This window comes from Pseudomonas sp. Hp2, from assembly GCF_006386585.1.
Classification (GTDB): Bacteria; Pseudomonadota; Gammaproteobacteria; order Xanthomonadales; family Xanthomonadaceae; genus Pseudomonas_S; species Pseudomonas_S boreopolis.
The window spans coordinates 1-114,298 of sequence record NZ_VAHJ01000009.1 but is presented as its reverse complement, the minus strand read 5'-3'; the positions used below and the strand labels follow the sequence as shown (position 1 = coordinate 114,298).

The window sequence follows — 114,298 nt, the reverse complement described above, 5'->3', positions numbered from 1 at the left end:
CATCCTGTTCATCGACGAAGCCCACACCATGATCGGCGCGGGCGGCACCGCCGGCCAGAACGACGCCGCCAACCTGCTCAAGCCGGCGCTGGCGCGCGGCGAGCTGCGGACCGTCGCGGCGACCACGTGGGGCGAGTACAAGAAGTATTTCGAGAAGGACGCCGCGCTGGCGCGGCGCTTCCAGGTCGTGAAGGTCGAGGAGCCGAGCGAGGCGCTGGCCGCGGCGATGCTGCGCGGCATGGTGCCGCTGATGGAGAAGCATTTCGGGATCCGCGTGCTGGACGAGGCGGTGACCGAGGCGGTGCGGCTCTCGCATCGCTACATCAGCGGTCGCCAACTGCCGGACAAGGCGGTGAGCGTGCTCGACACCGCTTGCGCCAAGGTCGCGCTGGGCCAGAGCGCCACGCCGGCGGCGATCGAGGAAGGGCGCAAGCACCTGGAACGCATCGCCGCGGAACTGTCGGCGCTGGATCGCGAAGTGGCGGCGGGGGCGCGCCACCACGCCGAGCGCATCGGTGAGCTGCGCGCGCAGCGCGAGGCGCTGGAGCAGGCCGTGGCCGCCGACGAGGCGCGGCTGGCGCGCGAGCGCGAGCTCGCGTCGCGCATCGCGCAGTTGCGCGAGACGATGGAAAACGCGCCTGCCCCCGTCCACGCTGCGGGCGAGGCCGAGGCCAAGCCGGCCAAGGGGCGCAAGTCCCGCACTGAGGCCGTCGCCTCGCCCGAGCAGCAGGAACTGGACGGCCTGCTGGCGGAACTGCACGAGCTGCAGGGCGAGACCCCGATGGTGCCGCTGCAGGTCGACGGCACCGTGGTCGCCGAGATCGTCTCGGCCTGGACCGGCGTGCCGCTGGGCCGCATGGTCAAGGACGAGATCCGTACCGTGCGCAACCTGCGCGCGCTGCTGATGGAGCGGGTGATCGGCCAGGATCATGCGCTGGAGGCCGTGGCCCAACGCGTGCGCACCGCGGCTGCGAAGCTAGAGGACCCGAACAAGCCGCGCGGCGTGTTCATGTTCGTGGGCCCCTCCGGCGTGGGCAAGACCGAGACTGCGCTGGCGCTGGCCGATATCCTCTACGGCGGCGAGCGCAAGCTGGTCACCATCAACATGAGCGAGTACCAGGAAGCGCACAGCGTCTCCGGCCTGAAGGGATCGCCGCCGGGCTACGTCGGTTACGGCGAGGGTGGCGTGCTGACCGAGGCGGTGCGCCGCAACCCCTACAGCGTGGTGTTGCTGGACGAGGTCGAGAAGGCGCACCCGGACGTGCTGGAAATGTTCTTCCAGGTGTTCGACAAGGGCGTGATGGACGACGCGGAAGGGCGCGAGATCGATTTCCGCAATACCCTCATCATCCTCACCTCCAACGTGGGATCCTCGCAGATCATGCAGGCCTGCCTGAACAAGCCGGCCGAGGAGCTGCCCAAGGCCGACGAACTGGCCGAGGCGCTGCGCCCGGTGCTGATGCGCACCTTCAAGCCCGCCTTCCTCGGGCGCATGAAGGTGGTTCCGTACTACCCGATCAGCGACGACGTGCTCGCGCGCATCATCGAGCTCAAGCTCGGCCGTATCCGCGACCGCGTGCGCGCCAACCACAAGGCCTCGTTCGAATGGAACGACAGTCTGGTCGAGAGCGTGCTGCAACGCTGCACCGAGGTCGATTCGGGCGCGCGCAACGTCGACCACATCCTCAACGGTACCTTGTTGCCGGAGATCGCCGAGAGCGTGCTCGCGACGATGGCCGATGGCGGCCGGATCGACGCCATCAAGGTGAGCGCCGGCAAGAACGGCGCCTTCAAGTACAAGCTGAACTGACCACGAAGCAAGGAGAAGACATCATGGATTTCTACGGACTCGACCGCAGCAAGGCCCTGGCCCATTGCGACAGCCTCGCCCTGGGCCGCGCCAGCCGCGACACCGACAGCGTGCGCACATGGAACCGCCTGCGCCCGGAACACATCATCGACCTGCTGGCCACGGCTTCGCCGGAGGCGCGCCAGGAGGCCCGCACCATCGCCGGCCTGATGACGCGCGCGGCCTGGCGCATCCACATGCAGGCATCGACCCAGGGCAAGGCCAACCAGCTCGCCAGCAACGTGCGCGAAGTCGGCCTGTCGGTGGGCGGCCGCGACTACCGTCTGCAGCTGACCGAAGGCCGCACGTTGCAGCTCGAGCGCATCACCGCCGCCTGATCCGCGGCGCGGCACGACGCAGACCCCCGCGAGGAACCGATATGGATATGGTGGCCACCGTTCTCGCTTCCCTGGCGGCGCCCGGGCAGCACGATCGCCTGTTGCGCCTGCACACGCCGCTCGGTGGCGAGCGGCTGGTCGCCGAGCGCTTCGGCGGCATCGAACGGATCGACGAGGTCGGCTTCCGGTTCGAGGTGACCGCGCTGTCCACAGACGCGGCGTTGCCGCTGGACGCGTTGCTCGGCAAGCCGGTACTGCTCGAACTGCTTGCCGCCGGTCCATCGCAGCGGCGTCCGTTCCATGGCCATGTCACCACGGCCGAACGCATCGGCAGCAACGGCGGGCTGGCCCGCTACCGGTTGGTGGTCGAGCCGTGGTTCGCGCTGCTCGGCAAGCGCGTGGACAGCTACGTTTTCCACGACATGAGCTTGGTGGAGATCGTGGAAAGCGTGTTCTCCGACTACGCCGGCCAGGGCGCGCTCGCGCCGGCGTGGCGCTGGAACCTCGCCGACCCGTCGGTGTACGCCCGTCGCAGCCTCACCACGCAGTACGAAGAGAGCGACCTTGCGTTCGTGCAGCGCCTGCTGGCCGAAGAGGGCATCTACTATTGGTTCGAGCACGAGGGCGATGCCGGGGCGGACACGCTGGGTCGCCACGTGCTGGTCCTGACGGACCACGCAGGAGCCAGCCCGGACCTGGGCAGCGTGCGCTACCACCGCGCCGACGTGACCGAGCGCGACGACAGCGTGCAGCGCTGGTCGCCCGCGCGGCGCTCGCGGGTCGCCAGGATATCGCGCGGCAGTTGGGACTACCGCAGCCTCGACCTGCGTCCGGCCAGCGCCGAGGCGCAAGCCGGCGATGGCCCGCAGGCGGAGGACCAGGACACCTGCGGGCCCTATGCCTGGCCCGACCGCGAACGCGGTCAGCGCCACGCGCAGCAGCACCTGGATGCCCGGCGCGTGCGCACCCGCAGCTTCGACGGCGCCGGCCGCTGGCGCCGCCTGGCGCCCGGCGGAATGTTCGGCGTGCAGGCGCATCCGACCACCGATGCCGGCGCGCGCTTCCTGTGCCTGTCGGTGGAGCATCGGGCCCGCAACAATCTCGGCACGGAAGTGTTCGACGCCCTGGAGCAACTGCTGGGGCCCGTCGCGTCGCCGGGTGCGGCATTGCCCGATGCGATCAGCGGACTGGGCCCGGTGGACGCCTGGGCGCTGCCGGAGACGGATTTCTACGACAACCGCTTCGTCGTGCTGCCGGCCGAGGCCACTTACCGGCCGCAGCTGGAAGACGGCGACGGCGCGCAAATGCACCCCAAGCCGCGCGTGCACGGCACGCAGAGCGCGATCGTGGTCAGCGACGGCGAGCCGCTGCTGTCCGATCGCGACCATCGCATCAAGGTGCAGTTCCCCTGGCAACGCGGCTCGGACGCGAGCGGCGGCCTGTCGCATCCGGCGGGCGAGGACAACGCGCCCGCCAGCGGCGGCGCCTGGACCTGGGTGCGGGTGATGACTCCGTGGGCCGGCGACAACTGGGGTGGCGTGGTACTGCCGCGCAAGGGCCAGGAAGTGCTGGTCGGGTTCATGGAAGGCGACATCGACCGGCCGGTCGTGGTGGGCGCGCTATACAACGGCCGCGGCCAGGTGGACGCGGCCCACAACCAGGTCGCCGGCGGCGGCGCGGGCGCGACCGGCAATGCGCCCGCCTGGTTCGACGGCAACACCCACGCGGCGGTCTACACCGGCTTCAAGAGCCAGGCGCTCGGCGCCAGCCAAGACGGCACCGGCGGCTACCAGCAACTGCGCCTGGACGACACGCCGGGCCAGGGCCGCGCGCAGGTCTCGACCACCCAGCATGACAGTACCTTGACGCTGGGCCACCTGAAGGGCGGCGAGGACAACCAGCGCGAGGGCGAACGCGGCTTCGGCGCGGAACTGTCCACCCAGGCCTACGGCGCGGTGCGTGCGGGTCAGGGCCTGCTGCTGGCGACCGAGCCCGGCAACGCGCAATTGGCCGCACCGCAGGCGCTCTCGCAATTGCAGCAAGGCGAGGAACTGCTCAAGTCCCTGGCCGACAGCGCCCGCACCCAACAGGCCGGCCTGCCCAACGACAAGGACGAACTCCCCGTCCAGCAAACCCTCGCGCAACTCCAGGAACAGCTCAAGGCGACCTTGACCGGCAGCGCCCAGGCCGAGTTCGGCGGCGGCGAGGGCGAAGTCCCCGGCTGGAACGCCCCGAACCTGCTGGCCAGCGGCCAGGCCGGCGTGCTGAGCCTGACGCCGGCCGACCAGGCCTGGGTCTCGGGTACCCAGACGGCGCTCGTCGCGGGCCATGCGCTGAACTGGTTGAGCCAGGGACACCTGGTCATGGCCGTGGCCGGCGGCCTGACCCTCTACACGGTCGGCAGCGAAGCCCCCGCCCAGTCGCCCGTGCGCGAACGTGGAATCGCCCTGCATGCCGCGCAGGGCGCAGTGAGCGCACGAGCGCACAGGAACCAGGCCAAGGCGACGGCGAAGACGCGCGTGCAGATCGCCAGCACCCAGGCGGACATCCAGGTAGCGGCCCCGAACGCGCACCTGCTGGCCACCGCAGCGGGCGCTTACCTCAAGCTGGAAGGCGGTGACATCGAACTGGGCGCGCCGGGGACCGTAGAGTTCAAGGGGAGCCAGCGGGAGTTGACGGGGCCGCAGAGTGCAAGTGCCGAGGCACAGATTCTGCAGGGACAACTCAAGGCGTGTTCCCAACAACTGGGTTCGCAGGTAGCGGCTGGAGCCGCTCTCATCTAGCCGGGCCTCTCATGATCGACATCATCATCAAAGAGCTTGGGCAGCACCTGCAACAGGATCCGGGTACACAGGCATTCTTGCTGATCGATCCGTTGCTACGGGAGCCCTTCCCAATTGACTGGGAACCCGTCGCCTCGGCTCCCAGCTGGCGGCTTCCGGTCAGGCACCCTGGCATCGGCGACGAACAGCAGCCGCGCTTGATCCAGTTGGAGGCTCGCAACGTAGCCCTTCTGGAGGCCAGCGTGATTGCGGCCTGCAAGGAGCAACAATCGGGTCAGGAGGAGGCGCAAGAAGGTTTTTGTATTGGTGGATGGCTTTTGGCGGGCAACGCAGTAGAAGGTGCGTCACTTGCAAGCCATCTGGCGTCGTGCATGCGCACCTCGGTTGCAAAGACAAGGGAGGCCAAGTTGTTCCGTTGGCCGGACAGGCGCGTGCTGGAATGGATGTGGCCAATCCTTGGCGAGGAGCAGCGCATCAGCCTGCTTGGCCCGCTCATGGACTGGATAAACATCGATCGGCGCTCACGTCTGCAAAATTTTCGAGTGCCAAACTCTCTTGCCGATGTGCAGGAAATACGTCTTGACCCGGCACAGCTGCAACATGCGGAACGTGGGGTGATCGCTCAGGATCTTCTACGAGGTTGGGGGACGTTTGTTGACCAGTTGCCGTCCGATTATCTGCATCAGGTGACGGGGGCGGTGGCCTCGGTTTGTCAAACGGGGTTGCAGAATCGCCAGGACCTTACGCTCCTGGGTGCCTATGTGCTTCAAGTACATCCACGTTTGACATCACATCCCAAAGTGCGAGCGGCCGTCGCGCAAGTTCGTCAAGGGTTTGAGACGCTTTCCGAAGCGTTGGAACGGATCCCGGATCCGGAGGGGTGGGATGCTATACGCGAAGATCTGCTCCAAGAGCGCCATCTGACTTATATCGAGCAAGGCAAGGACGTCCAATATGGCTGACGGGCAAAAAAAATCTTACTCATCCAATGCCAACAACGCCGCTGCCGCTACGCCAGCGGTCGAGTCTGGTGGTTGTCCTGCCTGTGCCAAGGCCGGTCTGCCGATCTTGCTGGTCAGGCCCGGATTGGCGGATGCAGGCTATGCAGCGGCTCGACAAGCACCATGTCAGCCATTGCTGGATAAGCACGTTGCTGGACCAAAGTTGAGTTTTGGTGGTTACGTACTGAGGACGTTACGCGCCGGCTACGTCATGGTTTTCTACGAAAACCCGCACACCGCCGAGCTCAAGGCAACCAAAGGGTGGCAAGCTTATCAAGTGTCCGATGGCGGTTACTTGTCGCCTTATCCGTTGCAAGTAATTGAACAGGCAGGCCAGAAAACGGGTGACGCCTTCACATGTCAGCGCACCGCTGCTTATGCGACAGCAATGCTGATGGTGATTCCTGACCCCAAGAACGCGGGCAAGGTCTGGATGGCGTATAGCGATCACCCCTGGTCCGAGCCTGTCCGCGAGTTCTATGTGGCAAACGTGGCAAAACGTGATGCACGGATGACCATGATCGACGCCGCCAGCAGCACCTGCGTACGTTCGATCGCAATGAGTGAGCGCAATATACTTACCTTGGTCGCAGACTATGATCAGTCCCCGCCAGCGAATCACCTGCTGGATACGCCATATGCGCCGCTGGCGATAGGGCGCGACATGGTCGGCACGAGCGGTGTGCGTCCGGAATCTGCTGCCGATCTGATGACACAGGCTCAAGCGCTCATCAAATCCTGCAAAGGGCAGTACACGATCGAGCAATTGAAGATTGTGAGTGTCCCAGATGCCGTCGGCATGACGGCGGAGACCGCCAGCGCGCGTATGACGCAGTGCAGTAGCGCGAAGAATTGGCTCTTCGAGAACGGGAAGGAGAGCGAGCAGCGTCCCTGGCGTCTGCAGACGGCCATGAGCATTGAGGGGTTGTTGAAGGAGATCGACCATCGCAACGAAGCACACAAGCAAGCGCTGGCGAACCTCCGGCAGAGTGGGTTGGCCGGCAAAAAGGTAAGCAGGCAGGAATTCGATCGCATGATGAAAGCGGGGGAGCTTCCACCTGGGACATTCTTTCAGATTTCTGGCTCCATCGACGCGCGCGGTGAATGGATGCCCGACGGAAACGCAAACAGCCAAACCGGAACGATCGTGCTGCAGAGTGATCGTGGACTGGATCAGAGCACCGCGAGAATGAAGGAAAAGGTGCTCGCCAAGCTCGGAAAGGATGGAAAGTACCCATTCCGGGATTTCATCAAGAAATACCGGGATATGGTGGACGCGGATCAAAAAAAACTGGCGAAGGTCGAACTGGACCACAAGGCCTGGATTCAATCGGATGCACGCAAGCTGGTGACCATGCACGACTGTGCAAGGACGATTCCGATGGATGGATTGCACTTTGCCTCCATCGTTCGTGACGTGACCAATGGCGGCACAATGACGGAGAACGGTCTGGAGTGGTATGCCGGTTTTGTCCATGAAGATCCAGCACAAGCCGATGCGATCCTGACGCAGGCCATGCTGGGAAACCAGGATGCCTTCTTCAAGACGTTCACCGCCAAGTCGACCACCAAGCAGGTCAAGAACTTGCTGAAGGTGTTTGAGGAGGCGGCGAAGGTGGCAGACCCGGCTCAACTCCAGCGGGACCAACGTCTGGTCAAGTCCTTTCCCTTTTTCGACAAGACCGTCGCCGCTGCGCCTGTATTGAAGAGGGTGTTGGACGGCATTGCCAACCCGCTGGCCACGGTCTCTGGCGGAGTCTTGCTTGGTTTGATGAAACGCAAACAGATTTCTCAGGGGGCAGTGGAGAAGTTCGAACGGTTGTTGGCCAGCATTGCGGACACCGTCAAACCGGACAAGGTCTTTACTGCACAGATCCGCTTCGATCTAGCGTTGGCTTACTGGCGTACCGCTGACAGGCGCGTGCGTATGTCAGCCAGCGAGCAGGCTGCTGAAAGTACGCGGCAGGCAACCGCCAATGTACAGCGTGTCGTGGAAAATCAGACGGGCAAGGTGAAGAGCCTGGTACTGGCAGGCTCGCTTTCCATGGCGCTGCAAATGCCTGAATCTCTGGGCAGGCAAATGGTGACGGTCTGGCGTGTGGGCGGCCAGGTTGCCGACGATGTCAAGCTCTGGGGCAAGGCCACTGCCGACGCCTTGCGTAGCGGCTCTCCCGCGTTCAATGCGGCAGCGGCAGTGCTGCAAGCAATCTCATTGGCGAAGCTGCCGGAGCAGCTGACTTATGGTACCGAGCAGGAGCGGCAAGTCGCTTATGCGGGACTAGTCGGCTCCGGCATGGGTTTGGTAGCAGCGACGCTGGAAATTGGTGAGTCCATTTACAAGGAAGTCGAGAAGACTCGTGGCCTTGCTGCAGAAGTTGGTCGAGCACGTTATCTGAAGCTTGCGGCGGGTAGGATTTCAGCTGCAGCTGTGGTGGTGGAGGCGGGGACAGCTGCGCTTGCTGTTCTTTCGAGATATGAAGTGCGCGATTATGATGCATCTGCCCTTTACGCTGTTCAGACGATAATTCTTCTAGGGGCTTCTTATGCAGCTTGGATGGGAGCTAGTGCGACTTTTGCGGGAGGGACATCGGCAGCCTCGGCAGGGGCGTTAGGTCTCTCATGGACAGGTTGGGGTCTGATTCTGGTGGGGGCTGGCCTATTAGTGGGCTATGTCGCTTTGTTGTTACAGGACACACCGGCAGAGGAATGGGCAGCCAAATGCATTTGGGGCGCAGTCGATCCTAGCAAGCAGTGGGGAAGTCCGCAGCGCGAGCAGGAAGAGCTGAACAAACTACTGTTGGGCATCAGGGTTGAATTGGGTTATTCAACCCAATGGATCAAGACACTTGGGGCCTCGGGAGCCGCAGCCGAAGGTTGGTCGCCCTTCGGAGAGGAACAGCGAATTCTGTGGAAGGTCGCAGAAGTTCGATTGTGGATTCCGAAAGCATTTCGTACGAGGCTGCACTATGGCTTGACGCTGACGTTGGCTGGCACCGACGGGGTGTCCACTATTGTGTACAGCTACCTCAACGGCGTGGGCCAGCAACTGGTCCGACTGCCCGGACTAGATGAAGTGAAGTTGGAGGAGAACGACAAGGATGCGGTACTGATCTCGGTTGAAGTGGATGGTACGCGATTCCGGAGTGCCCAGGCAGAGATGGTGCTTGCCGATCTGAATGAGTCGGTGGAGGCGCGCAATGTATTGGTGCAGCAAATTTTAAATGATTGAGGAATGATGAGCGAGATCAAGAACCCTGCATATCGCGTCTTGTTGCCAGAATGGGAAGGTGACGAACCATGGTTTGAACTGACTCCGCAGCAACGTAAGACTATTCTTGGCGGCTCGCCACATCGCGTTGCACCAATGGACAAGACTCAGCCTGTACATGAGAGGGCGAGTACCTGCGAATCGTTACTGACGGTGTACCCAGACGCGATCAGCATTGGCGGAGTTATGGGCGCGAGCGTGGAGCGGGGAGATGTTGGCTTTGGTGGATTGTTGCTGGCGGCATTTTCCTTATTTCTCTTGGGCGCCGGAATTTTTAAAACAGGAGTTGACGAGCTGTTTACTTGGACGGTTATATTTCCAATGGGTTTCATTGTTTTTATGATGTCATTTAATCTAATTAAATTGGCATATTTACTTCCAAAAGATCAACCTATTTTAATTGATAGAAAATCTCGTAAGGTAGTTTTTTCGCAAGTGCGGTTTCATTCTTTTTGGAAGTTCTGGGTGATGCCTGGATTCAGTTCACCGGTTACAGTGCCTTGGGATTCAATACAAGTACGCAGCTACAAATTCGTACAGTACATGGGTTCGACTCTGCGTGATTCATATCGGCTGGAACTTTGGGCGCCAACTCCAGATAATCCGAGGAACTTGCTGGTCAAGGAGCCGATTGGCTACTTGGGGTGGTACGAAGACGAAAAGCTCTGGCAGCTATATGAGCATATCCGCCGTTACATGGAGGAAGGCGGCCCCGCGATCCAGCATGGAGAGAAGCTGCGTAAGCCACGTAAAGGGCGCGATCTGCCTGCCTTCCCCGAGGCGGTGCTGACTACCTTGGGTGGCCCGGCGTTGAGCGACGAGGAGGTGGAGCGACTGGCCGAAATCACACCGCCTCAGGCAATAATTTGACAGGGCAGGATAGGGGGCATGAGCGAAGTCGGAAATTCCGGCTATCAATCTTGCTGGCGGAGTAGAGGGACGGTGGGCCTTGGTTCGAGCTGACTCCACAGCAGCACAGGACCATTCTGGGAGGGGGCTGTACCGCAGCCTCAGTGGATGAGCGCGAATGACGAAGTGATCGGAACGACTGGCTCCATGCCGTCTCGTTACTTTGTCAGCACCATGTAGAAGCCGCTGAACATGAAGGCGAAAGCAAGAATGATAGGGCTTATGGCCAGTAGCCGTTTCGATGGGGATTCCCAGCCCCGACACCGAGCGAGATAGTGATAGACCCATCTGGTGAAGAATATAATTACGATCGTTGTGATGATGATTCGGATGAGCTTGGTCGGTGTATATGGCATATTCTTGGGGGGCCATTCCAGGGTTTATTGGCTCATCGATTTTAATTCAATTTTTGCGATTTTGAATTGTTCAATCGCTCGCTCCACTGTACTACGCACGACTTGTGGAGTCCCGAGTTGGCGCTATCGGCTGAAGGATCTTGCGATCAAAGATTGACGCTTGATCAACCTGGGAGAGACCACCGGAGCGCGTTTGAGTCGCTGATTGAGTTCGCTGGATTAGAGCGTGTTATGAACTTTGATCCGGCTCGGCTATCGTAAGCGCTGTATAGCAGCGGAAATCGTTGTGGTCATAGGATTAGACTTCCCCTTGCCCTGATCATGAACATTGACCTGCCACTCATCGTCTGGTTGCAAGCAGCACAGTGGCATAGACACAACCTACCAAGAAGGCGATGTGAGCATGTCAACACCTTTGATCCCACAGGAGATTTATCTACTCGAACGCTACAGCTCACTGGAATACTTTGGGTTGATGCGGGATGCATGGGAAACAATGGTCAAACATTGTGATGAATGTTTGGGCAGGTTCATGCGAAATTTGCCAGCCGACTATCGCAACCGCCCGCAGCCGTTGCAACCAGATATCGTTTGGGGAGAGCTGGTCATCAGGAACTTCCGGGATACGATGCTGGGTCTGTTCGATGCCTACATCAGACTTTCCCATGGTGATGCCAGCGCGCTTAATGCGGCACATCGGGTGGTCAACGACGTGCGGGGGCAACGAGAGTTCTCGACGGCATGGTTCGACGAAGTCGAGGTGAGGGGGGGAGATAAATATTACGAGTTGCTGTACTACGCAGATCGGCTTGCCGATCCCATCTGGAGGACGGCTGGCGCGTACTGGAATAAGGGCGCCTTGACGGTCCGATACAATGCCGACTCTCGTGGCCCGTTACCCGATCTCAAGCAGTGGCCGAAGTACCGCCTGAACACGGAGATCACGGTCATGACCGATGACCCGGTCCCACATACGGGGATCTATCTGCCCTTAATCGAGGATAGTTGCGCGCAATTCCTTATCGTGGGCGAGCCCGCGGACAAGGCCAACGTCGGCTACGATCCTGGGACCATGCAGAGAGAGTGAGCCGCGAACCCACGCAATGGGTTCTGGTAGAGCGCGTGCCCGGCGAGTTTGTGGATGATCCACTGGCTGACCTGCTTCAGGACGCGGCTGCCTCGTCGCGAGTCGGGCGCGTGCCTGCCGGCAATCCGTGCCCGCAAAGCGGTTGGTGGTACACGCCCGCCAAGCTCGGCTCCTGCCGTTACTTCAGGCAGGGCGAGGTGTTTCCGAGGATCGAAGATAGTGACTACGGCGATACGTTCTGGCTGTGGTCACAGGATCAGACCTCACCTTCGCCGTGATCCAAGACCGTTGATTGGCCGATGGCCGCGACTGATGACGAAAATTGGTAAGCCAGATACTCTGCTACTCAGCGGCACGATCCGTAACCTGAAGGTGGAGAACATCACGGCCGAAGTGTTTTTTCGTGCGGGTGATCGCGAGGGCATGGCGGCTACCGGCACGCTGGCCGCCGCGATGGGGCTCAGTGGCATGGCTGCAGGCATGACGGCAATGTCCGTGGAGGAAATGAGTGAGCCAGTAACCAAGGCAAGCTTTGACCTAGACGGCAAGCATGTGGACGCGTTGCTGTGGAATTGGCCGTTCAAGGAGGGAGATGAAATACAGGTCGTGGCCGAGCCAACAAATGATGGCCGCTATACTGGATTTGCAGTATTGGATCCGAAGGAGCGAATCATTGTGCTTTATCCGCATGTCTCGACAGGAAGCAAGGCCCATTGGAAGAGCGTGTTGAAAATTTCGCTGTTGTCGGGAGGGATAGGGGTATTTATCGCCCTTATTATCCTCGCCGCACTCGAGACCTTAATGGGCGGTAACGCATTTGATAATCCATTTTCTACTTGTCAAATTATTTTCTTTGGTTGGCATTATTCTGTTCATCGGCTATAGGATTGGCCGTCGTTTTAAGCCCTTCACGATAATAGCTAATTCCATTTTTTTATCTTGGGTTAGCAAGATGTGCTCGTCTGAAGTTGGATTATTGGCTGGATTATGCTGATGAAAGTGCGTTGGTCAGCTTTGAACTGACAGATGAAGATTGATGATGACAAAAAATAGTTCGAAATGGATACCAGGGCATCCGCATTGGTATGAGGATCTTCCGAAAGGTGGAGCGTCTGCTGGTGTGCCTAAACTGGTACATGATGACGTTAATGCAATGAATGACGTTTATTTGGAGCTATCTAGAACATCCACATTAATGCGTGGACTTGGATTATTGTTTTCGGCACTTGGTTTTTCTTTTCTCGTGTTTGCTCTTTACATGTACAGTGGGTTTTTTCCATTGGAGTCGGATGTAATTATCCCATTCATCCTGTGCTCCTTAATGATGGTCGGATTTTCTTGGGTAATTATATATCTTGCGAGAGTGGATTTGAATATTTCTCAAGATCGCCCAGTTCGTTTTAATCGGATTAGCCGGAAGGTTTACGTATACGAGCATAATTCACATTGGAATATTTTCTCTAGGTACCCAGTTTCTATCAAGGTCTTCGATTGGGACACATTGCATGCGGAAATACACCGGCAGGCCGGATACAGTGGTAAGGCATACATACAGCGATTCTCGTTATGGTTGGTGAGTTGCAAACAGGGTACGAATGAAGTCGTGGATCGTTTTGAACTTAAAGGAAATATGCCAACAACAGCGGAGCTATATAATACGTGGGCGTATTGCCAGGCCTATATGAAATGCGGAATTAACGAGGTTCCACAGTATGCGCCACGCCCACAGGGAATTTCGTTCCGGCGTAGCCTATTCGAGCACATCCGATTTCTCGACCCGACGGAGGAAGGGCGCAAAGTACGTTCGCGTATGAGTATATGGGACTGGCTGGTAAATATTCCGATCTTTGTGGCAGGATTCTGGTTGTTTATTCCTTCTGGAATCGGTCACTATATCGCGATGCGTGTTGCGCCCGAGGTCAGATGGCCGATGGAGATTGACGCTGAGTCGCGTGGCAACCGGAAGGTTGGGATGGTTGCGGACTCTTAGCAAGAATCTTGTCCTGCCTAGGCGGGGCTGGCCATTGGTGGGATGAGAGATGTCATGGGGCGAGATGTATGCATTAGCAACCGACAGGAACAAGCGATGTTCACGGGGTGGCTTGAGCCGTTCGATACCCAGCGTCCATTGACGCAGCAGGAGCGGAAGGCCGCGTTGACCAGTGCCGATGTGCGGTGTGCAGGGCTGGATGAGCAGTTAAGCCTGGTCAAGCTCAACGGCACGTTCGCAGAGTTCATTGATCGCGCTTTTCGCATGCGTGGAAGCGTGGTGACCCTTTTTGCGCTGGCCTGTTCGTCAATAATCGTTGGCGCTTTTATGTATGTCGTCAGCGTGGTGTGGGGGCTCAACAGGCAGGGGCTGCATAGTGCCGGCACGTTGCTTACGATGGTTTCAATAATGACAGCGGTGTTTGCCCTCATCCTGACCAGTTTGTGGCGCCGTGGTCTGGGGCGTGAGCTGTTTGCGTACGTCTATTATCCGGTGCGGTTCGACCGTGTCCGGAAGCAGGTGCATGTGTTTCGCCATAATGGCAAGGGTGGGGTGCTTTCTGTGCCGTTCGACGAGGTGTACTGGTTCATCGGCCGTGGCGAGCGCATGGACTTTCTGTACGACTTGCGGGGTGCGGTGCTAGAAGGAGACCGCATCGTGCATATGTTCGCGGTGGGTCAGTATTTCGAAGCTAATGGCGAGGAGCGGGTGCGCTCGCTGTGGTCGTTCATCTGCACCTACATGCAGGGGGGGGCGGACGCGCTGGCCGCGTGTGGTGTGGCCCCCAGAATCGATCTGTCGGTCCGGCCCAGCTGGCGGAATTGCTGGCGCTGGAAGATGCTGATGCTGGGCGAGGGAGCAGCGCGATTGCGCTACGTTCTGGCTCCCTTTTATTACACAGTGCTGACGATCATGACGGCTTGGCGCTGGCTGATTTTCAAGACCTGTCGAATGCCGCATTGGCCCGCGGAATTGTTCGATGCAACCAATGAGACGGGCGAAAGATCGCGCTGGCCCGAGCCGATGCTGATCGGTGGCGACGAACCAGCGCCGAATGGACATTTGTGAGGTCGATCCACGTCAGTCGTGGCGATGTGCAGCTCCATCGTGGCATCACGATGATGCGCTGTCCGGCGTGATCATGGGCACATGGAGCGTCGGAATCCATGCGATTCCACGAACCAAGGCGCCGGCTAAGCTGCCTTTCCGCACTCCGTCGGACAGGTAATATCCGCATGCACGGTGCCGGGATGATCGTGGTGATCCGCGTCGACGGTCACCTGCATGGGGCGCAGGCCCAGGCGCTGGAACAGGGCCATGTCGCGTTCGGTGTCGGGGTTGCCGGTGGTCAGCAGCTTTTCCCCGTAGAAGATCGAGTTGGCGCCGGCCAGGAAGCACAAGGCTTGCAGTTCGTCGCTCATCGTTTCGCGGCCGGCCGAGAGGCGGACCATCGACTTGGGCATCGCGATGCGGGCGACGGCGATCATGCGCACGAACTCGAACGGATCCAGTTCGGCGGTGCCGTGCAGTGGGGTGCCGGCGACCTGTACGAGGCGGTTGATCGGCACCGAATCGGGATGTGCGGGGAGGTTGGCCAGCGCCAGCAGCAGGCCGACGCGGTGTTCGCGCGTCTCGCCCATGCCGACGATGCCGCCGCAGCAGGTCTTCAGGCCGGCCTCGCGCACGTGTCCGAGCGTGTCCAGGCGGTCCTGGTACTGGCGGGTGTGGATGATCGAGTCGTAGAAGTCCGGCGAGGTGTCGAGGTTGTGGTTGTAGTAGTCCAGGCCGGCATCCTTGAGCGCCTGGGCCTGCCCGGCCGTGAGCATGCCCAGGGTGGCGCAGGTCTCCAGGCCTAGCGACTTCACTTCGGCGATCATCGCCGCCACCTTGGGGATGTCGCGATCCTTGGGCGAGCGCCAGGCGGCGCCCATGCAGAAGCGCGAGGCGCCGGCGGCCTTGGCCTGGCGGGCCTTGGCGACCACGGCTTCGGTGTCCATCAGTTTCTGCGCGTCGACGCCGGTGGCGTAACGCTGGGCCTGCGGGCAGTAGGCGCAATCCTCGGGACAGCCGCCGGTCTTCACCGACAGGAGCGTGGAAACCTGCACTTCGGCCGGGTCGAAGTGTTCGCGATGCACCGCCGCGGCGCGGAACAGCAGTTCGGTCAGGGGCAGGTCGAACAGCGCATGCAGTTCCTGGGCTTGCCAGTCGTGGCGGATGACAGCGGACATCGGGGTTTCCTGACAGAAAGCGGCTCGGAAGCGCGGCAGTCTGGTGGGCACGGGAATGTCTGTCAACCTGGCGGAGGTGTGGTTGGTTTACGGTTGGCTCGCTCGCCGGATCGCGGCCTGGATGCCGACGCATTGCCTGGTCTGCGGCGAGGCCGGCATGGCAGGGCAGGACGCCTGTGCGGCCTGCCTGGCCGCGATGCCTTGGCTGCAGGCCGCCTGCCCGCGCTGTGCGTTGCCGCTGGGACCGGCGGAGCAGGGGACGACCGCGTGCGGCGGCTGCCAACGCGCGCCGCCGCCGTTGGAGGCCACGACGGCGGCGTTCCTTTATGGCTGGCCGGTCGATGGCCTGCTGCGGCGCTTCAAGTTCCACCAGGATCTCGCGGCCGGGCGATTGCTGGCGCAGTTGCTGGCCGAGCGCTGCCGGCAGGCGCCGCGGCCGCAAGCCCTGGTGCCGTTGAGCCTGCATGTGGCCCGGTTGCGCCAGCGCGGTTACGACCAGGCGCTGGAACTGGCGCGGCCATTGGGGCGTGCGCTCGACCTGCCCTGCGTGCCGGCGCTGGTGCGGATCCGCGCGACGCGGCCGCAATCGGAACTGGGTTCCGGCGCACGCGCGCGCAACGTGCGCGGCGCGTTCGGGGTGCAGGCGGCGCTGCCGGACCACGTGGCGCTGGTGGACGATGTGATGACGACCGGCGCCACCTTGCATGCGGCTGCGCGCGCGCTGCGCAAGGCGGGTGTGCAGCGCGTGGATGCCTGGGTCTGTGCGCGGGTGCCGTGATCGGATCGGGGCGGTTTCATCCGCGTTCGATGCCTTGCCGGTGCGGCCTGGTCGGGACCGATGTCCTTCCTGCAAGAGCGCGGCTCCTGCGGCCGGGGCCGTTGCGGCTTCGGTCGAACGGGGGCGGCGTCAGGCCGTCGCGAGTGCCACGGCGATACCGGCAAACAGCGCGGCACCGACCCAGTTGTTGTGCAGGAAGGCGCGGAAGCAGGGGCCGCGTTCGCGCCGGCGGGCAATGACGAACTCGTAGGCCACCAGGGCGATCGCGACCAGCAGGCCGATCCAGAAGTACAGGTTGAGCTGCATGCGCTGGCCGACCAGCGCCACGGCCGCGAACGTCAACGCGTAGAGCACGCCCTGCGCGACCAGGTCCAGGTCGCCGAACAGGATGGCCGTGGACTTGGAGCCCATCTTGATGTCGTCGTCGCGGTCGACCATCGCGTACCAGGTGTCGTAAGCGGTGGACCACAGGATGTTGGCCAGGTACAACAGCCAGCCGACCACCGGCACCTCGCCCTGTACCGCGGCGAACGCCATCGGGATGCCCCAGCCGAACGCCATGCCTAGGTAGACCTGGGGCAGGTACGTGTAGCGCTTGAGATACGGATAGGTGGCGGCGAGGAACAGGCCGACCACGCTCAACAGCACGGTGAGCCGGTTCAGCGTGAGCACCAGCCCGAACGCGACCAGCATCAATACCGCGAACACCACCAGCGCCTCGCGCCCGGACACCGCGCCGGTCGCCAGGGGGCGCTGCCGGGTGCGCTCGACGTGCGGATCGAGCCAGCGGTCGGCGTAGTCGTTGATCACGCAGCCGGCCGAACGGGTGAGCCAGACGCCGGCGGTGAACACGAACAGCGTCCAGAGCGATGGCACGCCGCCGGAGGCCAGCCAAAGCGCCCACCAGGTGGGCCACAGCAACAGCAGGCTGCCGATGGGGCGGTCGCCGCGGACCAGCTTCCAGTAGAGCCCGAGCCGGTCCCGCCAGTACGGTTGCGGCGGCGGAGCGGTTTCGAAACGTTCGTAAGCCATCGCGAAAGCGTAGCAGCCCATGCCCGAAGCGGCCACGGCGCGGCGGTCGAGGGCTCCATCGGGCACGGCGGGGTGCGCCGGGCGGCGGTTCGCTGGATGCATGGCCCGCGCGGGCCAGGTTCTGGCATAATGGCCGGCCACGCGCCCGTAGCTCAGCCGGATAGAGTAGTGGCTTCCGAAGCCATTGGTCGGGGGTTCGAATCCCTCCGGGCGCGCCATCGAAGTCCCTGCGGCACGAAAGAGGCCGGACGACCCGCGATACCCGGGAGTCCGGCTTTTTTGTTGGCTCGCGCCGGCCTCCATCGCGATGCGATGTTCCGCGGAGGCGGCCCGGGCGCGACGGGCCATCCCGAGATCCTGCGGGGGAGCCGCGCGGTTTCGGTCGCGGACATCGAGCGCGCGATCGCGCACCTGCACGCAGCGGTGACGCGCTGCGACATGGAGGCGCTGGCCAACTGTTTCCACGCGCAGCAGAAGTACCGCGCAGGCGCGGTGCTGCCGGCATCTTGGCCTCTCATGATCGGGATGCCGCACGGCTGCAGCCGTGCGCGTGCGAGTTCCTTTCCCGGGAGAAGCCTTCCTCCTGCGGAAGGAACTGCGGTCCCGGAGCGGATGCCCGTGGTGCCGCCGTCTCCCACAAAGCTCGGGCACCGCGTTAACCTGCATGCATCTTTCAGGTCGGAGGTATGGGCATGATCCAGCTGATCCTGTTGCATGGCGGCACGCGTTTCAGCCGCGAGCGACGCGAGGATGCGCCGGAACTGATCGATCACGAGGGCGTGAGCTATTCGTTGCGCGCGGGGCCGCGCACGCCGTTGCCGACCGACCGCGAATGGGAGCCGGTCGCGGTCTATGCGCCGGACGAGCTGAACGAGGAGGAGTTCCAGGCGCTGTACGCCGCGGTGCGCCCGCAGGTGCCGGAGTTCAACCTGCACTACTGAGCCGGGCGCGTCGTCGCGCCGTTCCGGCGGGCTGGCATATAGTGCGCGCCACGCGCGGTGGTCCGCGCTTCCCGACGTCCCGCCCGTGCCCCGCATCCGGTTCCGTTCTCTGTTGACCCGCCTTTTGTTGGGCTTGCTGCTGGGCCTGTGGCTGGCCGCCGCGCAGGCCCAGCCGGAGCCGTCGCAGGACGACCCGCAGGCGCTGCTCGATGGCGCGGGAAAGGCGCTCGACGACGTTCGCGCCAAGCTGGAGAACGGTGCCAAGGAGGACGACTTCGGCGAGCTCTCCGCGCGCACGCTGGCGGCGCAGCGCGATGCGCAGGCCGCTGCCCAGGCGATCGCGCCGCAGCTCGACCAGATCAAGGCGCGGCTGACCCAGCTCGGCCCGGTACCGGAAGGCGTCAAGGAAGCCCCCGATATCGCGCGGGAGCGCAAGGACCTGGCCAGCCAGCAGAGCGCGCTGGATTCGGCCCTGAAGCGCGCCAACCTGGTGGCCACCGAGGCGCAGCAGGCTCTCGACGACATCGAGCGCGCGCATGCGCAGCAGTTCGGCGAGCGCCTGTCCACGCGCGTGGCCTCGCCGTTGTCGCCGGCGTTGTGGAGCCAGCTGGCGCGGAACTTCCCGGACGACTGGGGCAAGCTGCTGCGGTTGTACGCGCAGGCGGTCCGCACCGGGCAGGACGCGGTGGCCGCGCGCGGCTACGGGCTGTTGATCACCGGCCTGGCGATCGCGCTGGTGCTGGTGTTGCCGCTGCGGCTGTTCCTGCGCCACCTGGGCCGTCGCTATGCGGCCTCGCGCGCGCCCGGCGGGCGACTGCGCCGGTCCGGCCTGGCGCTGTGGTTCCTGACCGTCGGCACGATGACGCTGGGCCTGGCCGCACTGGTGCTGGTGCAATGCCTGCATGCGATCGACGCGGTGCCGGAATCGCTGTCGGACATGGCCGACGCCTTCGTGGTGGCGAGCTTCATCGCCGCGTTCATCAGCTCGCTCAGCACCAGCCTGCTGATGCCGGAAACCCCGTCGTGGCGGCTGTTCCCGCTCGACGACGACATCGCGCGGCGGTTGCGCTGGTATTGCCATGCCACCGCGCTGCTGGCATGGGCCAGCACGCTGGCGCTGGAACTCAATCGCTCGGCCCGTACCGGCACCGCACTGACGGTGGCGATCGAAGGCGTGGCCGCGCTGCTGTACGTCGGCTTGATCCTGTCGGCGCTGTCGAGCCTGGCGCGTTCGTCGGCGGCGACGCAGGCCGGGACGGAAGGGAAGGAAGGGCCTGTGCCGGTCACCAGCCGCCGCAGCGGCGTGATCGTGCTGGTGCGCCTGCTCGGCCACCTGGTGGTGATCGCCGCGCTGGCCGCCGCTTTGTTCGGCTATCTCAATCTGGCGCTGCTGCTGGTCAGCCAGGTGATCTGGGTGGCGGTGGTGGTGGGTTTCGCCGGCCTGCTGATGGCCTTCGTGGACGACCTGGCGACATGGCTGTTCAAGCCGGACGGTCGTTTCAGCCGCGCGCTGTCGCATGCGCTGGGCGTGGGCAGCGGACGGCTGGAGCAGGCCGGCGTGCTGCTGTCGGCGGTGCTGCGAGTGGTGCTGGTGCTGGCCAGCCTGATGGCGCTGGTGGCGCCGTACGGGACCAACCTGGCGGTGTTCACCGGTTGGCTGGACGTGCTGGCGCACGGGCTGACGATCGGCGAGTTCACCTTGACCCCGGTCAAGCTCGGCCGGGCCGCGCTGGTGCTGGCGGTGGGCCTGTGGATCGTGCACATGGTGCAGCACTGGCTGGTGCACACCTACCTGCCGAAGACCGAGCTGGAAGCGGGCTCGCGCAATTCGGTGAGCACCGTGGCGCGCTACGTGGGGTGGGTGGCGGTGGGCCTGTGGACGCTCACGGCGCTGGGCGTGGGCGTGGGCCAGCTGGCCCTGGTGGTGAGCGCGCTGTCGGTGGGCATCGGCTTCGGCCTGCAGGCGATCACCCAGAACTTCATCTCGGGTTTGATCCTGCTGGCGGAACGGCCGGTGAAGATCGGCGACTGGGTGCGCATCGGCGACCAGGAGGGCGACGTGCGCAAGATCAACGTGCGCGCCACGGAGATCCAGGTCGGCGATCGCTCGACGCTGATCGTGCCGAACTCGGAGCTGATCACCAAGAGCGTGCGCAACATGACGCTGTCCAATCCGCTCGGGCGGGTGCAGCTGCAGTTCTCGGTGCCGCTGGGCGAGGACATGGAACGGGTGCGCTCGCTGCTGCTGGAGATCTATGCGGCGCACGAGCGGACATTGAGCGAGCCGGCACCGTCGGTGTTCATCGATTCGCTGGCCAACGGGATGGCGAACTTCAACAGTTTCGTCTACGTGGGCAGTCCGCGCGAGGCGTACGGGGTGCGCAGCCAGCTGTTCTTCGCGTTGTTGCGGCGGATGGCCGAGGAGGGGATCGCGTTGCAGTCGCCGCAGGACGTGCGGATCCATCGGGTTGACGATGGGGTGGTTGGGGAGAAGTGAGCTGGGTGGTGTGAGCGGTGCGAAGGGCTGCTGCTTGCGGGCCAGTCGTCCGCGCGGCGCTGGGCGCCATCGGGCCATGCCTGATGGCCGGGAGTCGGAGATCCAGCGTCTTTGACGTTATCTGTCCAGCCCACGCAATCTCACTGTTTTGCGGAATCTCTCTACCATCATCCCCCCGAAGGCGGGAGGCGCTTTTCGGCAGCTGAACGACTGATCATCCAGTAACTTCTTCGCCATCCATCCGATTTACGCCATCTCTCTATCGTCATCCCCGCGAAGGCGGGGATCCAGGGACGTTGCTTTTGCTTTGCTTTTTTTCAGGAAGCAATGGATTTCGCCTTGCGGCGAGTCACTTTTCTTTGCTTGTGCACGCGCGCTGCAGGAACAGCGCCGCACGGCGAAGCCGCCCGAAGGGCGCGGCACAGGGATGTGCCGCGTAAAGAAACGTAACCAAAAGAAGCGCTTCACAGCAGCCGAAGCGCTTCGCAACAGCCGAATGGCTGGTCATGGCTGATCAAGCACACCCCGCCTGCGCGCCCGCAGCTTTGCTGCGGGTCCGCGAAGCCAATGGGATTTTCGGACGCGGCATCCTGCCGCGGCCGAAAACGGCGCACTCGTCCGCTACGCGGACGAGCCCGGGGCATTCGCCGCGCGGCGAATGCCCGCCCGCCGGGGCGAAGCAGTGCTTCGCCTTTTCCGGCGAGCCCCTGTGCGCCGCCCTTCGGGTTTTCCCATTGTCTCCGCCGCTTCGGAGGGGCCGCGCCGCAGTGACATTCGTAGGCCATGGAGGTTGGCGCGCCGCCGCGCGAGGAGATGTTGCCCATCTCGTGCAACAGCAACAGAGCGCCGCTACTGTCCGCTTCCGGCCGTCACGACCGCTTGCCGCCCCGCGCGGTGCGTACCAGCGCCAGGGCCACGTCGTCGGGGGTCACGGCTTCGGTGTAGTCCAGCCAGGCGCGGATTTCCAGGTCGTCGACTTCGTGGTCCACGCCCAGCGGGATGCGGATGCGGCCGTCGGCGTCGGGCTGTACCCATTGCTGGGCGAGCACCACGTTGCGTCCCGAGGCGACCGCCTCGACCCAGAACGGCCGCGAAGGCAGGCGCTTGGCGTACATGTCGAGGACGTACTGGCCTGGCAGCGTCTTGCGGCTCTCGCGGGTGAGCATGATCGGCTGGCGCACGCGCGGGGGCGGGCCTTGCAGCTTGCCGTCCAGCGGCGCGTCCACCGCGATGCCCTGGCGGAGATCGGGGTCGCGGTAGAGCCTGATGCCGCCTTCGCGGTTGACCAGCAGCGCGCACCAGTCGCCGTCGGCCGAGCCGTCCTCGAAGGCGGTGCAGCGGTCCACGTAGGCGAAGGTGTTCTTGGGGCGCGCATTGTCGAACTTGCGCGAGGTGTTCTCCAGGTACACCGACTTCAGGTTCCACTTGCGGTCGTACTCCAGCAGCACCGGGGGCCTGACCTGCTGCACGCCGACCAGCACCTGGCCGCTGTCGTCGATGCGCAGCCTGTGGGTGTCGCCGCCGGTCCACAGCGTGCGCGCGAAGGCCAGGTAGCGCGGGTAATCCTTGCCGTGTTCGCGCATCGCGGCGGCGCTGGCGCTGGGCGCGGCGTGGTCCGCCAGCAGCGAGCGTCCGAAGCCGAGCGCCTGGAAACCCGGGTCCAGCAGCTGCAGCAGGGTCGCGCCGGAATCGAGCGTGCTGCCGGCCTTGGCGGCGATCTGCCGCGGCTCGATCCCCTCGCCCAGGAACAGCAGCAGGTTCTCGCGCTTCTCGCGGGCCAGCACGTCGCTGAGATCGTTCGGCATCGCCAGGTGGTCGGAGGCGATCACGATCAGCGTGTCCTTGCCGTAGGGACTGGAGCGCACGCGCTCGACGAACTCGCCGATCAGGCGATCGCTGCACTTGAGCGCGTCCAGCATGCCGATGCGGCCGAGGTCGCTGTCGTAGTGCTGGCCCTTGCACGCCAGCGGCAGGTGCCCGGCCGGATGGTGCGTGTCCATCGTCAGTGCGGTCAGCATGAACGGCTGGCCGGCGCGCGACAGGCGCTGGAAGCTGTCCCAGGCTTCCTCGAGCATCACGTCGTCGTGCGCGCCCCAGGCCGAGAAATGCTTTCGGGCGATGCCCTTCTGCTGGAAGTAGGCCACGTCGCGCACCACGTCGAAGCCGTGGCTGGCGAGGAACTGGCCCTTGCCGGCGAAGGCGGCGTTGGCGCCGCCGACGAACTCGTTGCGATAGCCCTGCGTGCGCAGGTAGTCGCCCAGGCACCGGGCCTCCGGGAGGAAGCGGCCCATGCGGTCCATGCTGTTCTCGTCGCCCGGCGCGGTGGTCAGGGGCACGCCGCACATCGAGGCGACCAGGCCGGCGATGGTCCAGCCGCTGCCGTCCGGGGAGGCGATGTCGCGGAAATCCAGGCCCTCGCCGGCCAGGCGCCGCAGGTTGGGCATCAGGCCCGGAAAGGTCTTCTCGTCGAAGTAGGTGCGCTCCAGGCTCTCGCCATAGATCCAGACGATGTTCCTGCGCTGCTGCAGCGGCCGCTGCGGCACTTCGTACTCCGGCGCGATGCGGGCGTAGTCGACCGGGCGCAGTTGGTACCACAGGCGCTTGCCGTCGGCGTAGAGCGGGCTGGCGACCAGGGCCGCCACGAACGCCATGGCGAATCCCGCCGAAGCGGCCGCGCCGAAGCGTCGCCAGCGCCACCGCTTCACCTTCACCAGCGCCAACGGCAGCAGCGAGAGCAGCGCCATCGCCAGGAACACCGCGATGTAGCCGCGGAAATCGCCGACGCCCGCGCCCTCCATGTCCGAGCGCAGGTGGTAGAGCGTGGCGGCGTTGATGCCGTCGCCGCTGAGCCGGTCGATCAGGCTCCACGCGCTCAACGCCAACAGCAGCAACGACAACAGGCCCGCCTTGATCCAGGCCGGCCGCGGCGAGGCGAGCAGCAACCAGAACAGCAACAGCAGCGACAGCGCGAGAATCCACGACATGGGGCCTGCTCCCGGTGAAAAGGGTGGCAAGCCCGCAATCCCGCAACACTCGCCAGGTCCATCGGCGCCAAGCACGATTGCATGACCGCCGTATGACGGAATATGCCGCGGCGAACCTGACTGAAATGTTTGTTGGCGCGTTGACACGGACGCAACAAATCGGCTTGCCCGTGCGGGCAAGCCGGACGGACCGGCCTCAGCGGTGGCCGCGCTCCTCGCGCGCCCGCGCGCGCCGGTCGAACAGCAGCGCGCTCCCCACCAGCCCGAGCCCCAGCGCCACCGCGAGCACGAACAGCACCAGCGCGAAGGCCGGATAGCCCCACAGCCTGAATCCGGTCTCGATCCGCATCATCTGGACGGACGCCAGGATCAGCGCGGCGGTGACCACGCCGGCGGCGATCCGGTTGGCGATCTTCTGCAGGTTCTCCATCAGGCGCGATTCCTCCAGCCCGGTCACCCGCATCTGCAGGCGGTTCTCGGCGAGCAGCGAGAGGATGTCGGTCACGCGGCGCGGGCCCTCGCGCAGCAACGCTTGCACCTCCATCGCCTCGCTGGCGAGGTTGGCGGCGGACAGGGACTTCTTCAGGCGCGCGCGCATGACGTGCTGCAGGTGCTTCTCGACGACCGAGCGGATGTCCAGCTCCGGCGAGAGCGCGCGGCAGACCGCTTCCAGGTTGAGCAGCGTCTTGCCGAGCAGGCTCAGCTCGGGCGGCGTGCGCAGCCCGGTCGCGGTGGCGATGCGCACCAGCTCGAGCACCACCTGGCCTTCGGTCGTGGCCGCGTGCGCGGCGTAGCGCGCGATCATCTGGCCGACCTCGCGCAGGTAGCGCTCTTCGTCGTAGTCCTCCAGCCGCGTGCTCAGCGCGATGGTCTCGTCGGCCACTTCCTCGCCGCGTCCGTCCACCGCGGCGAACAGCAGCTTGAGCAGGCGCTCGCGCAGGCGCGGCGGCACGTGCGCGACCATGCCCAGGTCGAAGATCGCCAGGCGCCCGTCGGGGGTGACGCGCAGGTTGCCCGGATGCGGATCGGCATGGATCTCGCCGTGCACGAACATCTGGTCGAGATAGCCGCGGATCAGCGCGCTGGCGAGCGGCGCCATCGGCTGCTCGGTGCGGCGCAAGCCGGAGATCGCGTCCACGCGCACGCCCTGCACGAACGCCAGCGTCAGCACGCGGCGGCTGGTGAAGTCCCAGACCGGCTGCGGGATCCACAGCTCCGGGAAGGGCAGCAGGTGCTGTCCGAAGCGCACCAGGTTCTCCGCCTCGATCTGGTAGTTGAGTTCGGCCAGCAGGGTCTTGGCGAACTCGCCCAGCCAGTCGCCGAAGTGCACGCGCCGGCCGATGCCGGTGAACCGGTCGGCGGCGCTGGCGAAGCTGCGCAGCACCTCCAGGTCCGAACGCACCTGCGCGGCGACCTCGGGTTTTTGCACCTTCACCGCGACCTCGATGCCGCTGCGCAGCACCGCGCGATGCACCTGCGCCAGCGAAGCGCTGCCGACCGGGCGTTCGTCGAACTCGACGAAGGCGCGGCTGACCGAGACGCCGAGTTCCTCCTCGAACGTGGCGCGGATGCGCTCGACCGGCACCGGCGCGAGCTGTTCCTGCATGCGCTCCAGCGCGGTGGCGAACTCCGGCGGCACGATGTCCGGGCGCGTGGACAGCATCTGCCCGAGCTTGACGAAGGTCGGCCCCAGCGCTTCCAGGTCGCGCACGAACTGCTCCGGCGTGCCGTCGGCCGGCACTTCGTGCTCGATCCCGGGTTCGAGCTTCATGCCGGAGAACACGCCGGAGTTCCGGTAGCGCAGCAGCAGGCGCAGGATCTGCGTGCGACGGCTCATCCCGCCGACGACGGCGCCGTGCTCGGCCCCGTTGCGGGGAAGGTCGGATGGTGCGGTCAAGATCGCCTCCACGGGGTGGAAGAGACAGGAGTGTGGCCGGGCGCCGGTGGTGGCGCGGTGAACTGGCGCGGCGGGGATGCCACGGGCGCGCGCGATCGGCGAGAATCCGGGCTGGATCCCCTCGAACGGAAGCCGCGCATGGCCGGTGCCAGCCTGTTGACCCTGCTTGACGATATCGCCACGTTGCTCGACGACGTCTCGGTGATGACCAAGGTCGCCGCGAAGAAGACCGCGGGCGTGCTCGGCGACGACCTGGCGCTGAACGCGCAGCAGGTCACCGGCGTGCGGGCCGACCGCGAACTGCCGGTGGTATGGGCGGTGGCCAAGGGTTCGCTGGTCAACAAGGCGATCCTGGTGCCGGCCGCGCTGGCGATCAGCGCCTGGCTGCCGGCGGCGATCCCGTGGCTGATGATGATCGGCGGCGCCTTCCTCTGTTACGAGGGCGTGGAGAAGCTGGCGCACAAGCTGCTGCACTCCAAGGAGGAGGACGAGCGGGCGCATGCCCGCCAGCGCCAGGCGCTGGCCGACGAGAGCGTGGACCTGGTCGCGCTGGAGAAGGACAAGATCAAGGGGGCGGTGCGCACCGACTTCATCCTGTCGGCGGAGATCATCGTGCTGTCGCTGGGGGTGATGACCGCGGGCACGCCGCAGCCGTTCCTGAACCAGGTGCTGGTGCTGGTGCTGATCGCGCTGGCGATGACCGTCGGCGTCTATGGATTGGTCGGCGGGATCGTGAAGCTGGACGACCTGGGCCTGTGGCTGTCGCGCAAGGGCGGGGCAGCGGCGGCGCTGGGGCGCGGCATCCTGGCGGCGGCGCCGTGGTTGATGAAGACGTTGTCGGTGGTGGGGACGCTGGCGATGTTCCTGGTCGGCGGCGGCATCCTGGTGCACAACATTCCGGTGGTGCACCACCTGGTGGAGGCCATCGCGCCGCCGGGGGCGGTCGGGGTGCTGGTCTCGAACCTGGGCAATCTGGTGGCGGGGCTGGTCGCGGGGACGATCGTGCTGGGGGGGGTGATGCTGGTGCAGAAGGTCCGGGGGCGTTCTGGGGAGCATTGAATCCGTGTTGTCGTCGTCCCCGCGAAGGCGGGGACGAAGGGCCGCTGCTTGCGAACCACTGGCTCGCGCGGCACGGAGCGCCATCGGGCTATGCCCGATGGCCGGGATCGAAGATCCGGCGTCTTTGTCTTTCACGCTATCAGTCCGTTCTCTGCCATCTATCTACCGTCATTCCCGCGAAGGCGGGAAGCGCTGTTCAGCAGCCGAACGGCTGATCATCCAGGGACTTTGCTTTTGGGGCCTTTGGCAATAAAGGCCAAAGCTTTCGCCTTACGGCGAGTCACTTTTCTTTGCTTGTGCACGCGCGCCGCAGGAGCCGCGCCGCACGGCGAAGCCGGCCCGAAGGGCGCGGCACAAGGATGTGCCGCGTAAAGAAAAGTAACCCAAAGAAGCGCTTCACAGCAGCCGAAGCGCTTTACAACAGCCGAATGGCTGGTCATGGCTGATCAAGCACACCCCGCCTGCGCGCCCGCAGCTTTGCTGCGGGTCCGCGGAGCCAATGGGATTTTCGGACGCGGCATCCTGCCGTGGCCGAAAACGGCGCACTCGTCCGCTACGCGGACGAGTCCGGGGCATTCGCCGCGCGGCGAATGCCCGCCCGCCGGGCGAAGCAGTGCTTCGCCTTTTCCGGCGAGCCCATGTGCGCCGCCCTTCGGGTTTTTCCCATTGTCTCCGCCGCTTCGGAGGGGCCGCGCCGCAGTGATATTCGTAGGCCGTGGAGGTTGGCGCGCCGCCGCGCGAGGAAGCGTTGCCCAGCCCAACGCAGAATCGACAGCAACAGCAACGATTGCAGTCGTTGGCTCAGCCGTTCTTGATCCGGCTGGCGCGCACACCATTAGGCCCAGGCTGCGCAAACATCGCGTTCAGCGCGACTCAAACGCCCAATCTCCCTAATCCGCACTCACGACCCGATTCTTGCCAGCCCGCTTGGCCTCGTACATCGCGTGGTCCGCGCGCTTCAGGAGTTCGTCCTGGGTTTCGTGGGGGCGGCTCATGGCCACGCCGGCGCTGAAGGTGAGCATCACGAGCACGTCGTCGTGCACCAGCGAGCGCTGCAACAGGGCGCGCTGCAGCCGGCCCACCGCGGCGGCGGCCTCGAAGATGGTGGCGTCCGGCAGCAGCAGTACGAATTCCTCGCCGCCCAGGCGGGCGATCGCGTCGGTGGCGCGCAGTACGGTGCGGGCCACCTCCACCAGGTGTTTCAATGCGGCATCGCCGCCGGCGTGGCCGTGGGTCCGGTTGACGTGGCGGAAGTCGTCCACGTCCAGCAGGGCTACGCACAGCGGCTGGCCGCCTTGCCGGATGCGCGCCGCTTCGCGCCGGAACAGGTCGTCGAAACCGCGCCGGTTGAGCGCGCCGGTCAACGGGTCCTCGCGCACCAGGACCGCGACGTCCTTCAGTTCGCGCTCCAGCGTGGCGATGCGCTGCTCGGCTTCCTCGACGCGGCGTTGCGCCAGGCGCAGGTCGTCGCGCGCGCCCAGCGCCTGCGCCTGCATCGTCGCGGTGTCCTGCAGCACTTCCTGCAGCAGGCGGTTGAGGTCGGCGATGCTGCGCGCCTGGCCGATCGCCTGCGAGTAGCCGGCGACGCGCTCGTGGTACTGCCCGGTGCTGGCCGCCATGCCGTCCAGGCGCTCGACGAAGGACACCATCATCTCGCGCATCGCCTGCTTGGAGTCGGCGATGCCCTGCTTGAGCAGCCCCTGCTTGTAGATCACCTCGCGCAGGCGGCCGCGCGCCTGTTCGATGGCGCCGTTGTCGAGCGGCCCGGCGATCAGTTCGCGCACCGCGCCGATCTGGCCCTGCAGCCAGCTGCGGTCGTCGAGCAGTTCGCCGACGTTCTCCAGCAGCAGGTCGAACAGGCCAAGCAGCATGTTCTGCTGCTCGGCGGCGTCGTCCACGCGCAGGCCGATCTGGTGGGTCAGCTCGCGCAGGCGGTGCTCCAGCGTCACCAGCTCGTGCCCGGGACGCCAGTGGCGCAGCGCCGCGGCGAGGGTGTCGGCCTCGCGCGCGAGCTGCGGCGTGCGTTGCAGCAGGATCACCATCGCGTTGCCGAGCGCATGGCGCAGCAGGTCGCGCAGCTGCTCGGCCTCGGTGCGGCCATCGGCCAGCGAGTCGGCGATGTCGATGGTGCGGATGTACTTGTCGATCAGCTGGCGCATGGCGCGGCCATAGCCGGGCCAGTCGGCGGCCGCGTAGGCGGCGAGCAGGCGCTTGCCGAGGTCGCGCAGTTCGCCGTGCAGGCTGGCCAGGCCCTCGGCGAAGGCGAGCAACAGCGCCTCCGGGCTGTGCACGTGGCCGAACAGCCGGATCAGGTGCGCGGTGGCGGCCGCCGGGTCGGCGGGCAGGGAAGTCTTGGGCGCCAGCAGCGGCCGGTAGTCCGCCTCCGGCGGTGCATCGGCCTCGCCGTGGCGCGGATGCACCGATGGCCCGCCCGTGCTGCCCCAGGGCAACAGCCGGCGCAGGCCGCGCCGTGTGCCGGGGGGAGATTCGCGTCGGTCGGACATGGCAGGCGGGGTCTGGCGGGGAAAGAACCGGGCCATGCGCCCGATATCGGGTGATCGGCCATGCGCGCGCGGACTTGAGCCCCCGCGCGGCGGGATGCTTGCAGCTGCAACGGGTGCCGCGGGCGGACCGGGGTGGTATAACGCCGGCCCCCGACGTCGGACGTCCCCCGCTGTGACGCTGTTCCCTTCCCGTGCGCTGCTTGGCGCCGTGCCGTGCTTTTGCCTGTTCGCGAGCCTGCCGCTGCAGGCGGCCGAATTCGACTTCGCCGATGGCGAAGGCAAGCTGACCTGGACCGCCCGCGCCGTGGCCGGTGCCGGCATCCGCACCACCGGCGCCTCGCGCCACCTGGTCGGCAAGGGTTTCCGTTCCGATGGCGTGCCCAAGGGTGGCGACGGCAGCGACACCTCCGACGACGGCAACCTCAACTACGGTGCCGGCGACGCCTACTCGGGCCTGTTCAAGCTGAGCAGCCGCATCGAGGCGCGCTGGCGCGATCTCGGCCTGGCGGTGAGCGGCCGCGCCTGGTACGACGCGGTGCAGAAGGACGGCGACGTGCCGCAGGGCAACGTCGCCAACGGGTTCAGGCCGGACGCGCCGCTCGGCGACGGCGGCTTCTCCACGTCCAACCGGTTCTCCGGAGTCATGCTGCTTGACGCCTATGTCCATGGCGGCCGCCCGCTCGGCGCGTCGGTGCGTTGGGACGCCCGCATCGGCCGGCAGCGCATCAAGTGGGGCGAGGGGCTGTTCTTCGCCGGCATCAACCAGGCCAACCCGTTCGACTACACGACCCTGCGCCGGCCGGGCACGGATGCCGCCAGCGAGGCGCAGTTGCCGGTGGAAATGGTCTGGAATCGCTTCGTCTTCGACAACGGGTTGAGCGTGGAGGGGTTCTGGCAGTGGAAGTGGCGTGCCGCCGAACTCGACCCGTGCGGCACGTTCTGGTCGGGCACCGACATCGGCATCGACGCCGGCTGCGCCGGCCTGCAATCGAATGCCTACTACCCGATCAACGCCGGCCATGCCGAGGCCGGGCGGTGGCTCAGCGACGGTTTCATGAACGCGGCGGGCGCCTACCTGCCGCGCGGCACCGACATCCCCGGCAAGGACGGCGGCCAGTTCGGGCTGGCGCTGCGTTACGACGCGGCCGCGCTCGGCACCGAGTTCGGCGCCTACTTCATGCGCTACAACGCGCGCACGCCGATCCTCGACGCGACCACGCCCGACGCCGCGCTGGTCCAGCCCGGCCTGGCCGCGCGCCTGGTCGCCGCCGGCGTGCCGCCGGTCTATGCGCAGCTGTCCACGCGCCTGTCCACGATCACCGAATCGTGGCAATACCCGGGCGGCATCCGCCTGTTCGGGCTGTCCGCGTCCACGCGTTGGCGGCAATGGAAGTTCGGTGCCGAGGCCAGCCTCGCCGACGACCTGCCGGTGCAGCTGAACACCGCCGACATGTTCCGCGCGCTGACCGCCAGCGGCGGCCCGATCGGCGCGCGCACGCTTGGCCAGCCCGGCGGCTTCCTGCTCGAGGGCTACGACCGGTTCCGCAAGGTGCAGCTGCAGTTCAACGCCACCCGCACGCTCGGCCCGCTGTGGGGGGCACGGGGCGGCATGCTGGCCGGCGAGGTCGCCTGGCAGCACGTGGACCTTCCGTCGCTGGGCGTGGCGCGCTACGGGCGCGGCTTCGCCTGGGGGTACTCGCCGCAGGGTTTCGACGGCAGCTGCGCGGCGGTGCAGAACCCGGACGGGTGCGTGAACGAGGGCTACTTCACCCGGGTGGCGTGGGGCTACCGGCTGAAGGGGCAGCTCGACTACGCGGTCGGCGGCGCCACCGTCTCGCCCAGCCTGGCCTGGGGCCACGACGTGCGAGGTTACTCGGTGGACAGTGCGCTGGTCGCGCATCGCCGCGTCGTCACGGTGGGCGTGGCGGGCAAGTCCGGGCGCTATTTCGCCAGCCTCGGTTACACCCGCTATCTCGGCGACAACGAATACGACGTGCTGGCCGACCACGACAACCTGGTCGCGGCGATGGGGGCGACGTTCTGACACAAGGCGGGTGGAGCGGGCGTCGCATTCATCGCGCCGCGCTTCACGCATTCTTTCGCGTTCTCCGGTAGATTCGCCGACAGAGGGCACGCGGTGTCCACCGGCCGGCCCTCCACCCGTTACTCGATCCAGATCGCCCGCCCGCAAGGCCGGCGATGGCGGTTGCTCCACCGTTGCACCGGCTGTTTCCGTCTTTCCCCCCACACTGACGGATGTAGTGATGGTCGCCCTGTTTACGCTCGACAGTTCCGTCGCGCTGCTGCGCGACGCTCCCCCGTCGCCTCCGCCGACGGCGCGCACGCGCGATGCGCGCGGACGTTTCGTCCGCCACCACGAGGCCCTGCCGCCCCCGCAGCCCGATACCCGCAACGCCTTGTTCGTGGTGTCGGAGATGGCCGACTTCGTCAAGGCCGGCGGGCTCGGCGACGTCGCCGCCGCGCTGCCGCGCGAACTCCGGCGGCGCTACGACGTGCGCGTGCTGATCCCCGGCTACCGCGCGGTACTGGCGCGCGCCGGGCGGGTGGAGGTGGTCGGCCGGGTGGTGGCGCATGCCGGGTTGCCGGCCTGCGACATCGGGCGCATCGAGCAGGCCGACGGCCTGCCGGTCTACATCCTGCTGTGCCCGGCGCTGTTCGAGCGCGAGGGTTCGCCCTACGTCGCCAGCGACGGCCAGGAATGGGACGACAACGCGGTGCGCTTCGCCACGCTGTCGCACGCCGCCGCGCAGATCGCCGCCGGCCATGCCGGGCTCGACTGGCAACCGCACCTGCTGCACCTCAACGACTGGCCGTGCGCGCTGGCCGCGGCCTACGTGCGCTGGGCCGGCGGCACCACGCCGTGCCTGCTGACCATCCACAACCTGGCCTACCAGGGCCTGTTCCCGTACTCGCTGGCGCCGGTGCTCGGCATCCCGCCCGAGCACGTGCACGAACTCGCGTTCTACGGGCAGCTCTCGTTCCTGCGCGGCGGCATCGTGCATGCCGACCACGTCAACACGGTCAGCGTCAGCTATGCCACGCAGATCACCGGCGCGGCGCAGGGCTGCGGGCTGGACGACCTGCTCGCCGGGCGCGCCGCCAGCGGCGCGCTGTCCGGCATCGTCAACGGCATCGACGACAGCTGGGACCCGCGCACCGACGGCCACCTGCACAGCCATTTCAGCGTCAACCAGTGGCAGGGCCGCAACGAGAACGCGCGCCAGGTGCGCCAGGCGTTCGGCCTTCCGCAGGGCGACGGCCCGTTGTTCGCGGTGGTGTCGCGGCTGGTGCACCAGAAGGGGCTGGACCTGATCTGCGAGGTCGCCCCGCAGATCGTCGCGGCCGGCGGCCAGATCGTGGTCATCGGCGGGGGCGAACCGCAGATCGAGCAGCAGGTGGCGGCGCTGGCGCGCCGTTATCCGGGTCACGTCGGCGCCTACATCGGCTTCGACGAGGCGCTGGCGCGGCGGATGTTCGCCGGGGCCGACTTCCTGCTGATGCCGTCGCGCTTCGAGCCGTGCGGGCTGAGCCAGATGTACGCGCAACGCTTCGGTTGCCTGCCGATCGCGCATGCCACCGGCGGCCTGATCGACACCGTCGACGACGGCGTCACCGGCTTCCTGTTCCACGGCGCCAGCGCCGACGCGCTGCGGCGCTGCCTGCAGCGCGCGTTCCGCACCTTCCGCCTGCCCAGCCTGCTGGGCGCCATGCGGCGCGCGGCGATGTTGCGTCCCAGCGGCTGGGACGTGGCCGCGAGCAAGTACATCGCCCTGTACGAACGCACGACCGCGGTGGACGCATGAGCGAGCGCGAGCAGGGGACGGTGGGCGGCGAGGGCGAGGCGGGCATGGTGGCGATCGGGCAGGACGGCGCGGCGGCCCCGCCTGCGGCGTTGCGGGCCCTGGCGTGCGGCGAGCCCGCCGACGCGTTCGCGTTCCTGGGGCCGCACGGGCAGGAGGACGGCACGCTCAAGGTGCGCGTGCTGCTGCCGGAAGCCGAGGCGGTCGGCCTGGTCGATGCGCAGGGCCGCCTGTTGGCGCGGCTGCACCCGGGCGAGTTCCCGGGCCTGTTCGAGGGCGTGCTGCGGGAGCCGGCCGGCTACCGCCTGCGGATCGTCTGGCCGGACGCCGTGGAGGAAATCGAGGACGTCTACGCCTACGGCCCGGTGATCGCCGAAGAAGACCTGCAGCGGATCGTGCAGGGCGACGGCGAAGCGCTGCGCCGCGCGCTCGGCGCCCACCACGAACGGCGCGACGGCGTGCCCGGCGTGCGCTTCGCGGTGTGGGCCCCGAATGCGCGCCGGGTCGCGCTGGTCGGCGACTTCAACGGCTGGGACGGGCGCCGCCACCCGATGCGCCTGCGCCACACCGCCGGGGTGTGGGAGCTGTTCGTGCCGGGCGTGGCCGCCGGCGCGCGCTACAAGTACGAGATCACCGCGGCCGACGGCAGCCGCCTGCCGCACAAGGCCGATCCGCTCGCGCGGCAGGCCGAGGCGCCGCCCGCGACCGCCTCGGTGGTGCCGGCCGGCGAGGCGTTCGCCTGGCGCGACGGCGACTGGCTGGACGCGCGCGCGCAGGGCTTCGACCGGCGGCCGCTATCGGTGTACGAGCTGCATGCAGGCTCATGGCGCCGCGCCGCCGATGGCGGCCTGCCGGACTGGGATGCGCTGGCCGCGGAACTGGTGCCGTACGTGCGCGAGCTGGGCTTCACCCACATCGAGCTGCTGCCGGTCACCGAGCATCCGTTCGGCGGTTCGTGGGGCTACCAGCCGCTGGGCATGTACGCGCCGACCGCGCGGCACGGTTCGCCGGAGGCGTTCGCGCGGTTCGTCGACGCCTGCCACCAGGCCGGCATCGGCGTGATCCTGGATTGGGTGAGCGCGCACTTCCCCGGCGACGAGCACGGCCTGCAGCGCTTCGACGGCACCGCGCTGTACGAACATGCCGATCCGCGCGAGGGCTTCCACCGCGACTGGCACACGCTGATCTACAACTACGGCCGGCACGAAGTGGCCGCCTACCTGATCGGCAGCGCGCTGGAGTGGATCGAGCGCTACCACGTCGACGGCCTGCGCGTGGATGCGGTCGCCTCGATGCTCTACCGCGACTACAGCCGCGAGGACGGGCAATGGATCCCCAACGAGCATGGCGGCCGCGAGAACCTGCAGGCGGTGGCCTTCCTGCGCAGGCTCAACGACGAGATCGCGCGGCGCTTCCCGGGGGTGATGATGATCGCCGAGGAGTCCACCGCCTGGCCGGGCGTCACCGCGCCGACCGCGCGCGGCGGGCTGGGATTCACCCACAAGTGGAACATGGGCTGGATGCACGACACGTTGCAGTACCTGCAGCGCGACCCGGTGCACCGCTCGCACCACCACAGCGAGATGACGTTCGGCCTGGTGTACGCGTTCTCCGAACGCTTCGTATTGCCGCTCTCGCACGACGAGGTGGTGCACGGCAAGCGCGCGCTGCTGGCCAAGATGCCGGGCGACGACTGGCAGCGCTTCGCCAACCTGCGCGCCTACCTCGGCTTCATGTGGGCGCACCCGGGCAGCAAGCTGCTCTTCATGGGCGGCGAGTTCGGCCAGTGGCGCGAGTGGGACCACGACGGCACGCTCGACTGGGGCGCGCTGGCGCACCCGGCGCATGCCGGGCTGCGCCGGCTGGTGGCCGACCTCAACCGCGTCTATCGCGGGCATCCCGCGCTGCACCGCGGCGACCACCTGCCGGAGGGCTTCGACTGGAGCGTCGGCGACGACCATTCCAACAGCGCCTTCGCCTTCGTCCGGCACGATCCGGACGGCGCCGCGCCGCCGCTGCTGGCGGTGAGCAACTTCACGCCGGTGCCGCGCCACGGCTACCGGGTCGGCGTGCCGCGCGCCGGGCTCTGGCGCGAGATCCTCAACACCGACAGCGGCCATTACGGAGGCAGCAACGCCGGCAACGGCGGCGGCCTGCGCACCGAGCCCGTGCCGATGCACGGCCATGCGCAATCGCTGCAACTGCAGCTGCCTCCGCTGGCGACGCTGTACCTGCAGGCGGAGGGATAGTGCCGTGCCGCGCGGAACGTCGGCATCCATCCTTCCCGCCCGGCGGGAATGACGGATCGGGGCACGGGCAAAGAATCCGCCAGGAAGCCACGCGATGAGCGAAACCGACGACCTGCACGCCCTGGCACGCGCGGCCGGCCTGCGGGTCGATTGGACCGACGTGGACGGCCGCCCGCGCCGGGTCACGCCGCCGACGTTGCGGGCCGTGCTCGAAGCGCTCGGCCGGCCCGCACGCGATGCACGGCAATGCCGCGACAGCCTGCGCAGGCTCGGCGGCGCCGCCACGCCGCCGCCCTTGCCGACCGTGCAGGCCGGGGCCGCGCTGGAGCTCGCCTGCGGCACCCCGGCGCAATGGGTGGACGAGGACGGCAACGCCTGCGATGCGGTGCGCGATGCCGGCGGTGCCTTGCACGCGCCCGCACGCCCCGGCTACTGGACCTTGCTGCACGGCACGCAGGCGCAGGCCGTGGCGGTGGCGCCGGCGCGCTGCTTCTCGGTGGCCGATGCCTGCGGCGGCACGCCGGCGCGCGCCTGGGGGTTGGCTTTGCAGGTCTATTCGGCGCGCAGCGAGGGCGATGGCGGGATCGGCGACGCCGGCGGGGCCGACGACTGGGTGCGCCGCGCCGCGCTCGCACGCGCGGATGCGCTGGCCTTGAGCCCGGTCCATGCGGCCCGGCCGATACGCACCGCCTACAGCCCGTATTCGCCGAGCGACCGGCGCTTCCTCGATCCGCTGCATGCCGCGCCGCGCCGCGTGCTCGGCAGGCTCGCGCAGGACGTCCTGGCGCGCGATCCCGGCCTGTCCTCGGCGCTGCGGCAGCTGCAGGACGCGGAGCTGATCGACTGGCCGCGCGCGGCGCATGCGAAGGGGCGATGGCTGCGCGCGCTGCATGCCGCCTTCGGCGAAGCCGCGCCGGTCCTGCGCGACGACCTGGCCGCGTTCCGGCGCGAAGCCGGACCGGCGCTGGCCGATTACGCCGGTTTCGCCGCCGCCGACTTCGGCGATGGCGATCCCGGGCTGCATGCGTTCGGACAATGGCTGGCCGCGCGCAGCTGGCAGGGCGTGCAGCGCGACGCGCGCGAGCGCGGCATGGCGATCGGGCTGATCGCCGACCTGGCGGTGGGCTTCGATCCGCATGGCGCCGAAGCCGCGGCCTGGCCGCGGGAGGTGCTGCGCGGCGTCGGCCTGGGCGCGCCTCCGGATGCGTTCAATGCCGACGGCCAGGCCTGGAACCTGGCCACCTATTCGCCCGATGCCCTGCGCGATGCCGGGTACGCGCCGTTCCTGGCGTTGCTGAGGGCGGTCATGCGCGACCGCGGCGGGATCCGCATCGACCATATCCTCGGCCTGCAGCGATTGTGGCTGGTGCCCGAAGGGGCCGGTTCCGGCGACGGCGTCTACCTCGACTACCCCCTGCACGACCTGCTCAACCTGCTGGCGCTGGAATCGTGGCGGCACCGGGCGGTAGTGATCGGCGAGGACCTGGGCGTGGTGCCGCCCGGCATCCGCCAGGCGCTGTCGGCGCGCGGCGTGATGGGCATCGACGTGCTGATGTTCACCCGCGCCGCCGACGGCGCGTTCCTGCCGCCGGCGCAATGGCGCGCCGACGCGGTCGCCACCACCACCACCCACGACTTGCCGACCCTGGTCGGCTGGCGCCAGGGCGTGGACATCGCCTGGCGCGAACGGTTGGGCCTGTCGGGGCCGGACGACGCGCCGCGCAGGCGCCAGGCCGACCTGGTCGCCCTGCAACGCGCGATCGCCCTGGCCGGCCTGGATACCGGGCATCCCTGGCGCGATGCGCTGGCCTACGCCGCGCGCGGACCGGCTCCGCTGGCGTTGCTGCCGGTGGAGGACGCACTCGCCTTGCCCGAGCAACCCAACCTGCCCGGCACCGTGGCGGGCCATCCCAACTGGCGCCGGCGCCTGCCCGATCCCGTGCCGGCGGAAACCTTGCACGCCGCGGTGCAGGCCTTCGCCGAAGCCCGGCGCCTGCCGTTGCCGGAGGAGGCGACCCGATGATCCCCTTGCGTGCCGCCGCGCGCCTGCAACTGCAGGCGTCCTTCGGTTTCGATGCCGCCGCCGCGCAGGTGCCGTACTACGCCGCGCTCGGCGTCAGCCACCTGTACCTCTCGCCGATCGGGCAGGCCGTGCCCGGCTCCACGCATGGCTACGACAACACCGATCCGGGCACGGTCAATCCCGAGCTCGGCGGCGAAGCGGGCCTGGTGCGCTTGTCGCGGGCGGCGCGCGCGCATGGCATGGGCCTGTTGCTGGACATCGTGCCCAACCACATGGCCACGCACGCGACCAATCCATGGTGGTGGGACGTGCTGCGCCACGGCCGGCGCAGCCGCCACGCGCAGTGGTTCGACATCGATTGGCAGGCGCCCGGCTGCGACGGCAAGCTGCTGCTGCCGGTGCTCGACCGGCCTTTGGCCCAGGCCCTGCGCGAAGGACGGCTGCAGGCGGTGGACGCGGACGGGCAGGTGCAGCTGGCCTACGACGACCAGCGCTTCCCGCTGGAGACGGACGGAGCCGGGATGCCCGTCGACGGCGAGCGGCTGCGGCAACTCATCGAGCGGCAGCCGTACCGGTTGCTGTGGTGGCGCGCCGGGAGCGACCTGGTCAATTACCGCCGGTTCCTGGACATCGCCTCGCTGGTCGCGCTGCGGATGGAGCGGGCGGAGGTGTTCGAGGCCGTGCATGCGCTGCCGCTGCGGCTGGTGGCCGAGGGCCATGTCGATGGCGTGCGCATCGACCATATCGATGGCCTGGCCGATCCGCGCCGGTACCTGCGGCGATTGCGCGCCGCGCTGGATGCGGCCGGCCGCGGGCGGGGCCTGCCCGCCGGCAGCATCGCGCTGTACGTGGAAAAGATCCTGCCCCGCGGCGAAGACCTGCCGCAGGGCTGGCGCTGCGACGGCACCACCGGCTACGACTTCATGGACCAGGTCGGCGGCTGGTTGCATGCCGCCTCCGGCCGGGCCCCGCTCGCCGCCGCGTGGCGCCGCCTCAGCGGGCGCGACGGCGACTTCGACGCGGAAGTGCGGCAGGCGCGCGCCGAGCTGTTGCGCGGCCCGCTGCAGGCCGAGTTCATGCGCGCCGTGGCGGCGCTGTCGGCGGTGGCGCGGCACCAGCCCGACGCACGCGACTTCAGCCCGCAGATGCTGGCGCGCGGACTGGCCACGCTGTTGTGCGGAGTGCCCGGATACCGCGCCGATGGACGCGCGGGGCTGGCCGCGGACGCCCGCGAGCGGCTGCAGGCGGCCGCACGTGCCGCCGGCGAGGGCATGCCCGAGGCGGTGCGCGCCGCCATCGCGGCGGTCCTGCCGTGGCTGCAAGGCGACGACGGCGCGCCCGCCGCGCAGATCGCATCGCGCCGCGCCGCGCGCCTGCGCATCGAACAGCTCGCGACCGCGCTCAACGCCAAGGCGGTCGAGGACACCGCGTACTACCGCCATGGCGTGCTGCTCTCGCGCAACGAGGTGGGCAGCCTGCCGGACGCGGCGAACTTCGCGTTGGACGCGGCGGGTTTCCATGCCGCCTGCCGTGCCCGCGCCAAGCGCCATCCGCGCGCGCTGCTGACCACCGCCACCCACGACCACAAGCGCGGCGAAGACGTGCGTGCGCGCCTGGCGGTGCTGTCCGCGCGACCGCGCTGGTGGATCGGGCAGGTCGAGCGCTTCGAAGCGCTGGCGGCGAGCTGCGGGCTCCAGGCGCTGCACGGCGGCGATCGCTGGATGCTGTGGCAGACGCTGGTGGCGGCCTGGCCGCCGCCCTTGCGCCCGGACGATCCGGACGCGCTGCGCGATCTGGCCGCGCGCATCGTGGCATGGCAGCGCAAGGCCTTGCGCGAGGCCAAGCTGTCCACCAGCTGGATCGATCCGTGCCCGGATTACGAACGGGCCGCGCAAGCGGGCGTGCAAGCCCTGCTGTGCGAGCCGCGCGGACAGCCGTTGCGGCGCGCTCTGTGGCGGGCGGCGCAGGCGATCGGCCCGGCCGGTGCATGCAACGGGCTGGCGCAGGCGGCGCTGCGCCTGACCGTGCCGGGCGTGCCGGATCTCTACCAGGGCTGCGAGGGCTGGGACCTGTCGCTGGTCGATCCCGACAATCGCCGCGCGGTGGACTACGGCCTGCGCCAGGCCTGGCTGCACGACGAGCGTGGCTGGAGCGCGCTGCTCCACGACTGGCGTGACGGGGCGGTCAAGGCGCGCCTGGTCGCGCGGCTGCTGCGACTGCGCCATGACCATCCGGCGCTATTCTCTCAGGGCGACTACCAACCGCTGCCCACGCCGCGCATCGCCGGCGCGCAGCTGTTGGCGTTCCGGCGCCGGCAGGGCGGCCGGGACCTGGTGGTGGCGGTCGCGCGCGCCAGCGGCGCCGGCGCCGATCCCGCGTTGCCGCTGCCGGCCAGGACCTGGGGCGACGCCCGGCTGGCGTTGCCGCCGGGGCGCTATCGCCACGCGCTGGCCGGCACCGAGCTCGACGCGCGTGGCGGGCGGCTCGCCGCCCCGGCGCTGTTCGCGGGCGGGCCGGTCGCCGTGTTGCTTTCGACATGACGGGAAAACCGATGGACGCAGAACAACGGAAGCGACGCATCCAGCAGCTCGCGCGCGAAATATGGGAGGCCGAGGGCCGCCCGGACGGCCAGGAGCTGCGGCATTGGGCGATGGCCGAGCGGTTGGTGGACGCGGAGATCCGTGCGGCCGAGCAGGACGCCGCGCCGCCGCCGGGAGAGCGCTGAGATGCCGCCGCGCAAGCTGGGCCAGCGCTCGCGCATCCGCGAAGGCCGGCCGTTCCCGCTCGGTGCGACCTGGGACGGATTGGGCGTCAACTTCGCGCTGTACTCGGTCAACGCCACCAAGGTGGAGCTGTGCCTGTTCGACGTGCGCGGCCGCGAGACCGAGCGCATCGTGCTGCCCGAGTACACCGACGAGGTCTGGCACGGCTACCTGCCGGAAGCGCGCCCGGGCCTGCGGTACGGCTATCGCGTGCACGGCCCCTACGTGCCGGATGCCGGCCATCGCTTCAACCCCAACAAGCTGCTGCTCGATCCGTACGCCAAGCAGATCGTCGGCCACCTGAAATGGGCGCCGCAGGTGTTCGGCTACACGCTCGGGCACAAGGACAAGGACCTGAGCTTCGACCGCCGCGACAGCGCGCCGTTCGTCCCGCGCAGCGTGGTGGTCGATCCTGCGTTCACCTGGGGCGCCGACCGCGCGCCGCGCACGCCGTGGAACCACACGGTGATCTACGAGGCGCACGTGCGGGGCCTGAGCATGCGCCACCCGGAGATCGGGCAGGACCAGCGCGGCACGTTCTCCGCGCTCAAGCACGAGGCGCTGGTCGGCCACCTGCGCGAGCTCGGCGTCACCGCGCTCGAACTGCTGCCGGTGCATGCCTTCGTCGACGACCAGCCGCTGCTGGAAAGAGGCCTGCGCAACTACTGGGGCTACAACACGATCGGGTTCTTCGCGCCGCAGCCGCGCTATCTCTCCACCCACACCGTCGCCGAGTTCAAGGAAATGGTCGCGCGCCTGCATGCGGCCGGGCTGGAGCTGATCCTCGACGTGGTCTACAACCACACCGCCGAGGGCAACGAACTCGGCCCGACGCTGTCGTTCCGCGGCATCGACAACGCCAGCTACTACCGCTTGGCCGACGAGCGGCGCTTCTACATCAACGACACCGGCACCGGCAACACCTTCGACCTGACCAACGCCGGTGCGCTGCGCATGGTCCTGGACTCGCTGCGCTACTGGGTGCAGGAAATGCACGTGGACGGCTTCCGCTTCGACCTGGCGACGATCCTCGGCCGCGAGCGCTACGGCTTCGATCCGTCCGGCAGCTTCCTCGATGCCGTGCGCCAGGACCCGGTCCTCAACCAGGTCAAGCTGATCGCCGAACCGTGGGACATCGGCCCGGGTGGCTACCAGGTGGGCAACTTCCCGCCCGGCTGGGCCGAGTGGAACGACAAGTTCCGCGACAACGTGCGCGCGTTCTGGCGCGGCGACCGGGGCACGCTGGCCGAGCTGGCCACGCGCCTGACAGGTTCGGCCGACCTGTTCGACCACCGCGGCCGCCGGCCGACCGCGTCGGTGAACTTCATCACCGCGCACGACGGCTTCACCCTGCACGACCTGGTCACCTACGAACAGAAGCACAACGAAGCCAACGGCGAGGACGGCCGCGACGGCCACAACCACAACCTGTCCTGCAACCACGGCGTGGAGGGCGAGACCGACGACGTCGCCATCAACGCCCTGCGCCGCCGCCAGATGCGCAACCTGCTGGCGACGCTGCTGTTCTCGCAGGGCACGCCGATGCTGCTGGCCGGCGACGAGTTCGGCCACAGCCAGGCCGGCAACAACAACGCCTATTGCCAGGACAACGAGCTGACCTGGATCGACTGGGAGGCCGCCGCGCGGCCGCCGGCCTCGGACCTGTCGGGATTCGTGCGCCGGTTGCTGGCGCTGCGGCGGCGCTATCCGCTGCTGCACCGCTCGCGCTTCTTCGACGGCGAGTACGACGAGGCGCTCGGATTGAAGGACGTCACCTGGCTGCGCCCGGATGGCGAGGAGATGCGGAACGCGGACTGGCGCAATGGCGAGCAGCGCGCGCTGATGGTGCGCCTGGACGGCCGCGCCCCGGCCAGCGGGCTGCGCCAGATCGCCGCCAACGTGACCTTGCTGATGCTGTTGAACGCGTCGGAGGAGGAACTGCCTTTCACGCTGCCGGCGATGCACGACGAGCACTGGAAGGTGCTCGTCGATACCGCGCGCCACGGAGGGCGCGCGGTGGCCGGCGGCAGCGTGTTGACGGTGGCGTCGCGCGCGCTGGTGCTGCTGGCGGTGGAGCGCGACCGCATCGCGAGCACGGCGAAGGTGGTGTCGAGCCGCAGTGGAAGCTAGGCGTTCCGCCACGGAAGCGGCCGGCTGTTCGGATCCAGGACGCAGGGGCTCCAGCAGCGTCGTTCTTGCTTGTCGATGCGATGGGTACGATGGCACCCGGCGCGGAACGCATACGCGTCCGTTCCGCTCAGGCGGCGACCGCGGTGCGGATGCTCAGCATTCGCCGTTGTTCACCAGGGTCCGGCCGAGGCGGAAGCCTTCCAGTACGGCCTGTTCGGCTTGCGGCCATGGCGTGTCGTCCTCGATGCGGCGGCAATGCTCGCCATTGGGACGGCGCACGTCGACGCGCACGCGCCATGCATCCCCGGCGCGTTCGCGGTGCGCGCGCACGCGGATGTCGTGCAGCAGATAGGTCTCGATTTCGTAGCGGCTCTCGCGGGCCATCAACGTTTCCTGCTGGATCGGTGATGCCATTCTCGATGCCGTTTCCTTGAGGGCATGTGAGCGGGCGGCCGCCGAAGTCAGGCGCCAGACAGCATGGAACATGGTCCGCGCGGCGCCTTTCTGCGTCTAGAATCCAGCATTTGGAGGCGAAACGATGCTCAAGATCTGGGGACGTCACAATTCCAGCAACGTGCGCAAGGTGTTGTGGTGCGCGGAGGAAATCGGCCTGCCGTACGAATCGGTTCAGGTCGGCGGCGCATACGGCGGCACCGACGAGCCCGCTTACCGCGCGATGAATCCCAACGGCCTGGTGCCGGTGATCGAGGACCACGGCCTGCCGCTGTGGGAGTCCAATACCATCGTGCGCTATCTCTGCGCGCGCTACGCGCTCGACGTGCTGTACCCCTCCGATCCGGCCGAACGCGCGATCGGCGAGAAGTGGATGGACTGGACCACCTCGAGCTTCGCGCCGGCGTTCCGCGACCTGTTCTGGGGCGTGTTGCGCACCGCGCCGGAGCAGCGGGACGCGGCCGCGATCGCCGCGGCGCTGGAGCGTTCGGGCCAGTTGCTCGCCCGCGCCGATGCCGCGTTGTCCAGGCAGCCGTGGCTGTCGGGCGAGCGCTTCGCCATGGGCGACATCCCGTTGGGGGCATTCGCCTATGCCTGGTTCGGGATGCCGATCGAGCGTCCCGAGTTGCCGCACCTGCAGGCGTGGTACGAACGGCTCGTGCAGCGGCCGGCCTACCGGGCCGGCGTGATGACCCCGCTGACCTGAGATCGCACCGGTGGCGAAGCGGATCGTGCTGGCGGGAGCCACCGGATTGGTCGGCGGCCATGTCCTGGCGCGATTGCTGGCCGACGAGCGGGTGGCCGAGGTGATCGCGCCGACCCGCCGTGCGCTGCCGCCGCCGCTGGCGGCGAAGCTGCGCAATCCGGTGATCGACTTCGAGCGGGTACGCACGGCGGCGCGCGACTGGCGGGCGGACGCGGCGATCTGCGCGCTGGGCAGCACGATGAAGCGGGCCGGTTCGCGCGAGGCGTTCTTCCGCATCGACCACGACTATCCCCTGTGGCTGGCGCAGGCCCTGCGCGAAGCGGGCGTGCCGGTCTTCGTGCTGAACTCCGCGATGGGCGCCGATCCGGGCTCGAGGTTCTTCTACAACCGGGTGAAGGGCGAACTGGAGCGCGACCTGCGCGCGCTCGGCTTCGATTCGCTGACGTTGGTGCGGCCGGGATTGATCGGCGGCGAGCGCGAGCGGTCCAGGACGCTGGAGCGCGTGTCGGGCCTCGTGCTGGGGACGCTGGGACCGCTGCTGCCGCGCGCATGGCGGATCAATCCCTCGCCGCGCATCGCCGCGGCCATGGTCGCGGCCGCGTTGGCGCCCAGGCCCGGCGTCGAGGTGATCGGATCGGCTGCGCTGGCCTGAGCGCGCACGCGCCGGTGCCGTCTCCCGCGGCTGCTCGTCCTATGCGCCGAGCGACTGGCCGCCGTCGACCGCCAGCACCTGGCCGGTGATCCAGCGCGCCTGCGGCGACAGCAGGAAGCGCGCGGCATCGGCCACGTCCTCGACCGCGCCGAAGCTGCCGAACGGGATGCTGGCGCGGATGCGCGCGTACAGCTCCGGCTCCTGCTCGCGGCGGCGGTCCCACAGCCCGCCGGGAAATTCGATCGAGCCGGGCGCGATCGCGTTGACCCGGATGCGTTCGCGCGCCAGCTCGGCCGCCAGCGTGACCGTGTAGTAGTTCAGCGCCGCCTTCGCGGTGGAATAGGCCGTCGCGCGCGGCGTGGGGCGCGAGCCGTTGATCGAGCTGATGTTGAGGATCGCCGCGGCATGGCCCCGGCGCAGGTGCGGCAGCGCCGCGCGGTTGACGCGCACCGCGGCCATCAGGTCCACCTCGAATCCGGCGCGCCAGCTCGCGTCGTCGCTGCCGTTGCCGTAGCCGGACGCGTTGTTCACCACCGCATCGATGCCGCCGAGCGCGTCGGCCGCCGCGGCGATCCAGGCCTGGACCTGGGCGTCGTCGGCGAGGTCGCAAGCATGCCAGTGCACCTGCCGGCCGTGGCGCAGCAGGCGCTCGCCGGCGGTGCCGAGCGCCTGGCGGTCGCGCGCGCAGATCGATACCGCCGCGCCGGCATCGGCGAGCGCATCGGCGATGGCGAACCCGATGCCGCGGCTGCCGCCGGCGACGAGCGCGCGCAGTCCGTGCAGGGAAGCTGGATTCATGCAGTACCTCGGTCCAGATAGCCAAATGCCATTATCGCCGCCGGCGCGATCCGCGCGCGGCCGGGCCTTGCCGCGGCAGGCTCATCGCCATGCGGCATAAGCTCATGATCGATCGCCAGCCGGGCATTAACCCGCGCTTTACACATCGCCTTGGGCATCGGGCGAAAACGTCCGCCGGTCCAACGACGGGGAATACGCATGACCACCCATGTCACGATCATCGGCGCAGGCTTCTGCGGCACCGCGCTGGTCCGCGAGCTGGCCCGCCAGGCGCAGGGCGCGCGCATCCGCGTCAGCCTGGTCGGCGTGGCCGATACCTTCGGCAGCGGCGTGGCCTACGGCGCGGCGCGGCCCGAGCACCTGCTCAACGTCCGCGCCAAGGACCTGGGCATCGATCCGGACGAGCCCGGCGGATTCTCCGATTTCCTGAAGCTGGGCGAGGGCGGGCGCCTGGAGTTCCTGCCGCGCCTGGCCTATGGCGACTACCTGCGCTCGCACCTGGAAACCGCGGTGGAGCAGGCGCCGTTCGAGGTCGAGCGCATCGGCGAGGAGGCGGTGGCGATCGAGCGGGCGCCGGGCGGCGGCTTCCGGATCTTCCTCGCCAGCGGCGAGGGCCTTCGCAGCGACGTGGTGGTGCTCGCGCTCGGCGCGCTGCCGCCGCAATCGCTGCCCGGCATCGGCCCGCGCCTCGGCGTGCATCCGCGCTACATCGGCTGGCCGTGGCAGGGGCCGGTGCTGGAGGCGATCGCGCCGGACGCGCGCATCCTCGTGGTCGGGGCGGGCCTGACCATGGTGGACGTGGCCGCGACGCTGGCGGCGCGCGGGCACCGCGGCACCATCACGGCGATCTCGCGGCGGGGACTGGCGCCGCAACCGCATACCGCGCTGCCGGCGCCGTCGCTGGAGCTGCCGCCGAACGTGCTGCGCGCGCTGCGCGAGCACGACCTGGCCGGCGTGCTGCGCGGGGTGCGCCAACTGATGGCGGTGCTGGACGACTGGCGCCGCGTGATCGATGCGTTGCGCCCGTACCTGCAACCGTTCTGGCGCGGGCTGGGGCAGCCGGAACGGGCGCGTTTCCTGCGCCATCTGCGGCCGTACTGGGAGGTCGCGCGGCACCGCGTCGCGCCGGAAGCGTACGCGCGGCTGCAGATCCTGCAGAAGCTGGGCCGGCTGCAGATCCGCGCGGCGCGCCTGCTGCGCGCCCGGCTGGTCGAGGACGGGCTGGAAGCGGTGCTGCGCGAGCGCGGCCGCGAGCAGGCCGTGGCCGAGCGCTACGACGTGCTGATCCGCGCCACCGGCCTGGATACCGACGTCGATCGCACCAGCGATCCGCTGGTCTCGAGCCTGCGCGAGGGCGGGTTGGTGCGGCCCGATCCGCTCGGCCTCGGCTTGGAGGTGGACCCGTCGCTGCACGTGCTGGACGCCGCGGGCGCGCCGGTGAAAGGACTGTACTGCGTCGGCCCGCTGCTGCGCGGCGCGTTGTGGGAGATCACGGCGGTGCCGGAGTTGCGCGTCGCGGCGCGCGGCTTGGTCCGGCACCTGCTCGAGGATGCCGGCGGGGCGGCGAACCGGCGCGAGGTGCATGCGCCCGTGCGCGTGGTGGGCTGAGCCCAGGGCCTGCCGGCGCGAGGGGGTAGCCGGGGGCGCGTCGCGTCGACGGACCCCGGGTCAATCCTCGCCGGCGGAGTCGCCGGGCGGATCGTCGCCCGGCTCGTAGACCAGCAGGTCGCCGGGCTGGCATTGCAGGTATTCGCAGATCTTCGAGAGCGTCTCGAAGCGGATGCCGCGCACGCGCCCGGACTTGAGCAGCGACAGGTTCGACTCGGTGATGCCCACGTGCTGGGCGAGCTCGCGCGAACGGACCTTGCGCAACGCGAGCATCACGTCCAGGCGCACGACGATGGCCATGCCCGCGCGCCTCAGACGATCGAGCGCTGGTCTTCTTCGAGGCGCGAGGCCTCGGCGAAGAAGCGCGCCACCAGCCACAACACCGCCGCCACCAGCAACGCGAGCAGGTCGGCGGCATCGATGTCCAGCACCAGCCGGCCACCGTCGCGCGCATAGGCCGACCAGCCCTCCAGCAGCGCCGACAGCACCCCGTGCACCAGCACGGCGCACAACAGCAGCGCCGCGAAGCGGCCGAAGCGGCGCGCCGCCTGGGGCGGGAACACCTGGCCGGGCGCCACCTGGCCCAGCAGCACGGCCAACTGGTGGAGCGCGCCTGCCACCAGGCCGCCCTGCGCGATCGCCAGCGCGGTGGCCCAGCCCAGGCCCAGGTTGCCCGGATGGAGCGTCGCGCCACCCCAGCCGGCCCCGCCCTGCCAGGCTCCGATCACGCCGGACAGCGTCAGCAGCGGCACCAGGACCACGCCCAGCCAGACCGCCCAGCGCAGCCGGCGCGCGGCCCGGATGAGCTGCATTGACTTTTTCGTATTTTGCATATTAATTTCTGTTTTACAGAAAACAATTGTCTTGGATCAGGATACCCCTATATGTCCTCCCGTACCATCCGGCCGGTCCGTGCCGGCCTGTTCGCGATGCTGGTGGCGACGACCTGCGCCGCCTGGGCGATTCCGCCGGCGGACGCGGACGCACGAGCGCGCACCCTCCTGCAGCAGGCCGCGGACGGCGACGTGGCCGCGCTGGCCGCCTCCGCGCCCTCCCTGGAGCCGCGCTGGCAGTCCCTGGCGCAGGCCCGCTTGGCCGCCGCACGGTTGGACGAGCGCCATGCCATCGCCCTGGCCGAGGATTTCCTGCGCCGCGACGGCGAGGGGTGCGACACGGCGCTGGCGCAAGGCGTCATCGCCGATGCCGCATTCGCCGCCGGGTCGTACGCGCGTGCCGCCGAAGCCGGGCGCGCGCGCCTGGCCCTGCTGCGGCGCTGCGATGGCGGCGCGGCGCAGATCGAGGGGGCGAGTACGCTGGCCGGCTTGGCGGGCAGCCTCGCCGCGGCGCCTGCGCAGCGGGTGGTGGCGTTCGAGCCCGGCCAGGCGCGATTCGCGCGCGACAAGGTGGGCCTGCCGCGCGCCCAGGTCGCGATCAACGGCCATGCGCAGGAGGCCGTGCTCGATACCGGCGCCAACCTGTCGGTGGTGTCGGCCTCGACCGCGGCCCGGCTGGGATTGCGCGAACTCGGCCAGGCCCGCGTGGGGACGTCGAGCCGCAGCTCGATCGCGACCCGCGTGGCGGTGGCCGATCGCCTGGAACTGGCCGGGCTCGTGCTCGAGCACGTGGTCTTCCTGGTGCTGGAGGACGCACAGCTGGAGATGCCGGTCCCGGGCGGCTATCGCATCGACGCGATCGTCGGCTTCCCGGTGTTCCGCGCGATGCAGCGCGTGCGCTTCGGCCACGACGGCGTGCTGAGCGCGGGGGGCGAGCACGCCGGCCCCGTGGCCGGGAGCCCGCTGGCGCTGGCCGGCAGCGATCTGTTCGTGGAGGCGGGCGTCGGCGGCATCGCCGTGCCGCTGCACCTGGACAGTGGCGGCAACGGCTCGTCGTTGTCGGCGCGCTTCGCCGCGCTGCACCCGGAGCTGGTGCGGCCGCTGCCGCGCAGCCGCCAGCGGCTTGCCGGCGCCGGCGGTGCCACCGAGCAGGAAGTCGCGCAATGGAAGGACGTCGAGGTCGCCGTCGGCGGGCGCCGCCACCGCCTGGGCTCGCTGCCGGTCGCGCTGCGCGATTCCACCGACGTGCAGGCGCGCAGCCAGGGCGTGCTGGGCGGCGACATGCTCAACGCGTTCGACAGCTGGACGCTGGATTTCCGCAGCATGCGGTTCGAGCTGGGCGAGCCGTTGGCCGCGCCGGCGCGCTGAACCGCGCCCGCGATGAAAAAGGGCCCGGGCATCGCGCGATGCCCGGGCCCTGCCGACGAGGAATCGGCCGTTACTGTGCCAGCGCGAGATCGTCGATCAAGGCGCGCAGGAAGCGCGCCGCTTCGCCGCCGGTGCAGGCGCGATGATCGAAGGTCAGCGACAGCGGGATCACCTTGTGCGTCTCGATCCCGCCCATCACCGGCACCAGCTGGTGGCGGGCGCGGCCGGCCGCGACGATCGCCACGCAGGGCGGCACCACCACCGGCGTCGCGTAGCGGCCGGCGAACATGCCGAAGTTGCTCAGCGAGATCGTGTAGCCGGTCAGCTCCGAGGCGGGGATGCTGCGGTTGCCGACCTGCTCGCGCAGGCGGTTGACGCCCTCGCGGATGCCGCGCGCGTCGAGCATGTCGGCATTGCGCAGCGCCGGCACGAACAGGCCGTCGTCGGTGTCCACGGCGATGCCGACGTCGACATGGCCGTGCAGGGTGCGGGTCAGGGTCTCGCCGTCGAACCAGGCATTGAGCGCCGGCACCGCCTGGCAGGCGGAGACGATCGCGCGCACCAGGCGCACGGTGACGTCGTTGCCCGGCAGCCAGGCGTGTATGTCGGCATCGTCGTTGAGCGTGGTCGGCACGACCTTGCTGTGCGCGTCGGCCATCACCCGCGCCATGTTGCGGCGCACGCCCTTGAGCGGTTCGGGCTGGCCCTTGGCGGCCACGCCCGGCGGCTGGGTGCGCATCGGCTTGCCGGAGGCGGACAGGGGCGGGCGCTGCGCTTCCAAGCCCCTCTCCCCCCGGGAGAGGGGTTGGGGCGAGGATTCGGTGGACACGGGGGCGATACGGGCAGCCGCATCCTCACCCCCGACCCCCGCTCCGCGCCCCGGCTCGCGCTCGTCGCGCGAGCGCTCCGACGCATGCGCGCCAGTGGCGCGCGAGCCATGCGCCGTCGTCCCGGAGGGCGAGGGGAGCAAGGCACCGCCATTTGCCGCCTGCTTCACGTCCGCCATCGTCACCGTGCCGTCGGCACCGCTGGCGCGCACGCGCGCCAGGTCGACGCCGAGCTTCCTGGCCATCGCGCGTACCGCCGGCATCGCCTTGATCCCGCCGACCGCGACCGCCTGTTCGGCATGCACCGCGTTGGAGCTCTGCATCGCGCCGACCACGGTACCGGCGTCGGCCGCTTCCGTCTCGGCGCCGGTGCTTTCGCGGGAAGGCGCCGTCGGGGCTGAAGCCCCTCCCGCAGGGTCCTGGTGCGTGGCGGAGGCGCCGCCATGGTGGTGCCCGGTGTCCTGGCCCTCGGCGCGCTGCGGCAGGTTCGGGTCGATCTCGAACTGCGCCAGCATCGCGCCGGTGACGACCACGTCGCCGGCCGCGCCGGCCAGCTTGACGACCTTGCCGGAAACCGGCGAGGGCACTTCCACCACCGCCTTGGCGGTCTCCATCGACACCAGCGGCTCGTCGAGCCGGATCGTGTCGCCCTCCTTGACGAACCATTCGACGATGGTGGCGTCGGGCAGGCCTTCGCCGAGGTCGGGCAGGTTGAAATTCTTGGTCTCGCTCATGGTGTTTCGCATTCCAGCAGAGGTTCTTCGAGCAGTTCCAGGTCGGCTTCCGGCAGCCAGCCCAACGCGCCGTCGGCGCGTTCGGACCACCACCAGCCGCCGTGTTCGTGATGCAGCAGCACGGTGTCGCCACGGTCGGCGTCGAGCTCGCGCGCATCGTAGTCGCGCAACGCCTCGGCGCGGCCGTCGCCGAGCGGGCGCAGCCAGGCATGCGGCGCCCAGCCGGCGTTGCCGCCGTCCAGGCGCACCCAGGCGAACGCCGGCCATTCCTCGTCGCGCACGCCCACTTCGACCACCTGGCCGGCGTCGAAGCGGATCGGATTGGGATAGGACGTGCGGTAGTCGCAGAGCAGTCGGGCGCGCAGCATGTCGGAGCGTGCCACGCGCTATCTCGCGGCCACGGCCCGCCTCGCGGCGGCGGCGATGCGTTCCACGCTCGGCAGGTACTTCATCTCCAGCCGGAACAGCGGGATATGGGTGTCGTAGCCGGTGACGCGCTCGACCGGGGCGAGCAGGTCGTACATCGACCGCTCGGCCAGGCGCGCGGCGATCTCGGCGCCGAAGCCGGCGGTGCGCGGGGCTTCCTGCACGATCACGCAGCGGCCGGTCTTGGCCACCGATTCGGCGATGGTGTCGAAGTCCAGCGGGCGCAGCGTGGCCACGTCGATCACCTCGGCGCTGATGCCTTCGCCGGCCAGCTTGTCGGCCGCTTCCAGCGCTTCCTTCACCTGCGCGCCCCAGGCCACCAGGGTCACGTCGGTGCCGTCGCGCAGCACGAAGCACACGTCCAGCGGCAGCGCCTCGCCGTCGTCGGCGACCACTTCCTTGTACTGGCGGTAGATGCGCTTGGGTTCGAAGTAGATCACCGGATCCGGGTCGCGCATCGCCGCCAGCAGCAGGCCGTAGGCGCGCTGCGGCGAGGACGGCATCACCACGCGCAGGCCCGGCACGTTGGTGAACAGCGCCTCGTTGGCCTCGCTGTGGTGCTCCGGCGCGCGGATGCCGCCGCCCCACGGCACGCGCAGCACCATCGGGCAATGCAGGCGCCCGCGGGTGCGGTTGCGCAGGCGCGCGGCGTGGTTGATCAGGTGGTCGAGCATCGGGTAGACGAAGCCGTCGAACTGCGATTCGGCCACCGGCTTCATGCCCTGCGCGGCCAGGCCGACGCTCAGGCCGGCGATGGTGGTCTCGTCGAGCGGGGTATCCAGCACGCGCTGCGCGCCGAAGCGCTGCTGCAGGCCGGCGGTGGCGCGGAACACGCCGCCGTTGACGCCGACGTCCTCGCCGAGCACCAGCACCGACGGGTCGTGTTCCAGTTCCCAGGCCAGCGCCTGGGTGATCGCTTCGATGAGGGTGATGGGGGTCGTGGTCATCTGGGTCTCTCCCCGCGCACCGGCGGCGCTGTCGAAAGTGCCTGCGTCGTGCGGGGCGTGGCTGTCGTTCGGACGCTGCTTCAGATCATCCATGGCGTTGCTCCAGTGCGAGGACCGCGGCGCGCTGGGACAACAGCTCCGGCGGCGGATCGGCATACAGGTAGTCGAACATCGCCTCGACCGGCTGCACCGGCGTGGCGAGATAGGCGTTGACCTCTTCGTCCACGCGCGCGGCGCACTCGGCCTTCCACGCGTCTTCCTGCGCCTGGTCCCAGGCGCCCTGGGCGACGAGGTAGTTGCGCAGGCGGTGCATCGGCTCGCGCGCCCAGGCCGCCTTGACCTCGGCGTCGTCGCGGTAGCGGCGCGCGTCGTCGGCGGTGGTATGGTCGGACAGGCGGTAGGTGAGGAACTCGATGACGGTGCCGCCTTCGCCGGCCAGCGCCCGCTCGCGCGCCTGCCGCATCGCTTCCAGCACCGCGATCATGTCGTTGCCGTCCACCTGCAGGCAGTGCAGGCCGCCGGCGATGCCCTTCTGCGCCAGCGTCTGCGCGCCGGTCTGCGCCGAACGCGGCACCGAGATGGCCCAGCCGTTGTTCACCACGCACAGGATCAGCGGCAGCTTGTAGGCGCCGGCGGAATTGAGCGCGGCGTAGAAATCGGTCTTGGAGCTGCCGCCGTCGCCGCATACGGCCACCGCGACCTGTGGCTTGTTCTGCAGCTTGAACGCCAGCGCGGCACCGGCCGCGTGCAGGCACTGGGTGGAGATCGGCACGCAGAACGGGAAGTCGATGCCGGCCGGGGTGTCGTGCGGGAAGTCGTTGCCGCGCTCGTCGCCGCCCCAGTACAACAGCACGTCGCGCGGGCGCACGCCGCGCTCGAACAGCGCGCCGTATTCGCGGTAGCTCGGCGCGAACACGTCGCCGTCCTTCATCGACGCGCCGATGCCGACGTGCGAGGCCTCGTGGCCCAGGCAGGCGGCATAGGTGCCGAGCTTGCCGGTGCGCTGCAGGGCGATCGCCTTGCTGTCGAAGGTGCGCACGTACAGCATCCGCTTGAACAGCTCCACCAGCCGGCGCGGGTTGGCGGCATCGGCGGGGAGGTCGTCGCGGAGCGGCCTGCCGTCCGCGTCCAGGTACTGGAGAAACTCGATCTCGAACTGCGCGGCAACGGTCATTGCGTACGGCACCTTCATCAAGAAGTTTCAGATGATATGAAGTGCCATGTTAAGGAACTCGTAGCGGGAACCCGTCCTGCGCTGCAGCACGTTTTCATGCTGGCGTGCACCATGAATGGGCCGGTTTCGCGCGCGCGATCCCGGCGGCGCAGGCAGTTGCGCCGTGCTGCGCTGCGGCGTTCGGAGGCACGATACGCCATGCCCGGCACATTGGTGCTGGCGGGCAGGGCACGGGTCGCGAGGGCTCCAACCCGGCAGGGTGACCGGTAAGGCTCCGTCGGGACTGAAGTCCCAAAAATGCACTCCCATCGTGCACTCCCACCCTCGGATGGTCAGGTATCGAGCAGGGGAGTCTTGCAAAGAGCTGGCATGCGCCGCGGGCCTTCGCACCATCCCCTGCGGGCCGGACCAGCTGGCGATGCCCTTGTGGGAGGGACTCCAGTCCCGACGAGGCCGTGCCGGTGACGCCTCGTCGGGAACGAAGTCCCTCCCGCGGAATACGCCGTCGACAAGGCGCAGGGCAAACGCCCAAAGAAAAGGGGCGCGGCTCGCGCCGCGCCCCTTCGGACCCACGCCGCTCGCTCAGCGGCCGCGGCCGGGACGCTGGATCCGCGTGCTCCAGCTCGCCGCATCGTCGCTCGGGTCGGCATCGGCCGAGCGGGAATGCGCGCTCGCCCGGATCGTCACCACGCCGTCGGCCGGCGGCGGCACGATCGGCGTGACCAGGGCGAACGAGACGGAAGCGCCCACCGCCACGTCGCGCGCGGCCACGCACTGGAAGCGTGCCGAGCGCGGCCCGCCCTGCAGCTGCTTCTGGCAGGTCCAGCCGCGCGGCGCGGCCAGGCTCGACAGCAGCGACAGCGTGTCGCCTTCCACGTCCAGGCCGACGCCGCGCGCGGGCGCGGTGCCGCGATTGGCCACGGTGATCGCGTACTGCGCGCTGACCGCATTGATCGGCAGCGTGGCCGGGCCCTGGATCGCGACCGCGAGGTTGCCGGCCGGGCGCGCCTGCAGCGTGACCGTGGCCTGGTGCTCGTTGTCGTCCGGCTGCGGGTCCTGGGTCTGCGAGCGCAGCGAGGCGGCCAGGGTCAGCGCGCGGCCGGCCATCGTCGCCTCGCTCGGCACGCTGATGGCGAACGACTGTGCGGCGCCGCTGGCGAAGCGGGCGATGGTGCAGGTGACGCTGGTGTTGGCGCCTTCCGGCTGCGCGGCCTGGCAGCTCCAGCCCGGCGCGGCGGTCACGGCCGGCGCGACCTGCGCATCGATCGCGAACGCCACCGCCACCGTCTCGGCCGTCTCCGGCCCGCGGTTGGCGACATCCACGGTGAACAACACCGCGTCGCCGGCGTAGACCGGATCGTTGGCCGCGCTCACCGCCACGCCCAGGTCCGCGCGCTGCACCGGCTTGAGCCGGAGCAGGACCAGGGCCGGGTCGTGGTCGGACAGCCGGGTCGGCGCGGCGAAGTCGTTGCGCGCGGTCTCCGGGAAGTCGGCGTTGATGCGGGCATGGCCCAGCACCAGCGTGGCCACGTCCTGCGCGTTCATCAGCGCGTGGTTGGCGAGGATGTGGTCCAGCGACTGCACGTTGCCGTCGTAGGCATAGGAGTAGCTGAGGTCGGGCGTGTCGAGCCAGGTCAGGTCGGTGTAGTCCGGCGTGACCAGGTCGGCGCCGTCGCCGGCCACCACGGTCTCCTCGTCCGGCGCGGGCTTGCCGGTGACGGTGCCCATCGCGTCGACGTAGCCGTCGTTGAACTCGAACGCGTTGAAGTCGCCCATCACCAGCACCTTCTCGCCCGGGTCGGCGAGCTGGCGGGCCTGCAGCAGGTTGGCCAGCCATTCCGCCTGCGCCTGGCGCTTGGCGCGCACGCGCTGGCCGGCTGCGTCGTCGGTCTCGGCGCCGTTGAGCGAGCGCTGGTGGACCACGATCGCGGTCAGCGGCAGCTGGCGGCCGTCGGCGAAGTGCACGACCGCTTCGAGCACCAGCGGCGGGCGGTCGTTGAGCAGGCTGACGGTGCCGCTCGGCTCGGTCCAGGTGACGTCCTTGCCCTGCTGGCTGACCGCCTTGACCTCCACGCGCGCCAGGCCGGCGGCGACTTCGGCCTGCTTGACCAGGAAGCCGACGTCGATGCCGCCGACGTCATTGCCCTCGACCAGGTACGCCGCGTACTGCGGGTCGGGCTGGCCGGCGGCGACCGCGTCGGCGTTCACCTTGGCGGCGATCTGCTGCAGCACCGCCAGGTTCTCGACCTCGACCGTGCCGAGGATGTCCGGCAGGTGCAGGTAGTCGCGGATCGCCAGCGAGGCCTTGTTGAGGCGGCCCTGGTAGGCAGTGCTGCTGAGCACCGGCTCGCCGATCGCCGGGTCGTTCTGGTCGTCGAAGAAGCGCTCCATGTTGTAGGTGGCGACGCTGACGTCGTCGGCCGACGGTTGTGGCGCCGGGGTCGGGCCGGCGCGGCTGCAATCGACCTGCGGGGCGCTTTCCGGCGCGATGGTGTAGCGGCGGTAGCTGTAGTCGAGCGGGCCGGTGACGCCGGTGACGATGCAACCGGAGGCCACGTCGATGCGCGCGCCGCCGAGCGAGGCGCTGGCGACCGCGATCACCTGCGGATTGGTGTTCCAGCGCGGCACGCCGGCCGGGGAACCGGCCGGCAGCGGATCGGGCATCTGCACGCCCGGGCCGCGCCAGGCGCGCGGCAGGCCGGTCACCACCGCATGGAACACGCCATTGCTGGTCGCGGTCGCGCTGGACTCGGTGACGCCGCCGCCGGTGGGCGCGTTGACGGTCAGGCTGGCGGCGGTGACGCGCATGCCTTCCAGGCGTTCGAGCTGGTCGTAGGCGCCATTCGGGTCCGGGAAGGTGGTGGTCAGCGCGACCGGCGCCGGCAGCGCGTTGCCGGTGGACTGCAGCACCACGGTCGGCGAGCCGCCGATCTCGGTCAGCGGCGGCTGCGCCGGATCGGCGCTGGGCACGTATTCCTGCACCGTGCCCTGCACGGTGACGCGGTTGCCGACCATCGCCGCATCCGGCGGCGCGCTGCCGGTGTAGACGTAGATGCCCTCGGAGGTCAGCGGATCGCCATCGGCCTCGGCGTCCGGCGCCTGCAGGAAGAAGCCGCTGCCGCGGCGCGCGGTGACGATGCCCGAGGTGGCCACCACCTGGTTCTCGTACGGCGAGCGGGCGCCGCTGCCCTGGATCGCGTGGATCGGGATGCGGTCGAAGTCGTCGTCGACGATCGTCGCGGTGGCGCGCGTGGTGCCCAGGCGGGCGCCGCTGGCGTCGCTGAAGTCGACGTGGAAGGTCTCGTTGCCCTCGACGAGGGTGTCGTCGACCAGCGCGATCGCCAGCGTGGCGCTGCTCTGGCCCTCCGGGATCGTCAGCGTGCCGGAGGCGGCCTGGTAGTCGCTGCCCGCGGTGGCGGTGCCGTCCGCGGTGGCATAGGCCACGCGGACGCCGCCGCTGCCCGCGGGCCGGCTCAGCACCGCCTGCAGCACCAGCGAGCCGGCGTTCTCGGCGGCCGAGGCATCGGCCACGGTCAGCACCGGCGTGCCGTCGCCATCGCACGGGTGCAGGCTGCTGGCGCTGTTGCGCGGCGTGGGTGCGCCGGTGGCGAAGTCGGCGCCGTTGTTGTCGCTGTCGGTGCAACCGCCGTTGCCGCGCAGCACCGCCAGGGTATTGCTCGGCGCCGGGGTGGGCGCGTTGCCTTCGGCGCAGCTGGCGGTGCCGCCAAAGCCGACCAGGTCGACGTTGCCGGTCGGGCAGGCGCCGCTCAGCGCGGTGGACGAGCGGCTCAGCGCGACCTTGCCCGCGGTGCCGCTCATCGCGATGGTGCCGGTCGCGTCCGGCGTGGGCAGGTCGACGCTGCCGCCGCTGCCGTCGGCCTGCTTGACCAGGTAGTAGGCGCCGGGCGCGAGGCTGCCCGACAAGCGGGTCACCTGCCAGCTGGTGCCGGCGGCCGAGGCGTACTGCACCGACCAGCCGGCCAGGTCGACCGCGCTGGTGCCGTTGTTGTGCAGCTCGATGAAGTCGCTCTTGTAGGTGGCCCCGCTGTTGCCGCCGCCGCCGTACACCTGGCTGATGACGACCTGGGCCTGGCCGCTGCCGGCGTACGCCAGCGCGCACGCGAGCGCCGCGGCTCGAAGCAGTCTGTGATGCATGTGGTTCCCCCAGGAATCCTCGAGAAGGATGAAGCTGCCTTGCCGGAGCCGGCCCCCCTGCCGCTCCCGGCCGGATTGTGCACTGTGCGTCGGGTTCCTGACGCATTCGTGACAGCGGCCGCGTTGCGCTACCCTTGCCGACCCCGAATCCGGCCCTGCCTCCCGGCCATGTCCGTCGACAAGAACCTGCGTGAACTGGAAGCCGGCATCCACACCGACCTGGAAGGCCGCCTGACCTATGGCGGCTACCTGCGGCTGGAACAGCTGCTGTCGGCGCAACAGCCGCTGTCCGACCCGCCGCATCACGACGAGATGCTGTTCATCATCCAGCACCAGACCTCCGAGCTGTGGCTGAAGCTGCTCGCCCACGAACTGGGCGCGGCGATCGGCCACCTGCAGCGCGACGAGGTGTGGCAGTGCCGCAAGGTGCTGGCGCGCAGCAAGCAGGTGCTGCGGCTGCTGACCGAGCAGTGGTCGGTGCTGGAGACGCTGACGCCGAGCGAGTACATGGGCTTCCGCGACACGCTCGGGCCGGCCTCGGGCTTCCAGTCGCTGCAGTACCGCTACATCGAGTTCCTGCTCGGCAACAAGAACGCGCAGATGCTGCGGGTGTTCGAGCACGACCCGGCCGGCCAGGCGAAGCTGCGCTCGGTGCTGGAGGCGCCGGGCCTGTACGACGAGTTCCTGCTCTACCTGTCGCGCTGGGGCCATGCGATCCCGCCGCAGCACCTGCAGCGCGACTGGACCCTGGCGCACGTCTCCGACCCCGCGCTGCGGCCGGTGTTCGAGCGCATCTACGAGCACACCGACCGCTACTGGCGCGAGTACTCGCTGGCCGAGGACCTGGTGGACCTGGAGACCCAGTTCCAGCTGTGGCGCTTCCGCCACATGCGCACGGTGCAGCGCATCATCGGCTTCAAGCGCGGCACCGGCGGCTCCAGCGGCGTGGGCTTCCTGCGGCAGGCGCTGGAGCTGACGTTCTTCCCCGAGTTGTTCGAGGTAAGAACCTCGATCGGCATGCCGCCGGAGCCTTCCCCGTAGGCGCGGCTTTTGCGGGAGCGGCTTCAGCCGCGACGGGGCTTTGCCGGTAAAGGCCCCCAACGTCGCCGGCATCCGTCTCAATTGACATCAATTTGACGTGAAGACCGCGGTCGGTGATCCTCGCCCGTCGCCCCGGCCCGCCCGCGGGCGGGCAAGCCATTGACTGAATACGCAAGGGAACCCTTCATGAGCGTCGACGCCGCCGCGCCGAACCCCGCCACCCCAACGCCCCCGCAGATCCCCGAGTTCAAGACCCTCCTCGGCCATCCCAAGCCGTTGTGGATGCTGTTCATGACGGAGTTCTGGGAGCGCTTCGCGTTCTATGGCATCCGCTGGGCCCTGGTGCTGTACATCGTGCAGCAGTTCTACGCCGGTAGCGGCACCGGCGAGCAGCCGGCCAACCAGCTCTACGGCGCCTACCTGGCGCTGGTCTACGCGGCGGCGATCTTCGGCGGCTACGTGGCCGACCGGGTGATCGGCTACCAGCGCTCGATCCTGCTCGGCGCGGCGATCATGTCGGCAGGCCTGTTCCTGATCGCCACCTCCAGCCAGGAGCTGTTCAAGCTCGGCCTGGCCACGATCATCGCCGGCAACGGCCTGTTCAAGCCGAACATCTCGACCATGGTCGGCAAGCTCTACAAGGTGGGCGACGAACGCCGCGACTCGGGCTTCACCATCTTCTACATGGGCATCAACCTGGGCGCGATGATCTCGCCGGTGCTCACCGGCGCGCTGGCCAGCAAGGTGTTTGGCTCCGAGGCGATGCCGGACTACAAGGTGGTGTTCATCGCCTCCGGCGTGGGCATGCTGCTGAGCCTGGTGTGGTTCTGGTTCGGCCGCCGCCAGCTGGCCGGCATCGGCCGTCCGCCGGCCGGCGGCGAAGGCCGCGCGCGCGTGCTGTACACCCTGATCGGCGCGCTGGTCGCCATCCCGACGGTGTACTTCCTGCTCACCATCGAGGCGGCAACGCTGAACTGGTGGGTGCTGACCCCGATGTTCCTGCTGCTGTGCGCGCTGATCGTCGCCGAGGGCATCCGCGAGGGCGCCGTGCAGCGCGACCGCGCGCTGGCCATGCTGGTGATCTTCGTCTTCAACATCCTGTTCTGGATGTTCTTCGAACAGGCAGGCAGCTCGTTCACCTTCCTGGCCGAGAAGATCGTCAACCGCGAGTTCGGCGACTGGACCTTCCCGGTGGCCTGGTTCCAGTCCGTCAACTCGCTGGCGATCATCACCATCGCGCCGCTGCTGGCCTGGCTGTGGGTCAGGATGGGCCGCGCCAATCCGTCGATCCCGCGCAAGTTCGGCCTGGGCCTGATCTTCAACGGCCTGGCCTTCCTGCTGCTGATGTTCGCGCTGTCCTCCCTGGTCAGCGACATCGGCAAGATCCCGTTCTGGACGCTGTTCATGGTCTACGTCATCCAGTCGGTGGGCGAGCTGTGCCTCTCGCCGATCGGCCTGTCCATGGTGACCAAGCTGGCGCCGCTGCGCCTGGTCGGCTTCGGCATGGGCGGCTGGTTCCTGTCCACCGGCATCGGCAACAACCTGTCGGGCATCTTCGCCGGCCACGTCAGCGGCGAGGGCGGCATGACCGTGCAATCTTCGCTCGCAGGCTATACCTTCGGGTTCTGGCTGCTGTTGGGCGCCGGCGCGCTGCTGTTCCTGATCGCCCCGCTGATCAACAGGCTGATGCATGGCGTGAAGTGACCTAGTGAGGACCCCCACGATGGCGAAGAACCAGACCCCGCACACCGTCCGCGCACTGGCGGCCGCCGCCCTGTGCGCGGCCGCGCTGGCCGGCTGCGGCCAGGCTCCCGAGCCGCCCGCGCCGCGGCCGCTCGATACCTCGGTCCAGAAACCGCCATCGCCCGATCCGACCCAGCCGGTGGCCTCCGGCAACACCCCGGCCGCCGCGGACATCGCCGCGGTGGCCGCGCTCAGCGCCGGCTTCGATCCTGCGCGCGACCCGTTCGCCGACCTGGAGACCGCCAAGGTCGAGGCCAAGCGCGGCGGCAAGCGCATCCTGATCGACGTCGGCGGCGAGTGGTGCTCGTGGTGCCACACCCTGGACGAGTTCATCGGCGGCGACGCGGAGATCCGCGGCTTCCGCGACGAGAACTACGTCTGGCTCAAGGTCAACTACAGCGAGGAGAACGAGAACAAGCCGTTCCTCTCGCAGTACCCGGCGATCCAGGGCTATCCGCACCTGTTCGTGCTCGACAACGACGGCAAGCTGCTGCATTCGCAGTTCACCGCCGAGCTGGAAAAGGGCAAGGGCTACGACCGCAAGAAGTTCTTCGACTTCCTCAAGCAGTGGGCGCCGCCGAAGGCGTGAGCCCCGGGGGAGCGGGAGCGGCCGAAGCCGCTCCCGCGAAATGCGCGGGCCCGCTTCAGCCCTTCTGCACCATCCGCGGCAGGCCGTCCTTCGCCAGCCGGTCGATCAGGCTTTCCAGCGTGCGGCGCTCCTCCTCGGACAGCGCCGACATCAGCCGCCGCTCCATCTCGTTGACCAGCGGCGCCACCGTCTCGTAGACCTGCCGCCCGGCCGAGGACAGCGCCAGCATCGAGCGGCGGCGGTCGTCGCCGTGGGTCTCGCGGCGGATGAAGCCGCGTTCAAGCAGCCGCGCCACCGCCCGGCTCACCGCCACCTTGTCCATCGCGCTGCGGTCGGACACCTCGCTCGCCGAGGAGCCCGGGTAGAGCGCCAGGATCGTGATCACGCGCCACTCCGGGATCGCAATGCCGTAACGATCGCCATAGATCTTGGCGATGTTGGCGCTGACCCGGTTGGAGAGCACGCTGATCCGGAACGGCAGGAACTGTTCCAGGTTGATCAGGACGGGATGGTGGCTGGAGGCGGAGTAGTCGGATTCGCTCATGCTGCGCTGCGTCTTGATGGTGGTTTCATATGAAACTACAAAGGGCACGTGGCCTGCCATTCTCGCGGGTCTTCTGCCGCCGCGCATAGCCCTGGCGGCCTGGAAGAGGAGCAAACAACCATGAGCGCACAACCCCATACCGCCGGCGTCCGGCCCGACCCGGGCATGCAGGTGACCACCTTCGAGAACCCGATGGGCATCGACGGCTTCGAGTTCGTCGAGTTCGCCGCCCCCGCGGGGCAGGGCGGGCAGCTGCACGACTACTTCCGCAAGCTGGGCTTCACCGCCGTGATGAAGCACAAGCGCCGCCCGATCACCCTGTACCGGCAGGGCGGGGTGAACTTCCTGGTCAACGAGGACCCGGATTCGTTCGCCGCCGATTTCGCCGCCCAGCACGGCCCGTGCGCCTGCGGTTTCGCGATCCGCTTCCGCAAGCCGGCCGGCGAGGTGTTCGAGGCGGTGGTCGGCAACGGCGGCGAGGCGGTCGCGCACAAGGCCGGCACGCGGGCGGTGTCCGTCCCGGTGGTCAAGGGCATCGGCGACTGCATGCTGTACCTGGTCGACCGCTACGGCGAGGCCGGCAGCGTGTACGACGAGGAGTTCGAGCCGGTGCCGGGCACCGAGCCGCATCCGGCCGGGTTCGGGCTGACCTTCATCGACCATCTCACCCACAACCTCTACTTCGGCAACATGCAGAAGTGGTCGGACTACTACGAGCGGCTGTTCAACTTCCGCGAGATCCGCTACTTCGACATCAAGGGCGCCAAGACCGGCCTGGTGTCCAAGGCGATGACCGCGCCGGACGGCATCGTGCGCATCCCGCTCAACGAGTCCTCCGACCCCAAGAGCCAGATCAACGAATACCTGGACGCGTACCGCGGCGAGGGCATCCAGCACATCGCCTGCTTCACCGACGACATCTACGCGACGGTGGAGAAGATGCGCGAGGCGGGCGTGGTGTTCCTGGACACGCCGGACACCTACTTCGACGTGATCGACCTGCGCATTCCCGAGCATGGCGAGGACGTGGAACGGCTGCGCCGCAACAGGATCCTGATCGACGCCGACCCGGACACCAAGAAGCGCAAGCTGCTGCAGATCTTCACCGAGAACTGCATCGGCCCGATCTTCTTCGAGATCATCCAGCGCAAGGGCAACGAGGGCTTCGGCGAGGGCAACTTCCAGGCGCTGTTCGAGAGCATCGAGCGCGACCAGATCAAGCGCGGGGTGCTCTGATGCCCACGTGGGGAAGATGCCGACAATGCAGTTAGCCCCTCTCCCGGGGGAGAGGGGCTCAAAGAGCGAGATATCCATGAACACTGCATCCACCTACATGACCGGCTTCGGCAACGAGTTCGCCAGCGAGGCCGTGCCGGGCACGCTGCCGGCCGGGCAGAACTCGCCGCAGCGCGTGGCGCATGGGCTGTATGCCGAGCAGCTGTCGGGCACGGCGTTCACCGCGCCGCGCGGGCAGAACCGGCGCAGCTGGCTGTACCGCATGCGGCCGGCCGCCGTGCACGGCGCCTTCTCGCCGCTGGCGCAGCCGCGCTTCCACAACGATTTCGGCGATGGCGGCCCGGTGTCGCCGGACCAATTGCGCTGGAGCCCGCTGCCGCTCCCCGACGCACCGACCGATTTCATCGACGGCCTCTACACCGTGGCCGGCAACGGCGCGCCGTGCGCGCACGCCGGCGTCGGCATCCACTTGTACGCGGCCAATGCCTCGATGCAGGGGCGCTACTTCTACGATGCCGACGGCGAACTGCTGATCGTGCCGCAGCTGGGGCGGCTGGTGCTGCGCACCGAGCTGGGCGTGATCGAGCTGGAGCCGCAACAGATCGCGGTGGTCCCGCGCGGCGTGCGCTTCCTCGTCGAACTGCCGGACGGGCCCTCGCGCGGCTACGTCTGCGAGAACTTCGGCGGCCTGCTGCGCCTGCCCGACCTGGGACCGATCGGCGCCAACGGGCTGGCCAACCCGCGCGACTTCCAGACGCCGCAGGCGGCCTACGAGGCGCTCGACGGCGCGTTCGAGCTGGTGGCCAAGTTCGACGGCCACCTCTGGCGCGCCGACATCGACCACTCGCCGCTGGACGTGGTCGCCTGGCACGGCAACTACGCGCCGTACCGCTACGACCTGCGCCGGTTCAACGCGATCGGCTCGATCAGCTTCGACCATCCCGATCCGAGCATCTTCACCGTGCTGACCTCGCCGAGCGAATTGCCGGGTACGGCCAACATGGACTTCGCGATCTTCCCGCCGCGCTGGCTGGTGGCGCAGCACACGTTCCGTCCGCCCTGGTTCCATCGCAACGTCGCCAGCGAGTTCATGGGGCTGGTGCACGGCGCCTACGATGCCAAGGCCGAGGGGTTCGTGCCGGGTGGGGCGTCGCTGCACAACTGCATGAGCGGGCACGGCCCGGACGCGGCGACGTTCGAAAAGGCTTCGCAGGCCGACCTGTCGAAGCCGGACGTGATCGCCGACACGATGGCCTTCATGTTCGAGACGCGCACGGTGCTGCGCCCGACCCGGCAGGCGCTGGCCGCGCCGCACCGGCAGGCGGACTACCAGCAGTGCTGGGCGGGCCTGCGCAAGCACTTCCGCGCGCCGTGAGGCACGGGCCGCGCCGTCCGGCTACGTGCCGATCGATCCCGGCCGCGCTTCCAGCGCGGCCAGTGCCGGCAGGTGCGGTTCCGGCAGCACTTCGGCGACGCGTTCGCGCACGCGCCGCGCGTAGCCGGCCGCGGTCATGCGCGGCAGCTCGGCCAGCGCCTCCAGCAGCGCGCTGACGATCGACGGTTCGTCGTGCGCCATCATCAGGCGCCGGCGCAGCGACTGGGCGGCCTCGTTGCGCTGCAGTTCCAGCATGTCCTGCACGTAGATGCGCGCGGCGCCGAGCGAGCGCCGCCGCGCCGGTGCGCCGCCGGATTGCGCGGTGGGCGCCGTGGCGGAGGGGGCGCCGGGCGCGTCGTCGCCGCCCTCCAGGTAGCCGTGTTCGCGCAATTGCCGCACCAGCGCCGGCGTTTCCGGTCCCAGCAGCCGGGTCAGCTCGGCGACGCTGCGCTGCCCGTCGCACAGGATCAGCGTGCGGCGCTGGCGAAGGTCCAGCGCCGTGCGGTGCGAGTCGAGCGCACGACGGGCGAGATCGGTCTTGCGGGGATGCATGGGGGGACTTCCGGAACGTCCATCAGGCTGCGCGCGGGCGGTTAAACGCCGATGACAGCGCCGTACCGGGCCGGACCGTAGACGCCCGCGGGCGTCCTGGCGCATAGAATCGGCCCATCGAGGCGAGGGAGGGGACGCTCATGGCAGCTGCGATCGCATGGCTGGTGCTGGGACTGGTGCTGCTGGGCCTGGGGGGCGATTCGATCATCAAGGCGGCCTCCGGGCTGGCGCAGCGCTGGGGTGCGTCGTCGTTCATGGCCGGGTTGCTGCTGGTGGCATTCGGCACCTCGTTGCCGGAACTGGCCGTCAACGTGCGTGCGTTCATGGTCGGAGCGCAGGAACTGGCCCTGGGCAATGCGGTCGGCAGCAACATCGCGAACGTGGGCCTGACGCTGGCGCTGGCCGCGCTCGCCGCGCCGTTGCTGCTTGGGATGAGATTGCTGGCGCCGCTGCTGGTGGTGTTGGTGGTCGCTTCGCTGGCGTTGATCGGGTTCGGGCTGGACGGTGCGATCGGCCGCATCGAGGGCCTGGCGATGCTGGCCGGGTTCGCCGGCGTGCTGGCGTTCCTGGTGCGCCGGGCGCGCCGCGAGAGCGACGGGGTGCAGGCCGCGGTCGGCGGCTATGCGGTCACCAGGACCGGGCTCGGCCTCAACCTCCAGCGCCTGGCGATCGCGCTGCTGTTGCTGGGGTTCGGCGCGCGCTGGGTGGTCGATTCGGCGGTCGCGCTGGGCGGCATCTGGGGGTGGAGCCCGCTGCTGATGGGCCTGTTGCCGGTGGCGATCGGTACCGCCCTGCCCGAGGCGGCGGCCGCGATCGCGGCGGCACGCCGCGGCCAGGGCGACATGGTGGCCGGGCACGTGATCGGTTCGAGCGTGTTCAACCTGCTGGTGGTGGTCGGAGGCATGGCCGCGCTGCGGCCGTTGCCGCTGCCGGCCTCGTTCGTGCGCCTGGAGCTGCCGGCGGCGATCGTGCTCGCGCTGATGCTGTACCCGATGCTGCGCGGCGACTTGCGCGTCAGCCGCGGCGAGGGCGCGGTCCTGCTGGCGGCGTTCTGCGGCTGGATCGGGCTGGAGCTGGCCTTGGCCACCTAGCGGCGACGGGCATCGCGGGTCCTGGTCGCGAGGCCCTAGAAGGGCCAGTCGCGGATCACCATGTGGGTGCGGACCCGGCGGATGCCGGGGAAGCGTTCGATCTGCTCGAGGATTTCGTTGACGCGCTGCATCGTCGTGGCTTCGACCTGGATCAGCATGTCGGTCTCACCGCTGATGCCGTAGCAATGGCGCACTTCCGGGAACGCGCCGAGGCGTTCCACGTAGTCCTGGCACTGGTTCTGCTGGTGGAAGATCTCGAAGAAGGCCTTGACCGAGGATTCCCCGGCCGGCGCCACGCGGGCGTGGTAGCCGCGGATCACGCCGCTGCGTTCCAGGCGCTGTATGCGCTCGCTCACCGCCGGGCGCGAAAGGCTGACCTCTTCGGCGATCCGGCTGACCGGCATGCGCGCGTCCTGGCGCAACAGGGCCAGGATCCGTTGATCGAACTTGTCCATGGGGCTCGGCGGCAGAAAGGACGGGATCATCCGACGCAACGCAGGCGTGTTCCGACGCAATGGCGGCAACCGGCGGCCTAGAATTCCCGCCCCGGATCGCGCAGAGCATAGCCGAATGAGTCGACTCGAAAAGCAGCTTGGCCTGTTCCAGGGCATGGCCCTGCTCAGCACGTCGCTGCTCGGCACCGGCGTGTTCGTGGTGCCGGCGCTGGCGGCGACCGCGGCCGGCGCCGCGTCGCTGTGGGCCTGGCTGCTGCTGATCGTGCTGGTGCTTCCGATCGCCTTCACCTTCGCGCAGCTGGGACGCAGGTTCCCGCATGCCGGCGGCGCTCCGCACCTGATCGGCAGGGCGTTCGGTACGCGGCTGGAACGAGTGAGCGCGATGCTGTTCCTGGCGGTGATGCCGGTCGGCGTGCCGGCGGCGCTGAAGATCGCGGTGGGCTTCTGGCAATCGGTGCTTGCGCTGGGCAGCCTGCAGGCGCTCGCGGTGCAGCTCGGCACATTGCTCGTGGTGCTGGTGCTGGGGCAGCGGCCGGCCAGGGCCACCGGGCTGGTGCAGGGCCTGATCGCCGTGGCGATCGTCGCCACGATCGCCGCGATCTGGTGGGCCGGCCGACTGCCGCGCGCGGACCAGCCGTTGCTGCCTTCGCTGGACGGCACCTGGCACCTGCTGCCGGCGGCGCTGGGCGTGATGTTCTGGTGCTTCGTCGGGCTGGAGGCGTTCAGCCACATGGGCGAGGAATTCCGCCGCCCCGAGCGCGATTTCCCGCTGGCGCTGATCGCCGGCGTGCTGCTGGCGGGGCTGTTGTACTGGGCCTGCTCGGTGGCGCTGCTCACCTTCGGCGGCTATGGCGATCCGGTGGCCGACGCCAGCGCGGTCGGCAGGCTGTTCGGCCGCCTGCTGGGGCCGCACGCGGCCTGGTGGATGGCGCTGGTCGGCTACCTGGCGTGCTTCGCCTCGATCAACATCTACCTGCAGGGATTCGCCCGCCTGATCTGGAGCCTGGCCGACGAGGGCAAGCTGCCGCCGGTGCTGGCGCGGCTCAACGGCCACGGCGTTCCGGGGCGGGCACTGCTGCTGGTGGTCGCGGTCTGCGCCTGCAGCCTGCTGGCGGCCGATGCGCTCGGGTTGTCGCTGGATCGCCTGATCCGCTACGCGAACGGCAGCTTCGTGGTGATCTACCTGCTCAGCATGGCGAGCGGCTATCGGCTGCTGCGCGGCGCCTGGCGCGGGCTGGCGCTGCTGGGAGCGGTGCTGTGCCTGGCGGTGTTGGCGATGCTCGGCTGGCAGGCGCTGTACGCGCTGGCATTGCTGGCGCTGCTGCTGGCGTTCGACCGCCTGCGCGAACGCGGCGACGCCCGCCCGGCCGCGCCGGCGGAGCCGTGATCGCCGGCGCGGTCAGGTTTCCTGCGGCGGAGGCGTGCCGCCGTCGCGATCGTCGCCACGCGGGTCCTGCGGCCGGTCGGCCAGCATCAGCGACAGTGCCGCCTTGGCCATCAGGTGCGCGCTGATCGGGGCGGTGATGAACAGGAACGCGGTGATCAGCAGCTCGCGCGGCTGCGGGTCCTCGCCCAGGAACAGGTGGTAGCCCACCGAGGCGAGCAGCACGCAGCCCACGCCGAGCGTGCTGGCCTTGGTCGGCGCGTGCAGGCGCTTGAAGAAGTCCGACAGCTTCACCAGCCCGAGCGCGCCGATCACGATGAAGAAGGTGCCGACGATCAGCAGCACGCCGAGCAGGTATTCGGTGAAGGCGATCATTCGACGATGTCCCGGCGCAGCACGTACTTGCTCAGCACCACGGTGCTGCCGAAGCCGAGCATGGCGATCACCAGCGCGGCCTCGAAGTAGATCGGCGAGTCCAGGTGCATGCCGAACAGCATCAGCTCGGCGATCGCCGTGATCGAGAGCGTGTCCAGCGCCAGGATGCGGTCGGGCACGGTCGGCCCGCGCAGCAGCCGCCACAGCGCCAGCAGGATCGCCACGCCCACCGCGTGCATGCACACGACGATCGTGGTCTCGATGAACATGTGGCCGGTCATGGGAAGATCTCCATCAGCGGTTTCTCGTAGCGGTGCTTGATCTCGGCGATCAGCGTGTCCGGGTCGTCCAGGTGCAGCACGTGCACCAGCAGGTACTTGCGGTCGTCCGACAGCGCCACCGACACCGTGCCGGGCGTCAGCGTGATCATGCTGGTCAGGGCGGTGATGCCGTGGATGTTGCCGATGTCCAGCGGAATCCAGATGAAGCCCGGCCGGATGCGCGACTCCGGGCCCAGCACCTGCGTGGCGACCTTCACGTTGGAGCGCACGATGTCCCAGGCCACCACGCACAGCATCTTCGGCACCGAGCGCAGCGAGCCGATCCGGGCGAACTCGCGGTCCAGCCGCGCCGCCGCCAGCGGGACCGCCACGCCGAGCAGCATGCCCACCACCGCCGCGCCCAGGCCGAGGCTGTCGCTCAGCAGCAGCCAGAACACGAACACCGTCGCGCTCAGCGGCGGGGAAGGGAACAGGCGGCGCAGCAGCGGCTTGCGGTCCTGGCTCATGGCACCCTCACTTCCGGCGTGGTGTCGCGGACCTGCTCGAAATAGCGGCCCGGATCGCGCAGCTGCTGCGCGGCCGCATCGGCCATGCGCATCAGCGGGCCGGCGGCGACGGTCATCGCCAGCACGTAGCCCAGCAGCAGCACGGTGGCGGCGGTTTCCACCGGACGCATGCGCGCGCGCCGCGGCGGCGCGCGCGAGGGTTCGTCCTCGGCCGAGGCGGGCACGCGCCAGAACAGGCGCACGCCGGCGCGCGAGAGGCCGATTACCACCAGCAGGCTGCCGCCGAGCACGGCGCCCCAGACCGGCGGCAGCCAGGCGTCCGGCACGTGCTGCAGCAGCGCCGCCTTGGCCAGGAAGCCCGACAGCGGCGGCAGCCCGGCCACCGCGATCGCGGCGACCAGGAACATCGTGCCCGGCAGCGCCCGGCCCGGCAGCGGCGCGACGATCTCCTTGCGGTCGGAGGCGCTGCCGCGGCGCCGGCGGATCAGGTCGGAGACCATGAACAGCGCGGCGGCGATGAACGTGCTGTGCGGCAGGTAGTACAGGCCTGCGCCGATCGCGCCGGCATTGCCGAGCGAGAAGGCGACGAACAGCGTGCCCGCCGAGAAGATCACCAGGTACGACACCAGCACGCGCAGGCGCGCCGCGGCCATCACGCCGAGCCCGGCCAGCACCAGCGTGGCGATGCCGGCCCACAGCAGCGCCACCTGGCCGAAGCCGGCCATCGCGCCGGCCTGGTCGCCGAACCACAGCGAAGACACGCGCAGCACCGCGTACAGGCCGACCTTGGTCATGATCGCGAACAGCGCGGCGATCGCCGCCGGCGCGCGCGAGTAGGTTTCCGGCAGCCACAGGTACAGCGGCAACAGCGCCGCCTTGCTGCAGAACACCAGCAGGAGCAGGCCCAGGGTCGCCTTCAGCAGCGGCAGGTCGTACGCCGGCGTCTGTGCGATGCGCAGCGACAGCTCGGCCATGTTGAGCGTGCCGAGCAGGCCGTACAGCAACCCGAGCGCGATCAGGAACAGGGTCGAGGCGGCGACGTTGAACACCACGTAGTGCAGGCCGATGCGCATGCGCAGGCCGCGTCCGCCCGACAGCAGCAGGCCGTAGGAGGCGATCAGCATCACCTCGAAGAACACGAACAGGTTGAAGACGTCGCCGGTCAGGAAGGCGCCGTTGAGGCCCATCAGCTGGAACTGGAACAGCGCGTGGAAGTGCGGGGCGCGCCGGTCCCAGCCGGCGCAGGCGTGCAGCAGGCAGGCCGCCGCCAGCAGCGTGGTGGTCAGCAGCATCCAGGCCGACAGGCGGTCGGCCATCAGCGCGATGCCGAGCCGCGCGGGCCAGTCGCCGAGCAGGTAGACCTGCATCGCGCCGTCCGCGGTGCGCGCGAACAGCGCCAGCACCGCCGCCGAGAGCGCGGCCAGCGCGATCCAGGCGATCGTGCGGCGCGCGCGGTGGCCGTACCGGCGATGCTCGACGAACAGCGATGCCGCCGCGCCCAGCATCGGGATCAGGATGGGCAGGATCGGCAGGTGGCTCATTCGCGCGCCTCCGCCTCGCCTACCGGCGCGGTGGCGTCAGGATCGTCCTCGTGCGCGTCGACGTGGTCGCTGCGGTTGTCGGCACGGCTGCGCATCGCCAGCACCAGGCTCACCGCGGTCATCGCGAAGGCGATCACGATCGCGGTCAGCACCAGCGCCTGCGGCAGGGGATCGGTGTGCTCGGTCAGCGTCGCGGGGATGCCGTCGCGCAGCACCGGCGCCTGCCCGACGCGCAGGCGGCCGCCGGCGAAGATCAGCAGGTTGGTGGCGTAGGACAGGAACGTGAGCCCGAGGATCACGTCGAAGCTGCGCGCGCGCAGCAGCAGGTAGATGCCGATCGCTGTCAGCACGCCGATGGCGCTTGCCAGGGCCAGTTCCATCAGGGGATGCCTCCGAATCCATCTGCCGTCGTTCCCGCGCCGGCGGGGACCTCGTGCCTTGGCTTTCCCACGGGCGCCCAAAGTCGCCGGGTCCCCGCCGGCGCGGGAACGACGCGCATGGAGCCGGCCGCGGATCGCGCCATCAGTGCGCCTCCCCGGTCCGAGCCGAGCGCTGCCTGGGATCGAGCGCGCCGCGCAGCGAATCGCGCGTGCGCGAGGGCTTGATCGTGCCCAGCATCGACAGCATCAGCATCGCCGAGCCGAACACCACCAGGTACACGCCGGTATCGAAGCCCATCGCGCTGGCCAGCTCGATCTCGCCGATCAGCGGCAGGTGCAGCGTGGCATGGCCGCTGGTCAGGAACGGCACGCCGAACAGCATCGAGGCCGCGCCGCTGGCGATCGCCACCAGCAGGCCCACGCCGACCAGGCGGATGTAGTCGAAGCCGAAGCGCGATTCCACCGAGGCCGCGCCCTGGATCACGTACTGCATCAGCAGCGGTACCGCCAGCACCAGGCCGGCGATGAAGCCGCCGCCCGGCGCGTTGTGGCCGCGCACGAACAGGAACAGCGACACGGTGAGCGTGAGCGGGAACATGATCTGGGCCAGGTCCGCCGGCACCGGCAGCTTGACCGGCCCCCCCGGCATCACCCGCTCCGGCGCCATGCGCGCGCGCCGCAGCAGCGCGTGCACGACCAGCCCGGCGATGGCGAACACGGTGATCTCGCCGAAGGTGTCGAAGCCGCGGAAGTCCACCAGGATCACGTTGACCACGTTGCGGCCGAAGGCCTCCGGCAGCGAGCGCGCCAGCATCTCGCCGGCGATCGTGCTGCCCGGGCGGGTCATCAGCGTGTAGGCGAGCACGGCGATGCCGGTGCCGGCGGCGATCGCGAGCGCGGCGTCGCGCCAGCGGCGCAGGCGGCCGCGCTCGGGCAGCGAGAACTCCGGCAGGTAGTTCATCGCCAGCAGCATCAATACCAGCGTCACCATCTCCACCAGCAACTGGGTCAGCGCCAGGTCCGGGGCGGACAGGAACACGAAGGCCAGGCTCACCGCCAGTCCGGTGCCGCCCAGCACCAGCACCGCCAGCAGGCGCTGCCGGTACAGGAACAGGCTGGCCATCGCGCAGACGATCATCAGCAGCCACAGCGCCCAGCCCAGCAGCGGCATCGCCTGCGGCTCGCCCCAGGCCGGCAGCGAGCCGCCTTCCAGGAACGGCGCCGCCGCCACCGCGATCGAGGCGAGCACGAGCAGCATCAGCATGCGCTGCAGGCTGCCGTTGGCGATGCCGTCGGTGAAGCGCGAGGCCAGGCCGAACAGGGAGCGGAGTTGCCAATCGAACAGCGAGCGCCCCTGCGAGCGCGTCTCCACCGCATGCAGGTCCAGTACCCGCCGCAGGAACACGTACAGCGCCACGCCGCCGACCACGCCCAGCGCACTCATCGCCAGCGGCCAGTTCAACCCGTGCCAGATCGCCAGGCTGTAGTCGGGCAGGGCATCGCCGAGGATCGCGCCGGCGCCGGCGCGCAGCACCGGGGCGACGGTCAGGGCCGGGACGATGCCGACCATCACGCAGATCAGGACCAGCACCTCCACCGGGATCTTCATCCAGCGCGGCGGTTCGTGCGGCACCGGATCCAGCGGCCGCGCCGGTTTGGCGAAGAAGGTGTCGTGCACGAAGCGCAGGCTGTAGGCCACGCCGAGCACGCCGGCCAGCAGGGCCGCGACGGTGGCGAACACCCGCATCGGCTGCGAGGCCTGGGTCTCCAGCGCGACGGCGAAGAACATCTCCTTGGACAGGAAGCCGTTGAGCAGCGGGATGCCGGCCATCGACAGCGAGGCGATGATCGCCAGCGCGCTGGTGAACGGCATGTAGCGCCGCAACGCGCCGAGCCGGCGCATGTCGCGGGTGCCGGTCTCGTGGTCGATGATGCCCGCGGCCATGAACAGCGAGGCCTTGAACACCGCGTGGTTGAGGACGTGGAACACGCCGGCCACCACGGCCATCGGCGTGGACAGGCCGAACAGCATCGTGATCAGGCCCAGGTGCGAGATCGTCGAGTAGGCCAGCAGGCCCTTCAGGTCGTGCTGGAAGATCGCGTACCAGGCGCCGATCACCAGCGTGACCGCGCCGACCGAGGTCACGGTGTAGAAGAACAGGTCGCTGCCGGCCAGCGCCGGATGCAGGCGCGCCAGCAGGAATACCCCGGCCTTCACCATCGTGGCCGAGTGCAGGTACGCCGACACCGGCGTGGGCGCGGCCATCGCGTGCGGCAGCCAGAACTGGAACGGGAACTGCGCGCTCTTGGTGAACGCGCCGGCCAGGACCAGCGCGAGCGCCCAGGGATACAGCGGGCTGGCGCGGATGACGTCGCCCGCGGCCAGCACCGCATCGAGGTCGTAGCTGCCGACGATGCGCCCGATCAGCAGCACGCCGCCGAGCAGCGCCAGGCCGCCGCCGCCGGTGATCACCAGCGCCATGCGCGCACCGTCGCGCGCGTCCTTGCGGTGCGACCAGAAGCCGATCAGCAGGAACGAGCTGATGCTGGTCAGTTCCCAGAAGATCATCAACAACAGCAGGTTGCCGGACAGCACCAGGCCCAGCATCGCGCCCATGAACAGCAGCAGGTAGGCGTAGAAGCGCGGCGCGCTGTCGCGCGCGCTCAGGTAGTAGCGCGCGTACATCACCACCAGCGCGCCGATCGCCAGCACCAGCAGCGCGAACATCCAGGCCAGCCCGTCCAGGCGCAGCGCGAAGTCCAGGCCGATCTGCGGCAGCCAGGCGTGGACGACGCGCGGCACTTCGCCGGCGAGCACGGCCGGCGTCATCGCCGCCAGCAATCCCAGCCCCAGCAACGTCGCGCTGCCCGCCAGCCACGCGGTGGTGGCGCGGGATACATGGCGCAGCGCGGCCACGGCGGCGGCCATCAGGAATGGCAGCGCCAGCAGGAGGTCGAGGAGGATCATGCAGGGAATCCGGGATTCGCGAGCAGATGCCCGAGTCTAACAAACACCTTCACATGGCTGGTCCGCCAGATGAACGGCCGTTCGGGTTGGGCGACCGCTGCCTTTGCCGGAGCGGCGGGAGGCTGTGCGGAGCCAACCGGTATCCTTGCCGGATGAGCGATGTCCAGGTTCCGTCCCATTCCACCCCGTCCCGCCGCGCGCTGGTGTTCGGCGCCAGCGGCCAGATCGGCGAGCGCGTGCTCGAGCGGCTGGCCAGGCAAGGCTGGGAGGTCGTCGCGGTGTCGCGCCAGGCGCGCGCGTCGCGGCCCGGACTGGCCTGGTTGCAGGGCGATCTCTCGATGCCGCCGCCGCCGGGGCCGTTCGCGGCCATCGTCAGCTGCGGTCCGCTCGACCATTTCGCGCGCTGGTATGCCGGCGCGGAAACGGAAGCCGCGCGCATCGTCGCCTTCGGCTCGACCAGCCTGCAGGTCAAGCAGGCCTCCGGCGACGCGCACGAGCGCGACCTGGCACGCCGCCTCGCCGATGCGGAGCAGCAGTTGTTCGCCGCGGCCCGGGCGCGCGGCGCGGCGGCGACGGTGCTGCGCCCGACCCTGGTCTACGGCGCCGGGCGCGACCTGACGTTGAGCCGGATCGCCGCGTTGGCGCAGCGCACCGGCCACTTCGCGTTGCCGAGCGGGGCGACCGGGCGGCGCCAGCCGGTGCATGTCGAGGACCTGGCCGGGGCCGCGTGCGCGGTGCTGGCCGCACCGGCGACCCACGGGCGCAGCTATGCGCTGGGTGGCGGCGAGGTGCTGGCGTACGAGGACATGGTCGGGCGCGTGCTGGCGGCGCTGCCGCGGCCGGCCAGGCTGTGGCGCATCCCGCGCTGGCTGTTCGCCTCCGCGCTGCACGGCGCGCACGCGCTGGGCCGCCTGCAAGGCATGAATGCGGCCGCCCTGCAGCGGATGCGGGAAGACCTGGTGTTCGACCTGGAGCCGGCCCGCCGGGACTTCGGCTACGCGCCGCGGGCGTTCGCCCCCACCGCAGGCGAGCTCGGCGTGCACGCGTAGCGCGACGGATCGTTCCGGCGCGTCAGTAGCGCCAGCCCATCCGGCGGTAGAACTTGGCCAGCACCCAGATCGGGCCGATCAGCAGGTAGACCAGGTCGGTGAGGAAGCTCGGGCGGCGTCCTTCGATGTGATGGCCGATGAACTGGGCGATCCAGGCGACCACGAACACGCCCACGGCGGTGGCCAGCAGGCCGGCGATGCCGAGGTTCGCTTCCAGCAGCCGGCACAGGCAGCCGCAGAAGAAGAACACCGCCAGCATGCCGAGCCCGAGCGGGCGCGAGAGGCGGTTGTAGAACATCCACGCCGCGAACATCGCCAGCGCCGCCCACACGCCGCTGCGGAACCAGGTGCCGCCGACCGGGATGCACCACAGCAAGGCCACCACCGACCACAGGATGGCCGGCACCGCGACCACGTGGATCGACTGGTTGGTGGCGTTGCGGTGGTCGCCGGAGTAGCTGGAAAAATACTGCTCGATCGGACGCGCGCTGGTCTGCATGGTTTTCCCTCCCAGGAACCGGGGAGAGGATACCGCGTGCGGCGCAGTACGGTGCCGGTCAGGCCGGCCGTGCCATCGGGGTGGCGGCTGCGCCGCGGCAGCGCCGGGCGGACCCGGCGGCCCGGTCGCCGGCGAAACGGGGCACCCGCCGCTCCAGGCGGGCCGGTTCCTGCTCGACGTCGTGGCGGGCCTGCTCCATGGCGGTCCGGCCCGGCGTGGGTCAGGCGCTGCGCCGGCTGAGCCGCTGCCAGCAGTCGGTAGCGAGCTGCTCGTAGTTCTCCTGCGTGCTCGACGAGATGAAATGGTGCTCGATGCGACGGCGGAACAAGCGCAGGCGCTCCACTTCGCTCGAATGCGGCGCCTGCAGGTAGATGTCGCACGCCATCTTCACCACCGGCGACAGCTCGCTGAACTTGCCGATGCCGAGGTTGCCCTCCGCATGGCGCGATTGCCAATGCGCGATTTCTGCCTGTACGTCGATGACGGCGGGGTCTCTGTTCATGGCCTTGTGCCTCCTTGAGGTCGTGGGCGATGGCCCATCACCGTAGCGAGCGCAGCGTCAACGGGAGATCATCGGAAAGTCGTTTTCGCTGCATACGCCTCGTCGAGCGCATGAACGCGTCAGCGTCGTGATCGGTCGTATGTGAGGCACCGCACTGATTAGCGCAATCGCAAGTCCCGCCAAACATCGTGCTAACGGGCCGCAAGCGAAGGTCGGCCGTGCATGGCGATGCCGCGATGGGCGGCACCGGATGGGAGGTATGCATGGCCGATGACCGGCGCGAGGGCGACAAATGCAGCAGTGGCGTGGCCGAGGCGGCGACGTGGTGGCGGGCGCTGATGGCGTCGCATGCGTTCCGCTCGGTGCTCGCGGTCGTCCTGGTGGCGGTGGGGATCGTGGTGTTCGCCGTGTCGGTGAAGTGACGGGGGAGGGGCACGCGGCGCCCGGATAGCGACGGCGGACACGGTTCGTCGCCGGAGCCGGCCTTGGCCCTGCTCGGCGGCCGCGCTCCCGGCCAGTATGCTTGGCAAGGGAGTCAAGGGAGCGGGGATTGTGCGGGTAAGAATCGAGGACGTGGCGCTCGCGGCAGGGGTGTCGATGAAGACCGTGTCGCGCGTGCTCAACGGCGAGCCTGGCGTGCGACCGCACATCCGCGAGCGCGTCAACGAGGTGGCCAGGTCGATGAACTACCGGCCGGATCCGTCGGCGCGGCGGCTGGCCGGCAAGCGCTCGTACCTGGTCGGCTTCGTCTACGACAATCCGTCGGCGAACTACCTGATGGAATTGATCGGCGGCGTGGTCGAAGCCTGCGAGGAACTGCACTACGGCATGCTGGTGCAGCCGGTCTCGTTCAAGCGGCCCGACTTCGTGCAGGCGATCAAGGCGCTGGTCGATTTCTCCAAGCTCGACGGCCTGATCCTGACGCCGCCGCTGACCGACAGCGACGCGTTGCTGGGCGCGCTGCGCGAAGCCGGCATCGCCTTCTCCTGCGTGTCGCCGAAGGATTGCGACAGCAACATCGGCGCCACCCTCGACGAGCGCCAGGCCGTGCACGAGATCGTCGGCCTGCTGGTCGCGCACGGGCACCGGCGCATCGGCCATATCCAGGGACATCCGGAACACGGCGCCAGCGCCTGGCGGCTGGACGGCTACCGCGACGCGCTGGCCGAACACGGCTTGCCGTTCGATCCGGCGCTGGTGGTGCCGGGCGAGTTCTCGTTCGACTCGGGCGTGCACGCGGCGCGGCGGCTGCTGGACCTGCCCGACCCGCCGACCGCGATCTTCGCCGCCAACGACGACATGGCCGCCGGCGTGTTCAGCGCGGTCCAGCAGCGCGGGCTGCGCATCCCGCAGGACATCTCGATCTGCGGCTTCGACGACATGCCGGTGTCGCGGCAGATATTCCCGCCGCTCACCACGGTGCACCAGCCGGCCCGCGACATGGGCCGGGTGGTGACCATCGAGCTGATCAAGTCGATCCGTGCGCCCGGCTCGGGCACGATGGTGCGGATGCCGCACTCGATGTGCCTGCGCGGCTCGGTGGGGCCGGTGCCCGCGTCCTAGGACGCGTCCCGAGGCGGGCGCGAAGCGGCCTGGCCGCGCGCCGCGACGGCGTGCAGGTCGGCCAGCAACTGCCGTTGCGCGGCCTCGCGCTCCGGCTCGCGCATGCGCAGGATCGCCGACGGATGCCAGCTGGCCAGCGCCTGCACGCCGCCGGGCAGTTCGCGCCAGCGGCCGCGCTCGAGGCTGATGCGGAAGCCGGCGCCGAACAGGGTCTGGGCCGCCATCGCCCCCAGCGCCATCACCGCATGCGGCCGGACCCTCAACAGCTCCGCCGCCAGCCACGGGCGGCAGGCGGCCTGCTCTCCGGCCGAGGCGCGCTGGTGCAACCGGCGCTTGCCGCGCGGCACGAACTTGAAGTGCTTCACGGTGTTGGTCAGGTACACCTGCGCGGGATCCAGTCCGGCCTCGAGCATCAGCCTGCGCAGCAGCTGGCCGGCCGGCCCGACGAAGGGATGGCCCTCGCGATCCTCGCGATCGCCGGGCTGTTCGCCCACCAGCATCAGCCGGGCATGCGGCGGGCCTTCGCCGAACACGGTCTGGGTCGCGTCCCGCCACAGCGGGCAGCGCCGGCAGTCGCGGGCTTGCCGGCGCAGCGCAGCCAACGTGCCGGCGGGCACTTCGTCGACCGGCTTGGCGAGCGGGATCGGAGGCGGGCGGGTCACGGCGGCTCCGGGAAGCGGACGCCGCCAGGTTAGCCGGCCTCCGGTGAGGGGCGTGGCCAGGCGGTGCGCGGAACGTGCACGCCGGCGAAACGCCCGGGCGTCAGTCGCCCTGCGCGCCCATCGTGCGCGCGCCGACGATGATCATGCGCAGCATCGTCGAGATCTGCTCGACCAGTTCCGGATCCTTTTCCGGTGGCAGGTCCATGGCGGTGGCGCCCATCGCGAACACCAGCCGGGTGATCGCCTTGGACACCAGCGCCGGCTCGTGCAGCACCGCGCCATCGGCGGCGGCCAGCCGCACCAGGTCCTGCTGCAGCTCTTCCTCGAAATAGTGCAGCTCGCGCTCGACCGCGTGCTTGAACGCGTCCGAGCCGACCGCGCCCTCGCGCAGCAGCACGTGCAGCAGCTTGTCGTCGGCGCGCAGCTGTTCCATGAAGGTCTCCACCGATACCCGCACCACGCTGCGGTCGGTGGAGGTCGCGCGCTGGCGCGCCTGGCCGATGATCGTGCGCAGCGAGCGGCCGGCCAGGTCGATCAGCGCGACCGCCAGCTCGTCCATGTCGCGGAACTGCCGGTAGAAGCTGTTCGGCGCGATCCCGGCCTCGCGGGCGACCTCGCGCAGGCTGAGCGTGGACAGGCTGCGGTGCGGGCCGATCAGCTTGAGCGCGGCCGCCAGCAAGTCCTCGCGCGTGACCGTCCGGCGGGACGGGGCGGAGTCGTCGGACGGGGACAGGGCGGTCGAAGTCATGGGCAGGTCATGGCGGGCTGGCTGAATCATACCCTCGGCCCCTAATATACACTTGTATACACACGTGTACTCTCATGTGTATAGTGCATCGTCATGAAACCCTCCCCCCGTTCCCGTCGCCCCGCAGGCCTGCAGCGCTGGATCTCGCCCAAGCTGTTCGACTTCTGGGCCGGCCAGGTCAACCCGCTGTGGTCGCTGGACCGTCCGCTCGCGCGCCTGGTGGAGCGCCAGCCGGCCGGCCGCGGCGCGGCGACGCTGGTGCTGCGGACCAACCGCCATTGGCAAGGCCTGCGGGCCGGCCAGCACGTCAACCTGGGCGTGGAGATCGAAGGCCGCCGGCTGCTGCGCAGTTACAGCCCCACGCCGCTGGACGCGCGCCACGTCGCGATCACCGTGAAGGCGGTCGAGGGCGGCAAGGTCAGCGGCCACCTGGTCGAGCGGGCCGTGCCGGGCGAGGTGTTCACGCTGGAAGCGGCGTTCGGCGACATGGTGCTGCCCGACGTGCCCGCGCCGCTGTTGCTGCTCGCCGCCGGCAGCGGCATCACGCCGATGCGCGCGCTGCTGCGCGAGCTGGCCGCGCGCGGCATGCCGGTGGACGTGGACCTGCTGTACTGGGCGCGCACCCGCGAGGATTTCTGTTTCGCCGACGAGCTGCAGGCGCTGGCAAGGGCCCATCCGCGCCTGCGCCTGGAGCTGCTCGCCACGCGCGACGCGCAGGCATCGGCGCCGAGGATCGGCGGCTACGCGTTCGAGCGCGTGGCCGGGCTGTCGGGCCGGCACGCCATGGCGTGCGGACCGGCCGGCTTCGCGACCGCGGCGCGCCAGGCGCTGGACGGGCAGGTGGCCCGTTTCCAGGCCGAGGCGTTCACGCCGGAAACCCCGCTGGCCGGCGAGGACGGCGAGGTCGAAGTGCAGCTGGCCCGCAGCGGCCGGCGCCTGCGCCTGCCGCGCGCGCTGTCGCTGCTGGAAGGGCTCGAGGCCCAGGGCCTGAAGCCCAAGCATGGGTGCCGGATGGGCATCTGCAACAGCTGCGCCTGCGGCCGCCAGACCGGTACCACCCGCCACGTGCTGACCGGCGAGCGCAGCGACGAACCCGCCGTACCCGTGCGCCTGTGCGTGAACGCGCCGAGCACCGACCTGATCCTGGACCTGTGAGGAACACCGCATGAGCCGCCCCCACAACCGCGCCCTGTCACCGGCCGAGCTGCAGGCGTTCGGCGACGAACTGGACGCGCTGCGCGTGCGCACGCTGGCCGACGTGGGCGCGCGCGACGCCCGCTACATCCGCCGCGTCGCCGCCGCCGTGCGCTGGGCCGGGCTGCTCGGGCGCGCGCTGCTGTTCCTCGGCGCGTTCGTGCACGGCGCGCTGGTGCCGGCCTGGATCGCCGGCGTGCTGCTGCTGGCGCTGTCCAAGATCCTGGAGAACATGGAACTGGGCCACAACGTGATGCACGGCCAGTTCGACTGGATGGGCGATCCGCGGCTGGACGGCAACACCTACGAGTGGGACATCGTCGCCACCGCCGACAACTGGCGCAAGACGCACAACTTCCGCCACCACACCTACACCAACGTGCGCGGCATGGACGACGACATCGGCTACGGCCTGCTGCGCATCTTCCCCGAGCAGCGCTGGCGGCCGTTCTACCTGCTGCAGCCGCTGATCGCGCCGGTGTTCGCGCTGCTGTTCCAATGGGGCGTGGCGATCCAGGACCTGCGCCTGGGCCGCTGGCTCAAGGGCAAGATGAGCAGCCAGCAGCTGTGGCGCGCGTTCCGGCCGGTCGGCGCCAAGATGGGCCGGCAGCTGTTCAAGGACTACGTGTTCTTCCCGCTGCTGGCCGGCCCGTTCTTCCTGCCGGTGCTGCTCGGCAACCTGGCCGCCAACGGCCTGCGCAACGTCTGGACCTATGTGATCATCTTCTGCGGCCACTTCACCGCCGATGCCGAGACGTTCCCCAAGGAATGCCTGCGCGACGAATCGCGCGGCCACTGGTACCTGCGCCAGCTGCGCGGCTCGTCCAACCTCACCGGCGGCTGGCTGATGAACGTGCTGTCGGGCAACCTGAGCCACCAGATCGAGCACCACTTTTACCCGGACATCCCGGCCAACCGCTACGCCGAGATCGCGGTCGAGGTGAAGGCGATCTGCGCCCGCTACGGCCAGCACTACAACACCGGCTCGCTGCCGCGGCAGTTCGGCCAGGTGGCGTGGCGGATCCTGCGCCACGCGTTCCCGAGCCGGCCGCGCCGCGCCGTGCGGGCGCTGGCGACGCAGGCCGGCTGAATACGGCATTCGCGAATTCGGCGTGAAGCCGCCCGCCACGCCGGCTTCACCCGGGTCGAAGCACGCCGGCGCTAGCGTCCGTGGTTCCTGAGCCAAGCAGGTAACCACACATGATCATCAAAGACGTGATGAGCCGGGACGTGACCGTGATCGGCCCCGAGCAGACCTTGCGCGAAGCGGCGGTGCTGATGCGGCAGAACGACATCGGCAGCCTGCCGGTCGGCGAGCACGACCGCCTGGTCGGCATGCTGACCGACCGCGACATCGTGGTGCGCGCGCTCGCCTCCGGTTCCGACGCCGACAGCCCGGTGCGCGAAGCGATGTCCGGCTCGATCAAGTACTGCTTCGAGGACGACGACGTCGACAGCATCGCCTCCAACATGGCCTCGCTGCAGATCCGCCGCCTGCCGGTGGTCGATCGCGACAAGCGCCTGGTCGGCATCGTCTCGCTGTCGAACATGGCGCACAGCGAGGACATGGCCTGCGGCGTGGTCGCGCGGGGCGTCGCGCGGCCGCATTGAGTCGCGTCAGCCGCCGCGTTCCAATCGCCGGTAGCCGATCGCTTCGGTGAGATGCGCGGTGGCGATGTCCTGGCTGCCGGCGAGGTCGGCGATGGTGCGCGCCACGCGCAGGATCCGGTGCATCGAGCGCGCCGAGAGCTGGAGCTGCTCGATCGCGCGTTCGAGCAGCTGCTGGTCGGGGGGCGCCAGCCGGCAATCGCGGTCGGTCGAGGCCTGGTCGAGCTGCGCATTGGGACGACCGGCGCGCTGCAACTGGATCCGGCGCGCGTGGTCCACGCGTTCGCGCACGCTGGCGCTGTCCTCGCTCGGCGGCGCGCCGGTGCGCAGTTCGTGCGGCGGCAGGCGCGGGACCTCCACGTGAAGGTCGATGCGGTCGAGCAGCGGGCCGGAGATGCGCCCGCGGTAGCGCCGGATCGCCTCGGGGCTGCAGCGGCAGCGCCCGCTCGCGTCGCCGGCCCAGCCGCAGGGGCAGGGATTCATCGCCGCGACCAGCTGGAAGCGCGCGGGGAAGTCGGTGCTGTGCGCGGCGCGCGCGATCGTCACCACGCCGGATTCGAGCGGTTCTCGGAGCACTTCCAGCGTCGCGCGGTTCCATTCGGGCAGTTCGTCGAGGAACAGCACGCCGTTGTGCGCCAGCGATATCTCGCCGGGACGCGGTTGCGCGCCGCCGCCCACGAGCGCCACCGCGCTGGCGGTGTGGTGCGGGGAGCGGTAGGGCCGCTGGCGCCAGCGGCCCAGGTCGATGCCGCGGCCGCTGACCGAGGCGATCGCGGCGGTTTCCAGCGCTTCGGATTCCGCGGCCGGCGGCAGCAGGCCCGGCAGGCGCGAGGCGAGCAGGGTCTTGCCGCAGCCGGGGCTGCCGAGCAGCAGCAGGTGGTGCGCGCCTGCCGCGGCGATCTCCAGCGCGCGGCGCGCATGCGGCTGGCCGCGCACGTCGGCAAGGTCGGGCATCGCGTTCGTGGCGGGCCCGGCCGGGTGCGCGAGCTGCGCGCGCGGCAGCTCGGCCTGGCTGTTGAGGGCCGCGCAGACTTCCAGCAGGGTGCGGGCGGTATGGGCCTCGACGTTGCCGGCGATCGCCGCCTCGGCGCCGTTGCCGGCCGGCACCACCAGCTTGCGGCCGGCCCGCGCGGCGGCCAGCGCGGCAGGCAGCACGCCGTCGACCGCGCGCAGCTCGCCGGTCAGCGCGAGTTCGCCCAGGAATTCGTAGCCGTCCAGCACGCCACGGTCGATCTGGCCGTTGGCGGCGAGGATGCCCAGCGCGATCGGCAGGTCGAAGCGCCCGCCGTCCTTGGGCAGGTCGGCCGGGGCGAGGTTGATCGTGATGCGGCGCGCGGGATATTCGAACTGCGCGCACAGCAGCGCGGCGCGCACGCGTTCGCGCGACTCGCGCACCGCCGCTTCCGGCAGGCCGACCAGTTGCGTGGCCGGCAATCCGCCGGCGAGATGGACCTCGACCCTTACCGCCGGCGCATGCACGCCGGCCCGTGCACGGCTGTGCACCAGCGCCAGGCTCATGGTGGCGGGGATCAGGCGGAGGGAGGGGTGTCGCCGGCGGCGCGCGCTTCGAGCGCTGCTACGGTCTTCTCCAGGGCTTCCAGCTTCTCGCGGGTGCGCAGCAGCACCGCGCGCTGCACTTCGAACTCCTCGCGGGTGACCAGGTCGAGCTTGGCCAGGCCGGCCTGCAGGGCGCCCTTGAAGGTGCTCTGCAGCTCCTCGCGCGATTGGCGCAGGCCGGGCGGCACCAGGTCGCTGAGGCGGCGGGCGAGGTCGTCGATGTGGTTGAGGTCGATCATCTGGGTTCTCCGGGTCCTGCAACGAAGCTAGTCGGTGCCTGCCACGCGGACCATCGGCAAGTCGTGCTTCCGCAGGTAAGGATAATCCTAGCCGCGCGGCGTGATGAGACTTGCGCGGCGGCACGTTATCCTGCCGGCCTGGCGCAAGCCCTCCGCGAGCGCCTCCATGTCCTGCGCGGGCGCCGACCGGGCGAACCCTCGCAAGCGCCCGCGCGTTCGCGCGGGAGGTTCGAACTACGGAGCATTACGCGATGAAGATGATCATGGCCATCGTCAAGCCGTTCAAACTGGACGACGTGCGCGAGGCGCTGGCCGGCTGCGGCGTGGCCGGCATCACGGTGACCGAGGTCAAGGGCTTCGGCCGGCAGAAGGGGCATACCGAGCTGTACCGTGGCGCCGAGTACGTGGTGGATTTCCTGCCGAAGGTGAAGATCGAGGTGGCGGTCACCGACGCGCAGGTGGACGCGGTGGTCGAGGCCATCGTGCGCGCGGCCGGCACCGGCAAGATCGGCGACGGCAAGGTCTTCGTCTACGACCTGGCCACCGTGGTGCGCATCCGCACCGGCGAACTGGATGCCGACGCGCTGTGATGCGCTGGTGAGGCCGGGGCTCGGGACCCGGCACCGGGGACCCGGGAAAGCGACAAGCCTGCTTCGGATCGCGTGCCGTTGTAGGAGAGGCTTCGGCCTCGACGGGCCTTACCAAGGAAGCCGGGACCCGGGACCCGGAAAAGCAACAAGCCTGCTTCGGATCGGGTGGCGATGTGGGAGGGACTTCAGTCCCGACGGGCTTTATCGGCCCTCTGTCGGGACTGAAGTCCCTCCCACAAAAAAGCAAACAGCCGCAAAAAGCATCAGATCGATTGACAGCCGAAGTCGGGCAAAGATGCTTTTCCCGAGTCCCGAGTCCCGAGTCCCGAGTCCCGAGTCCCGAGTCCCGAGTCCCGAGTCCCGAGTCCCGAATCAGGGCCTGCCGCGCTTGATCCGCTGGTAGAAGCGCTTCCAGCCATCGCGGATGCCGCGCACCCAGCGGGGTTCGGCGGCCATCGCCGCTTCTTCCGGGGTCGGGGCGACGCCGGCCAGGCGCTGGCGCATCTTCTGGAAGTTGGCGACATCGCCGCGGAGCAACTGGCGCGAGATCGGGTTGCGGCGCAGCCAGCGCGGCACGCGCATCGCCGAGGTGAAGTCGATCAGCACGGGCACGCCCGCGCTGACCACGACGTTGGTGCCGTGCAGGTCGTTGTGGGTGATGCCGGCCGAATGCAGCTTGCGCAGCGCGACCTGCAATTGCTGGAAGACGTCCTGCCCGACCGCGGCACTGGCGCTCAAGGTGTCGCCGGGGATGAACTCCATGCCCAGGGCCAGGCCGCCGAGCGTGCCGAGCAGCGCCGGGGCATGCTTCCAGCCGCTGAGGCGGCGCAGCATCTTGGCCTCGTGGCGCACCATCAGGCGGGCGATCGGCGCCAGCGGCGTCCATTTGTAGCGGCTGTAGTCCTTCACCACGGCCGGTTGGCCGTTGAGGTGGGTGCGATAGACGTCCGGCTCCAGGAGCCGGGTGCCTTGCTTGAGCAGGACGGGGGCGTCCAGGGGGGCGACGGCCTGGCCGGCGCTGGGAATGGCGTTCATGGGCGGTTTTCTCCAGGGGACCCGGCCGGGGTTCGTCACGGCGGCGGGTCGAGGCGCGGTCCATGCGAGGAAGGCGCCGGAGAATTTTAGAACTTGCCAGTATTGGAATGCTTGTTGTTAAAAAAATGAAATGTTCCGCTGCTGGAACGCCGAGGCGTCCCTGGTCCCCGGCAGAGCTCGGTCGCGCACCCTCCCCGGCGCGGCCAGGAACGGCTCCTTGGTGCCAGGCCGGCCTGGAAAAAACCCCTGGCGGCCCGGCCGTGCCGGCGTCGAAGCGCCCCGGGCGCCCCCGGAACGGACGAGGGCCCGGTTTCCCGGGCCCTCGCGGGGGATCACTCGCCCAGGGCCTGGGCGACGAACGGCGGCGCCACGCTGGCGCCGGTGTGCAGGTGCGCGGTGTAGTAGAGCGTCTGGAACGGCTTGGCCTGCGCATCGGCCTCGCGGAAGCCGAAGCCGAAGCCGGCCTGCTTGCTGGCCAGGGTCACGCTCCACCAGCCGGTCGGGTAGCACGGCTGCGGGAACGGCAGGGTCTTGAACGAGCGGAAGCCGGCCTTGCCCATCTCGGCGCGCATGTCCTTGATGAGGTCGAGCAGCGCCAGCGGCGATTCGGACTGCTGCACCAGCAGGCCGTCGTCCTTGAGCGCGCGGAAGCAGCTTTCGAAGAACGCCTTGTTGAACAGCCCTTCGGCCGGCCCGACCGGGTCGGTGGAGTCCACGATCACCACGTCCACGCTGCCCGGCTCGCAGTTGGCCATGTAGGCCACGCCGTCGTCGAACAGCAGCTCGGCGCGCGGATCGCCGTTGGATTCGCACAGTTCGGGGAAGTACTTCTCCGACATGCGCGTGACCTGCTCGTCGATGTCGCACTGGGTAGCCTTCTCCACGCCCGGGTGCTTGAGCACCTCGCGCAGGGTGCCGCAGTCGCCGCCGCCGATGATCACCACGCGCTTGGGCGCCGGGTGGGTGAACAGCACCGGGTGGCTGATCATCTCGTGGTAGAAGAAGTTGTCCTTGCTGGTCAGCATCATCGCGCCGTCGATGACCATCAGCTTGCCCCAATCGGTGCTGTCGTAGATCTCGATCTTCTGGAACGGCGACTGCACTTCGTCCAGCTTGCCGGTGATGCGGAAACCGATGGCCGAACCGGTCGGCTGGAAGTGTTCGATGTACCAGTTGTCGTTGGTGGTCATTGCGGATGATCCTTGGAGGAAGGTGGGATGCGTTCCCTTCTCCCTCCGGGAGAAGGTGCCCCGAAGGGGCGGATGAGGGTACGAGCGAAGCCTTGTGCCGCCTGGCATCGCAAGGGGCTTGGCCCGACCCTCACCCCAGCCCCTCTCCCGGGGGGAGAGGGGCTTCAGCGGGCGCGCATTGTAACGGCCGCGCGTGACCGCTGCTTGTAGAATGCGCGTCCGCGCCGCGCCGGCCCTTCCGCTGCGGCAATGGAAACGAATCCCCCGCACGGGATGTGCGGGTTCCTGCGAGGGAATCGCATCATCATCGCGCCGCCACGCGCCTGCCACAGCGAATAGCCATGACCCCCAGCCGTACCTGGTCCGCCGACCAAGCCCGCAAGACCTACTCGATCCCGCACTGGGCCGACGGGTACTTCGACGTGAACGCCGCCGGCCATGTCGTGGTCAGGCCGACCGGCGGCGACGGCCCGGCGGTGTCGCTGCCGGAAGTGGTCGATGCCGCGCGCGCGGCCGGCGCCAAGCTGCCGCTGCTGGTGCGCTTCCCGGACATCCTCGGCCAGCGCCTGGGCAAGTTGCAGGCGGCCTTCGCCCAGGCCCAGGCCGATTGGGACTACGCCGGCGGCTATACCGCGGTCTACCCGATCAAGGTCAACCAGCACCGCGGCGTGGCCGGCACCCTGGCCGGCCACCAGGGCGAGGGCTTCGGCCTGGAGGCCGGCAGCAAGCCGGAGCTGATGGCGGTGCTGGCGCTGTCGCGCCCGGGCGGGCTGATCGTCTGCAACGGCTACAAGGACCGCGAGTACATCCGCCTGGCGCTGATCGGCCGCAAGCTGGGCCTGCAGACCTTCATCGTCATCGAGAAGCCTTCCGAGCTGAAGCTGGTGCTGGAGGAAGCCAGGGCGCTGGACGTGCTGCCCGGCCTGGGCGTGCGCATGCGGCTGGCCTCGCTGGGCGCCGGCAAGTGGCAGAACAGCGGCGGCGACAAGGCCAAGTTCGGGCTGTCGCCGCGCCAGGTGCTGGACCTGTGGAAGAGCCTGCGCGACACCGAGTACGCGCAGTGCCTGAACCTGCTGCACTTCCACATGGGATCGCAGATCTCCAACGTGCGCGACATCGCCAACGGCATGCGCGAGGCCACGCGCTACTTCGTCGAGTTGTCCAGGCTCGGCGCGAAGATCAGCCACGTCGACGTCGGCGGCGGGCTGGGCATCGACTACGAGGGCACGCGCTCGCGCAGCTATTGCTCGATCAACTACGGGCTGAACGCCTACGCCAGCAACATCGTGCAGCCGCTGGCCAGCGCCTGCGAGGAGCACGGGCTGCCGCCGCCGCGCATCGTCACCGAATGCGGGCGCGCGATGACCGCGCACCACGCGGTGCTGATCGCCAACGTCTCGGAGGTGGAGCAGGCGCCGGAAGGACGCGTGCCGGACGCGCACGCCGACGAGCCGGCGGCGATCCGCCACCTGCGCGAGATCCACGACGAACTCGACGTGCGCCCGGCGGTGGAGCTGTTCCACGAGGCGCAGCACTTCCATGCCGAGGGCCTGGCCGCCTACGCGCTGGGGCAGATCGACCTGGTCCACCGCGCCCGCATCGACGACTTGTTCTATGCGATCGCCCACGGCGTGCGCGCGCGCCTGAGTCACGAGGAAAAGAGCCACCGGCCGTTGCTGGACGAGCTCAACGAGCGGCTGGTCGACAAGTACTTCGTCAACTTCAGCGTGTTCGAGTCGATCCCGGACGTGTGGGCGATCGACCAGGTATTCCCGATCGTGCCGATCGAGCGCCTGGACGAGGCGCCGGACCGCCGCGGCGTGGTCTGCGACATGACCTGCGACTCCGACGGCATGGTCAAGACCTACGTCGAGAACGAGAGCCTGGACTCGTCGCTGCCGCTGCACGCGCTGCGGCACGGCGAGAGCTACCGGATCGGCTTCTTCCTGGTCGGCGCCTACCAGGAGATCCTGGGCGACATCCACAACCTGTTCGGCGATACCGACGCGGTCGAAGTCACGGTCGAGGACGGACGCTACCGCATCTCGCAGCAGCGTCGCGGCGACACCACCGACGTGATGCTCGACTACGTCGGCTACAAGCTGGACGAGCTGCGCGCGGCCTATGCCGCGCGCGTGGCCGCCGCGCAGCTGCCGCCCGCGCAGGCGCAGGAACTGGCCGCCGCGCTGGAGGCCGGGCTGACCGGCTACACCTACCTGTCGGACGAACCGCTGGGTTGAGCGGCGGCCGGCGCGCTCCCGGGAGTCGCGCGAGCGCAGGCGGCTTCGATGGTCGTTCCCGTCCCGGCGGGAACGACGGGGCCGCGACGGACGTCAATGGGCGCTGGCCGGCGCGGGAGACGCGGTGGAAGCGAGACCCGGCGCTTGCTTCGGCATGTCCTGTTCCAAACGATCGCCGACCGCTTGCCGGATCAGCTCGGCGAGATGGGCGACCGCCGGTGCGCCCGAGGCGCAGTGCAGGCGCAGCTTGATCGAACCCAGCGGCGGCAGGCCCATCGCGGCCGGTGGCAGCGGGCGCAGCCCGGGCGGCAGGCACAACGGCGTACGCAGGCCGATGCCCAGGCCCGCCTCGATCGCCGCCCAGACCCCGGCCAGGCTGGCGCTGCCGAAGGCGAGCCGCCATGACAGGCCGGCGCGGTCCAGCGCTTCGATCGCCGCGCTGCGCAGTGGGCAGGGCGCGTCGAGCATCGCCAACGGCACCGGCGACGCCGTGCCTGGCTGCCAAGCCGGCGGGCTCGCCGCGATCCAGCACATCGGCACGTCCGCGAGGACCTGGGCATCGTCGTGCACGACCGGGCCGGCGGTCTCGTCGTGCCAGGCGAGCACCAGGTCGAAGCGCCCCGCCGCCACGCCTTCCAGCAAGGCGGCGCCGCGACCGATCTGCGCCTCGACCTGCAGCTGCGGATGCGCACGCGCGAAGCGGCCGAGCACGGCAGGCAGCAATTGCTCGCCGAACTCGGCCTGCAGGCCGAGCCGGATCTGGCCATGCCAGCGCGGGCCGGCCAGGGCCTCCATCGCCTCGTCGTTGAGCGCGAGCAGGCGCCGGGCATAGCCGAGCAGGGTCTCGCCGGCCGGCGTCAGCGCCAGGCCGCGGCCCTGGCGCGCCAGCAGGGGCACGCCGGCTTGCTGTTCCAGCTTCTTGAGCTGCGCGCTGACGGCCGAGGTCGAGCGGTGCAGGCGCTCGGCCGCGCGGGCGAAGCTGCCCAGCGCCATGCCAGTGGCGAAGCTGCGCAAGGCGTCCAGGTCCAGGGTGGGCTCTCGCATCGATCATCCCGTTTTTCGGAATATAGGATTCAGAATTATCCGTTTTACAGGACGTTTGGCCAGGCCTAACGTGGCTCTCCCATCCACCGAGCGTCTGCCATGTCCCCTCCGGCCACATCCCCTTCCCTGGAACCGCTGCGCACGCTCGCGCCGGCCTTCGTAGACCTCAGCGAGCGCGTGCTGTTCGGCGAAGTCTGGCAGCGGCCCGGGCTGTCGCCGCGCGATCGCAGCCTGGTCACCGTGGCCGCCCTGGCGGCGCTGGGGCGGACCGCGCAGTTGCCGTTCCACCTGGAGTTGGCCGAGCGCAACGGGCTGGCCCGCGCCGAGCTGAGCGAGGCGATGACCCACCTGGCCTTCTATGCGGGGTGGCCTGCGGCGGTGTCGGCCTTGCAACGGCTCGCGGCGGCGGATGCCGAGGCGCGCTGAACGTTCCCCTTCCTTTCGTTCCTGCTTACGGAGTCACGACCATGCCCCTGATCCAGATTGACCTGCGCCGCACCACCTCCGAGCGCCTCCATGCGATCCAGGAGGGCGTCTACGCGGCGTTGCGGGAAACCTTCGAGGTGCCGGAAAACGATCGTTTCGTCGTGGTGAACCAGCACGAGGCGGATGAATTCTTCTACGACCCGGGCTATCTCGGCATCCAGCGCAGCGATGAGCTGGTGTTCGTGCGCATCACGTGCTCGGCGTCGCGGGGCGTGACGCAGAAGAAGGCGTTGTACCGGCGCATCGTCGAGAAGCTGGTGCAGTCGCCCGGGCTGCGGGCGGAGGACGTGTTCATCAACCTGGTGGAGACCTCGCGGGAGAACTGGTCGTTCGGGCTGGGGGAGGCGCAGTACGCGTAGAACCGCGACGGCGCGTGGCATCGCGGGTGCATGCGTGCCCGGTTTCAGGGCCAGGCGCGCACGGCGTGGCGCTGCGCGGCGACCCGGGGCATTTCCGCAGGTCGGGCAAGGTGTAGGGCGGCATGCCGGGCGGCACCGTGAGTATGTTATAAAGTATCAATAAGAGACTGCCCTGCCGTAATGCCCGACACGACCCCTCGCTCCCCGCGCCTGGCTTCCATCGACCAACTGCGCGGCAGCGTGATGCTGCTGATGCTGCTCGACCACGTGCGCGAGACCTTCTACCTGCACCAGCAAGTCGCCGATCCGATGGGCGTGGAGACGGTCTCGCCCGCGCTGTACCTGTGCCGGTTGCTGGCGCACCTGTGCGCACCGGCGTTCGTGCTGCTCACCGGCCTGTCGGCATGGCTGTACGGGCAGCGCCAGGCCGATCCGTGCCGCGCCACGGCGATCTTCCTGGCCAAACGCGGCCTGTTCCTGGTGGTGCTGGAACTGACCTTGGTCAATTTCGCCTGGACTTTCGATTTCCCGCCCCGGACCGTTTACCTGCAGGTGATCTGGGCGATCGGCCTGAGCATGCTGGCGCTGTCGGTGCTGCTGTGGATGCCGCGTCCCTGGCTGGCGGCGGTCGGTTTCGCGTTGGTGGCCGGGCACAACCTGCTGGACGGCGTGCGCGTGCAGGGCGATGGGGCGTTGGCGGTGCTCTGGAAGGTATTGCACCAGCGCGACTGGATCGTGCTGGCCGACGGCGTGCGTCTGCGCACCTCGTACCCGGTGCTGCCCTGGATCGGCGTGATCGCGCTCGGCTATGCGATGGGACCCTGGTACGCCATGCCGGCGCCGCGGGCGCGCCAACGCCGCCTGCTCGCCGCCGGCGTGGCGGCGCTGGCGGTGTTCGTGCTGGTGCGCGCCTGGAACGGCTACGGCGACCAGCCATGGACCACCTTTGCCGACCCGGTGCGCACGGCGATGAGTTTCTTCAACGTCACCAAGTACCCGCCGTCGTTGCTGTTCCTGTCGCTCACCCTGGGCATCGTGCTGCTGGCGCTGCGCGTGTTCGAGTGGGCGCCGTTGCAGCGCCAGCGCTGGCTCGCCCTGTTCGGCGCCGCGCCGATGTTCTTCTACCTGCTGCACCTGTACGTGCTGAAGCTGCTGCAACTCGGGGCGCAAGCCGTCCTGGGGACCAACCACGATGGCCAGTACGGGTTCGAAGGCATCGCCGGACTGCCGGCCTGCACGTTGCTGCTGGCGCTGGCGCTGTATTGGCCGGCGCGCGCCTTCGCCCAGTTCAAGGCGCGCCGGCGCGACCTGGCCTGGTTGCGCTATCTCTAGGCGCTGCGCCGATCCCCTTGAACGAGGGACGGCCGGAAGCGCATCGTCCAACGCGAAGATCGCATCCGTTCCTCGGTTCGCCGTGGGCATCGCGCCGTCCGCGACCGAGGTCGTGCCGTGCGCGCGACTGGCATGGCGCGAAGTTCCCGGCACGACGCGGATGGCGCGTGACAGCGGCGTGAAGCTTGCGCGCGCCGGCGCGATGCGCGCGGAAAAAGCACGAAAAAACAGTGGCTGATCGACGCAATGCCGCATTCGAATGTGCAGCACGGCCGGCGAAATCGTGACTGCGATCGCGGCCTCGTCCTTAACTGGGGAGGCGCGAATGGCGTTGCCGAAAATGCACATTGCCGATGTCGCCGGCGTGCTTCGATCCAGCGGACCCGCTATCGATGATCTGGTGGCGAGCGTGCTCCAGTCCAAGCCGCATCCGCGCGCCAGGGCTGGGCGCAGAATGATGCTTCGGGGAATGGGTTTGAACGTTTTCGTGCGGCGCCTCGCCGGGGCGCCGGCGCCCATGCTTGTGGTGCCATTCCGTTCGCGAATGCCACACGGATGATCGAGCCGGTGCGCGATGCGCATTGCAGAGAAGGCTGTGCGTCGGGGCCGGTGCGGGCCATCTCTCCCCCCGCACATACGAGGACGCCCCATGAACGGAGTTCACCGCGCTTCCCTGCCCTTGACGACGGCCCAGCGCGGGCTATGGGTCGGGCAGAAAATCAATCCGGCCACGTCGCTGAAGATGGCCGAGGCGCTCGAGCTGCTCGGGCCGATCGACCCCGAACTGCTGCTGCGCGCCTCGCACCGGGTGGCCGACGAGTTCGACAACATCCGCGTGCGCATCGTCGAAGAACAGGGCGTGCCGCGGCAGATCGTCGATCCGGAGTACCTGCATACGTTCCCGTACTTCGACCTGTCCACCGAGCCCAGGCCGCGCGCGGCGGCCGAGCGCTGGATCGCCGGGGAACTCGAACGCGCCGACGACCTGCGGAACGGCCCGCTATGGACCTGCGCGCTGTTCCGGCTCGGGGACGAGCATTACCTGTGGGTGCAGATCGTCAACCACCTCGTCGTCGACGGCTACGCGGGCGGCATGGTGGCGCAGCGCCTGGCCGAGGTGTACAGCGCGCTGGTCGCCGACGCCGAGCCGCCGCCGTGCACCGCGCTGCCGATGGCCGGGCTGGTCGAGCTGGAAGAGGCGTATCGTGCCTCCGACCGCAATCGCCGCGATCGCGAATACTGGTTGAAGCAGTTGGCCGATCCTCCCCCGGCGGTCACGCTGGCCCGGCGGCAGGACTTCACCAAGGGCGGGCTGCTGCGCGGTACGGGCCATCTCTCCAGCGACCAGGTCGAGCGGCTGCGCGAGCTCGGGCGCGCGCATGGGGCGAGCCTGCCGCAAGTGCTGATCGCGCTGGTCGGGGCGTACTACCACCGCCTGACCGGCGCGGAGGACCTGATCTTCGGCATGCCGGTGACCGGTCGCGTCAACGCGCAGTACCGCAATACGCCGGGCATGGTCGCCAACGCGGTGTTCATCCGCCTGGCGATGCGCGCCGACGAACCGTTCCATGCGCTGTTCGGACAGGTCGCCTCGGTGGTGCGGCAGTCGTTGCGCCACCAGCAGTACCGCTACGAGGACATCCGCCGCGACCTGGGCCTGGTCGGCTACGACCAGCAACTGGCGCGTCTGGCGGTCAACGTGGAGGCGTTCGACTACGCGCTGGATTTCGGCGGTGCGCGCGCCATCCCGCACAACCTCTCCAACGGCTCGGCCGAGGACCTGACGATCTTCTTCTACGAGCGCGGCAACGGCGAGCCGCTGCGCTTCGACCTGGACGCCAACCCGGCGCTGTACGAGCGCGCCGAGATCGACGCGCATTGCGATCGCCTGGTCCGCCTGGCCGATGCGGTGCTGCAGGACGCCGGCCAGCCGCTGGGATCGATCGACCTGCTGGGCGAGGACGAGCGCAGCCTCCTGCTGCACGACTGGAACGACACCGCCGCCGCGCTGCCGGAGCCGGCCACGCTGCTGCACCTGTTCGAGCGGCAGGTGGCGGCGGATCCGGAATCGATCGCCGTGCAGCACGGCGAGCGCACGCTGGGCCGGCGCGCGCTGTACGAGCGCAGCGGGCGCCTGGCCGCGCAGTGGATGGAGGACGGCGTGCAGCCCGGCGACGTCGTCGCGGTGATGCTGCCGCGCGGCGAGTCCCTGCTGGTGGCGCTGCTGGCGGTGATGTGGACCGGCGCCGCCTACCTGCCGCTGGACCCGGACGGACCGGTCGAGCGCAACCGCCGGATGCTGGCCGATGCCGGCGCGATCGCGGTGGTGTGCGAACCCGCGTTGAGCGAGCGCTATGCGCAGGGCGGCGTCGAATGGCTGGACCTGCGCAGCGACGCGGAAGAGATCGCGCCGCTGCGCGCCGACCCCGACGGCGTCGCCTATGTGCTCTACACCTCGGGCTCGACCGGGACGCCGAAGGGCGTGGAGGTCGGCCATCGCGCGCTGGCCAACTTCCTGCTGTCGATGCGCGAGGACCTTGCGCTGGACGCCGACGACCGCGTGCTGGCGCTGACCACCATCACCTTCGACATCGCCGGGCTGGAGCTGTACCTGCCGCTGCTGACTGCCGCGCGCACCGTGATCGCGCAGGCCGCGCTGGCGCACGATCCGCGCGCGCTGGCGCGCCTGCTCGCGAGCGAACGCATCAGCCTCGTGCAGGCTACGCCGTCGCTGTGGCGCATCCTGCTGGCCAACGAGGACGCCGAGCTGGGAGCGGTGCATGCGCTGGTCGGCGGCGAGGCCCTCAGCGGCGAACTCGCCACGCGGCTGCTGCAGCGCGCCGCGCGCGTCACCCAGCTCTACGGGCCGACCGAGACCACCATCTGGTCGACGATCATGCCGTTGCAGGCGATCGACGCGGCGCTGCCGCCGATCGGCCGGCCGCTGCGCAACACGTGGCTGTACGTGCTCGATGCCGGCGGCCGCCTGTTGCCGCCCGGCGCGGTGGGCGAGCTGTACATCGGCGGCGAGGGCGTGGCGCACGGCTACCGGCGCCGCCCGGAACTGACCCAGGCGCGCTTCCTGCCCGACCCGTTCCGCGGCGAGGGCCGCATGTACCGCACCGGCGACCTGGTGCGCTGGCGCGAGGACGGCGTGCTCGAATTCGTCGGCCGCGCCGACGCCCAGCTCAAGATCCGCGGCCACCGGGTCGAACCGGGCGAGGTGGAGAGCGTGCTGCTGCGCCACCCGCAACTGGCCGCCGCGCTGGTGGTCGGGCACGGCGACGGGCAGGGCGCGCAGCAACTGGTGGCCTACGTGGTCGGCAGGGACGGCCTGGCCCCGAGCGCCGAAGCGCTGCGCGCGCACCTGCAGGGCGAGCTGCCGGCCTACATGGTGCCCTCGGCGTTCGTGCCGATGCCGGCGCTGCCGCTGACGCCGAACGGCAAGCTGGACCGCAAGGCCTTGCCGCCGCCGGAACGCAGCGAGGTGCGCAGCTTCGTCGCGCCGCGCGACGCGCTGGAGCGGCAGCTGGCGGAGCTGTGGCAGTCGCTGCTGGGCGTGGAGCGGATCGGCATCCACGACAACTTCTTCGAGCTGGGTGGCGATTCGCTCACCGCGGCCGAACTGCTGGCGCAGTTCCCGAACCGGTTCGGGGTCGAGCTGCCGCTGGGCAGCCTGTTCCACGCTTCCACGATCGCCGGCCTGGCCGCGGCGATGCGGCGCGCGGAAGGCCCGCAGGGCGACCCGCTCGCCGGCGTGCTCAAGCTGCGCGAAGGCGAGCCCGGGCGTACCGCGCTGTTCTGCATCCATCCGGTGGTGGGCCTGGGCTGGTCCTACCTCACCCTGCTCGGCTCGCTGGACGCGCATTGGCCGGTGTACGCCCTGCAGTCGCCCGCCCTGCGCGCCGTGGAGGCGCTGCCGGAGCGCATCGAGGACATCGCGGCCGACTATCTGGCCAGGATCCGCGGCGTGCAGCCGCGCGGTCCCTACCGCTTGCTGGGTTGGTCGCTGGGCGGCCTGATCGCCCACGCGATCGCCACCTTGCTGCGCGCCGAAGGCGAAGAGGTGGAGCTGCTGGCGATGCTGGACGCCTACCCGCACCTGGAGCAGGCCGAGGCGCTGGACGAATCGCAGCGCGTGCAGGCGGCGGTGCGCTTCCTCGGGCTGCAGCCCGCGCCCGGGCAGCCGGTGCCGGCCACCACCGCGGAGATGGCCGCCCTGGTGTGCGAGCACTACGGGCTCCTGTCGCTGCCGCTGGTACGGCAACTGCTGGAACGCGAACCGCAACTGCTCGACAACATCGGCACGCTCACCCACCGCCACCTGGATCTGGCCCGGCGCTATCGCCCGGCGCGGCTGGACGTGGACCTGCTGTTCGTCGAAGCGGCGGTACGCCCGCAGATCGACCTGTCCGCGGCGATGGACTACCGTCCGGACGCCTGGCGCGGCCACGTGCGTTCGCTGAGCAGCCGCGCCATCGACAGCGACCACCAGTCGATGCTCGGCCCGCAGCACGCGCCGGCGATCGCCGCGTTCGTGCGGGAGCACCTGCAGCGGCCCCGGCAGGACGATCGCCAGGCCGCCACCGCCGCGGTGCCGGCGGCGGACGAAGCCATCGCGGACGTGTCCTATGCCTGAGTCCGCGACGATGGCGCAGCGCGAAGGGCCGGTGGTCATCATCACGCTGGGTACCCAGGGCGACATCCGGCCGCTGCTCGCGCTGGCGCGCGGGCTGCAGCGGCAAGGCCAGGCGGTGCGCATCCTGACCAGCGCCAACTTCGCCGGCATGATCGCTTCGCACGGCATCGAGTTCCGCCCGCTCACCGGCGATTTCCAGGCCTTGCTGGGCGGCGACCGCAGCATCGCCGAGCGCGGCCTGGACATGGGCGCGATGCTGCGCGTGTTCCGCGCGCAGATGTCGGCCTGGGCGCGGGACTGGGCCGAGCAGGGGCGCGCCGCCTGCGCCGACGCCGGCCTGATCCTCGGCACCGGGAGCGCCAGCCTGCTCGCCGCCGCGCTGGGCGAGGTGTACGCGATCCCGGTCGCGTTCACGCAGTTGCAGCCGCTGACGCCCTCGCGCCACCTGCCGCCGGTGGCGCTGGCCGGCAAACGGTTGCCTGGCCTGTTGAACGTCGGTGCCTATCAATTGCTGCGCCTGCTGGCGTGGCAGGCGATGCGTCCGGCGATCGACGGGATCGTGCGGCCTCAGCTCGGGCTTCGCCCTTATCCCTGGTATGGACCGTACTTCAGCCGGCCCGAGTCGATGCGGGTGCTGTACGGCTACAGCGAGCAGGTGCTGCCGCGCCCGCAGGACTGGCCGGCAAGCGTGCAGGTCTGCGGCTACTGGCAGCTGCGCGACGCGCATTGGACGCCGCCGCCGGCGTTGCAGGCGTTCCTGGACGCGGGCGAGCCGCCGGTCTACGTCGGCTTCGGCAGCATGACCAGCCGCGACGCCGATGCGCTCACGTCGGTGGTGACCGAGGCCGTGCGCGCCTGCGGCGTGCGCGCGGTCCTGGCCAGCGGATGGGGCGGGTTGAGCGCGACGTCGCAGGCCGACCCGCAGGTCCTGCACATCGACCACGCGCCGCACGACTGGCTGTTCCCGCGCATGGCCGTGGCGGTGCACCACGGCGGTGCCGGCACCACCGGCGCGGCGGCGGCGGCGGGCATTCCCTCGGTGGTGGTGCCGTTCTACGGCGATCAACCATTCTGGGCGCATTGCCTGGCCCAGCGTGGCGTCGCGCCACCGGCGCTGGAACGGCGCAAGCTGGACGCGCCGGCGCTGGCGATCGCCTTGCGCCAGGCGTTGCGGTCCGGCATGCGCGAGGCCGCGCGACAGCTGGGCGAGCGCATCCGCGCCGAGGACGGCGTCGCCACCGCGATCGGGCACCTGCAGCGCTGGAACTTGCTGCCGGCCCGGCAGTCGCAGGAAGCGGCATCGCCGGCGGAAATCGATGCGTCGGCGCAGCCTGCGTAGACCGGGTGATCCGGTTCCGACAGGGGGCGGAGCGGACCGGATTGAAGCCGGCCTTTTATGGAGGGAGTTCGGTTTATGGGAGGGACTTCAGTCCCGACGGGCCTTGCCGATGTTGCCACGGTCAAGACAACCTTCTCCCATAGTGGGAGAAGGTGCCCGGAACCGTGCGGTCAGACGTTCTCTCTTGCGACCTGGAATCCAGCGAACGACTGGTTGACCGGCATGATCTCCAGCCGGTTGATGTTGAGGTGCGGCGGCAGCGTGGCGACGTAGAAGATCTGCTCGGCGATGTCCTCGGCCGTCATCGGGTCGGCGCCGCGGTACAGCGCGTCGGAAGCGGCCTGGTTGCCGCCGGTGCGCACCAGCGTGAACTCGGTTTCGGCCATGCCGGGCTCGATGCTGGTCACGCGCACGCCGGTGCCGTGCAGGTCCGAGCGCAGGCCCAGCGAGAACTGCTTCACGAAGGCCTTGGTGCCGCCGTAGACGTTGCCGCCGGGATAGGGGTAGGTCGAGGCGACCGAGCTGATGTTGACGATCGCGCCCTTGCGCTCGATCAGGGTCGGCAGCAGGCGGTGGGTGAGCGTCACCAGCGAGGTCACGTTGGTGTCGATCATCTGCCGCCACTGCGCCAGGTCGGCCTGCTGCGCCGGCGCGGTGCCCAGCGCGAGGCCGGCATTGTTGACCAGCACGTCGATGCCGGCGAAGGCGTCCGGCAGGCCGGCGATCGCCGCTTCCAGCGCGTCGCCGTCGCGCATGTCGAACGCGGCGACGTGCACCTGGCCCGGCGGCAGCTCGGCGGCCAGGGCCTGCAGGCGTTCGGCGCGGCGGCCGGTGGCGACGACGTTCCAGCCTGCGGCAGCGAAGCGGCGCGCGGCGGCGGCGCCGAAGCCCGACGTGGCGCCGGTGATGAAAGCGGTCTTGGTCATCGCGGATTCCTTGTGGGAGAAACCCGCCGATTCTCTCACCATTGCGGGACGGCGGTCCCATGGGGCCACTGCCCTACAGGAAGTTTTCCCGGTGTTCCCCCTGCATGCCAACCGAGGAAACAGCCCCTTGAGTCAAGGGGGCGCGCCGACAGGCGCGGGGATATGGGGATAAAGGGCATGGGGCCCAAGGTTTGCTCCGCAAACCTTGGGGTAACACCGCCAAGGCGGTGTTACTGCGCCTTGATCGCGATCGCCGGCAGCCCGGTGCCGGCGAGCTTCTGCTTGGCTTCGGCCAGTTCGCTGGCAGTGCCGTACGGCCCCATCCGCACGCGATAGACGGTCTTGCCGCCGATCTCGGCCGATTCGACGCGCGCGGCCAGGCCCAGCATCGCCAGCTTGGCCTTGGTCGACTCCGCATCGCCGGACGCGCCGAACGAGCCGGCCTGCAGGATGTAGCGCGCGTTGTCGGCCGGCGCGGCCGGGCTGCCCGCCGGGGCCGCCGGCGGGTTCGTGGCCGCGGAGCCGGAAGCCGCCGGTGCGGGCGTGGCGGCGGCGGTACGGGCCGGTGCCGGTTGCGGGGGCGGTGCGGCGTTGGCTGGCGTCTCGGGGATCGGGGCCGGCGCGGTCGAGGCCGCGGCGACCGGCGACGGCGGCACCGGCTTGCCTTCCAGCGCCGCCTTGGCGCGTGCCGCCTCCTCGGCGCGCGCGCTGGCGGCCAGCTCGGCATCGGACATCGGCACTTCCTTGCCGGGCAGCAGCGTGTAGAAGTCGTACTGCGTCGGCTGGCCGCTGGCCGGCTTCGCGGGCTGCGTCACCGCCGGCTTGGGCAGTTCGGCCGGCGCGTCCACGTCGGCATCGGCCACCGGCGCCGGCTGCGCGTCCGGATTGGGGCGCGGGCCGGCGCGCAGGAAGCCGTCGCCTTCCTTCTTGAACAACCCGGGCGCGGCCAGGAACACCACCGCGGCGATCGCCGCGCCGGCGACCAGCCACACCCAGGCAGGCGTGCCGTTGCCGGTATTGCGCCGTGCCTGACTCTTACCGCGTCGTGCTGCCATGACTCGCTTTCTCTCCGATCACTGCGAAGGGCCTCGCGGCCCGTTACATCTTTTCCGGTGCGCTGACGCCGAGGATCTCCAGGCCGTTGGCCAGCGCCTGGCGCGCGGCCAGCGCCAGCGTGAGCTTGGCGTTGCGCTCGCCGGCATCGTCCACCAGCACCGGGGTGCCGTGATACCACGTGTGGAATGCATGCGCCAATTCACGCAGGTACTGCGCGACCTGGTGCGGTTCCAGGGCCTGGCCGGCGGCCTCGACCACTTCCGGGTAGCGCGACAGCTCGATCATCAGCCACAGCGAGGTCTCGTCGTCCAGGCGCGCGAGCTCGGCGATGCCGGCCGCCTGGTCGTAGTCCAGGCCCTTCTCCTGCGCCTGGCGCAGCAGGCTGCACACGCGCGCATGCGCGTACTGCACGTAGAACACCGGGTTATCGTTGCTCTGCTGGCGGGCCAGGTCGATGTCGAAGGTCAGCTGCGAGTCCGGCTTGCGCGCGATCAGGAACCAGCGCACCGCGTCGGCGCTCGTCTCCTCGATCAGGTCGCGCAGGGTGACGTAGCTGCCGGCACGCTTGGACAGCTTCACTTCCTCGCCGCCGCGCATCACCGTCACCATCTGGTGCAGCACGTATTCCGGCCAGCCCTGCGGGATGCCGACCTCCAGCGCCTGCAGGCCGGCCTTCACCCGCGCCAGCGAGCCATGGTGGTCGGCGCCCAGTTCGGTGATCGCGCGTTCGTAGCCGCGCTGCCACTTGGTCAGGTGGTAGGCCACGTCCGGCACGAAGTAGGTGTAGGTGCCGTCGGACTTGCGCATCACGCGGTCCTTGTCGTCGCCGAAGTCGGTGGTCTTCAGCCACAGGGCGCCGCCTTCCTCGTAGGTGTGGCCGGAGGCGATCAGCTTCTGCACCGCTTCCTCGACCTTGCCGTCCTTGTACAGCGAGCTTTCCAGGAAATAGATGTCGAAATCGACCCGGAACGCGGCCAGGTCGTGGTTCTGCTCGTTGCGCAGGTAGGCCACGGCGAAGCGGCGGATCGCCTCGAGGTCCTCCGGATCCCTGGCGCCGGTGACCAGCATGCCTTCAAGGTCGACCGTCTCGCCGGCCAGGTAGGCGCGGGCGACGTCGGCGATGTACTCGCCGTTGTAGGCCTCGGCCGGCCAGTCGGCGTCGCCGGGCTTGAGGCCGCGCGCGCGCGCCTGCACCGAGCGCGTCAGGTTCTCGATCTGCACGCCGGCGTCGTTGTAGTAGAACTCGCGCTTGACGTTCCAGCCGTTGGCTTCCAGCAGGCGCGCCAGCGAATCGCCGATCGCCGCGGCGCGGCCGTGGCCCACGTGCAGCGGCCCGGTCGGATTGGCCGAGACGTATTCCACGCCGACGGTATGGCCCTTGCCGGCCAGTCCGCGGCCGTAGTCGTGGGCCTGCTTGATTACTGTGACCACCTCGCGCTGGTAGGCGCTCGGGGCCAGGTGGAAATTGATGAAGCCCGGTCCGGCGATCTCCACGCGCGCCACGTCGTCGCTGGCGGGCAGCGCATCGACCAGCGCCTGGGCCAGGGCACGCGGATTGGTGCGGGCGGCCTTGGCCAGCAGCATCGCGGCATTGGTGGCGAAATCGCCGTGCTCGCGGGTCTTGGGGCGCTCGACCACGAAGTCCGGCGGCAGGGTGTCGGCGGGCAGGGTGCCATTGGCGCGCAAGGCTTCGATGCCTTGGCCAATCAGGGCGCGGAGTTGGGGTTTCACGTCGGGGTCTGCTTGGAGCAAGAAACGGGAGATTTTAACCGACCGGGCGAGGTGGGGCCCGGGGGACGGTTCAGCTGCCGGGGGACTCGGGAGATCGAGAGCGAGACTGCTCCCCCGGGCTTTTGCTTTTCGAGCCTCGAGCCCCGGGTTCCGGCACCTTCAGATCCAGCCGCGCGCGGCCATCGACACCGGCGGGCCGTCGCCGATCACGAAGTGGTCGAGCAGGCGCACGTCCACCAGGTTCAGGGCGTTGCGCAGCCGCTCGGTGACCGCGCGGTCGGCCGCCGACGGCTCCGGGTTGCCGGAGGGGTGGTTGTGGCCGACGATCACCGCCGCGGCGTTGTGGGCCAGGGCGCGGCGCACCACCTCGCGCGGATGCACCTCGGTGCCGTCGATCGTGCCCCGGAACATCTCCTCGAAGGCCAGGGCGCGGTGGCGGTTGTCCAGGAACAGCCCGGCGAACACCTCCTGCGGTTGCGCCCGCAGGCGCCGGGCGAAGTACTGGCCGGCGCTGAACGGATCATTCAGGGTGCTGCCGCGTTCCAGTTCGGCCGCCACGTGGCGCTGCCCCAGTTCCAGCGCCGCGGCCAGCTTGCAGGCCCGCGCCGGGCCCAGTCCGGGCAACCGGGCCAGTTCGGCCGGTGCGCGATCGAGCAGCCGCCGCAGCGGGCCATGCGCCTGCAGCAGGTCCCGCGCGGTCTGCACCGCGTCGCGGCCCTTCAGGCCCGAGCCGAGGAAGATCGCCAGCAGTTCGGCGTCGGACAGCGCGCCGGCGCCGCGGGCCAGCAGTTTTTCGCGGGGACGTTCGGTGGAGGGCCAGTCGCGGATGTGCATATGGCCAGATTGCCGCTGCTCATGCGCCCGGGGCATCAGGCCGCCATGGCGCTTGGGCTAATCTAGTTGTCCTTGAAACGGTAGGAAATCCCCGACGTGACCGGCTCCATTCAGGCACGCCCACTGGACGGACAGCGCGTGCTGCTGTGCGTCGGCGGCGGCATCGCCGCCTACAAATCCCTCGAACTGGTGCGGCGCCTGCGCGACGCCGGGGCGCAGGTCCAGGTCGCGATGACCGAGGGCGCGCAGCAGTTCGTGACCCCGCTCAGTTTCCAGGCCCTGTCCGGCCAGCCGACCCGCACCACGCTGTGGGACAGCGCGGCCGAGCAGGCGATGGGGCATATCGAACTGGCGCGCTGGGCCGACCGGGTGGTGGTCGCGCCGGCCACCGCCGACCTGCTGGCGCGCCTGGCGCACGGCCTGGCCGACGACCTGGTGACCACCTTGTGCCTGGCCACCACCGCGCCGCTGACCGTGTGCCCGGCGATGAACCACCGCATGTGGCTGCATCCGGCGACCCAGGCCAACCTCGCCACGCTGCGCGCGCGCGGCGTGCAGGTGGTCGGGCCGGAGGACGGCCCGCTGGCCGAAGGCGAATCCGGCCCTGGCCGGCTCAGCGAGCCGGACGCGATCGTGGCCGCGCTGGCGGACGCGGCCTCGGCCAAGGCCGCGTCGGTGCCTGCCGCACCCGCGGGGCGGCTGAAGGGATTGCGCGTGGTCATCAGCGCCGGCCCCACCTACGAAGACCTAGACCCGGTGCGCTACGTCGGCAACCGCAGCAGCGGCAAGATGGGCTATGCGCTGGCCGGCGCGGCCGCCGCACAGGGCGCCACGGTCGTGCTGGTGAGCGGGCCGGTGCACCTGCCGACGCCGCCCGGCGTGGCCCGCGTGGACGTGCGCTCGGCCGCGCAGATGCGCGAGGCGGTGCTCGGCGCGCTGCCGGCCGACATCTACATCGGCGCGGCCGCGGTCGCCGACTACACCCCTCGGCGCGTGGCCGACCAGAAGATCAAGAAGACCGGCGACACGCTGACGCTGGAACTGGTGCGCACCCCCGACATCCTGTCCGAGGTCGCCTCGCAGACCGGCACGCTCAAGCTGGTGGTCGGGTTCGCCGCCGAGACCCACGACGTGGAGAAGTACGCGCGCGGCAAGCTGGCCGCCAAGCACCTGGACCTGATCATCGCCAACCAGGTCGGCATCGCCGGCGGCGGTTTCGAGAGCGACGACAACGCCGCCACGGCCTATTGGCAAGGGGGCGAGCGGGCGTTCCCGAGCAGCAGCAAGACCGAACTGGCCGAGCGGCTCCTCGACCTGATCGCCGAGAGGCTGCAGGCATGAGCGCGCCCCAGCCGTTGCAGGTCAAGCTGCTCGACCCGCGCTTCGGCGACGCCTGGCCGCTGCCGGCCTACGCCACCGAGGCCAGCGCCGGCATGGACCTGCGCGCCGCCCTGGAGGCGCCGCTGGCATTGCAGCCGGGCGACGCCGCGCTGGTTCCCAGCGGCATCGCCATCCATGTCGCCGACCCCGGCCTGTGCGCGATCGTGCTGCCGCGCTCCGGGCTCGGGCACCGCCACGGCATCGTGCTCGGCAACGGCACCGGCCTGATCGACGCCGATTACCAGGGGCCGCTGCTGATCAGCGTATGGAACCGCGGCCGCGAGGCCTTCACGATCGAGCCGGGCGACCGCATCGCCCAGCTGGTCGTGATGCCGATCGTGCGCGTTGCCTTGCAGGTGGTGGATACTTTCGCCGACAGCGCACGAGGAGCGGGTGGATTCGGCCACACCGGCGTGCGCTGACAGGGGATCGTCACCATGAGCAAGGCACACGAAGGCAGGCTCCGGCCTGCTGAGTTGCGCAAGGCTGCGCCGCTGCTGGCGGTGCTGCTGGTGTTGCTGGCCGGTTGGCTGGGCTGGAGCGGCTACGCGCAATGGCGCGCGGACGCGACCGCCGAGCGGGTCCGGCAGGCGCGCGACCAGGCCGTGGACGGCGTCGCGCAGGCCCTGGCCGCGCAGACCCGCCAGCTCGATGCCTTGCTCAAGGACGCCCGCGTGGCGGCGGCGCTGGCCGGCGGCGATGCCTCGGCCGCCGCCGCCGCGATCCACGGCGGGTTCCCCGGTGTCCAGGACGTGCAGGTGCTGCCGGCCGACCTGGCCGATGCCTACGCCCAGCCCGAGCGCTTCGGCTATGCCCGGCTGGCGCTGCTGGAAGGCGCGCAGGCGAGCGGGCAGGCGATGGCGCAGGTGGTGCGCGACGGCGGCAAGGCGCAACTCGGCGTGGCGGCGCCGGTCGCGCTGGGATCGGCGCCGGCGCTGGTCTACGCGCGCCTGCCGCTGTCGAAGCTGACCGCCCCGCTGGAAGGGGTCGATCTGCCGTCGCAGGCCTACCTGGCGCTGCGCCAGGGCGGCTACAACGTGGTGGAAAAGGGCGTTGCCGCCCTCGGGGCCGGCGGCGAATCGATGGCCCGCCCGGTCGGCAAGAGCGGGCTGCGCATCGCCGCGGCGACCGAAGAACCCGACAGCGGCCCGCTGGGCATCGGCGCGCTCCCGAGCCTGGTCGTCGCCGCGCTGCTGGTGCTGGTGGCGGTCCTGGTGATGGCCCTCGAGCGCGGCCGCATCCGCCTGGCGCGGGGCCGTCCGGACGCGGGCGGCGACCAGGATGCACCGACCTTGCGCGAGGCCATGCAGGAAATACCGGCGGCGCCTGCCGCCGGCGCTCCCGAGGCGGAGCAGAAGCCGGCGCCAGCGCCGGTGCAGGTGGCGCCGGGCATGTTCCGCGCGTACGACATCCGCGGCGTGGTCGGCAAGGAACTCACCGCGGGCGTGGCCACGTTGATCGGCCAGGCCATCGGCAGCGTGATGCAGGCGCAAGGGCTGCGCGAAGTCGTGGTCGGCCGCGACGGCCGGCTGTCCGGGCCGGAGCTGTCGGGCGGGTTGATCGAAGGCCTGCGCCGTGCCGGCTGCCGGGTGATCGACATCGGCCTGGCGCCGACCCCGGTGGTCTACTTCGCCGCCCATCATCTGCATGCCGGCAGCTGCGTGGCGGTGACCGGCAGCCACAATCCGCCGGAATACAACGGCTTCAAGGTCGTGGTCGGCGGCGAGACCCTGGCCGGCGAGGCCATCGCCGAGCTGTACCAGCGCATCAGCGAGGGCCGCCTGCATCGCGCCGAAGAACCGGGCGCGCTGGAACAGCGGGACGTCGGCGACGACTACATCCAGCGCATCGCCGACGACGTGCAGCTGGATCGCCCGCTCAAGGTCGTGGCCGATGCCGGCAACGGCGCCGCCGGCGAGATCGCGCCGCGCCTGCTGGAGGCGATCGGCGCCGACGTCATTCCGCTGTACTGCGACATCGACGGTACCTTTCCCAACCACCATCCCGACCCGAGCGAGCCGCACAACCTCGACGACCTGGCGCAGATGGTGCAGCGCTTCGACGCCGACCTCGGCATCGCCTTCGACGGCGACGCCGACCGCCTGGGCGTGGTCACCCGCGAGGGCGCGATGGTGTACGCGGACCGGCTGCTGATGCTGTTCGCCGCCGACGTGCTGCAGCGCAATCCCGGCGCGCTGGTGATCTACGACGTGAAGTGCACCGGCAGGCTGACCGACTTCGTGCTGCGCAACGGCGGCAGCCCGATGACGTGGAAGACCGGCCACTCGCTGATCAAGGCCAAGATGCGCGAGACCGGCGCCGAACTGGCCGGCGAGATGAGCGGCCATTTCTTCTTCAAGGAACGCTGGTACGGGTTCGACGACGGCCTGTACGCGGCCGCGCGCCTGCTCGAGATCCTGGCGCAGCGCGAGGAGCCGCTGTCGGAGATCCTGGCCGAGTTGCCGTCGAGCGTGGCGACGCCGGAGATCAAGGTGCCGGTCGAGGCGTCTCCGCATGCGCTGGTGGAGCGCTTCGTCGCTGCGGCCAGCGCCGAGGAGGGAGGCGCGTTCGCCGGTGCGCGCCTGTCCACGGTCGACGGGCTGCGGGCCGATTTCGCCGATGGCTGGGGCCTGCTGCGCGCTTCCAACACCACGCCGGTGCTGGTGCTGCGCTTCGAGGCCGACGACGAGACGGCACTGGCGCGGATCCAGGAGGTGTTCCGTGCGCAGTTGCGGCCGCTGTTGCCGGACGGGGCGGTGATGTTCTGAGTGCGGCGGGGGATTGCGGGTGTGCTTCAGTTCGCACGCGATCCCTTTACCGCCATTCCCGCGAAGGCGGATCGCCACTTGCAAACTACTCGCTCGCACGGCGAGCGTCGTCAGGCTATGCCCGATGCCCGGGGATCGAAGATCCCGCGTCTTTCACGCACTCCTACCGCCCACGCCTTCTCTCGCCGTCATTCCCGTTCTCGCGAGGACGCCGGGGCTCCTGCTTGCGGTTCCCGGTCGTCGCGAACGGCGCCTAGCCCCGGGCAGGCACGTCCGGGATTCCGGCCGACGCGCCCTTCAACGCCCGGTAGCGCTGCAGGATGCCGTCGATCTCGCCATCCAGTTCGCGGCGCTGGCGCTCGAAATTCGCCTGCATCTGCTGTTGCCACACCAGCGCGGCATGGCGCTGGCGGATGTCGCCGGCGAGCTTGTCGCTGACCTTCTGCCCGGCCAGCTCGCGTTCGCCGGCGCTGCGCAGCAGGGTCACCAGGTCCTCGCGCAGGCTGGCGACGTTGTAGCGCGCGGTGCGCACGTTGTTGTCGATGATGGTGGTGCGCTCGTTGAACACGCGGCGCAGGTCGTCCTCGGTCTGGTAGGACATCAGCATCGCCTGGTCGGTACGCTTGCGGGTCTGCTCGGCGGCCTCGTCGGCGCGGCGCTGGGCTTCGGCCGCGGCGGCGGCGGCGCGCTCCTCGGCGTTGAGCGCGCGCTCGACCTCGGCGCTGCGCAGGCCGCTCCTGGCGTTGAACTCGTCGCGGGCCTGGTTCACGGCTTCCGGGGGCAGGGTGTCGCTGCAGATGCGCTGGCCGTCCTGGTTCCAGCAATACAGCTTCTTGTTCGCCGCCGGCTTGTCCTGCGCGGCCGCGGGAACGGCCATGCAGGCGACCAGCGCGGCACCCAGCGCCGCCCGGCGGGATTGGTTCGACCTCATGGCAGCCCCCTGCTGTCTGTCGGTTTGCGTCCCCGCGCACGGATGCGCGGGGCGCGCGATTACGCGTCGGTTCCGTAGCGCCCGCGGTAGGCCAGCAGCGGCTCGCGGAAGCCGACAAGGTCGGCGTTTCCGGCAGCGAATGCAAGCAGGTCGCCCAGGTTGGCGACCGCCACCACCGGGATGCCGGCCTCGGCCGCCACCGCCTGTGCCGCCGAGCGGCGGTCGTCCTCGGAGGCGATCTCCTGCCGGTCCAGCGCGACCACGATCGCGGCCGGGGTGCCGCCGGCGGCGCGGATGATCGCCAGCGCTTCGCGGATCGCGGTACCGGCGGTGATCACGTCGTCGACGATCAGCACCTTGCGCCCGGCCAGCGGCGCGCCGATCAGGGTGCCGCCTTCGCCATGGTCCTTGGCCTCCTTGCGATTGAACGCCAACGGCAGGTCGCGCCCGCGCCGGGCGTATTCGCAGGCCAGCGCGGTCGCCAGCGGGATGCCCTTGTAGGCCGGCCCGAACACCAGGTCGAACTCGAGCCCGGCCGCGTCGATCGCGTCGGCGTAGCACTGCGCCAGGGCGGCGGTGCGGGCGCCGGAGTCGAAGCGCCCGGCATTGAAGAAGTAGGGGCTGACGCGCCCGGACTTCAGCGTGAACTCGCCGAAGCGCAGCGCATCGGCGTCCAGGGCCAGCTGCAGGAAGCGGTGGCGGTGGTCGGACATGGAGAAGAATTCCGGAGTGGGGTTCTGGATGCGCGAAAGCATAGCGGGTCCGGGCGCCGGGGGCCGAATGGGGTACGCTTCCGCGAATCCCCATCTCCAATCGCCGTCCCCATGCGCATCATCAGTTTCAACGCCAACGGCCTGCGCTCGGCCGCCAGCAAGGGCTTCTTCGAATGGTTCGCCGGCCAGCAGGCCGACGTGCTTTGCGTGCAGGAGACCAAGGCCCAGGAGCACCAGCTGGCCGGGCCGGAATTCCTGCCGGCCGGCTACAAGGCCTGGTTCCGCGACGCCACCACCAAGAAGGGCTACAGCGGCGTGGCGATCTATGCCAAGCGCGAGCCGGACGAGCTGCGCACCGCGCTGGGCTGGCCGGAATTCGACGAGGAGGGGCGTTACCTGGAGGCGCGCTTCGGCAACCTGAGCGTGGTCTCGTTCTACATCCCGTCCGGGTCCTCCGGCGAGCTGCGCCAGGGCTACAAGTTCCAGGTGATGGACTGGCTCAGGCCGATCCTCGACGAATGGCTGGCCAGCGGCCGCGACTACGTGCTGTGCGGCGACTGGAACATCGTGCGCAGCCGGCTCGACATCAAGAACTGGACCAGCAACCAGAAGAACTCCGGCTGCCTGCCGCCCGAGCGCGACTGGCTCAACGGCCTCTGCGCCGATCTCCCGGAACAGGCCGACCTCGCCGCCGGGCGCGGCTGGGTCGACAGCTACCGCGCGCTGCATCCCACCGGCGAGGACTACACCTGGTGGAGCAACCGCGGCGCGGCGCGCGCCAACAACGTGGGATGGCGCATCGACTACCAGTTCGTGACCCCGGGGCTGCGCGAGCGGCTGCGGAGCTGCTCGATCTACCGCGAGCAGCGCTTCTCCGACCATGCGCCGTTCACGGTGGACTACGCGCCGTGAGCCAAGCCGATCCCGCCGCGGGCGCACAGCCGGTCTCCTACAAGGGCTGGCAGGGCATCCGCCGTGCCTTCGCCACGCCGTCCGCGGCGGCCATGGCCTTCCTCGGTTTCGGCAGCGGCCTGCCGTTCCTGCTGATCGCCTCGCAGACCCTGTCCACGCGCCTGCGCGACGTCGGCCTGGACCTGGGCAGCATCGGCCTGATCAGCCTCGCCAGCTTCTTCTACCTGCTCAAGTTCCTGTGGGCGCCGCTGATCGACCGCTACGCCTTCCCGCTCACGGCGTTCCTGGGGCGCCGCCGCTCCTGGCTGCTGGTATCGCAGCTGGGCGTGATGGCGGGGTTGTTCGCGCTGGCGTTCTCGCGGCCGGACCTGGGCGTGGCCGGGCTGGTGGCCTGGGTGCTGGTGGCCTCGTTCTGGGGTGCGACCCAGGACGCGGTGGTGGACGCCTACCGCATCGAGATCGCCCCGGAAAGCGCCCAGGCCGCTTTGGCCGCCACCTATACGCTGGGTTACCGGATCGGCCTGATCCTCGGCGGCGCCGGCGCCCTGTACCTGGCCGAGTTCCTCGGCTGGAGCTGGGCCTACGTGGCCATGTCGGGGCTGATGCTGCTGCCGGCCGCCACCACCCTGGCCTGCCGCGAGCCGGTCGCGCCGGAGGCGACGGTGGCGCGCCGGATCGACGTGGTCGGCGCGTTCTGGCAGCCGGTCGGCAGCTTCTTCGGCAGCAATGGCGTGGTGCTGGCGCTGGCGCTGCTGCTGTTCGTCGGCCTGTTCAAGTTCCCGGACCAGGTGATCGGGGTGATGGCCGGGCCGTTCTACCTGGATTCGGGCTACACCAAGGCCGACATCGCCACCGTCTCCAAGCTGTTCGGCGTGTGGATCGGCATCGTCGGCGCCTTCGCCGGCGGCGTGTGCCTGGCGGCGTTCGGGTTCCGCCGCATGCTGCTGGTCGCGGCCCTGGCGGTGGCGTTGTCCAACGTGGCCTACCTGTTGATGGCGCAGCACCCCGGCCAGGAGTGGGCGTTCTTCGCGGCGATCGGTGCCGACAACCTGTCGCAGGGGTTCGCCGGCACCGTGCTGGTGGCGTTCATGTCGTCGCTGACCGACCGCAACTTCACCGCGACCCAGTACGCCCTGCTGGCATCGCTGGCCAACCTGCCCGGCAAGTTCGTCGGCGGCGCGTCCGGGTTCATCGTCGAGGCGACCTCCTACAGCACCTTCTTCGTCCTGAGCGCGTTGACGGTGATCCCCACGCTGCTGCTGCTGGCGTGGCTGTGGCCGCATATCCGCGAACGCTCTTCGCCCGGCAAGGTGGCGGATTGAAAGACGCTGCCCAGTTGCCGATCATGCGCACCGGGGGATCCGGTACGTCGTCGCTGGGGAGTGACATGACCGATCTGGTGTTGCGCGACATCGACCCGATGCTGGTGGACCGCATCCGGCGCATTTCCGTGGCGCGGGGCTGGACCCAGTACCAGACGGTCGTCAATCTGCTCGAACAAGGGCTGTTCGCCAGCGAACAGGAAGTCCATGGCGGACTGCGGCACCCGGAAGTGGATGCCCTCGCCGAGGCGATCGCCGCGCTCAAGGCCCTGCCGGCCGGCAGCGATTTCTGATCCGTGCGGTCCCTGCGCGGGCAGGGACGGGCTATTGCGCATCCGGCCCGGCGCGGCTCAGGCCGGATGGATCGCGCCCAGGATGCGCGGCCCGCGCGCGCCGCTGACCGAAGGCAGGTTGGCTGGGCGTCCTGCCAGCGCCTCGGCGGCCAGCCAGGCGAAGCCCATCGCCTCCATGTAGTCCGGGTCCAGCCCGTGCGCCGCGCTCGACTCGACCACCGTGCCCGGCATCCGGGCCGCCAACCGGGCCATCAGCACCGGATTGCGCACGCCGCCGCCGCAGACCAGGACCCGGCGCGTATCCTGCTGCTGCCGGTGCAAGGCCTCTGCGACGGTCGCCACGGTGAGTTCCAGCAACGTCGCCTGCACGTCGGCGGCGGCACGCGGCGTCGCCCCCAGGCGCGCCTCCACCCAGTCCAGGTGGAATTGTTCGCGGCCGGTGCTCTTCGGCGGCGGCAGTGCGAACCAGGGATCGGCGAGCAGGCCCGACAGCAGCGCCTCGTCCACCTGGCCGCTGGCCGCGAACGCGCCGCCGGCATCGAATGGTTGCCCGAGATGCCGCTGGCACCAGCTGTCGAGCAAGGCATTGGCCGGCCCGGTATCGAAGCCGAGGACGGTGCCGGTGCGCGGGATCAGGGTGAGGTTGCCGATGCCGCCCAGGTTCAGCACGGCCCGGTCCTCGTGCGCGGCCCCGAGCATCGCCAGGTGGAAGGCCGGCATCAGCGGCGCGCCCTGGCCGCCGGCAGCGACGTCGCGGCGGCGGAAATCGGCCACCGTGGTGATCCCGGTCAGCTCGGCGATGCGGTGCGCATCGCCCAGTTGCCAGGTGAATGCCGGATCGGCCAGCGGGCGGTGCCGCACGGTCTGGCCATGCGAGCCGATCGCGCGGATGCGCGCGCGGTCCACCCCGCTCTGCGCGATCAGCCGGTTCGCCGCCTCGGCGAACGCGATGCCGACCTGCGCATCGAGCCGGCCCAGCACGTCCAGCGAGCCGGCATCGCCGCCCTGGCCGAGGGCGACCAGTTCCTCGCGCAGCGCCGGCTGCCAGGGCGCGGTCAGTCCGTCGACCAGTTCGCAGCGCGGACCGTCGCCTTCGTGGAAGCGGACCAGCGCGGCATCGATGCCATCGGCGCTGGTGCCGGACATCAGGCCGATGAAGAAGGGAGCGGATGGCATGCGTGGACCGGGCAGGGGAGACGGCGCAGCTTCGGCCCGCGCGCGCCTCGGGTCAATCGCGGCGGATGGCGGCAAGCACCGGACGCGCGCTGCGCCCGGCGGCTCTTCAACCGCGGCTCTTCTCGCCCTTGCGGGCCGGCTTCTCGCCGCCGGCGTCGGCGAACATCAACTGCTCCATGCCCTTGATGCGGGCCATCGCCGGCGTGGTCTGGGCGCGGAACGCGGCCAGCTCGGCGCCCTTCAGCGGCTCCGGTGGCGGCATCGTCACCGACGCCGGGTTGCGCTGGGTGCCGTTGACGCGGAATTCGTAGTGCAGGTGCGGGCCGGTCGCCAGGCCGGTCATGCCGACGTAGCCGATCACCGTGCCCTGGTTGATGCGCTGCCCGGCCTTGACCTTGCCGAAGCGCGACATGTGCCCGTACAGCGTGCTGTAGCCGCGGCCATGGTCGAGGATCACCACGTTGCCGTAGCCGCGCTGCTGGCCGACGAACTGCACGCGCGCGTCGCCGGCGGCCATGATCGGCGTGCCCGACGGCGCCGCGTAGTCGATGCCCTTGTGCATCCGCATCGTGCCCAGCACCGGGTGCTTGCGCGCGCCGAAGGTCGAGCTGATCCGGCTGTACGCCACCGGCATGCGGATGAAGCTCTTCTTCAGCGGGCGGCCGTTGATGTCGAAGTACTCGGCCGGCTTGCCGGCGCGCTCGAAGCGGAAGCCGGTGTAGGTCTTGCCGCCCGTGGTGAACGTGGCGGCCAGGATCTTGCTGGTGTCGATGCGCTCGCCTTCGCGCCAGGTCTCGTCCATCACCACGCTGAAGCGGTCGCCCGGCTGCAGGTCCTTGTCGAAGTCGATGTCGTACTTGAAGATCTCGTCGGTCATCGTCGCCACCGCGGACAGCGGCAACCCGGCCTTGCCGGCGGCGGCGTAAAGCGAACTGGTGATCTCGCCGCTGGTGACGACGGTGCGGGTCACGGTCGCACGCTCGGTCACCTTCTCGCGGATCGCATCGCCCTGCAGCTGCAGCTCGATCCGGTGGCTGGGATCGCGGTCGAACCGCAGCGCCCGCAACTGGCCCTGCTTGGGCAGGTCGAACGCCAGTTCGGCGCCGGGGCGCAGCTTGGTCAGCACGTCGCGGACGCCCGGGTGCTCCAGCACCTGGTACATCACCACGGTCGGGATGCCCAGCTCGCCGAACAGGCTGCTCAGGGTCTGGCCCGGCTTGATATGGACGATCTGCCAGCTGTCGCTGTGGGCCGGAGCCTTCTCGGCCAGCGACAGCGGCGGCAACGGCAGCGGCAGCGTGGAACGGCTGGCCAGCGACGGGTCGATCGCGTTGGAGAAGCCCGGCACGATCGTCGCCACCAGGGCCCCGATGGTCGCGAACAGGCTGGCGTGGATCCAGTGGCGGCGCGTCCAGCGCTCGTTGAATGCGGCGGGGAGATGCTGCTTGAGCCTTCGATGCAGGGCCGTGTCGTGGAGGACGTGGAGGCGTTCCCGGATGCGCTGTTTGCGTGCGCGGCCCTGTTCGGAGTTATGCATCTACCGGTTCCTCTGCTCGAAGCGCGAGCTCAAACGCCGGTACCATAGAGACCCATCAACAGCGCGTCAAACCATTGAGCCTGTTCATTTTTTGCCTTGTCGTCGAATTAACCCCCGTTTAACATCGCCGGCGATTTTGTGCGGCGCAGCGCCGCTGGAGCCCTCCTTTGTCCTCGATCGCAGATTCGCTCGCTCTCATCGGCCGCGGCGCCGACGAGATCCTCAAGCCCGAAGAGCTGGAAACCCGCCTGAAAAGCGGCCGCCCGTTGCGGGTGAAGGCCGGTTTCGATCCCACCGCGCCCGACCTGCACCTGGGCCATACCGTGCTGCTCAACAAGATGCGGCAGTTCCAGGACCTCGGCCACCAGGTGATCTTCCTGATCGGCGACTTCACCGGCATGATCGGCGATCCCACCGGCAAGAACGTCACCCGCAAGCCGCTCACCCGCGAGGACGTGCTGGCCAACGCCCGCACCTACGAGGAGCAGGTCTTCAAGGTGCTGGACCGCGGGCGCACCGAGGTCCGCTTCAACTCCGAATGGTTCGGCCGGATGAACGCGGCCGACATGATCAAGCTGGCCGCGCAGCACACCGTCGCGCGCATGCTCGAGCGCGACGACTTCGCCAAGCGCTTCGCCGCGCAGCAGTCGATCGCCATCCACGAGTTCCTCTACCCGCTGGTGCAGGGCTACGACTCGGTCGCCCTGGAGGCCGACGTCGAACTCGGCGGCACCGACCAGAAGTTCAACCTGCTGATGGGGCGCGGGCTGCAGGAGCACCATGGCCAGCCTGCCCAGGTCGTGCTGACCATGCCGTTGCTGGAAGGCCTGGACGGCGTCAACAAGATGAGCAAGTCGCTGGGCAACTACATCGGCATCAGCGAGCCGGCCATCGACATCGTCACCAAGGCCATGAAGATCGGCGACGACCTGATGTGGCGCTGGATCGAACTGCTCAGCTTCGAGATCTCCGCCGCCGAGGCCAAGCGGCTGCGCGGCGACGTGGAGAGCGGCCAGCTCAACCCGCGCGACGTGAAGCTGCGCCTGGCCCGCGAACTGGCCACGCGCTTCCACGACGCGGCCGCCGCCGAGCAGGCCGTCGCCGGCTGGCATGCGGTGGTCACCGGGCAGGGCGATACCTCGCTGCTGCCGCTGCAACAGGTCCAGGTGCCGGCGGAAGGCCTGCGCATCGCCGCGCTGCTGACCGCCGCCGGGCTGACGCCCAGCAACTCCGAGGCGATGCGCAAGCTCAAGGAGCGCGCGGTACGGGTCGAGGGCGAAGTCGTCGAGGATCCGCAGCGCCAGTTCGCGCCGGGTTTCGAGGGCGTGATCCAGGTCGGCAAGCGCAATTTCGCGCGCGTGGCGTTGGTGGCGGGCTGAGCGGCGGGCGGCGCGGAAAAATATTTCCCGCCGCCTCTTCCCAAGCGCGGCAAAAGCGCCCATACTTCCGCTCCTCCCGACACGGGCGCCTCGCAAAGCGCGGCAAACGGAAGGGTTCTCGAATCAACGACTTCAGCGACAAAGGTGTTGACGATTCGAGGAAGTGGCCGCAGAATGAGCGGCTCGCTTCGAGAGGGTCTTCGGACCGGATTGAAGCGGCGGCAACCTCCTCGGCGA

At 69.3% G+C, this 114,298-nt stretch carries 96 protein-coding genes and 1 tRNA gene (1 of these 97 cut by a window edge); 55 read left to right on the top strand and 42 right to left on the bottom strand.

Annotation, left to right across the window (positions count from 1 at the left end; translation table 11 throughout):
• From tssH to FD678_RS19535, 11 genes are all read left to right on the top strand, one after another.
• Positions 1-1,810, top strand: the 3' portion of a protein-coding gene (tssH, locus tag FD678_RS19580) for a type VI secretion system ATPase TssH (RefSeq protein ID WP_218569888.1). 911 nt of this gene lie to the left of the window's left edge; the window shows 1,810 of its 2,721 coding nt (coding positions 912-2,721); the start codon falls outside the window, past its left edge; the stop codon is at positions 1,808-1,810.
• A gap of 23 nt (positions 1,811-1,833) precedes the next feature.
• Positions 1,834-2,187 (top strand): hypothetical protein, encoded by a 354-nt coding sequence (locus FD678_RS19575; protein WP_140727921.1) that lies wholly within the window; start codon positions 1,834-1,836, stop codon positions 2,185-2,187.
• Between the two features lie 50 nt (positions 2,188-2,237).
• Positions 2,238-4,970, top strand: a complete 2,733-nt coding sequence (locus FD678_RS19570; protein ID WP_218569873.1) for a type VI secretion system Vgr family protein — start codon at positions 2,238-2,240, stop codon at positions 4,968-4,970.
• Between the two features lie 11 nt (positions 4,971-4,981).
• Positions 4,982-5,932 (top strand): DUF4123 domain-containing protein, encoded by a 951-nt coding sequence (locus FD678_RS19565; protein ID WP_140727919.1) that lies wholly within the window; start codon positions 4,982-4,984, stop codon positions 5,930-5,932.
• Entirely contained in the window at positions 5,925-9,200 is a 3,276-nt protein-coding gene (locus tag FD678_RS20495) for a T6SS effector BTH_I2691 family protein (RefSeq protein ID WP_218569872.1), read from the top strand. The genes FD678_RS19565 and FD678_RS20495 overlap by 8 nt, the downstream gene beginning before the upstream one ends.
• A gap of 6 nt (positions 9,201-9,206) precedes the next feature.
• Positions 9,207-10,109, top strand: coding sequence for a hypothetical protein (locus FD678_RS19555; RefSeq protein ID WP_140727918.1), 903 nt, complete (start codon positions 9,207-9,209; stop codon positions 10,107-10,109).
• 798 nt (positions 10,110-10,907) lie between these two features.
• Positions 10,908-11,591 carry a hypothetical protein gene (locus FD678_RS19550; RefSeq protein WP_218569871.1) on the top strand — a complete coding sequence of 228 codons (684 nt, stop codon included), beginning with the start codon at positions 10,908-10,910 and terminating at the stop codon, positions 11,589-11,591.
• Complete coding sequence (locus FD678_RS20490) at positions 11,588-11,869, top strand: hypothetical protein (RefSeq protein ID WP_218569870.1); 282 nt, start codon at positions 11,588-11,590, stop codon at positions 11,867-11,869. The genes FD678_RS19550 and FD678_RS20490 overlap by 4 nt, the downstream gene beginning before the upstream one ends.
• 34 nt (positions 11,870-11,903) lie before the next feature.
• Complete coding sequence (locus FD678_RS19545) at positions 11,904-12,476, top strand: putative type VI secretion system effector (RefSeq protein WP_140727917.1); 573 nt, start codon at positions 11,904-11,906, stop codon at positions 12,474-12,476.
• A gap of 154 nt (positions 12,477-12,630) precedes the next feature.
• Positions 12,631-13,581, top strand: coding sequence for a DUF6708 domain-containing protein (locus FD678_RS19540; protein WP_140727916.1), 951 nt, complete (start codon positions 12,631-12,633; stop codon positions 13,579-13,581).
• Between the two features lie 96 nt (positions 13,582-13,677).
• Positions 13,678-14,649 (top strand): DUF6708 domain-containing protein, encoded by a 972-nt coding sequence (locus FD678_RS19535; protein WP_140727915.1) that lies wholly within the window; start codon positions 13,678-13,680, stop codon positions 14,647-14,649.
• A gap of 125 nt (positions 14,650-14,774) precedes the next feature.
• On the opposite strand, the gene bioB is transcribed toward FD678_RS19535, so the two are convergent.
• Complete coding sequence (gene bioB, locus FD678_RS19530; RefSeq protein ID WP_140727914.1) at positions 14,775-15,809, bottom strand: biotin synthase BioB; 1,035 nt, start codon at positions 15,807-15,809, stop codon at positions 14,775-14,777.
• Between the two features lie 55 nt (positions 15,810-15,864).
• On the opposite strand from bioB, the gene FD678_RS19525 reads away from it, so the two are divergent.
• Entirely contained in the window at positions 15,865-16,587 is a 723-nt protein-coding gene (locus tag FD678_RS19525; protein WP_140727913.1) for a ComF family protein, read from the top strand.
• Between the two features lie 129 nt (positions 16,588-16,716).
• On the opposite strand, the gene ubiA is transcribed toward FD678_RS19525, so the two are convergent.
• On the bottom strand, positions 16,717-17,619 hold the full coding sequence (gene ubiA / locus FD678_RS19520; RefSeq protein ID WP_140727912.1) for a 4-hydroxybenzoate octaprenyltransferase: 903 nt from the start codon (positions 17,617-17,619) through the stop codon (positions 16,717-16,719).
• Between the two features lie 141 nt (positions 17,620-17,760).
• Between ubiA and FD678_RS19515 the strand changes: the two genes are divergently transcribed.
• From FD678_RS19515 to FD678_RS19505, 3 genes are all read left to right on the top strand, one after another.
• Positions 17,761-17,837, top strand: a tRNA-Arg gene (locus FD678_RS19515).
• Between the two features lie 474 nt (positions 17,838-18,311).
• The gene (locus FD678_RS19510; RefSeq protein ID WP_140727911.1) at positions 18,312-18,560 is read left to right on the top strand and encodes a hypothetical protein; all 249 of its coding nucleotides are present in this window, start codon (positions 18,312-18,314) and stop codon (positions 18,558-18,560) included.
• A gap of 112 nt (positions 18,561-18,672) precedes the next feature.
• Positions 18,673-21,057, top strand: a complete 2,385-nt coding sequence (locus FD678_RS19505) for a DUF3772 domain-containing protein (protein ID WP_140727910.1) — start codon at positions 18,673-18,675, stop codon at positions 21,055-21,057.
• Between the two features lie 349 nt (positions 21,058-21,406).
• Here the strand turns inward: FD678_RS19505 and FD678_RS20340 are convergent, their stop codons facing one another.
• From FD678_RS20340 to FD678_RS19495, 3 genes are all read right to left on the bottom strand, one after another.
• Positions 21,407-21,565 carry a hypothetical protein gene (locus tag FD678_RS20340; protein ID WP_177497926.1) on the bottom strand — a complete coding sequence of 53 codons (159 nt, stop codon included), beginning with the start codon at positions 21,563-21,565 and terminating at the stop codon, positions 21,407-21,409.
• A gap of 361 nt (positions 21,566-21,926) precedes the next feature.
• Positions 21,927-24,041, bottom strand: coding sequence for a phosphoglycerol transferase I (locus FD678_RS19500; RefSeq protein WP_140727909.1), 2,115 nt, complete (start codon positions 24,039-24,041; stop codon positions 21,927-21,929).
• A gap of 196 nt (positions 24,042-24,237) precedes the next feature.
• The gene (locus FD678_RS19495; RefSeq protein WP_218569869.1) at positions 24,238-25,938 is read right to left on the bottom strand and encodes an ABC1 kinase family protein; all 1,701 of its coding nucleotides are present in this window, start codon (positions 25,936-25,938) and stop codon (positions 24,238-24,240) included.
• Between the two features lie 138 nt (positions 25,939-26,076).
• Here FD678_RS19495 and FD678_RS19490 point away from each other — a divergent pair, with 138 nt between their 5' ends.
• Positions 26,077-26,997 (top strand): DUF808 domain-containing protein, encoded by a 921-nt coding sequence (locus FD678_RS19490; RefSeq protein ID WP_140727908.1) that lies wholly within the window; start codon positions 26,077-26,079, stop codon positions 26,995-26,997.
• An 890-nt stretch (positions 26,998-27,887) separates the two neighbouring features.
• Here FD678_RS19490 and FD678_RS19485 read toward each other — a convergent pair.
• The gene (locus FD678_RS19485; protein WP_140727907.1) at positions 27,888-29,501 is read right to left on the bottom strand and encodes a GGDEF domain-containing protein; all 1,614 of its coding nucleotides are present in this window, start codon (positions 29,499-29,501) and stop codon (positions 27,888-27,890) included.
• Between the two features lie 172 nt (positions 29,502-29,673).
• Between FD678_RS19485 and FD678_RS19480 the strand changes: the two genes are divergently transcribed.
• The 7 genes from FD678_RS19480 to glgX all read left to right on the top strand — a co-directional run bounded on the left by FD678_RS19480 (position 29,674) and on the right by glgX (position 42,486).
• A complete protein-coding gene (locus FD678_RS19480) occupies positions 29,674-31,545 on the top strand; it encodes a DUF1302 domain-containing protein (protein ID WP_177497923.1) in 1,872 nt (623 codons plus the stop codon).
• Positions 31,546-31,765: 220 nt separating this feature from the next.
• Positions 31,766-33,325 (top strand): glycogen synthase GlgA, encoded by a 1,560-nt coding sequence (gene glgA, locus FD678_RS19475; RefSeq protein WP_140727905.1) that lies wholly within the window; start codon positions 31,766-31,768, stop codon positions 33,323-33,325.
• A gap of 44 nt (positions 33,326-33,369) precedes the next feature.
• Positions 33,370-35,571: a 1,4-alpha-glucan branching enzyme gene (locus FD678_RS19470; RefSeq protein ID WP_218569887.1), complete on the top strand. Its 2,202-nt coding sequence runs from the start codon at positions 33,370-33,372 to the stop codon at positions 35,569-35,571.
• A gap of 94 nt (positions 35,572-35,665) precedes the next feature.
• Entirely contained in the window at positions 35,666-37,594 is a 1,929-nt protein-coding gene (locus tag FD678_RS19465; RefSeq protein WP_140727903.1) for a 4-alpha-glucanotransferase, read from the top strand.
• Positions 37,591-40,134, top strand: a complete 2,544-nt coding sequence (treY, locus tag FD678_RS19460) for a malto-oligosyltrehalose synthase (protein ID WP_140727902.1) — start codon at positions 37,591-37,593, stop codon at positions 40,132-40,134. The genes FD678_RS19465 and treY overlap by 4 nt, the downstream gene beginning before the upstream one ends.
• Positions 40,135-40,145: 11 nt before the next feature.
• Positions 40,146-40,319 carry a DUF2934 domain-containing protein gene (locus tag FD678_RS19455; protein ID WP_140727900.1) on the top strand — a complete coding sequence of 58 codons (174 nt, stop codon included), beginning with the start codon at positions 40,146-40,148 and terminating at the stop codon, positions 40,317-40,319.
• Position 40,320: 1 nt separating this feature from the next.
• The gene (gene glgX, locus FD678_RS19450) at positions 40,321-42,486 is read left to right on the top strand and encodes a glycogen debranching protein GlgX (RefSeq protein WP_140727898.1); all 2,166 of its coding nucleotides are present in this window, start codon (positions 40,321-40,323) and stop codon (positions 42,484-42,486) included.
• 153 nt (positions 42,487-42,639) lie between these two features.
• Here the strand turns inward: glgX and FD678_RS19445 are convergent, their stop codons facing one another.
• Positions 42,640-42,900: a hypothetical protein gene (locus FD678_RS19445; protein WP_140727896.1), complete on the bottom strand. Its 261-nt coding sequence runs from the start codon at positions 42,898-42,900 to the stop codon at positions 42,640-42,642.
• 124 nt (positions 42,901-43,024) lie between these two features.
• Here FD678_RS19445 and FD678_RS19440 point away from each other — a divergent pair, with 124 nt between their 5' ends.
• A complete protein-coding gene (locus FD678_RS19440) occupies positions 43,025-43,645 on the top strand; it encodes a glutathione S-transferase family protein (RefSeq protein ID WP_140727894.1) in 621 nt (206 codons plus the stop codon).
• 10 nt (positions 43,646-43,655) lie between these two features.
• Positions 43,656-44,297 (top strand): NAD(P)H-binding protein, encoded by a 642-nt coding sequence (locus tag FD678_RS19435; RefSeq protein WP_140727892.1) that lies wholly within the window; start codon positions 43,656-43,658, stop codon positions 44,295-44,297.
• Between the two features lie 39 nt (positions 44,298-44,336).
• On the opposite strand, the gene FD678_RS19430 is transcribed toward FD678_RS19435, so the two are convergent.
• Both FD678_RS19430 and FD678_RS19425 read right to left on the bottom strand, forming a co-directional pair.
• On the bottom strand, positions 44,337-45,095 hold the full coding sequence (locus tag FD678_RS19430) for an SDR family NAD(P)-dependent oxidoreductase (RefSeq protein ID WP_140727890.1): 759 nt from the start codon (positions 45,093-45,095) through the stop codon (positions 44,337-44,339).
• The gene (locus FD678_RS19425; protein WP_140727888.1) at positions 45,092-45,316 is read right to left on the bottom strand and encodes a hypothetical protein; all 225 of its coding nucleotides are present in this window, start codon (positions 45,314-45,316) and stop codon (positions 45,092-45,094) included. Before FD678_RS19425 ends, FD678_RS19430 begins: the two co-directional genes overlap by 4 nt.
• Between FD678_RS19425 and FD678_RS19420 the strand changes: the two genes are divergently transcribed.
• A complete protein-coding gene (locus tag FD678_RS19420; RefSeq protein WP_140727886.1) occupies positions 45,294-46,703 on the top strand; it encodes an FAD/NAD(P)-binding protein in 1,410 nt (469 codons plus the stop codon). The genes FD678_RS19425 and FD678_RS19420 overlap by 23 nt on opposite strands.
• Positions 46,704-46,763: 60 nt before the next feature.
• Here the strand turns inward: FD678_RS19420 and FD678_RS19415 are convergent, their stop codons facing one another.
• Together FD678_RS19415 and FD678_RS19410 are read right to left on the bottom strand one after the other, a co-directional pair.
• Positions 46,764-47,003, bottom strand: coding sequence for a helix-turn-helix domain-containing protein (locus tag FD678_RS19415; protein WP_140727883.1), 240 nt, complete (start codon positions 47,001-47,003; stop codon positions 46,764-46,766).
• Positions 47,004-47,014: 11 nt separating this feature from the next.
• On the bottom strand, positions 47,015-47,515 hold the full coding sequence (locus FD678_RS19410; RefSeq protein WP_177497921.1) for a DUF2975 domain-containing protein: 501 nt from the start codon (positions 47,513-47,515) through the stop codon (positions 47,015-47,017).
• A gap of 72 nt (positions 47,516-47,587) precedes the next feature.
• On the opposite strand from FD678_RS19410, the gene FD678_RS19405 reads away from it, so the two are divergent.
• Positions 47,588-48,904 (top strand): aspartyl protease family protein, encoded by a 1,317-nt coding sequence (locus FD678_RS19405; RefSeq protein ID WP_140727867.1) that lies wholly within the window; start codon positions 47,588-47,590, stop codon positions 48,902-48,904.
• 70 nt (positions 48,905-48,974) lie between these two features.
• On the opposite strand, the gene FD678_RS19400 is transcribed toward FD678_RS19405, so the two are convergent.
• The 5 genes from FD678_RS19400 to FD678_RS19380 form a co-directional block, all read right to left on the bottom strand.
• Positions 48,975-50,465 (bottom strand): dihydrolipoamide acetyltransferase family protein, encoded by a 1,491-nt coding sequence (locus FD678_RS19400; protein ID WP_140727865.1) that lies wholly within the window; start codon positions 50,463-50,465, stop codon positions 48,975-48,977.
• The gene (locus FD678_RS19395; protein WP_256661981.1) at positions 50,462-50,833 is read right to left on the bottom strand and encodes an SH3 domain-containing protein; all 372 of its coding nucleotides are present in this window, start codon (positions 50,831-50,833) and stop codon (positions 50,462-50,464) included. Before FD678_RS19395 ends, FD678_RS19400 begins: the two co-directional genes overlap by 4 nt.
• An 18-nt stretch (positions 50,834-50,851) precedes the next feature.
• Positions 50,852-51,838, bottom strand: a complete 987-nt coding sequence (locus FD678_RS19390; protein ID WP_218569885.1) for an alpha-ketoacid dehydrogenase subunit beta — start codon at positions 51,836-51,838, stop codon at positions 50,852-50,854.
• A gap of 85 nt (positions 51,839-51,923) precedes the next feature.
• Positions 51,924-53,012 carry a pyruvate dehydrogenase (acetyl-transferring) E1 component subunit alpha gene (gene pdhA / locus FD678_RS19385; RefSeq protein ID WP_140727861.1) on the bottom strand — a complete coding sequence of 363 codons (1,089 nt, stop codon included), beginning with the start codon at positions 53,010-53,012 and terminating at the stop codon, positions 51,924-51,926.
• A gap of 582 nt (positions 53,013-53,594) precedes the next feature.
• Entirely contained in the window at positions 53,595-57,167 is a 3,573-nt protein-coding gene (locus FD678_RS19380; protein WP_140727858.1) for a Calx-beta domain-containing protein, read from the bottom strand.
• 168 nt (positions 57,168-57,335) lie between these two features.
• On the opposite strand from FD678_RS19380, the gene FD678_RS19375 reads away from it, so the two are divergent.
• From FD678_RS19375 to FD678_RS19365, 3 genes are all read left to right on the top strand, one after another.
• Positions 57,336-58,208 (top strand): tryptophan 2,3-dioxygenase, encoded by an 873-nt coding sequence (locus tag FD678_RS19375; protein ID WP_140727856.1) that lies wholly within the window; start codon positions 57,336-57,338, stop codon positions 58,206-58,208.
• Between the two features lie 186 nt (positions 58,209-58,394).
• Positions 58,395-59,912, top strand: coding sequence for a peptide MFS transporter (locus FD678_RS19370; protein WP_140727854.1), 1,518 nt, complete (start codon positions 58,395-58,397; stop codon positions 59,910-59,912).
• 19 nt (positions 59,913-59,931) lie between these two features.
• Positions 59,932-60,540 (top strand): thioredoxin family protein, encoded by a 609-nt coding sequence (locus FD678_RS19365; RefSeq protein WP_140727852.1) that lies wholly within the window; start codon positions 59,932-59,934, stop codon positions 60,538-60,540.
• Between the two features lie 55 nt (positions 60,541-60,595).
• Here FD678_RS19365 and FD678_RS19360 read toward each other — a convergent pair whose 3' ends face one another.
• A complete protein-coding gene (locus FD678_RS19360) occupies positions 60,596-61,084 on the bottom strand; it encodes a MarR family winged helix-turn-helix transcriptional regulator (protein ID WP_140727850.1) in 489 nt (162 codons plus the stop codon).
• A gap of 120 nt (positions 61,085-61,204) precedes the next feature.
• On the opposite strand from FD678_RS19360, the gene hppD reads away from it, so the two are divergent.
• A complete protein-coding gene (gene hppD / locus FD678_RS19355) occupies positions 61,205-62,320 on the top strand; it encodes a 4-hydroxyphenylpyruvate dioxygenase (protein ID WP_177497919.1) in 1,116 nt (371 codons plus the stop codon).
• Between the two features lie 76 nt (positions 62,321-62,396).
• Positions 62,397-63,695 (top strand): homogentisate 1,2-dioxygenase, encoded by a 1,299-nt coding sequence (gene hmgA / locus FD678_RS19350; RefSeq protein ID WP_140727847.1) that lies wholly within the window; start codon positions 62,397-62,399, stop codon positions 63,693-63,695.
• Positions 63,696-63,716: 21 nt separating this feature from the next.
• On the opposite strand, the gene FD678_RS19345 is transcribed toward hmgA, so the two are convergent.
• The gene (locus tag FD678_RS19345; RefSeq protein WP_140727845.1) at positions 63,717-64,247 is read right to left on the bottom strand and encodes a hypothetical protein; all 531 of its coding nucleotides are present in this window, start codon (positions 64,245-64,247) and stop codon (positions 63,717-63,719) included.
• A gap of 140 nt (positions 64,248-64,387) precedes the next feature.
• Here FD678_RS19345 and FD678_RS19340 point away from each other — a divergent pair, with 140 nt between their 5' ends.
• The gene (locus FD678_RS19340; protein WP_140727843.1) at positions 64,388-65,338 is read left to right on the top strand and encodes a sodium:calcium antiporter; all 951 of its coding nucleotides are present in this window, start codon (positions 64,388-64,390) and stop codon (positions 65,336-65,338) included.
• A 35-nt stretch (positions 65,339-65,373) separates the two neighbouring features.
• Here the strand turns inward: FD678_RS19340 and FD678_RS19335 are convergent, their stop codons facing one another.
• Positions 65,374-65,793 carry an Lrp/AsnC family transcriptional regulator gene (locus FD678_RS19335; protein WP_140727840.1) on the bottom strand — a complete coding sequence of 140 codons (420 nt, stop codon included), beginning with the start codon at positions 65,791-65,793 and terminating at the stop codon, positions 65,374-65,376.
• 115 nt (positions 65,794-65,908) lie between these two features.
• On the opposite strand from FD678_RS19335, the gene yjeH reads away from it, so the two are divergent.
• Entirely contained in the window at positions 65,909-67,180 is a 1,272-nt protein-coding gene (gene yjeH / locus FD678_RS19330; protein WP_140727838.1) for an L-methionine/branched-chain amino acid transporter, read from the top strand.
• 12 nt (positions 67,181-67,192) lie between these two features.
• On the opposite strand, the gene FD678_RS19325 is transcribed toward yjeH, so the two are convergent.
• The 6 genes from FD678_RS19325 to FD678_RS19300 all read right to left on the bottom strand — a co-directional run bounded on the left by FD678_RS19325 (position 67,193) and on the right by FD678_RS19300 (position 73,225).
• Positions 67,193-67,552, bottom strand: a complete 360-nt coding sequence (locus FD678_RS19325; protein WP_140727835.1) for a Na+/H+ antiporter subunit G — start codon at positions 67,550-67,552, stop codon at positions 67,193-67,195.
• Positions 67,549-67,833, bottom strand: a complete 285-nt coding sequence (locus FD678_RS19320) for a K+/H+ antiporter subunit F (protein WP_140727833.1) — start codon at positions 67,831-67,833, stop codon at positions 67,549-67,551. The genes FD678_RS19325 and FD678_RS19320 overlap by 4 nt, the downstream gene beginning before the upstream one ends.
• Positions 67,830-68,339, bottom strand: coding sequence for a Na+/H+ antiporter subunit E (locus FD678_RS19315; RefSeq protein ID WP_140727831.1), 510 nt, complete (start codon positions 68,337-68,339; stop codon positions 67,830-67,832). Before FD678_RS19315 ends, FD678_RS19320 begins: the two co-directional genes overlap by 4 nt.
• A complete protein-coding gene (locus FD678_RS19310) occupies positions 68,336-69,880 on the bottom strand; it encodes a monovalent cation/H+ antiporter subunit D (RefSeq protein ID WP_140727829.1) in 1,545 nt (514 codons plus the stop codon). Before FD678_RS19310 ends, FD678_RS19315 begins: the two co-directional genes overlap by 4 nt.
• On the bottom strand, positions 69,877-70,260 hold the full coding sequence (locus FD678_RS19305) for a Na+/H+ antiporter subunit C (RefSeq protein ID WP_140727826.1): 384 nt from the start codon (positions 70,258-70,260) through the stop codon (positions 69,877-69,879). Before FD678_RS19305 ends, FD678_RS19310 begins: the two co-directional genes overlap by 4 nt.
• Before the next feature lie 142 nt (positions 70,261-70,402).
• The gene (locus tag FD678_RS19300; RefSeq protein WP_218569883.1) at positions 70,403-73,225 is read right to left on the bottom strand and encodes a monovalent cation/H+ antiporter subunit A; all 2,823 of its coding nucleotides are present in this window, start codon (positions 73,223-73,225) and stop codon (positions 70,403-70,405) included.
• Positions 73,226-73,380: 155 nt separating this feature from the next.
• On the opposite strand from FD678_RS19300, the gene FD678_RS19295 reads away from it, so the two are divergent.
• On the top strand, positions 73,381-74,277 hold the full coding sequence (locus FD678_RS19295) for an NAD-dependent epimerase/dehydratase family protein (RefSeq protein ID WP_140727822.1): 897 nt from the start codon (positions 73,381-73,383) through the stop codon (positions 74,275-74,277).
• Between the two features lie 22 nt (positions 74,278-74,299).
• Here FD678_RS19295 and FD678_RS19290 read toward each other — a convergent pair whose 3' ends face one another.
• Both FD678_RS19290 and FD678_RS19285 read right to left on the bottom strand, forming a co-directional pair.
• The gene (locus FD678_RS19290) at positions 74,300-74,776 is read right to left on the bottom strand and encodes an Mpo1 family 2-hydroxy fatty acid dioxygenase (protein WP_140727819.1); all 477 of its coding nucleotides are present in this window, start codon (positions 74,774-74,776) and stop codon (positions 74,300-74,302) included.
• Positions 74,777-74,996: 220 nt separating this feature from the next.
• Positions 74,997-75,278, bottom strand: coding sequence for a hypothetical protein (locus tag FD678_RS19285; RefSeq protein WP_140727816.1), 282 nt, complete (start codon positions 75,276-75,278; stop codon positions 74,997-74,999).
• Between the two features lie 263 nt (positions 75,279-75,541).
• Between FD678_RS19285 and FD678_RS20335 the strand changes: the two genes are divergently transcribed.
• Positions 75,542-75,700: a hypothetical protein gene (locus tag FD678_RS20335; RefSeq protein WP_177497917.1), complete on the top strand. Its 159-nt coding sequence runs from the start codon at positions 75,542-75,544 to the stop codon at positions 75,698-75,700.
• A 97-nt stretch (positions 75,701-75,797) separates the two neighbouring features.
• Positions 75,798-76,841, top strand: a complete 1,044-nt coding sequence (locus FD678_RS19280) for a LacI family DNA-binding transcriptional regulator (protein ID WP_140727814.1) — start codon at positions 75,798-75,800, stop codon at positions 76,839-76,841.
• Here FD678_RS19280 and FD678_RS19275 read toward each other — a convergent pair.
• Positions 76,838-77,503 carry a UdgX family uracil-DNA binding protein gene (locus FD678_RS19275; RefSeq protein WP_140727812.1) on the bottom strand — a complete coding sequence of 222 codons (666 nt, stop codon included), beginning with the start codon at positions 77,501-77,503 and terminating at the stop codon, positions 76,838-76,840. The genes FD678_RS19280 and FD678_RS19275 overlap by 4 nt on opposite strands.
• A gap of 100 nt (positions 77,504-77,603) precedes the next feature.
• Positions 77,604-78,251, bottom strand: coding sequence for an HTH-type transcriptional repressor FabR (gene fabR, locus FD678_RS19270; RefSeq protein WP_140727810.1), 648 nt, complete (start codon positions 78,249-78,251; stop codon positions 77,604-77,606).
• Positions 78,252-78,344: 93 nt separating this feature from the next.
• Between fabR and FD678_RS19265 the strand changes: the two genes are divergently transcribed.
• The 3 genes from FD678_RS19265 (at position 78,345) to FD678_RS19255 (ending at position 81,056) form a co-directional block, all read left to right on the top strand.
• Positions 78,345-79,406: a ferredoxin reductase gene (locus tag FD678_RS19265; protein WP_140727808.1), complete on the top strand. Its 1,062-nt coding sequence runs from the start codon at positions 78,345-78,347 to the stop codon at positions 79,404-79,406.
• Positions 79,407-79,416: 10 nt separating this feature from the next.
• Positions 79,417-80,535 carry a fatty acid desaturase family protein gene (locus tag FD678_RS19260; protein WP_140727806.1) on the top strand — a complete coding sequence of 373 codons (1,119 nt, stop codon included), beginning with the start codon at positions 79,417-79,419 and terminating at the stop codon, positions 80,533-80,535.
• A gap of 110 nt (positions 80,536-80,645) precedes the next feature.
• Entirely contained in the window at positions 80,646-81,056 is a 411-nt protein-coding gene (locus FD678_RS19255; RefSeq protein WP_140727804.1) for a CBS domain-containing protein, read from the top strand.
• 6 nt (positions 81,057-81,062) lie between these two features.
• Here the strand turns inward: FD678_RS19255 and FD678_RS19250 are convergent, their stop codons facing one another.
• Together FD678_RS19250 and ubiK are read right to left on the bottom strand one after the other, a co-directional pair.
• Positions 81,063-82,571, bottom strand: coding sequence for a YifB family Mg chelatase-like AAA ATPase (locus FD678_RS19250; RefSeq protein ID WP_140727801.1), 1,509 nt, complete (start codon positions 82,569-82,571; stop codon positions 81,063-81,065).
• 11 nt (positions 82,572-82,582) lie between these two features.
• Positions 82,583-82,849 (bottom strand): ubiquinone biosynthesis accessory factor UbiK, encoded by a 267-nt coding sequence (gene ubiK, locus FD678_RS19245; protein ID WP_140727799.1) that lies wholly within the window; start codon positions 82,847-82,849, stop codon positions 82,583-82,585.
• Between the two features lie 251 nt (positions 82,850-83,100).
• On the opposite strand from ubiK, the gene FD678_RS19240 reads away from it, so the two are divergent.
• Positions 83,101-83,439, top strand: a complete 339-nt coding sequence (locus FD678_RS19240; RefSeq protein WP_140727797.1) for a P-II family nitrogen regulator — start codon at positions 83,101-83,103, stop codon at positions 83,437-83,439.
• A 372-nt stretch (positions 83,440-83,811) separates the two neighbouring features.
• Here the strand turns inward: FD678_RS19240 and FD678_RS19230 are convergent, their stop codons facing one another.
• Entirely contained in the window at positions 83,812-84,474 is a 663-nt protein-coding gene (locus tag FD678_RS19230; RefSeq protein WP_140727795.1) for an RIO1 family regulatory kinase/ATPase domain-containing protein, read from the bottom strand.
• Positions 84,475-84,806: 332 nt separating this feature from the next.
• The gene (speE, locus tag FD678_RS19225) at positions 84,807-85,664 is read right to left on the bottom strand and encodes a polyamine aminopropyltransferase (RefSeq protein WP_140727793.1); all 858 of its coding nucleotides are present in this window, start codon (positions 85,662-85,664) and stop codon (positions 84,807-84,809) included.
• 341 nt (positions 85,665-86,005) lie between these two features.
• On the opposite strand from speE, the gene speA reads away from it, so the two are divergent.
• Positions 86,006-87,904 (top strand): arginine decarboxylase, encoded by a 1,899-nt coding sequence (gene speA, locus FD678_RS19220; RefSeq protein ID WP_140727791.1) that lies wholly within the window; start codon positions 86,006-86,008, stop codon positions 87,902-87,904.
• A 93-nt stretch (positions 87,905-87,997) separates the two neighbouring features.
• On the opposite strand, the gene FD678_RS19215 is transcribed toward speA, so the two are convergent.
• Entirely contained in the window at positions 87,998-88,948 is a 951-nt protein-coding gene (locus tag FD678_RS19215; protein ID WP_140727789.1) for a LysR substrate-binding domain-containing protein, read from the bottom strand.
• Positions 88,949-89,047: 99 nt separating this feature from the next.
• On the opposite strand from FD678_RS19215, the gene FD678_RS19210 reads away from it, so the two are divergent.
• The 6 genes from FD678_RS19210 to FD678_RS19190 all read left to right on the top strand — a co-directional run bounded on the left by FD678_RS19210 (position 89,048) and on the right by FD678_RS19190 (position 97,103).
• The gene (locus FD678_RS19210) at positions 89,048-89,374 is read left to right on the top strand and encodes a carboxymuconolactone decarboxylase family protein (protein WP_140727787.1); all 327 of its coding nucleotides are present in this window, start codon (positions 89,048-89,050) and stop codon (positions 89,372-89,374) included.
• Positions 89,375-89,415: 41 nt separating this feature from the next.
• Positions 89,416-89,793, top strand: coding sequence for a tautomerase family protein (locus tag FD678_RS19205; RefSeq protein WP_140727785.1), 378 nt, complete (start codon positions 89,416-89,418; stop codon positions 89,791-89,793).
• Positions 89,794-89,973: 180 nt separating this feature from the next.
• Entirely contained in the window at positions 89,974-91,125 is a 1,152-nt protein-coding gene (locus FD678_RS19200; RefSeq protein ID WP_140727783.1) for a DUF1624 domain-containing protein, read from the top strand.
• An 82-nt stretch (positions 91,126-91,207) separates the two neighbouring features.
• The gene (locus tag FD678_RS20330; protein ID WP_177497915.1) at positions 91,208-91,363 is read left to right on the top strand and encodes a hypothetical protein; all 156 of its coding nucleotides are present in this window, start codon (positions 91,208-91,210) and stop codon (positions 91,361-91,363) included.
• Positions 91,364-91,774: 411 nt separating this feature from the next.
• The gene (locus FD678_RS19195) at positions 91,775-95,764 is read left to right on the top strand and encodes a non-ribosomal peptide synthetase (protein ID WP_140727781.1); all 3,990 of its coding nucleotides are present in this window, start codon (positions 91,775-91,777) and stop codon (positions 95,762-95,764) included.
• Entirely contained in the window at positions 95,757-97,103 is a 1,347-nt protein-coding gene (locus FD678_RS19190) for a glycosyltransferase (protein ID WP_140727778.1), read from the top strand. The genes FD678_RS19195 and FD678_RS19190 overlap by 8 nt, the downstream gene beginning before the upstream one ends.
• A 170-nt stretch (positions 97,104-97,273) precedes the next feature.
• Here the strand turns inward: FD678_RS19190 and FD678_RS19185 are convergent, their stop codons facing one another.
• The 4 genes from FD678_RS19185 to radC form a co-directional block, all read right to left on the bottom strand.
• Positions 97,274-98,029: an SDR family NAD(P)-dependent oxidoreductase gene (locus tag FD678_RS19185; protein WP_140727776.1), complete on the bottom strand. Its 756-nt coding sequence runs from the start codon at positions 98,027-98,029 to the stop codon at positions 97,274-97,276.
• Positions 98,030-98,259: 230 nt separating this feature from the next.
• Positions 98,260-99,084: an SPOR domain-containing protein gene (locus tag FD678_RS19180; RefSeq protein WP_140727774.1), complete on the bottom strand. Its 825-nt coding sequence runs from the start codon at positions 99,082-99,084 to the stop codon at positions 98,260-98,262.
• Positions 99,085-99,127: 43 nt separating this feature from the next.
• Complete coding sequence (argS, locus tag FD678_RS19175; protein ID WP_140727772.1) at positions 99,128-100,816, bottom strand: arginine--tRNA ligase; 1,689 nt, start codon at positions 100,814-100,816, stop codon at positions 99,128-99,130.
• A 159-nt stretch (positions 100,817-100,975) separates the two neighbouring features.
• Positions 100,976-101,650 (bottom strand): RadC family protein, encoded by a 675-nt coding sequence (gene radC / locus FD678_RS19170; RefSeq protein ID WP_140727770.1) that lies wholly within the window; start codon positions 101,648-101,650, stop codon positions 100,976-100,978.
• A 96-nt stretch (positions 101,651-101,746) separates the two neighbouring features.
• On the opposite strand from radC, the gene coaBC reads away from it, so the two are divergent.
• The 3 genes from coaBC to FD678_RS20805 are packed head-to-tail and all read left to right on the top strand — an operon-like array spanning position 101,747 to position 105,798.
• Positions 101,747-102,991 (top strand): bifunctional phosphopantothenoylcysteine decarboxylase/phosphopantothenate--cysteine ligase CoaBC, encoded by a 1,245-nt coding sequence (coaBC, locus tag FD678_RS19165; RefSeq protein ID WP_140727768.1) that lies wholly within the window; start codon positions 101,747-101,749, stop codon positions 102,989-102,991.
• Positions 102,988-103,452 (top strand): dUTP diphosphatase, encoded by a 465-nt coding sequence (gene dut / locus FD678_RS19160; RefSeq protein WP_140727765.1) that lies wholly within the window; start codon positions 102,988-102,990, stop codon positions 103,450-103,452. Before coaBC ends, dut begins: the two co-directional genes overlap by 4 nt.
• Before the next feature lie 15 nt (positions 103,453-103,467).
• Complete coding sequence (locus FD678_RS20805; protein ID WP_140727763.1) at positions 103,468-105,798, top strand: phosphomannomutase/phosphoglucomutase; 2,331 nt, start codon at positions 103,468-103,470, stop codon at positions 105,796-105,798.
• A 253-nt stretch (positions 105,799-106,051) separates the two neighbouring features.
• Here FD678_RS20805 and FD678_RS19150 read toward each other — a convergent pair whose 3' ends face one another.
• Positions 106,052-106,729, bottom strand: coding sequence for a hypothetical protein (locus FD678_RS19150; RefSeq protein ID WP_218569868.1), 678 nt, complete (start codon positions 106,727-106,729; stop codon positions 106,052-106,054).
• A gap of 59 nt (positions 106,730-106,788) precedes the next feature.
• Entirely contained in the window at positions 106,789-107,442 is a 654-nt protein-coding gene (gene pyrE / locus FD678_RS19145) for an orotate phosphoribosyltransferase (protein WP_140727760.1), read from the bottom strand.
• Between the two features lie 111 nt (positions 107,443-107,553).
• Here pyrE and FD678_RS19140 point away from each other — a divergent pair, with 111 nt between their 5' ends.
• From FD678_RS19140 to FD678_RS19130, 3 genes are all read left to right on the top strand, one after another.
• Complete coding sequence (locus tag FD678_RS19140; RefSeq protein ID WP_140727758.1) at positions 107,554-108,354, top strand: exodeoxyribonuclease III; 801 nt, start codon at positions 107,554-107,556, stop codon at positions 108,352-108,354.
• On the top strand, positions 108,351-109,676 hold the full coding sequence (locus tag FD678_RS19135; RefSeq protein WP_177497913.1) for an AmpG family muropeptide MFS transporter: 1,326 nt from the start codon (positions 108,351-108,353) through the stop codon (positions 109,674-109,676). Before FD678_RS19140 ends, FD678_RS19135 begins: the two co-directional genes overlap by 4 nt.
• 65 nt (positions 109,677-109,741) lie before the next feature.
• Positions 109,742-109,969, top strand: coding sequence for a hypothetical protein (locus FD678_RS19130; protein ID WP_140727753.1), 228 nt, complete (start codon positions 109,742-109,744; stop codon positions 109,967-109,969).
• Positions 109,970-110,026: 57 nt separating this feature from the next.
• On the opposite strand, the gene FD678_RS19125 is transcribed toward FD678_RS19130, so the two are convergent.
• Together FD678_RS19125 and FD678_RS19120 are read right to left on the bottom strand one after the other, a co-directional pair.
• Positions 110,027-111,145 (bottom strand): anhydro-N-acetylmuramic acid kinase, encoded by a 1,119-nt coding sequence (locus FD678_RS19125; protein ID WP_140727751.1) that lies wholly within the window; start codon positions 111,143-111,145, stop codon positions 110,027-110,029.
• 106 nt (positions 111,146-111,251) lie between these two features.
• Positions 111,252-112,682, bottom strand: a complete 1,431-nt coding sequence (locus tag FD678_RS19120) for a M23 family metallopeptidase (RefSeq protein WP_140727749.1) — start codon at positions 112,680-112,682, stop codon at positions 111,252-111,254.
• A 167-nt stretch (positions 112,683-112,849) separates the two neighbouring features.
• On the opposite strand from FD678_RS19120, the gene tyrS reads away from it, so the two are divergent.
• A complete protein-coding gene (tyrS, locus tag FD678_RS19115; protein WP_140727747.1) occupies positions 112,850-114,061 on the top strand; it encodes a tyrosine--tRNA ligase in 1,212 nt (403 codons plus the stop codon).
• Positions 114,062-114,298: the final 237 nt, after the last annotated feature.

Bases quoted from the DNA above. Each gene is read 5' to 3' on its own strand.
- pdhA (WP_140727861.1), bottom strand. From the start codon at position 53,012: ATGACCGTTGCCGCGCAGTTCGAGATCGAGTTTCTCCAGTACCTGGAC.
- treY (WP_140727902.1), top strand. From the start codon at position 37,591: ATGATCCCCTTGCGTGCCGCCGCGCGCCTGCAACTGCAGGCGTCCTTC.
- FD678_RS19120 (WP_140727749.1), bottom strand. From the start codon at position 112,682: ATGCATAACTCCGAACAGGGCCGCGCACGCAAACAGCGCATCCGGGAA.
- speE (WP_140727793.1), bottom strand. From the start codon at position 85,664: ATGACCACCAACGACAACTGGTACATCGAACACTTCCAGCCGACCGGT.
- hmgA (WP_140727847.1), top strand. From the start codon at position 62,397: ATGAACACTGCATCCACCTACATGACCGGCTTCGGCAACGAGTTCGCC.
- FD678_RS19320 (WP_140727833.1), bottom strand. From the start codon at position 67,833: ATGACCGGCCACATGTTCATCGAGACCACGATCGTCGTGTGCATGCAC.
- FD678_RS19485 (WP_140727907.1), bottom strand. From the start codon at position 29,501: ATGTCCGACCGACGCGAATCTCCCCCCGGCACACGGCGCGGCCTGCGC.
- FD678_RS19380 (WP_140727858.1), bottom strand. From the start codon at position 57,167: ATGCATCACAGACTGCTTCGAGCCGCGGCGCTCGCGTGCGCGCTGGCG.
- yjeH (WP_140727838.1), top strand. From the start codon at position 65,909: ATGAGTCGACTCGAAAAGCAGCTTGGCCTGTTCCAGGGCATGGCCCTG.
- pyrE (WP_140727760.1), bottom strand. From the start codon at position 107,442: ATGTCCGACCACCGCCACCGCTTCCTGCAGCTGGCCCTGGACGCCGAT.
- FD678_RS19365 (WP_140727852.1), top strand. From the start codon at position 59,932: ATGGCGAAGAACCAGACCCCGCACACCGTCCGCGCACTGGCGGCCGCC.
- FD678_RS19490 (WP_140727908.1), top strand. From the start codon at position 26,077: ATGGCCGGTGCCAGCCTGTTGACCCTGCTTGACGATATCGCCACGTTG.
- FD678_RS19305 (WP_140727826.1), bottom strand. From the start codon at position 70,260: ATGGAACTGGCCCTGGCAAGCGCCATCGGCGTGCTGACAGCGATCGGC.
- FD678_RS19265 (WP_140727808.1), top strand. From the start codon at position 78,345: ATGAAACCCTCCCCCCGTTCCCGTCGCCCCGCAGGCCTGCAGCGCTGG.
- FD678_RS19405 (WP_140727867.1), top strand. From the start codon at position 47,588: ATGTCCTCCCGTACCATCCGGCCGGTCCGTGCCGGCCTGTTCGCGATG.
- FD678_RS19140 (WP_140727758.1), top strand. From the start codon at position 107,554: ATGCGCATCATCAGTTTCAACGCCAACGGCCTGCGCTCGGCCGCCAGC.
- FD678_RS19510 (WP_140727911.1), top strand. From the start codon at position 18,312: ATGATCCAGCTGATCCTGTTGCATGGCGGCACGCGTTTCAGCCGCGAG.
- FD678_RS19150 (WP_218569868.1), bottom strand. From the start codon at position 106,729: ATGAGGTCGAACCAATCCCGCCGGGCGGCGCTGGGTGCCGCGCTGGTC.
- FD678_RS19230 (WP_140727795.1), bottom strand. From the start codon at position 84,474: ATGAACGCCATTCCCAGCGCCGGCCAGGCCGTCGCCCCCCTGGACGCC.
- FD678_RS19440 (WP_140727894.1), top strand. From the start codon at position 43,025: ATGCTCAAGATCTGGGGACGTCACAATTCCAGCAACGTGCGCAAGGTG.
- FD678_RS19425 (WP_140727888.1), bottom strand. From the start codon at position 45,316: ATGATCGTGACATGGGTGGTCATGCGTATTCCCCGTCGTTGGACCGGC.
- FD678_RS19470 (WP_218569887.1), top strand. From the start codon at position 33,370: ATGGTGGCGATCGGGCAGGACGGCGCGGCGGCCCCGCCTGCGGCGTTG.
- FD678_RS19325 (WP_140727835.1), bottom strand. From the start codon at position 67,552: ATGATCGCCTTCACCGAATACCTGCTCGGCGTGCTGCTGATCGTCGGC.
- FD678_RS19285 (WP_140727816.1), bottom strand. From the start codon at position 75,278: ATGAACAGAGACCCCGCCGTCATCGACGTACAGGCAGAAATCGCGCAT.
- FD678_RS19255 (WP_140727804.1), top strand. From the start codon at position 80,646: ATGATCATCAAAGACGTGATGAGCCGGGACGTGACCGTGATCGGCCCC.
- glgA (WP_140727905.1), top strand. From the start codon at position 31,766: ATGGTCGCCCTGTTTACGCTCGACAGTTCCGTCGCGCTGCTGCGCGAC.
- FD678_RS19190 (WP_140727778.1), top strand. From the start codon at position 95,757: ATGCCTGAGTCCGCGACGATGGCGCAGCGCGAAGGGCCGGTGGTCATC.
- FD678_RS19540 (WP_140727916.1), top strand. From the start codon at position 12,631: ATGACAAAAAATAGTTCGAAATGGATACCAGGGCATCCGCATTGGTAT.
- radC (WP_140727770.1), bottom strand. From the start codon at position 101,650: ATGCACATCCGCGACTGGCCCTCCACCGAACGTCCCCGCGAAAAACTG.
- FD678_RS19200 (WP_140727783.1), top strand. From the start codon at position 89,974: ATGCCCGACACGACCCCTCGCTCCCCGCGCCTGGCTTCCATCGACCAA.
- FD678_RS19340 (WP_140727843.1), top strand. From the start codon at position 64,388: ATGGCAGCTGCGATCGCATGGCTGGTGCTGGGACTGGTGCTGCTGGGC.
- FD678_RS19500 (WP_140727909.1), bottom strand. From the start codon at position 24,041: ATGTCGTGGATTCTCGCGCTGTCGCTGCTGTTGCTGTTCTGGTTGCTG.
- FD678_RS19290 (WP_140727819.1), bottom strand. From the start codon at position 74,776: ATGCAGACCAGCGCGCGTCCGATCGAGCAGTATTTTTCCAGCTACTCC.
- FD678_RS19280 (WP_140727814.1), top strand. From the start codon at position 75,798: ATGCTTGGCAAGGGAGTCAAGGGAGCGGGGATTGTGCGGGTAAGAATC.
- FD678_RS19125 (WP_140727751.1), bottom strand. From the start codon at position 111,145: ATGCCATCCGCTCCCTTCTTCATCGGCCTGATGTCCGGCACCAGCGCC.
- ubiK (WP_140727799.1), bottom strand. From the start codon at position 82,849: ATGATCGACCTCAACCACATCGACGACCTCGCCCGCCGCCTCAGCGAC.
- FD678_RS19260 (WP_140727806.1), top strand. From the start codon at position 79,417: ATGAGCCGCCCCCACAACCGCGCCCTGTCACCGGCCGAGCTGCAGGCG.
- bioB (WP_140727914.1), bottom strand. From the start codon at position 15,809: ATGTCCGCTGTCATCCGCCACGACTGGCAAGCCCAGGAACTGCATGCG.
- FD678_RS19420 (WP_140727886.1), top strand. From the start codon at position 45,294: ATGACCACCCATGTCACGATCATCGGCGCAGGCTTCTGCGGCACCGCG.
- FD678_RS19545 (WP_140727917.1), top strand. From the start codon at position 11,904: ATGACGAAAATTGGTAAGCCAGATACTCTGCTACTCAGCGGCACGATC.
- FD678_RS19315 (WP_140727831.1), bottom strand. From the start codon at position 68,339: ATGAGCCAGGACCGCAAGCCGCTGCTGCGCCGCCTGTTCCCTTCCCCG.
- FD678_RS19195 (WP_140727781.1), top strand. From the start codon at position 91,775: ATGAACGGAGTTCACCGCGCTTCCCTGCCCTTGACGACGGCCCAGCGC.
- FD678_RS19185 (WP_140727776.1), bottom strand. From the start codon at position 98,029: ATGACCAAGACCGCTTTCATCACCGGCGCCACGTCGGGCTTCGGCGCC.
- FD678_RS19430 (WP_140727890.1), bottom strand. From the start codon at position 45,095: ATGAATCCAGCTTCCCTGCACGGACTGCGCGCGCTCGTCGCCGGCGGC.
- FD678_RS20495 (WP_218569872.1), top strand. From the start codon at position 5,925: ATGGCTGACGGGCAAAAAAAATCTTACTCATCCAATGCCAACAACGCC.
- FD678_RS19345 (WP_140727845.1), bottom strand. From the start codon at position 64,247: ATGCATCCCCGCAAGACCGATCTCGCCCGTCGTGCGCTCGACTCGCAC.
- fabR (WP_140727810.1), bottom strand. From the start codon at position 78,251: ATGACTTCGACCGCCCTGTCCCCGTCCGACGACTCCGCCCCGTCCCGC.
- FD678_RS19445 (WP_140727896.1), bottom strand. From the start codon at position 42,900: ATGGCATCACCGATCCAGCAGGAAACGTTGATGGCCCGCGAGAGCCGC.
- FD678_RS19395 (WP_256661981.1), bottom strand. From the start codon at position 50,833: ATGCTGCGCGCCCGACTGCTCTGCGACTACCGCACGTCCTATCCCAAT.
- FD678_RS19375 (WP_140727856.1), top strand. From the start codon at position 57,336: ATGTCCGTCGACAAGAACCTGCGTGAACTGGAAGCCGGCATCCACACC.
- FD678_RS20340 (WP_177497926.1), bottom strand. From the start codon at position 21,565: ATGACCAGCCATTCGGCTGTTGCGAAGCGCTTCGGCTGCTGTGAAGCG.
- FD678_RS19575 (WP_140727921.1), top strand. From the start codon at position 1,834: ATGGATTTCTACGGACTCGACCGCAGCAAGGCCCTGGCCCATTGCGAC.
- FD678_RS19555 (WP_140727918.1), top strand. From the start codon at position 9,207: ATGAGCGAGATCAAGAACCCTGCATATCGCGTCTTGTTGCCAGAATGG.
- FD678_RS19360 (WP_140727850.1), bottom strand. From the start codon at position 61,084: ATGAGCGAATCCGACTACTCCGCCTCCAGCCACCATCCCGTCCTGATC.
- FD678_RS19250 (WP_140727801.1), bottom strand. From the start codon at position 82,571: ATGAGCCTGGCGCTGGTGCACAGCCGTGCACGGGCCGGCGTGCATGCG.
- FD678_RS19455 (WP_140727900.1), top strand. From the start codon at position 40,146: ATGGACGCAGAACAACGGAAGCGACGCATCCAGCAGCTCGCGCGCGAA.
- ubiA (WP_140727912.1), bottom strand. From the start codon at position 17,619: ATGGCTTACGAACGTTTCGAAACCGCTCCGCCGCCGCAACCGTACTGG.
- FD678_RS19465 (WP_140727903.1), top strand. From the start codon at position 35,666: ATGAGCGAAACCGACGACCTGCACGCCCTGGCACGCGCGGCCGGCCTG.
- FD678_RS19210 (WP_140727787.1), top strand. From the start codon at position 89,048: ATGTCCCCTCCGGCCACATCCCCTTCCCTGGAACCGCTGCGCACGCTC.
- FD678_RS19390 (WP_218569885.1), bottom strand. From the start codon at position 51,838: ATGACCACGACCCCCATCACCCTCATCGAAGCGATCACCCAGGCGCTG.
- FD678_RS19295 (WP_140727822.1), top strand. From the start codon at position 73,381: ATGAGCGATGTCCAGGTTCCGTCCCATTCCACCCCGTCCCGCCGCGCG.
- FD678_RS19180 (WP_140727774.1), bottom strand. From the start codon at position 99,084: ATGGCAGCACGACGCGGTAAGAGTCAGGCACGGCGCAATACCGGCAAC.
- FD678_RS19310 (WP_140727829.1), bottom strand. From the start codon at position 69,880: ATGAGCCACCTGCCGATCCTGCCCATCCTGATCCCGATGCTGGGCGCG.
- FD678_RS19240 (WP_140727797.1), top strand. From the start codon at position 83,101: ATGAAGATGATCATGGCCATCGTCAAGCCGTTCAAACTGGACGACGTG.
- FD678_RS20805 (WP_140727763.1), top strand. From the start codon at position 103,468: ATGAGCAAGGCACACGAAGGCAGGCTCCGGCCTGCTGAGTTGCGCAAG.
- speA (WP_140727791.1), top strand. From the start codon at position 86,006: ATGACCCCCAGCCGTACCTGGTCCGCCGACCAAGCCCGCAAGACCTAC.
- FD678_RS19525 (WP_140727913.1), top strand. From the start codon at position 15,865: ATGTCTGTCAACCTGGCGGAGGTGTGGTTGGTTTACGGTTGGCTCGCT.
- FD678_RS20335 (WP_177497917.1), top strand. From the start codon at position 75,542: ATGGCCGATGACCGGCGCGAGGGCGACAAATGCAGCAGTGGCGTGGCC.
- FD678_RS19565 (WP_140727919.1), top strand. From the start codon at position 4,982: ATGATCGACATCATCATCAAAGAGCTTGGGCAGCACCTGCAACAGGAT.
- FD678_RS19400 (WP_140727865.1), bottom strand. From the start codon at position 50,465: ATGAGCGAGACCAAGAATTTCAACCTGCCCGACCTCGGCGAAGGCCTG.
- FD678_RS19215 (WP_140727789.1), bottom strand. From the start codon at position 88,948: ATGCGAGAGCCCACCCTGGACCTGGACGCCTTGCGCAGCTTCGCCACT.
- dut (WP_140727765.1), top strand. From the start codon at position 102,988: ATGAGCGCGCCCCAGCCGTTGCAGGTCAAGCTGCTCGACCCGCGCTTC.
- FD678_RS19370 (WP_140727854.1), top strand. From the start codon at position 58,395: ATGAGCGTCGACGCCGCCGCGCCGAACCCCGCCACCCCAACGCCCCCG.
- FD678_RS19415 (WP_140727883.1), bottom strand. From the start codon at position 47,003: ATGGCCATCGTCGTGCGCCTGGACGTGATGCTCGCGTTGCGCAAGGTC.
- FD678_RS19550 (WP_218569871.1), top strand. From the start codon at position 10,908: ATGTCAACACCTTTGATCCCACAGGAGATTTATCTACTCGAACGCTAC.
- FD678_RS19410 (WP_177497921.1), bottom strand. From the start codon at position 47,515: ATGCAGCTCATCCGGGCCGCGCGCCGGCTGCGCTGGGCGGTCTGGCTG.
- FD678_RS19205 (WP_140727785.1), top strand. From the start codon at position 89,416: ATGCCCCTGATCCAGATTGACCTGCGCCGCACCACCTCCGAGCGCCTC.
- hppD (WP_177497919.1), top strand. From the start codon at position 61,205: ATGAGCGCACAACCCCATACCGCCGGCGTCCGGCCCGACCCGGGCATG.
- glgX (WP_140727898.1), top strand. From the start codon at position 40,321: ATGCCGCCGCGCAAGCTGGGCCAGCGCTCGCGCATCCGCGAAGGCCGG.
- FD678_RS19130 (WP_140727753.1), top strand. From the start codon at position 109,742: ATGACCGATCTGGTGTTGCGCGACATCGACCCGATGCTGGTGGACCGC.
- FD678_RS19335 (WP_140727840.1), bottom strand. From the start codon at position 65,793: ATGGACAAGTTCGATCAACGGATCCTGGCCCTGTTGCGCCAGGACGCG.
- FD678_RS19535 (WP_140727915.1), top strand. From the start codon at position 13,678: ATGTTCACGGGGTGGCTTGAGCCGTTCGATACCCAGCGTCCATTGACG.